The organism is Aquimarina sp. ERC-38, from assembly GCF_026222555.1.
Lineage (GTDB): Bacteria > Bacteroidota > Bacteroidia > Flavobacteriales > Flavobacteriaceae > Aquimarina.
The window spans coordinates 167,501-282,843 of record NZ_CP098511.1; the positions used below are offsets into that span (position 1 = coordinate 167,501).

Consider the following 115,343-nt stretch of genomic DNA (forward strand, 5'->3'; position numbering starts at 1 on the left):
TCATAACCCCCAAAGGGGGGGACTATCCATAGCTTCGGTAATATGTTTATGCCCGATTATTATCCATGCCGGACCGCTCGACTAGTGAGCTGTTACGCACTCTTTAAATGAATGGCTGCTTCCAAGCCAACATCCTAGCTGTCTGGGCAGTCCAACCGCGTTTTCTCAACTTAACATATATTTTGGGACCTTAGCTGATGGTCTGGGTTCTTTCCCTCTCGGACATGGACCTTAGCACCCATGCCCTCACTGCCAGTCATCATTATATAGCATTCGGAGTTTGTCAGGAATTGGTAGGCGGTGAAGCCCCCGCATCCAATCAGTAGCTCTACCTCTATATAACTAAACTAACGCTGCACCTAAATGCATTTCGGGGAGTACGAGCTATTTCCGAGTTTGATTGGCCTTTCACCCCTACCCTCAGGTCATCCCAAGACTTTTCAACGTCAACGGGTTCGGTCCTCCACTTTGGGTTAACAAAGCTTCAACCTGCCCAAGGGTAGATCACACGGTTTCGCGTCTACTACTACTGACTACATAGCGCCCTATTCAGACTCGCTTTCGCTACGGATCCAATCCTTAAAATCTTATCCTTGCCAGTAAAAGTAACTCGTAGGCTCATTATGCAAAAGGCACGCCGTTACCAATATAAATATCAGCTCCGACCGCTTGTAAGCGTATGGTTTCAGGATCTGTTTCACTCCCTTATTCAGGGTTCTTTTCACCTTTCCCTCACGGTACTGGTTCACTATCGGTCTCTCAGGAGTATTTAGCCTTAGCGGATGGTCCCGCCTAATTCATACAGGATTACTCGTGTCCCGCACTACTCAGGATACCACTAAATCAACATACCTTACCTATACAGGGCTATCACCTTCTTTGGCCACTCTTTCCAAAGTGTTCTAGTTCAATACATATCTTATAGCGTGGTCCTACAACCCCAACCATGCCGTAACATAATTGGTTTGGGCTTCTCCGCGTTCGCTCGCCACTACTAACGGAATCACTATTGTTTTCTTCTCCTCCGGGTACTTAGATGTTTCAGTTCTCCGGGTTCGCCCCTGATAAATCAGGTGACATGTCTTCAACATGCCGGGTTGCCCCATTGGGAAATCCGCGGATCATAGTGTATGTGCCACTACCCGCAGCTTATCGCAGCTTATCACGTCCTTCTTCGCCTCTGAGAGCCTAGGCATCCCCCATACGCCCTTATCTAGCTTATCTGGCCTTTTGCTCTTAAACTCGCTCTTCTTAGTTTTTTTATCTCTCTATTATTCTATTTCTCTTTCAGATCAGTTATCCTTTCCCTACTTCTATCTTACTAACCTCATCATACATACCTTATACCTGCCCGGTAATTTCTTAACCAAAACAAACATACTGTACCTATCGTAAAGCCAACCAAATAAAATAAGTCAAAACAACCAATCCTTCTCGTTTCTCTTAATCAATATGTCAATGAACTTTTGCCCCCTCCAACTCCCCCAATGGGGGAGAGTAACATTTGTTACCCCCCTAAGAGTTCCTCCCCAATGGGGAGGTTAGGAGGGGCCTTGTGGAGAATATCGGAGTCGAACCGATGACCTCTTGCGTGCAAGGCAAGCGCTCTAGCCAGCTGAGCTAATCCCCCTTCCCTCAAGTTATGAGTGATGGGTTATGAGTTATGAGCCTTCTAACCCATACCAACTCAACTTCTTGAATTTCCTTTCAATACGTGTCCTAAACCTAAGTCAAAACACCTCTACAATGAACGTATCTTTAGTTATTTTACGGTTTAGTTATTTAGTTATTCGTTACTTAGTTATTTGTTTTCTACTTCTAACAATAAAATCAAAACTTAATAACCCAATAACTTCTAACCTAATAACCAATAACCGCAAGCAAAGCTTGCAACTAAGTAGTCTCAGGCAGACTCCCTTCCTTTCGTCAGGGTAAACTCCTCGTCTTACCTTTCGACAGTAGTCTCAGGCAGACTCGAACTGCCGACCTCTACATTATCAGTGTAGCGCTCTAACCAGCTGAGCTATGAGACTGTCTTTTAAAATAGACCCAAGACCATACGAACCAAGACCCAAGACAAAAACGTCTTGTCTTCTTGTCTTCTTGTTTCCTGTATCTTTCTTTAAATTAATTAATCGACAGCTAAAAGAATTAAAACCAGGTACTCATCTACCACTACCCCTACTTAAACAATCAACTATAAAAGCTAATGGCCCAGTAGAAGATAAAAGTAAAGAGAAAAAGAAAGCCTCCGATCGTACCTCTCGTTTGTCTGCTTAGTGGTAAGTATAATAGGAACCTACTAGTTACCAATCATACCTACTCGCAGAGCTTCTCTAGAAAGGAGGTGTTCCAGCCGCACCTTCCGGTACGGCTACCTTGTTACGACTTAGCCCCAGTTACCAGTTTTACCCTAGGCCGCTCCTTAACGGTGACGGACTTCAGGTACCCCCAGCTTCCATGGCTTGACGGGCGGTGTGTACAAGGCCCGGGAACGTATTCACCGGATCATGGCTGATATCCGATTACTAGCGATTCCAGCTTCACGGAGTCGAGTTGCAGACTCCGATCCGAACTGTGATAGGTTTTATAGATTCGCTCCAACTCACGTTGTGGCTGCTCTCTGTACCTACCATTGTAGCACGTGTGTGGCCCAGGACGTAAGGGCCGTGATGATTTGACGTCATCCCCACCTTCCTCGCGGTTTGCACCGGCAGTCTTGCTAGAGTTCCCATCTTTACATGCTGGCAACTAACAACAGGGGTTGCGCTCGTTATAGGACTTAACCTGACACCTCACGGCACGAGCTGACGACAACCATGCAGCACCTTGTAATATGTCCGAAGAAAAGTCTATCTCTAAACCTGTCATACTACATTTAAGCCCTGGTAAGGTTCCTCGCGTATCATCGAATTAAACCACATGCTCCACCGCTTGTGCGGGCCCCCGTCAATTCCTTTGAGTTTCATTGTTGCCAACGTACTCCCCAGGTGGGTTACTTATCACTTTCGCTTAGTCACTCAGATTTGCATCCAAACAACTAGTAACCATCGTTTACGGCGTGGACTACCAGGGTATCTAATCCTGTTCGCTACCCACGCTTTCGTCCCTTAGCGTCAATTAATTGTTAGTGATCTGCCTTCGCAATCGGTATTCTGTGTAATATCTATGCATTTCACCGCTACACTACACATTCTAACCACTTCACAATAATTCAAGACCTACAGTATCAATGGCAATTTTACGGTTGAGCCGCAAACTTTCACCACTGACTTATAAGCCCGCCTACGGACCCTTTAAACCCAATGATTCCGGATAACGCTTGGATCCTCCGTATTACCGCGGCTGCTGGCACGGAGTTAGCCGATCCTTATTCGTAGAGTACCGTCATTCCACTACACGTAGTGGGCATTCTTCCTCTATAAAAGCAGTTTACAACCCATAGGGCCGTCTTCCTGCACGCGGCATGGCTGGATCAGAGTTGCCTCCATTGTCCAATATTCCTCACTGCTGCCTCCCGTAGGAGTCTGGTCCGTGTCTCAGTACCAGTGTGGGGGATCTCCCTCTCAGGACCCCTACCTATCGTAGCCTTGGTAGTCCATTACACTACCAACCAGCTAATAGGACGCATAGCCATCTCTAACCGATAAATCTTTAATAATAATGCCATGTAACATCATTATCACATAAGGTATTAATCCAAATTTCTCTGGGCTATCCCCTAGTTAAAGGTAGGTCCTATACGCGTTACGCACCCGTGCGCCGGTCGTCATCAGATGCAAGCACCTATGTTACCCCTCGACTTGCATGTGTTAAGCCTGCCGCTAGCGTTCATCCTGAGCCAGGATCAAACTCTTCATCGTATAATCTTTCCCTACTTGCGCAGGGATGATAATAATCATAGTGCCTCAATAGCACCCTTCAATTACCATGTTTCTCAAAAAATACAACCGGAATTCTAATACTTCCTCTTCTCTGTCCTCTTAAACTATAATCTTATCCTTACCATAATTACTTACCGTAAAGAATAAACTACAACTTAAAAAAACTAATGATGCTAGTCTTAATTCTTCTTTCTTATTTGTATCACTATTTGTCATGGATTCCTGCCTTTGCAGGAATGACAAACAATGTACGCGCTGTCAATCAATATGTCTATGAACTTTATCCTCAATCCAGTTGAGGATCTCTACCTCCAACTTAATTTGAGGTCTATAGATTTCCACCTTCGTGGAAACTTACCTGTGAGTACCCAGGGAATCGAACCCCTACCTATTACTTACCAAAGCAATACCCTTTCTTACACCTATATAAATGAACCTTATCGCTCCTCTCCTTAACCCATCCTCTCAGCCCCAAAGCGGGTGCAAATATACAACTACTTTTTACTTTTAAACAAAACTTTTTTAAGTTTTTTTGAAGAAAGTTTCTTAACCTCTTTAAAACCTTTATAACTAAACTATTACAAGGTTTTTACCAGGACTTTTCTTTCCCCCAAAACAAAAAAAATACTACCTAGTCAATGAACTTTGCTTTTTACTTAAGAATATATCACTATACCCTCCCGCTAAGCGGATGCAAATATACAACCCTTTTTTACTTCTTAAACTAATTCTAAACCCGTTTTTTTAAAGTTTTTTTTTGACCTACCACTTAACTTATTAATAACAAGTGTAATATCATAGTTATGATATCCTCTTTTAATTCTATAGACATACATATTATTTGATGCTACCCTTACTATTTAATAAGAAAAATCCTGTCAATGTAACTTACATGAACAGGATTTTTCCATAAAAACTTCGCGGCTATACAAACAAAACTAAAAAATAGCCAACCAACCAATGGTGGTTAAAGTTTTAGTATTTTAAGCTATTATACATTATTGAACAACAATTCTTGTGCTTAACCTACCGAAAGTTGATCTTGACCGAGCATTTACTATGTATATCCCTGGTTCTAAGTTATTGAATCTATAAATATTTCTTCCTCGGTTTAAACGCTGTCTTATTCTCGTTATACTTTGTCCCGTTTGAATATTTACTAGTCTAATAAACGCTATATCGTCAATGGTACTTCGTAAAACTACGGATAAACGATTAGATCCGTTAGGGCTAAAAGCATTTAATTGTACTTGTGCTCCAATTGAATTGTCAGGAGGTGTAATAGTCGTGTCCGGAAAATCAATAGGAGTTAACTCTCCATTGCTTTCTACCCGAAACAAATTATTAACAGTATCTGCAATAAAATCAGGATCAATAGCACCCAAATTACCTAAATCATCAATTGCTGGTCCAGACGTATCAAAATTAACCGTTACACTTGATCCGAAATCATTGTTTCCATTAATTAGTCGATCATCGTTTGAACCTACAAATCGGGTTATTCTCCTGGACACTGCCCAAGCAGCACCTTCGGCAAAACCATTATTGCCTGAATCTTTTATGGTAAGTATAAAATTGCCATTTCCTCGTCCGTCTGTAAATTGATGAGTAATAGTTTGACCGGCAAATGCATTGCTATAGGCTGGCGAACTTAAAACTAAAACGCCTGGATTTCCATCACTGTCCGGAAGTCGTAATTCCCAGCTCACTTCCTCCGGAGCATTATCAAATCTAATTGTTAATTGAGTGGCCTGATTGAATCTTGGACCTTGTGCATAACTTGTAAACCCTAATAAAGTAATGAAAATTAGGGTAATTAATGTTTGTGTTTTTTTCATAATAAAGTGGTTTGATTTGTATTGATTTGTTTGTGAAAATTAAAATTTTAGTAAAAAAACGGGATAATTTTACTACTTACAAAGTTCAAATTTTATAATTATTACTATGTCGACGCAACTTCCAATAATACCTTACATAATTTTTGTAAAATTTATAATTAAGTATAAAATATAGCCTTAGAAGTTGCATTGAACTGTGTGAAGGCAACTAAATTTATTTAATAAAAAAAACCAAGAAATACGCTTTACTACAGAAGTATTTAGAGAAGCAACGTCAGCTAAACCAAATAAATAATTTAAGGAAGAATTAAATTTTACAATATTGGTAATATGGCAGGATTTATAAAAGTCCGGAAGATTGATATGCGACAACTCTATAATATGGTAATAGCTATAGCTAAAGGAAGAAATTCCAAACGATACCAAACCGGATTACGGCATCACGGGGTGGATATCCCGGAGCCGAAAATTCGTTATTTTGATCAAAGGCTTCCCCAAAATTTTCAACCGTAAAGAAAATTCGTGTTTGCCTGATTTTTGCATTAAAAAATAAATCCACCTGTGGAAAACCGCCAAATTCCTGTTCGGTTCCTTCACCATCAAAATAAGCAATTTCATTAGGACTTTGCGTATAAAACTCACCTAATACCGGATCATACCCATCTGCATCATAACTTGAATAGTATTTAAAAGTTACTCCTGTTTGTAAAAAAAGTGCTTTTTTAAACCATTCATCCTGATAATAAAGGGTGTTTCGGGTAATTAATTCAGGAACTCTATAGACTTCATTTCCTTCAGATACCTTTTGATACATTACCGTATTATTTAAACCGAACCATTTGAATCGAATATCCTGATTAAACCGTACTTTTAATAGATTTACATTATTCGTAAATTGTCGAGGCACAGTTATGGAATCTTCATTTTTAGTAAAATAAGTAAAGTTGCTAATATCCGTTATACTTGCTTCGATATTTGCCCAATTTCTTGCTTTTAAAGTGGCTGAAATTTTATTAGTTTGAATATTCTCAAAATTTTGGCTTTCAGTGTTTATATTTTGCCAATTATAGGTAATATAGTCTTGTTGAAACAATAGAAAATTATAATTAGGGGCTACGGAATTTATATTTACTTCTCCACCCAATTCAAATCCCTGATAATTATAAAATCCTTGTACCTGAAATGCATTTCCGGTAAAATCTCCTGATATTATAGTTTTACCCGAAGCATTGATATTTAAACTGAACTTAGTAAAAGCATAATTTCCTCCTATTGCTACTATATCTCCTTTAATCCGATTTGTAATTGTCGTTATGTTTCCAATACTGTCTGATTGCCTTAGTATTCGATTATAACCATAATTATAATTGGTAGTAATTGCAGATACTGAAAGGACTCCTAAGGAGGAATGTTTACCTAGCAAAAAAACTTCATTCGTAAAATCTTCCAGAGCCACTTGAGATCCTAGTTGATTAGATACATAAGACAACCCAAATAAGTCGTTGGATGTGGCCTGCAAAAACCGAAACTTTTTATCATTCAAATGTAAACGATGTCCTACTTCTATTCCATCTGGGGTACTATCATTTTTTTGTATAATTCGGTAAGTATGATCTAGGTAAAATCGTTTACCATCTAATGTACTGGAAGCATCTTCAAAAGCTACTTCAATACCTCTTCGATCTTCTGAATCTTCTTCATCTTCAAACTCTTCAGTATTATTTAAGTATTGATTCAAACCGGAAGGGGAAAGTCCTCCGTTTTCTTCGGAAGTCAAATCCTGCGAAGTAAAATGTGTTTTTAAATGATAGCGGTGGTTTTTCGTATGAAAATTTGCAGAGGTCCTAAAATTACCGGTAGTAACACGATTATTTTGGTATTTACCTAAAGAAGTAACTCCTTTGTAAGCAATCATGAAGTTTAACTGCGGAGAAGTATTAATTGTAAAGAGTGCATCCAGTTGTTGTCCCTGTTCAAAAGTGGTTTTAAAATAAAGTTCGGTTAAGGGTGTAGGCACATTATAATACATAATATCTTCTACTTCCAGGTAATTAAAATGTTTTGCCCTAGCCCCAAATTCAGGCAGAATATTATTTATACTTTCTCTTTTAATCAAGCTTGTATACGTATGGCCTACATTGTTTAAGGGTTGTAACCCGAAGTTATCTCTGCGTAAATAGTTGAATTGATAATCTTTTTGAATACTTAAAGTAGTATCTACGTAGGTAGTGTCATTTTTAATATCAATGATTTTATAATCAGTAATCGGTGGTTTTTCTTTTTGTCCGGTACGATTGGTGAATTTACCCTCCTCTTCTTGTTGTAATTCATTTTCCTGATACAACCCATTCTCATTCTGAAAACCGTTCTCTTCTTCGGTTTGTGCCTGAAGGGTGAGTGTAGCATAGAGTAAACAAAATATAAAAAAGATAAACTTCTTCATCGTTATTAAAATTCAGGCAAAAATATACTTTTTACGATAACTAAATTCATAAGATTTCTAATATATCTATTTACGACAACTAGAATCGCAATAAAGAAACCAATTTGGTCATAGGTCAAAATAATGCATACATCATTTTGCTCCATTACCATTCCCTATGAAATTCTACAATTTAACTTTATCAAAATATTTAATAAGAACAGAATGATAAAAGGTTTTTTATAGATACTTCAAAATTTATATGATATTTCAAAATTTTAGGTAAGCGTACTGTAAAATTACTACAATTCAGTGTTAAACTATTAGTATACAAAAAGTTACCTTTATTAATTAAAAATATAGTTTTCTGTATAATTTTAAAAAAGGCAATTATCCCATAAAGCCACCCCCTTATCTTGTTCAAATTGTTTTGAAAGCTCATTTACTTTTGATTTCAGGCATTTCAAAAGTTTCGTTTATAAGTTTTTGAATATTTTTTTAAAACTGCTTTTTCAAACCTTTTTCAGCCGTTATATTCGTACTGTGTTGGATTTAAAAATACATCCTGATTTAGTCGAATGTGGTACTGATGAAGCCGGAAGGGGTTGCCTTGCTGGCCCGGTTACTGCCGCAGCCGTTATTTTACCAGATAATTTTAAAAACACCTTACTCAACGATTCTAAAAAATTACGGGAGTCTGATCGCGATTTGCTTCGCTTACTTATTGAAGAAAAAGCTATTTCCTTTGGAGTTACCCATATTTATATGGATCGTATAGATACTATTAATATTTTGAATGCATCCATTTTAGCCATGCAAGAGAGTATTGAAAAATTAAAAATCGTACCACAACATATTGCAGTTGATGGCAATCGCTTTTATAAAATGAAGGATATTTCACATTCCTGTATTATCAAAGGAGATGGAAAATTTTTACATATTGCAGCAGCTTCTATTCTTGCTAAAACCTACCGCGATGAGTTTATGAAGCTTATTCATGAAGAGTACCCAATGTACAACTGGAAAAAGAACAAAGGATACCCTACCAGGGAACATAGAGAAGCTATTAAAAAATACGGTATCACTAAGTATCACCGAAAAAGTTTTAAATTACTGCCTGAACAGTATAAGTTAGTATTATAAGCACATGTATTTAAAATTCCTCAGAATAAATTTTGTCGTTAGCTTTAATATAATAGTAAGTTTGTTTTTTATACTATCAAGTTGTCAAAAAGAAAGCAATACTACTTCAAAAAACAATTATTATATTCCACAAGATGCTCCGATTGTTATAAAGATTAATGATTTGGATCAGGTAAAAGAATTGATAAGAGATAATGATTTTTTAAATAAATTTTCAGGAACAAGCGTATCTAACTATATAAGTAATTTACAGGTACTACAAAACAGTTCAAATCAGGAAGCTATTTTATCGCTGGTTCCTGTAGGTAAAAACACCTATGAATATGTTTTTAGTTCAAAATACGATCCGGTATTATTAGAGAAAGATAGTATTCAAAAAAAGGAGAATAAAAGAATTCCTTACGCTCATAATACTATTTATTATGTAAAGAATAAAAAAGATTCTTTTTTTGCCATTGAAAAGGATAGCATGCTCATTGCTTCTTCTTCACAATTATTGATTGAAAATAGCATCCGAAACAAACAAACAAAAACTTTACCAGAATTAGAAAAAGCACTTTCTATTATCAATACAGATAACCCGATAGCCTTATTAGTGGATGGAACTCAAATAAAAGAGATTACCCAGCAGTTTTTTAAAGATGATGTTTTTTCTTTTCCTAAAAACTTTAGCAACTGGATATCTACAGATCTTTCTATGACACAACAATCTTTAGTGATAGATGGTATTGCTACAGAAAAAGATTCAATTATAAATACCTTAAACTTATTTAAAGGGACCATCCCTAATGAAAATAGTATCTCGCAAGTTGCACCTGTAGAAACTACTTTTTTAACTTCTTTTACATACGATGATTATCTGAAATTTAAAAGTAACTTATCTCTTTACCAGGACAGGGATATTCAGAATTTCTCAGAAGAATTTGATGAATTAATGAGTAGTATTTCTGAATTTGGGGAGATTACCGTAGACCAGAATACCGTAGTGGTACTAAAAAGTATGGATACTACGAATGCTTTATCCTTATTAAAAGGAACCAAGGTCAACACCTATCGCGATTATCCGATATATACCTATCAGGATGAACTAACCTTCTTATCTTCTTTACAACCCTTTTTAACACCGGAAAAATTGTCCTTTTTTACCGTTATTGAAGATTTTATACTTTTTTCGGACAATAAAAATGTATTACAACTGGTTATCGCTAATTTTATAAATAAAACTGTTTTTGATCGTCTTCCGGCATTTATTAAGACTAAAGAACAACTTACCGATGCTTCTTCTATTTTGCTAATTGGCAATTCTAACCCTCTAAAAAACAAAATAGCTGAACATATTGATGAAGTTTATAAAAAAGAGTGGATGGGTATTGACTTAGCTTCTTATCCCATCGGAGCCTTACAATTTATTAAAGAAGGTAATTTCACTCATATACATGGTATTATTCAAAAGGAAAATACTGAGAATACTATTAATAGTGTTACTCAAAGTTCTACCACCACGCTGGATGCACCTCTTTTAAATGCGCCACAACTGGTCTATAACCATCGCACAAAAGGAAAAGATATTGTGGTACAGGATATTGAAAACACGCTATATCTTATTTCTTCAAAAGGCACTATTTATTGGAAAAAAAAATTGGATCAACCTATTTTAGGAAAAATCGAACAAATTGACATTTATAAAAACGGAAGGTACCAGTTACTATTTGCTACCAAAGATGCAATACATTTACTGGACAGAAATGGCAAGACAGTAGCTCCTTATCCTAAAAAACTGAATACCCCAGCTACACAAGCTTTGTCTTTATTTGATTATGATAAAAATAAGAGATATCGAATTGTAATTACGCAAGGTTCAAAAGTGACAATGTATGATGCTAAAGGGGAGGTAGTTTCCGGATTTCAATTTAACGAAGCTTCTTCACCGCTTGTTAATAAACCCCAGCATATTCGTATTGGATCAAAAGATTATATTTTACTATCCCAACAAGATGGAAAATTAACTATTCTAGATCGAGTAGGAAGAACCCGGGTTAAAGTTAAAGATACCATTTCTTTTTCCGGTCAACCCTGGTACCAGTATCAGAACACCTTTACCAGCTTGACTAAAAATAATAAAATTGTACAAGTAAATACTAAAGGTTCCGTTTTTCTGGAAGATCATGATTTAGAGGACGATAGCAGTATCGTAGCAACTAATAAAACGCTGGTTAGCTTTTCTGGTAACGTTTTAAAAATTAAAGGTGCAAAAGTTGAATTGGATTACGGGGTTTATACTGAGCCTCAAATTTTTTATGTGAATAACAAGATATACGTAGCTATAACGGATCTACAAACGCATAGAGTATTCCTTTTTGATAGCAACGGAAAAATGATTCCTAATTTTCCGATATACGGAAATTCAGAAATTGATTTGGCGAATATAGATAAGGACAAAAACCTGGAACTTGTAGTTAAAGGGGAAGATAATAGTATTCTTATCTATCAAATGAATTAAAACTAATTGCTTTCTAAAATTTTAAAGACTACTTTCTTTACGTATGCTTTTAAGATATGCTTGGTATTGCTCGGGAGTATCCAGATCTGATAAGTTGGAAGTATTCGCTAGTGTTCTTATTTTTTGCTGTCCGTCATTTAAAAAATTTCTGGCACCTTTATCTCCCGTTAACTGTAATAAATCCTTAAAATATTGATTTGAAAAGAGTGCTGGTACCCCTATTTTATTTTGATATTGGGAAGCAATGATGTCTTCCGGATTACTTTGATACATCTCCATCAATCGATTAAAATAATCAGAATCAATCCCTGGTTGGTCAGCGAGCGCAATTAAGGCTGCATTACAAGAAGGTTCATGACCTTTAATATAATTTATGGCCGCGACAATACTTGAACTCATCCCATTTTCCCATTCAGAATTTATAAGAAAAGCTGTCCTTTCATCCTTAACTGAACGTTGTATTTCTTCAGCATTTGCCCCTAAAACGCAGATTACCTTAGATACTTTTGATTTTTGCATATTAGTAAGGCAGTATTCTAATAAAGTAGTGTTTTGTAAGGGTAGTAATTGCTTAGCTTGCCCCATACGAGAAGAACTTCCGGCAGCCAATACGATCCCTATAATAGTTTCAGACAATGTTCTTTAATTTTGCTACGGATAAAGCTTTCATATCTTCAAGGTTTTTATTAGAAAATGCCGCCTGAATTTCGCTTGCAATAGCAAGTGAAATTTCTTCGGTAGTCTCAGAACCAATATCCAATCCCGCAGGACTGTATACCGTATCTAAAAAATCCAGATCAACCGTACTATCTATTTCCAACAGTTCATTTTGCAAACGGTTCCATCGTTTAGTAGAACCTAAAATCCCGGTATATTTGGGTGGACATTTTGCCAGTTGTAGCAAATAGCGCAAATCTTTAGCAAAGTTATGGTTCATCAAGACCACCGCCGTCCTTTCATCTATCTTCCGGACATCCATCAAATCAGGATCAATAGCTTCTACCCGGGTTGCTCCGGGAAAATCCTGAAAACCTTTATTACTTTGTGCCGAACAAATTACCCAAACGTCCCATCCCATACTTGAAGCCATATTACTTAATGTAAGCGTATCATGACCGGAACCAATAAGTATTAATTGAATAGCAGTTTTTGTTTTTTGTCGAAAACATGACCAAGCTTCGGGTACATTTTCAAATACCAGATGTTGAGATAGTGCAATATTTTGATTTTTATAACTAAAAACAGACCCGAATTTCCCGTTAAATTCTGTTGCTTCCTTATAGTAAGAAGTAATACCTATCGTATCCCTTTTCTCAAGTGCTTTTTCCAGCAATGTTACTGCTGCCCCGGTAGGTTCAAACTTCTCAATTAAAACATAAAGAAAACCTTCACATCCTAATCGATACCTTCCGTCATAAGAAACAACTTTTGAAATTCCGGTAGCAAACACTTCTTCCGCTCGACGGAAAATTTCTTTTTCTACACATCCTCCGCTAATTGCACCCATCATTTTACCATTCTCGTCAAATAACATTCGTACACCAGGCTTTCGATATGAAGAACCCTTAAGCCCTACCAGAGATGCCATAACCGTTTTATATTTTTTAGCTTTAGCTTCTTTATAAAATCGTAAAATTCTCTTTAATTCAAATGATTGCATCGATGACCTACTTCAAACCAGGTAAATGGTGTTATTAAAATTATCATTATTCAATGGTAACTGCAATGTATTAACATAATTTAAATACACAGGACACAATTACATAAGGAATTATCGTAAAACCTTTCATCAATCGTTAAACTTCTATCAAAAAATTGTACTGTCAATAGTTCTTACCTAATTTTAGAAAGAAGCAATAATTTAGCTATGGATACGACAAATGATAAAAATGAAAAGCCTTCTCAAAACGGAAAAAAAGGTCTTTCGCGTAGGGGTTTTTTAAAAGGAACCGGACTGGCAACCGCTGGTACTTTTGCATTTACAAACTCACTGTTTGCCAATGAAGCTAGTACAGATACACTAGCTATCGCTGGCCCAGATGCCAATGCCATAGAACTGACTATCAACGACCGAAAAGTTACCACTCTGGCGCGACCGGATGAAACATTGGTAGATGTCTTAAGAGAACGATTAGAAATGACAGGAACCAAAATGGTTTGCGGGCGGGGTGCCTGCTCTGCTTGTACCGTTATGATTGATGACGAACCTGTATGTTCCTGCTTGACGCTTGCCGTTGAGGTTCAGGATAAAAAAATTACTACGATTGAAGGGATTGCTAAAGATGGAAAACTACACCCGGTGCAGGAAGCTTTTATTGAAGAAGATGCAGCTATGTGCGGATATTGTACCCCTGGAATGGTGATGAGCTGTGTTCATCTGGTCGATAATACTCCTAATCCAACAATAGAAGAGGTAAAACATGCGGTTCGGGGTAATCTTTGCCGTTGCGGAACTTATCCCCACGTATTTAAAGCCGCTATGACTGCCAGTAAAAATGTATAACTACTCCTATATAAATACCTTTAGTGTATGAAAACAAGAAAAGAACAGTTTCCTTTCGGAATACCGGGAGTAGATTTAAAAACGATAGAACGAGAAGTTCCGGTTACCGAGCCTCCTGCATGGCCTATTAATGACAAATTAACCCACGTAGGTAAAAGTGTTAAACGAATTGATGCTATTTTAAAAGTCACGGGAGAAGCTAAATATGCTTCGGATATTTCTTTGCCGGGATTACTGCAAGGCAGTATTTTACATAGTCCGCTACCTGCTGCGGTCATTAAAAAGATCGACACCAATAAAGCCGAAAATTATCCGGGTGTATACGGCGTGCATGTCATGCAGGATTTACACGGGGGCAGTGCCAGCGGAGGGGATGCCGGAGAAACCAGGTACCCGGAAATTAAGTTTGCCGGACAACCCATTGCAGCAGTAGCTGCTATAGATCAGCAAACCGCAGATAAAGCCGTTAAACTAATACGGGTAACGTATCAGGAAAAACCCTTTGTAGTCAATTTAGAAAGGGCTATGCAACCGGATGCACCTACTGTTTTTAAGAAACCTGTTGATCAAGAAGGTACGGATGCGAGTGAAGGACCTGCTAAAGGCTTAAAACTAGAAGGAAATGTAAGAGGTCCTTCTACCAAAAGTTTTTTAGGTGGTCCCAGAGGCGATATAGAAAAAGGTTTTGCAGAAGCTAATATTATTGTAGAAGGCGAATTCAGAACCCAGGTACAAACACATAGTACACTAGAAACCCATGGATGCGTTGTAGATTGGAAACCGGATTTATTGACCATTTACGCCTCTACGCAATCTACCAAAAGTGTCAAGAAAGAGTTTGCAACTATCTTTGATTTGCCTGAAAGTAAAGTAAGAGTGCTTTGTAAATTTATGGGAGGTGGTTTTGGAGCAAAATACGGTGCGGGTAACTTCGGGGCATTGGCCGCACACCTGTCAAAAAAAACCGGTAGACCGGTTAAATTATTTTTAGACCGGAAAGCAGAACACCTTTGCGTAGGAAACCGTCCGAATAGTATCCAAACCTTAAAAATTGGGGCTACAAAAGAAGGAAAACTAACCGCTATTAAACAAGAATCACACGGAACGGCCGGAGTGGGTTTAGGTGCCGGTGTAGGAAGGGTGGCACAGGCGTTGTACCCTTGCCCTAATTTTTTAACCGAACAGTATGATGTATTTACAAACGCAGGGCCGGGAGCTGCCTGGCGCGCACCGGGCAATGCACAAGGTGCTTTTGCCGTAGAACAGGTAATTGATGAAATAGCCGAAAAGCTAAATATGGATCCGTTAGCTTACCGGGATATTATTGACGATAGCAAGGTCAGAAAAGCAGAACGTACCCTGGCTTCGGAAAAATTTAAATGGAACGAACGAAAACCTAAGAACAGTTCAGAGGGGGTAGTAAAAAAAGGAGTGGGTGTTGCGCAAAGTACCTGGCCCAGAATTATTGATCTGGATTCAACTGCCGAAGTTCGTTTACTAAAGGACGGAACGGTTGAAATACGATCCGGGGTTCAGGATATTGGAACCGGAACCCGAACAATATTAGCACAGGTAGTGGCAGAAGAAATTGGAATTGCTCCTGAAAAAGTCGGGGTTCATATCGGAGATACCTATTTTCCAAACGGTCCGGCTTCGGGAGGAAGTAGGGTAAGTGGGTCTATTACCCCAGCAGCCCGTAATGCTGCTTTTAAAGCAAAAAAGGAGTTGATTAGTCAGGTTGCCGACCGTTGGAAGGTAGATGCGGATACCTTAGAAATGAAAAACGGAACTATTCAGGCAAAAGACGGTTCCGGTGAGAAAATAACTTTTGAAAAAGCTTTAAAGAAAATGCGGACGGCACAAATTTCGGTTACTGCTAGTCGGGCTGATGATTACGGAGGTTTTAAAGTAGGTAAATCTATTTCGCATTCTGATCTGGGTTCGGTACAAATGGCTGAAGTTTCAGTAAATACGGAGACCGGTGTTGTAAAAGTAGCTAGGGTTGTTGCCGTTCATAGTTGCGGTCGGCCTATTAATCCTTTACAGATTCAGAGTCAGGTTAACGGCGGAGTCATACAGGGGGTGTCCTACGCTCTATATGAAAATCGCGAGATGGATGAAGCTACGGGGAAAATGATAAATGCAAATCTGGATCAATACAAAATCGCATTTGCCATGGAAGTTCCGGAAATTGAAGTGTACAATATTGAAGAATACAGCGCACGCTCATCTACTGATGCTTATGGTATAGCAGAACCGGCAAATATTGCCACTGCAGCCGCTATTGCTAATGCTGTTTACAATGCAACCGGAGTACGAATACGAGAATTACCCATCACTCCTGACCGGGTTCTTAATGCTTTAAATAAAGTTTAAATATGGAAAAATTTCAATGGGCACAAGCCCGAACCCTAGAAGAAGTACAAGAACAGGTAACTGCTACCACTTCGCAACTTACTTCCGGACAAAAAACAACAGATACCAGTATTATCAAGGCTGGTGGAGTAGATTTGTTGGATTTAATGAAGGAGGGTCTCGCCACTCCTGAAAAAATGATTGATATAAAGGCGATACCCGGATTTAAAACCAGTACGTACGATGCAAAAAAGGGTTTAAAGATTGGTGCAGGAGTTACCTTATCTATGCTTCAAAAACAAAAAGAAGTAAAAGAACACTACGTAGCCTTATATGAAGCTATTTCGCACGCTGCTACTCCGCAAATCCGAAATATGGCGACAATTGGGGGTAATATGGCACAACGTACGCGATGTTGGTATTTTCGATCAGAAGATCATCAATGTAAGAAAAAAGGAGGCGCTGTTTGCTTTGCACAAACCGGACAAAACGATATACATGCAATTTACAATACCAGTATTTGCCCCTGTGTGCATAGTTCTTCTATTGCAACCGCTTTAATGGCTTTTCATGCTGAGGTAGAATATCTTGATCAAAAAGGAAAAGTGCAAACCGTGCTACTTACTGACTTTTTTACTCCGCCCGAAGTAGATGTAACTCGTGAAAATATATTAAAACCGAAAGAAATTATTACAGCAATCACCATTCCAGTACCTTCTTCTGACACTAAATCGTATTACATAAAGCAGGGTGCCCGGGAATCTTATGATTGGGCATTAGCTGATGTAGCAGTGGCTTTAGAAATAAAAGGGAATACTTGTAAAAAAGCAGCTATCGTACTGGGAGCAGCTGCTCCAATTCCATTTCGAGCTACTGAAGCTGAGGGGTTTCTATTAAATAAAACCATTGACGAAGATATGGCTATTAAAGCAGCAGAAATGGTATTGCAAAAGGCAACGCCCCTATCAGGAAATTCTTATAAAATCCCAATGTTTAAAGCAATTATTAAAAATTGCATCCTTAAAACTATTTCGTAATGGATAAGATAAAATTAGACGGTTGTAAGTTCTTAAGAGCAAAAAATGCATACGGTACTATGGAAGGTGGAGACGATCCGTTTTTACCGGTTGATGAAGGGACTACTACATATTGGTGTTTACGTACCTGTTCGCCCGTAGGACCTGATAATTATTTTGCCGTAACAAATACCTGTACGGCAAAAAGGATATGCTTTACTCCATTTGAAGATGCAATAGACGAAGAAACACCCGCTATTTTAAAGTCAGGTGATCATTTATTGACATAGCAATTTCGAATGAAATGATTAGTGTTTAATAAAGATTCAAGATCGCTATTGCTTCTATAATTAAAAATTAAGACTAATTACTATAATATTGAAAATCAATAATCATTTTAAAAATGTAAAAAGTAGCCTCCTAATACTTTAAAGCTTGAAATTACCTTATTCATTATGCTTTATATGATTTTACTTATTTAACCACATATTAATGAAATAATTATTTTTCGCTTTTCTTGAATATGTTATAGTTTTAAGGCTTGTAAACAGGCTATAAGACAACTTCTTTCTATCTTTTATTAAAAATTGAATCTATTTTATTATTTTGAATGAGATCTCATTCAATACTACCTATTTTACTACACATTGAATGAGATCTCATTCAATTTTTATAATATATATATTTATAGTATCTTTGAATGAGATCTCATTCAAAGAGGTGTAAATTGTGTTATAATGAATGATAAGTCATACAATAATTAAAATATTAAGTCAGATACTTCTTTATTAGAAACTATTGGAAATTTTATTCAGTTTCACCGATTGAATCAAAATAAGTCTCAGGAACAAATAGCTTCTATGGCCGGGATTAGCCGATCCACATTAAGTCTATTAGAACGAGGCGAAGTTGTAAGGATGGATAGTTTTATCCAGGTACTTCGAGTGCTAGATTTACTATACATTATGGATATCTTTACAATTCCGGATCAAATTAGTCCTATTGACTATGCTAAACTGAAGAAAAAAGAACGTAAAAAAGCTTCTTCTAAAAAAGACAAAACTGCTTCTAAAGAAGACCTGGGATGGTAGATGTCGCCGAAGTACATATTTGGGGCGAATTTGCAGGTGCTATTCGCTGGGATGAAGCACAGCGGTTGGAGGTTTGTAATGAATCTATTTTAATTTCGTCTATATAGTAGTATTACTCACAATCAAACTTTATTACCATGAAATTAAAAAATTCATCAATCTATATGCTATGTGCCAGACCGGGAATTTACTATTTTTTAAGCTTTTTAAGTATGGCAATTCTTTCTATGATAATCGTTGTATACAGACTTAAAGCTATCATCTAAATTTTTCAAATCTAAGATGTACCTGAACTTATCTCTAACAGATTACTAAGAATTATACTTTTAAAGTTAGTTCAGCTTCAAAAAGGGTACTGAGGTGTTTTATCAATTTTTCCTGAACTTCTTTTACTACCAATGGACGCCCACCAATTTCTTTTTGTAAAGAAGTAACCGCTTTATTCTTAATTCCGCAGGGAATAATTGCGTCAAAATAAGAAAGGTCAGTATTCACATTAAACGCAAAACCGTGCATAGTCACCCACCGACTTGCTCTTACCCCCATAGCACAAATTTTTCGGGCAGTTGGCGTTCCTACATCAATCCAAACCCCGGTTTCCCCTTTACTTCGCTCTCCTTTAATATTATATTCAGCTAAAGTTAAAATGATCATCTCTTCTAATAAGCGTAAGTATTTATGAATATCCGTAAAAAAATTTTCGAGATCCAGGATAGGATAGCCAACGATTTGTCCGGGACCGTGGTAAGTAATATCCCCTCCCCTGTTTATTTTGTAAAAAGTAGCTCCTTTCTTTTGCAGTTCATCCTCGTTAACCAATAGATTCTTAATATCACCACTTTTTCCTAAAGTATAGACATGCGGATGTTCTACTGAAATTAAGTAGTTAGGGGTTGGTGCTTCTATTTCTTCCCGACGGTTCTTTATTTTAATATCCAGAATTTCTTTAAATAAGGTTTCCTGATATTCCCAGGTTTCCTTGTAATCCTTTAGCTGGAATTCTATGAGTTGTACTTCTTTATTCATAAGTGATAAAAATACGTATAATTGCAGATTATCAAACAAGCCTATTTAAAAACTTGAACAAACCATAGTAATCCTTTATATTTAGAAGCTTTAAATGCTCACTACTAAATTTATAACATGAAATCTCTTTTTATTAGCATTTTTATACTCCTATCTACCACTTTGTTGGCTCAAGATACGTATTTATATTGCGGAAAAATTCTGGATGTTAAATCCGGAAAAATTTTAACCGAAAAAACAATTGTGGTCTCCGGAAATAAAATTACTAAAATTGAAAACGGATATTTACCAGTAAAATCAAAGGATAAAAGCATCGATCTTAAAGACAAAACGGTCTTGCCGGGATTGATCGATATGCACGTACATGTCGAGGAAGAAACTAATCCTAATAAATACATCGAACGTTTTACCAGTAACGAAGCGGATATAGCCTTTAATTCCGTGGGCTTTGCCGAAAAAACACTACTTGCCGGATTTACTACGGTTAGAGACCTGGGCGGAAGCGGCGTCAATATTGCACTAAAAAGAGCAATTCAAAAAGGTCGTATTAAAGGTCCGCGTATTTTTACCGCAGGAAAAGCCCTGGCAACAACTGGAGGACACGCAGACCCGACTAATGGAAATAAAAATAGCAATATAGGAGACCCAGGGCCAAAAGAAGGTGTGGTCAATAGTGTTGAAGATGCTAAAAAAGCAGTTCGACAACGTTACAAAAACGGAGCTGACCTTATTAAAATAACTGCAACCGGTGGTGTATTAAGTGTTGCTAAAAGTGGCTCCAACCCTCAGTTTACCGTTGAAGAAATTAAAGCCATTTGTGAAACTGCCAAAGATTATGATTTTCATGTAGCCGCTCACGCCCACGGAGATGAAGGTATGCAACGCGCTATCTTGGGAGGTGTAAAAACTATTGAACATGGAACGCTAATGAGTGAAAAAACTATGGAAATGATGAAAGAATACGAGGTATTCTTAGTTCCTACCATTACTGCCGGAAAAGAAGTAACCGAAAAAGCAAAAATAGAAGGTTACTATCCTGCAATCGTAGTTCCGAAAGCGTTAAATATAGGCCCTAAAATTCAAAATACCTTTGGCAAGGCGTATAAAATGGGAGTAGGTATTGCCTTTGGTACGGATGCGGGGGTTTTTGAACATGGTTATAACGGAAAAGAATTTGGGTTTATGGTAGAAGCTGGTATGCCTCCCTTGGAGGCTCTTCAAAGCGCTACGATTACCAACGCGCAAATCCTAAAAATGAACGATCAACTTGGTCAAATAGCACCTGGATTTTATGCCGACATCATTGCAGTAGATGAAAATCCTATCCAAAATATAAAAACCATGGAAAACGTAGTTTTTGTAATGAAAGATGGAAAAGTATTTAAAACAAAATAAACACCTGATACGTTTGTAATGTATCAGGTGTTTATGGTAAAATTTTTGTGCTGTTTAGCTATAAAGTAACAGCTTCGGCTTCTACTTCTTTATTTATTTTTTTAACTAGTCCGGTTAATACTTTTCCGGGACCTACTTCTTTAAAATGAGTGGCTCCGTCTTTAATCATTTGTTGTACGCTTTGTGTCCATTTCACAGGTGCCGTAAGTTGTGAGATCAAATTTTCTTTAATTTGATGCGCATCGGTTACTTTAGTAGTACTCACATTTTGATAAATCGGACAAATAGGTTTTGAAAACGGAGTGGCTTCAATAGCAGCTGCCAATTCTTCACGGGCCGGTTCCATTAACGGAGAATGAAAAGCACCTCCTACCGGTAAGAGCAACGCCCTACGAGCCCCCCTTTCTTTTAAAACTTCACAAGCTTTTTTAACCGCTTCTATTTCGCCTGAAATCACCAACTGACCCGGACAATTGTAGTTAGCAGCTACTACAATTCCATCAATAGAATAACATATTCCTTCAACTACTGCATCTTCTAACCCTAAAACCGCAGCCATGGTAGAAGGCTGATGTTCACAGGCTTTTTGCATTGCTAAAGCCCGTTTGGAAACTAAACTCAAACCATCCTGAAAAGATAAGCTTTGATTGGCAACCAATGCTGAGAATTCACCTAAGGAATGTCCAGCCACCATATCAGGTTGAAAGCGTTCTCCTAAAATAGTACTTAAGATAACCGAATGTAAAAAGATGGCAGGTTGGGTGACTTTAGTTTGGGTCAATTCTTCCTTAGACCCCTCAAACATAATTTTAGTAATTTCAAAACCTAAAATAGTATTTGCTTGTTCAAAAAGTTCTTTTGCCTGGGGATATTCATTATATAAATCTAGTCCCATTCCTGGAAACTGGGCTCCCTGACCCGGGAAAATGTATGCGTTCATTGTTATAAATTTGATTCAAAAATAATATTACTATATAATTTAGCATATGGAAGTGGTTGAAACTTTTCCTAATCAACCGTAAAACCTTCTTTTTAATTGTATTTCGAAATAATTTCTTTAGCTTGACCGTAATAAGAAGTTCCAAACAAATTTAAATGTACTAATATGTAATACAGTTGAAAGATATCGGTACGATCTCGCCATCCACTTTCCAAAGGATACAGGTTATCATATTCTTCAAAAACCATAGGGTCAAACCCTCCAAATAATAGCATTAACGCCAAATCCATTTCACGAGGGGCATAGGATACAGCAGGATCAATTAATACCGGTAATGCATTCTCATTCACCATAAAATTGCCTGACCATAAATCACCGTGAATTAAAGCCGGAGGTTCATCTGGCAATATAGCTTCTATGTTATTATATAATTTATCGGTATTACTAAAGATATAACCATTTTGTGCAGCTAATTCAAGTTGAGGTTGTAATCGTTGCCGGACATAAAATTCAGCACTATTTATATGTTTTTTATTGTACTGAAGTAAACTTCCTATATAATTATCTGCTTCTAATCCGAAGGTAGCAGACGTATGTTTGTGTAGTGTTACTAATTGCTTTCCGAAAAGTTTCCAGAAATTCTGATCTTTGGAGCCTAGGGTTATATATTCTAATAAAAGGTAGCTTTGTTCATTAAAAGTGCCGTAACCTATCACCTCCGGGATTTTAAAAGTATTTGTTTTTTGCAATAATGCCAGTCCCTGTGCTTCCTTTTCAAACATTTTCGGAAATTTGGAAGCATTGTTTACTTTAACAACCAACTTCCCGCTATCAGTAGTTATCAGATAAACCTGATTGATATCCCCACCTGACAAGGGTTGTACTAATTGTAATTGAAAATTAAATAAGGATTGCAGATGTGCTTTAAAGGCAGTTGTAATCACTTATTTTCTAATGTAAGTAAAATATGAGAACGGATAAGCATGTTTTGTATCTTTGGGATGTTCTTTTTTTTCAATTAATTTCCATTGATTTTCATCTATCTCCGGAAAAAAAGTATCTGCTTCAAAAGTATGATGAACCCGAGTAAGTTCAATTTTATCGGCAAATTCCATTCCTAATTTATAAATTTCTCCACCACCAATGATAAAAGGTTGGTCATCCTGTGCTGCTTTCTGCAAGGCTTCCTGTATGGTATGCACCACAACCGCACCTTCTTTTTGATAGGTTTTATCCCTGGTAAGTACAAGGTGTGTTCGATTAGGTAAAGGTTTCGGGAAAGTTTCAAAAGTTTTTCGACCCATAATGATACAATGTCCGGTGGTTAAACTTTTAAACCTTTTAAAATCATCCGGTAAATGCCATACCAGATCATTATCTTTTCCCAATTCGTTTTGCTCCCCTGCCGCAGCAATCATGGTAATCATACTTTAAAATTTATGGGAGGATTAGTATCATCAGATGGATTTTCGGGTAATCCGTTATTTACGGATGGTAAAGGATATTTTTCATCAACTTCGGATTGCAAGCTTGCAATTTTTTCTTTTTGTTTTACGATTAAACGGGCAATCTGCTGATCCGTCCATTCCTTTCCCATAAATTTAGAAAAAATCCAGACATTACTTGTATGAACCAGAAGGACAAAGAACCAAAACAAAATGGCAACTACATACCAGTCTAAACCTGCTATTTTTACAGAAGCACCAATGGAGAGTACCAGATTTAAGAAAATAAGGAAAACAGATCCTATAATAAAAATAAGGAAATGTCTGAATAATCTCTTTTTTTGAACCGCTCGTTTATGAGCATATTCATACATCTCTTTTTCTACCGGATCAATCTTAGGTTTGTCTTTCTTTTTTGAAAACATGTAATAGCGTATCTTTTCGTCAAAAATTAAAGATACTGGTTTACCAAAAATATGTTTAACGCTTATGAAGAATTTAAGAAAAGAATTTCCTGTTTTATCGCAGTACACCTATCTTAATACGGCCTCTTGCGGGCTTTTTTATGACACCTTATTAGAATTCCGGCAATCGCACGACCTGGATTACCTTATTAAAGGAAGTACGTTTAGAGATAGCCAGGTCGAATTTTTACAAGGGGTCAGAAGTATCATAGCTACTACGTTTCATGGCGATGCAGAACGGATTGCTTTGCTTCAAAATTTTTCGCTTGGGTTTCATATCGTATTAGAAGGTTTACCAAAAAAGTCGAAATTCCTATTAGTAACATCGGACTATCCCTCTGTTAATTTTGCTGTAATCAGTAAAGGTTTTAAACATTACTTTGCCGAAGCAAACGCTCATGTAGAGGAAAATATTTTAAATACGATAGCTAAAGAAAAACCGGATGTATTAGCGTTGAGTATGATTCAGTACCTGGACGGTATTGCCATCAAACCATCTATTTTTAAAGAACTAAAAAAAACATATCCGGATTTGCTAATTATTGTAGACGGATCTCAATTTTTAGGAACACGATCTTTTAGCTTTAAAGATTCGGGGATTGATATTTTGGGTACTACCGGATGTAAATGGCTGTTAGGAGGCTACGGAACAGGATTTTTTATGTTTACGGAGAAAGCTATTCAGAAAATTACTCCTACAACTTATTTGATAGCAGCTCAAAAATCACCATATGATGTTTCTTACACTAAAGCCTTAGCCAGGTTTGAGTGCGGAGCGATGGATACTTTAGCTTTTGGAAGTTTAGCTCATTCTTTACAATTTATTCAAAAAATAGGATGGGATGTTATCGAAGAAAATATTCAAGAGGTAAGTGAGTATGCAAAAGAGGCATTATCTTCTCAAAATCTACTTTCTGAAGGGGTTATAAAACGTACCTACCATAGTTCTATTTTTAGCATTAAAGGGGATCAGGCGTTGTACCAAAATTTAAAATCAAAAGATATCATTACTACTTTTAGAAATAATAGTATCCGCACCAGTTTTCATTTCTATAATACTAAAGATGATGTGGATCAACTACTTAAGGCTTTATTATAGTTATTTATCATTATTGGGTAGATAATACACAACAAATGGGTAACGTTCAATCTATTATAAAAATAATTTAATATAAGACATTGAATTATAGTTAGTTATATTTTATTAAATTTGGTATACTTTTTTATTTACATATCACAAACTAACACTATGAAAACTTATACATTACACCTATTATTTTTTCTTTTACCTATTCCCTTCTTATTCGCTCAAGAAGCGGTTGAAAGAACAGTAGGTACAGAAGATCAAATGCTTCATATTTCCGCAAATTTGGTAGTTGATACTGCTGATGACTTATTAGCATATATTGACCGGGCAAAAAACAAAGGGGCTAACACCGTACTTTTTTCTGATTCTAAATTAAACATTTATGGGCTTAACGGTACTGCAGGAACACGATGGGATCGTGAAATGCAAAAACTTGTAGACGGCATTAAAGAACGTGACCTAAAACTAAATTTACTGAGTATTGTGATGGGGTTTGGTAATTCCCTGTTAATCAATGATAAAAATCTTACAACTGGATATCCAATAAAAAAACAACCTTTACTGGCTGAAAATGGTATTTTAAAACCCGTAGCAACTGCTGAAATTGTAAACGGTGGTTTTGAAGAAATCAGTCCTGATAATGTGGATAGTCCTAACAGTTGGGGTTTTCAAGATGCGGTCGGAGAACGTACTTTTATCGATACTAATGTAAAACGATCCGGGAATGCGTCCTTTAGAGCAGATGCCAGAGATAATGAATCTTCTCGTATTTTTACTTCTTTTACCGTCCAACCTTTTCACCAGTATACGTTATCTTTCTGGATAAAGGCTAAAAATTTAAAGGCTAAGAATGTGCTTCCGGTTATTTTGAAAGATGATGATGATAAAATTATAAAAGACCGTCTTACTAATTTACGCATGTCGTTACCCAAAGAAAATGGGGGTAGAGCCTATTTTAACTCGGCTGACAATTTAACTATTGATGATTGGACTGAAATGCGTATCGCGTTTAACAGTCAGGAGGCAACACTGGTAAGAATAGCACTAGCTGTATTTAATGGTTCTGCCGGAAGCATTTGGTTTGACGATGTAAAGATCGAAGATACTCCTGCGCTTAACTGGCTAAATCGGGATGATTTACCTATCTCTGCAACCTTGCAATCATCAGGACAAGCCTTATCTTTTGATACCGATATAGAAAGACCCCTTGACGAGTCACTTGGACAGTTCAGCGCTGATTTATCTTATGACACCCAACATCTGGCTCCGGAGATTACTCTTAAAGAAAATTCTAAAATAAATGACGGGGATATTGTTGAAATTTCAGGTTGGCACGCTTTGCCTACGGCAAACGGACAAGTTTCCGGTTCATGGAACCATCCGCAGAGTTTTGCTAATATGCGTTTAATACATCAGCGATTGTATGAAGCTTATCAACCTGATGCTTTTTTACTTAATTATTCTGAGATTCGAACCGGAGGTTTTGAACCTTTAGATACACAGTATAAAAATTCCGGGGAGGCTTTAGGTAAGAGTATTGAGCAAGCTTTTAATGATCTTTTTGAGGTTGCTCCGGATGCAGATTATTATTTTTGGTCGGATATGATTGATCCAAATCACAATGCGGTCGAAAAATATTATCAAATTAATTCCTCGTTAGAAGGTATTTGGAACTATGTAGATGCAGAAAAGGTAACTTTAGCTACCTGGTGGGAAGGTGATAAAATTACGAAATTTGGTCTGGCATCATTGCAATTTTTTGCAGATTTGGGGTTTGATCAGATTCTAGGTGCTTTTTATGACGAGAATGTCATTGATAATTATAACCGTTGGCAAATAGCTGCAAACGGTATTGAAGATATAAAAGGCTCCATTTATGCTACTTGGATACGACCCCGTAATTTTAGCCAAATTGAAGCTTTTGGAGATGTTTGGTGGGAAAACGGAAAAGTACTCGACAATTCCGAAATAACTTTAGAAAATAAAAATATAGCGATGTACCCCGTTCCGGCAGAAAATACAATAAATATAAAGTTGCCGGAAGCTTTCCGAATAAAAAAGATCGAACTCTATGACTTAAATGCAAGACAAGTTCAACTACAAAATACTGAAATAGCTACGGAAAATGACAATGTTACCATTGACGTATCTTCTATCGCCCCCGGTACGTATTTTGTTCATTTAACAGGCGATGATCATAATATTATCAAGGAAAAAATAAGTTTAAAATAAAAAACTTACGGGTTGGAGTTTGTATTATTCTACAACTTCAACCCCTTTCCAAAATGCCACGTAACCTTTAATCTGTTTTGCCAATTCACTGGTTTCCGGATAATACCAGGCTGCATCTGGATTTGACTTTCCGTCTACTTCTAGTGTATAATAAAAAGCTTCTCCTTTCCAATGGCAATGCGTATGCGTTTCGCTAGCTGTAAAATATTGCTTATTAATAGCTTCAGGCGGAAAATAATGGTTATTCTCAATTATTTTAGTATTATCACTTTCAGCGATTACTTTATTGTTCCAAATTGCTTTCATAGCTTTTTAATTTTTTCTTTTTATAATATAATTCTTATAATACTCCTTTTTATCTGTAAATGAGGTTACTACTTCGAGTCCGGATTCTTTAGCTAACCAATTGACAATAGTATCATCATATTTTTGAGATATTTCGGTATGGATACTTTCCCAGGCTTCAAAAGAAATTTCTTGTGATAAACTTTCTATTACTACGCTTTGTTTTTTAGTACTGACCAGGTAGCTTTTAGCTGTTCCGCTTTCGGGATCATATACTTCCCAATGTTTAAAATGATCCGGATTAAAATTACCGCCCAACTCTTTATTGATCCGTACTAAGACGTTTTTATTAAAGGCTTCGGTAATTCCGGTAGTATCGTTATAGGCATTTAGAATAACCTGCGGATCTTTCTTTTGGTCAAATCCGATAAAAAGTAAATCTTCTTTATGCATCGTATTCTTCAGTTTTTTAAGGAATTGGATAGCCCGGGGATGTAATAAGTTTCCAATATTAGACCCTAACATAAGAATTACCTGCTTTTGATCACTTTTTTTGTGTAAGCGATCCAAAACTTCAAAATATTCACCTACTTGTCCCCTGACTTCTAACTGGGAAAATTCTTCTTTTAAATTAGTAACTAATCCGGATATTGCATTCTTACTAATATCAATCGGATTATACGTAATCGGATATTGATTATCTAATAAATAACGTAGTAATACCTTTGTTTTTTTACCGTCTCCTGCTCCCAATTCAACCAGGTTAAATCCGGTTTTATTCCTATCAAAATAAGTGCAAATTTGGGCTACTTGATTTTTTAAGATATCATATTCAGTTTCAGTAAGATAATATTCTGGCATTGCCATAATATCCTGAAAAAGTTTATCTCCTACTTCATCATAAAAATACTTGGATGAAAGATATTTTGGGAAAGCGTTCAGGCCTTCTGACACTTCTTTTTCAAAAGTGCTCACTTCTGTAAGCTGATTTTCATTGTTCATTATATGGTAAGCGTTTTAGCTAATCGGATTCCGTTAAATTGCCATCGCAATTGCGGATGAAAGAAATTTCGGTATGTAGGGCGGGTATGTGCCGTAGGGGTTGCAATAGAACCCCCGCGCAAGACTTTTTGATTTACCATAAATTTACCATTGTATTCTCCCAGTGCTCCAGGCTCCTTTGTATAACCGGGATAAGGTAAATAAGCACTTTCCGTCCATTCCCAACGGTCTCCCCATTCAAATTGAGATTGTGCGATTTCCCATTCAAACTCAGTAGGTAATCGCAACCCCTTCCATTCGGCAAAGGCAAATGCTTCATAGTAAGAAATATGGGTAACCGGAGCTTTTAAATCTAAAGGTTGTAAGCCTCGTAAAGTATATTGATGAAAGACATGATCTACTTGATGCCAATACATAGGTTGCGTGATTTTATGGGTCTGTACCCAATCCCAACCTTCGGCATGCCAAAGTAGGCTATTCTGGTAACCCCCGTCTTCTATAAACTCTAAGTATTCTCTATTAGTTACTAGCGTGTCTGCTATTGCGTACTTCTGTAGATATACTTTATGAACCCCTAATTCATTGTCATAACAAAAGTCAAAACCTTTATGTCCGATTTCATATACCCCTTCATCGATGGTAATTAGCTTATATTCTTTGTTAATTATAGGATTTTCAGTTATGGTATCGTTGTATTTGGGTAACAACGGATTATGGCCCAAAATGTATTTTATATCCGTTAAAAGTAATTCCTGGTGTTGTTTTTCATGGTGAATACCTATCTCAACCAGTTTACAGAGTTCTTCCTCATGTTGCTCTTCTAGCAGTCGTATTAGTTTAGTAGTCACATGGTCGCGATACTCGTATACTTCACTAACCGTAGGCCTGGATAAATTACCACGATCGGTCCTTACTACCCGCTTTCCTATACTTTCGTAATAACTATTGAATACGAAAGCAAAGTCATTACTGAATCGCTTATAGCCATCTATAAATTTTACCAAGATAAATTCTTCAAAAAACCAGGTCGTATGCCCAAGATGCCACTTGGGTGGAGAGACATCTACAATGGGTTGTACTACGTAATCTTCGGTTTGAAGGGAAGCACAAAGTTCTTCGGAGTGCGAACGGGTCTGAATAAAAGAATCTAATAAGTTATCAATAATGACCATAAAGAATAAGTAGGAAAATATTCCGATTCCTTTCAAATTTAACAATTTAAAGACTTATTTTTTGACCATATCTGTTAACCTCTTGTTAAGATAGCTAGAAAATATTAGGTAGAAAATCAAAATAAATCACTATTTTACAATTAATAAGTATTTGCTTTACAGTAATTTATACAAATTAGCACACTATGTTGTATTAGTGATAAATGCAACTTCTTATAATTCTTTGTATCTTCTTGAAAATAATTTTTTAATGAAAGTATTTATTGTTTTATTCCAAATGCTCTTAATCATTGGAGCCTGTTCTGAAAAAACGGAAGAGGAAGCACAAAATTTTGATTTAAAAGCAGAACAACAGGAATGGAGTTTATTCAAAATGACCGGGAACACCCCTAATTCCGAAACTACGGGAAACCAAATGTCATGGCAGGAAATCTATGAAATAAATAATAACGGAAGTTTTACTAAGATCCGAAATCGAGATGGGAACATTACCGAAGCTTCCGGTACCTATGAAATCAAAGAAGAAAACGAAGGAAGAGCCCTTTTACTTATGTATGACCAAAAAAATCCTATTATAGGTAATTGTACGGGAGATACTACGGAATATTTATCTATATATAAAGATATTTTACAAAGTTCATGGTTCGCTTGTGATGGTCCGGGATTGTTTTATAAGCGAACGAAATAAAATGGGTCTTCGACAGGCTCAGACCACGGTGTTTTCGACAGGCTCAGACCACGGTGTTTTCGACAGACTCAGACCACGGTGTTTTCGACAGGCTCGGACTACGTTTCTTAGACAAACTTAGATTACAATTTCTCGACAGGCTTAAACTCTAGGTTATTGGCGGGCTTAGAACTTATTTTTAATAATTTTAGGTGGATGTAGATACGGCATCAATAATTTTTACACGGCTACCACACCTTTTATATGAGGATGCGGATCGTAATCTTTTAAGGTAAAATCTTCAAAGGTAAATTTAAAAATATCCTTGATTTCCGGATTGATTTCTAAGGTTGGTAAGGATTTGGGAGTTCGAGATAATTGTAATTCCAATTGTTCACGGTGATTATTATAAATATGTGCGTCTCCAAAGGTATGGATAAAATCTCCCGGTTGATATCCGCAAACTTGTGCTATCATCATGGTAAACAAAGCATAAGATGCAATGTTAAAAGGTACTCCTAAAAATATATCCGCACTACGCTGGTACAATTGACAAGAAAGTTTATCATTTGCTACATAAAACTGAAAAAATGCATGACAGGGAGGCAAGGCTGCTTTTCCATTAGCTACATTCTCTGAAAAGGATTTAGAGGTATCCGGAAGTACGCTAGGGTTCCAGGCAGAAACCAACATCCGGCGACTGTTTGGGTTAGTTTTTAGAGTTTCGATTACTTCTTTGATCTGATCAATTTCATCTCCGTTCCAATTGCGCCATTGGTATCCGTAAACCGGACCTAAATCCCCATGTTCATCCGCCCACTCATTCCAGATTTTAACTCCGTTTTCCTGTAAATATTTAATATTAGTATCTCCCTGTAGAAACCAAAGCAGTTCGTAAATAATAGATTTTAAATGCAGTTTTTTAGTGGTGACCATGGGAAAACCCTGATTCAAGTCAAACCGCATTTGATATCCGAATACACTTTTAGTCCCGGTACCGGTTCTATCCCCTTTTTCATTTCCATGTTCCAGTACGTGACGTACCAGGTCTAAGTATTGTTTCATTATTAACGAGTATTCTCCTGAATGATAAAGTTAGAAAGAAGGCAGTTACCAAATGTCACTTCTTAAAATAAATATCAGCTATTTTTCAACAGTAGATTTACCAGATAGCAAACTATGCTAAGTCATAATTTTTAATCAAAACGGAAGCCGATATCTGAAGGTATTTTTCTAAGTTTCGGATCATATCAACGGTTAATCGTTTTTTACGACTTAGCACTTCTGATACCCTGCTTTTACCCCCGATAATTCCGATCAAATCTTTTTGACGCATATTTAATTCTTCCATTCGGATTTTAATCGCTTCGATTGGGTCAGGTGCTTCTATAGGAAACTCCTTATTTTCGTAGTTTTCTATAAGTAGGGATAAAATATCTGCTTCATCCCCTTCCTTAGAATCTACAGGAGCATCAAAAATTACTTCGAGGCGGTTAAGCGCCTGCTGGTAGTCTTCTTTGGTTTTTATAGATTTTACTTCCATAACATCATTTATATATAGTTAGCATCTATTTTATCATATTTTGAATGTGTTCCGATAAAACGTATAAACGCCCATTGTCTTTCGTAAATAAATTTTACAACCAGACGATATGAATTTCCTTTTATATTGAAAACAACCCGACTGTCACGAGGTATGCTTACATTTATAAATGTTTGCTTTACATCATTAGGTGATTTCCAATCCGAGCTTTTTGCCGTATTGTACCTGGTTCTGATATACTGTTTAGAGTCAGCATGTCTTTTCTAGAAAAGCCTTAATGTACTTTTAGCAATAATTCTTTTCATCAAACTATCTTCTATATAAAAATACAAAAGTTCTCAAATAAAGAACCTAAATGTATAAGAATTTTTATTTCTGTAATTAATAAGAATATCTACCCAATAATCATTCCAGCCAAGGTTGCAGATAGTAAGGAAGCAATTGTTCCCCCAATAAGGGCTTTTAAACCGAATTCGGAAAGGGTTTTTCGTTGTCCGGGAGCTAGCGAACCGATACCTCCAATTTGAATACCGATAGAAGCAAAATTAGCAAACCCGCAAAGCATATAAGTGGCCATGATGATGGATTTATTATACGTTAGGTGAAGCGTATTTGAAGCATCTTTAAGTGCTGCTAATTGTATGTAACCTACAAACTCACTTGCCGCTAATTTAATCCCCAACAATTGCCCCATTAACATCATATCCTCTTTAGCCACTCCAATTAACCACATTAACGGAGCAAATAAAGTTCCTAAAATGGCTTCTAAAGAAAAAGCAGCATAAGGCGTATGGTTTGCCACTACTGAATTTAGTCCGGTAAACCCTCCGATCCAACCTAACATTCCGTTTAACATGGCAATTAAAGCTACAAAGACTAACAACATTGCCCCTACGTTTGCTGCCAAGCGTAGGCCTTCGGTAGTTCCGTTAGAAATTGCATCCAGTACATTAGCTCCTATCTTATCTTGAGTGACTTCTACGGTACTTTCAATAGCTTCGGTTTGAGGGTACAACATTTTTGAAACCACAATAGCCCCCGGTGCTGCCATCACTGATGCGGCTAAAAGGTGCCTTGCAAATTCTAAGCGTAGAGCTTCATCATTCCCACCTAAAAATCCAATATAAGCTGCCAGAACCCCACCGGCTACGGTAGCCATTCCTCCTACCATTACTAACAGGATTTCGGATTTGTTCATTCGTTCGAGATAAGCTTTAATCATTAACGGAGCTTCGGTTTGCCCTAAAAATATATTACCGGCAACGCTTAAACTTTCAGCTCCGGAAATTCCCATTAATTTGGTTAGAACCCAAGCCAAACCTTTGACCACTACCTGTATAATTCCGAAGTAAAACAGCACAGAGGTAAGTGCGGAAAAGAAGATAATTGTAGGTAATACCTGAAACAAAAAAATAAAACCATAGCTCTCTACGTCCATCATCCCTCCCAGTAAAAACTCACTTCCAGCTTGGGTATAAAGTAATATTTCGTTAAAAATCTTTCCAATAAAATTAAATATTTTCTGAATGACAGGCACTCTTAGCACTCCAATGGCTAGTAATAACTGAGCGATTAAACCAATCCCTACCGTTTTCCACTGAATCGCTTTGCGATTACTACTTGCCAGATAGGTTATGAGTAAGAGCACTAACATTCCAATGGCACCCCGGTAAAAACTGGTAAAGGAGAAACCAGAACTTTGAATAAGTTTGGGTTGTTGAGAAGTTTTAGAAGTTGTACTTACTAGTGCTACATCTTTTTGAAATGTTAGGTGTTCGGAATTTTGTTGTAATATCAATAAAGAATCGGTAAGCTGTTGCACCTTATAACGTATGATGCTATCACCTGGTTCTTCAAATAAGACCAGGTTTTTATATTGAAAAATATAGCTGCCTTTTATAATCGTATCCGTAGCACTTTTTAAATACGTAAAATCCCCGTTCAAAAATTCAATGTATGAATTGCTATTTTCAGTCGTTGTTGATTTTTCTGTAACCCAACGCCCTTCTAATTCTTGTGTAAAGGCAGTTAGCGAACTAAAAGTTAATACCAGTAAAAGAAGCGTAATTCGTAGATTCATGAATAAACGGAGGTTACAGGTCAGCTATATAAAAGAAGGGATCTTAGTTTCTTTTTGAAATTTCGTCCCGAATCCGGGCGGCAAGTTCGTAATCTTCATTAGAAACGGCTTGTTCTAACATTCGATTCAGTTCGTCCAGCGATAAATCCTGGTAGCTGGTTTCTTTACCAATTACCTGTAAATCTTCAGAAACCAATTCATCTACTAGCATACTATCAGCATCTTCTTCCCCTTTTTTCGGATTTACTTTTAGATAAATTCCTGCTTGATCGAGGATATTTTTATAAGTAAAAATTGGCGCTTGAAAACGTAAAGCTAAGGCAATCGCATCACTGGTACGGGCATCAATAATTTCTTCGATTTTATCTCGTTCACAAATAATACTGGAATAAAATACTCCGTCTACTAATTTGTGAATGATTACCTGTTTTACCACAATCTCATAACGATCTGCAAAATTTTTAAACAGGTCATGAGTTAGAGGCCGGGGAGGTTTTATTTCTTTTTCCAGGGCAATAGCAATAGATTGAGCTTCAAAAGCACCAATAACAATTGGCAACTTACGATCTCCTTCCATCTCACTTAAAATCAATGCATATGCTCCGTTTTGCGTTTGACTATACGATATTCCTTTAATGTTCAAGCGAACTAAACTCATAATTTTATTATTCAAAAAGTGCTTTAATAATCTGTAAAGCGCTTCATAGTCAACTTACCTATAATTTTGGCAAAGATATGGGTAAAAGTAAGACTCCACAATAAGAATTTACTCCGACTTTTTAAAAATTGCTACAAAAATATTCTGCTTCAATTTAAAGATCACCGTACATTATTAATAAAATGTAGACCAATCTACCACAAAAAGTAATAACCTCTAAAGTATACTTCATAAAAAAACCGCCTGAACTTTAGAATATCTACCGTAGTTCAAGCGGCTTTTCCTAAAAGCACAATTTATAAAAATTATGCGTTATTTGCTTTAAATTCTTTTAGTTTTTCAATTAATTGAGGTACAACCTCAAATGCATCTCCTACAATTCCGTAGTCTGCTGCTTTAAAAAAAGGAGCTTCCGGGTCATTATTAATTACCACCTTGGTTTTACTGGCATTAATTCCTGCTAAATGTTGTATTGCGCCAGAGATTCCGACTGCTATATACAAATTAGAAGCTACCGGTTTTCCGGTTTGTCCTACATGTTCTCCATGCGGACGCCATCCCATATCACTCACCGGTTTACTACATGCAGTGGCAGCACCTAATACACTAGCTAAATCTTCAATCATTCCCCAATTTTCAGGACCTTTTAATCCCCTGCCCCCGGATACGACTACTTCAGCATCTGCGATAGATACCTGATCGGTTGCTTTATCGACAGAAGTAACACTAACTGCGAAATCCGCATCGGTCAATTCCGGTGTAAAACTTTCTACAGTCGCTGCATCTTCACTTTCTTTTAAGCCAAAAGCGTTGTTTGATAATCCAAGAATCTTACACTCTGTACTAATTTCAGTCAAGCTAAAAGCCTTATTAGTAAAAGCTGTTCTTTTTACTACAAAAGGTGTTGAACTTTCAGGCAAGGCGACTACATTAGAAACATATCCCGCATCCAGATGTACGGCTAACATAGGCGCCAAAAACTTACTATCAGCACTGGAACTTACCACTACTACACTAGCTCCTTCTTTTTTTGCTGCCTGCCCAATGGCATCAGCGTATGCTTTGGCAGTAAAAGTGGTTAATTTATCATCTTTAACTTCCAGCACTTTATCTACTCCATAGGTTCCTAATTCGGCACTATCCGTTGCATTAAAAGTAACGGCGGTCACCGAAGTACCCAACATATTAGCAATCTCTTTTGCATAAGATGCCACTTCAAAAGCTGCTTTTTTAAATTTTCCTTCTTCGTTTTCGGTATATACTAAAACTGACATAATTTTTATTTTTTAATAGAAACCGGACTTAACCACCAGTTTCCCACATATTAACTCACTTAACTATATAGCCTTGGCTTCATTATGAAGTAAATCCACTAATTTTCCCACATCATCTGCTGGAATTAGGGTAACTTCACCTTTAGGCACTGGTTTTTCAAACTTTTGAGCCTTAGTTTCTTCAGAAGCTTCAACAGGTTCTACCACATTGAGCGGTTTTTTACGTGCCATCATAATCCCCCTCATATTAGGAATACGTAAATCACTTTCTTCTACTAATCCCTTTTGCCCACCTATTACCAGGGGCAAGGACGTTTTTGAAGTCTCTTTACCTCCGTCAATCTCTCTAATAGCGGTTACTGTTTCTCCTTCAATTTCCAAGCCGATACAGGTATTTACAAAATTAGCATCAATTAGAGCAGCTAACATCCCTGGAACCATTCCTCCGTTATAGTCAATAGATTCACGTCCGGCAATAACTAAATCATAACCTCCGTCTTGTACTACTTTTGCTAGTTGCTTAGCAACATAAAATCCATCGGTAGGATTTGCATTGACCCTGATAGCATTATCAGCTCCTATGGCTAAAGATTTACGTAAGGTAGGCTCTGTTTCCGGACCACCTACATTCACTACATCTACTGAGGCTCCTTGTTTTTCTTTAAACCACATGGCACGGGTTAATCCAAATTCATCATTAGGATTTATAACAAATTGAACTCCGTTTGTATCAAATTTTGTATCTTCTTCTGTAAAGTTAATTTTAGAAGTAGTGTCAGGAACATGACTAATACATACTAATATTTTCATTTATCACCTATTTTTTTACGAATTTAATAATAGTAACGAAAGTACAAATAAAATACTGAATTTACTATGCATGCATAATAAATTTTTTAGTAAGATTCTCGTCAAGCAGTCTTTTATTCCTACTTTTGTGCCGTTCTTAAGGTTACGTCTTATATAAATAAAGCATAAACTTAAAGACATACGTTAATTAATAGTAGAAGTCATATCAAATGAAGACATTACAGTTTAGAGAAGCCATTTGCGAAGCGATGAGTGAAGAAATGCGTAACGATGAATCCATTTATTTAATGGGTGAAGAAGTTGCCGAGTACAATGGTGCTTATAAAGCTAGTAAAGGAATGCTGGACGAATTTGGTTCGGACCGTGTGATTGACACTCCGATTTCTGAACTTGGTTTTGCCGGAATTGGGGTAGGTAGTGCGATGAACGGTAACCGTCCTATCATTGAATTTATGACATTTAACTTCTCCCTGGTAGGTATTGACCAGATTATCAACAATGCAGCAAAGATGCGGCAAATGAGCGGTGGACAGTTTAATATCCCTATCGTCTTTAGGGGTCCAACTGCTTCTGCCGGACAATTAGGAGCTACGCACTCGCAGGCTTTTGAGAACTGGTTTGCCAATACCCCGGGTTTAAAAGTGGTAATCCCTTCGAACCCTAAGGATGCTAAAGGCCTTCTAAAATCGGCAATTCGTGATGATGATCCGGTTATTTTTATGGAGTCTGAGCAAATGTACGGAGATAAAGGTGAAGTACCTGAAGGAGAGTTTACCATACCTCTAGGTGTTGCTGAAATTAAAAGAGAAGGTAGTGATGTAACAATTGTTTCTTTTGGTAAGATTATCAAGGAAGCTTATAAAGCAGCAGATGAGCTTGCTAAAGAAGATATCTCTTGTGAAGTTATCGATCTAAGAACCGTTCGACCTCTAGACCTGGATGCTATTTTTACTTCAGTTAAAAAAACCAATCGATTGATTATCCTGGAAGAAGCCTGGCCATTAGCTAATATTGCTTCTGAAATCACCTATCAGGTACAGGCAAATATTTTTGATTACCTGGATGCTCCTATCTTAAAGATCAATACAGCAGATACGCCGACCCCTTATTCTCCGGTATTATTAGAAGAATGGTTGCCTAATAGTGAAGATGTTGTTAAAGCTGTCAAAAAAGTGCTCTATAAATAAAATGAAGCCCTTTTCTTTGCGTTTTCATTTCTAGAAATTTTGAGATTCTAAGGAGGTTAACCATGAAGAAAAGGTACTTTTATTATTCAGCTTATTCCCGTATATGTTGTTCAGGAAACTAGTTATTTTTCTGACCTTGATAACCGGTTTTCAAATTTTAGCACAAACTAAAGTAAGCGGCCGGGTGCTGGATAGCCAGAAAAATCCGGTACCTTTTGCGAACCTGGTTTTAGCAAATTCAACTATAGGTACGATCTCTGATGAAAATGGTACTTTCTACCTGGAATCCGATAAGAATCACGATGCGGTTACCGTTTCTTTTATTGGTTTTGAAACCAAAACCGTTCCGCTCACCCAAAAAGCTACTTACAAACTTGATATTATCCTGGAAGAGCAGGCTAATTCTCTAGACGAAGTGGTTATTTACAAAGGAAAGACTTCCAAAAAAAATAATCCCGCTATTGATATCCTTGAAAAAATCTGGAAGTATCGTAGGGAAAATGGGGTTAAAAAGTTTAAACAATATACTTACGATAAATATGAAAAGTTAGAATTTGATTTAAATACCATTGACAGTTCGTTAATTAATAGTCCGATCTTTAATGGTATGGAATTTATCTTTAAAGATATTGACACTTCCCGGATTACCGGAAAAACCTACCTTCCTATTTTTTTAAATGAGGCTATTTCTAAAGTGTATGGAGATAATGAACTAAATGAGGAAAAAGAAATTTTACAGGGTAACAAGAATGCCGGGTTTAGTAATAATCAGACCTTGATTGCTTTTATTAAAGATTTGTATTCGGATTATGATATTTATGAAAATTACCTTCAATTTTTTGATAAGAGTTTTACCAGTCCGCTTTCTAAAACTGGAGTAAGCATTTATAATTATGTACTCACGGACAGCGCTTATGTTGATAATAAATATTGTTATAACATTACCTACTACCCACGCCGAAAAAATGAGCTTACTTTTAAAGGAGATTTTTGGGTAAATGATACCACCTGGGCGATTAAAGAGATTAACCTGGAGGTTTCTAAAAGTGCTAATATCAATTGGGTTAAAGATTTATACATCGAACAGGAATTTGAGGTATTGAATGATTCGGTTTTTTTAATTACCAAGGATTATTTTCAGTCGGACTTTGCGCTTAATAAAAAGGAGAAGTCCCGTGGAATTTATGGGAAACGAACGACACTTTACGATCACTATCAGTTTGACCGTAAAAAAGACCCGAAATTTTACCGAAGCCAAATTGATCCGTATAATAAAGATGTATACAATCGTGAAGATAGCTTTTGGCAGGAAGCACGTATGGAAAATTTAAATAAGGATGAACAAAAAGTATACACTTTATTAGACACGTTAAAAACGGTAAAAGCTTTTAAACGTTTGTACAATGTAGGTACAGTTTTAGCTTCCGGTTACATTGAGTTCGACGGTTGGGATTACGGACCCTTATTTTCTACTTTTGGGTATAATGACATTGAGGGGATTCGCTTACGGGCGGGAGGACGCACTTATTTCACCCCAAATGATCAATGGCGGATTGAAGGGTATGGTGCTTATGGTTTTAGAGACGATCAATTTAAGTACGGAATTTCCGGTAAATGGTTGCTGGATAGAAAGAGTAGGTTAACCGTATCTGCCGGAAACCGACGAGATGTAGAACAGTTAGGTGCTAGTTTGACTAATACCAATGATGTACAGGGGAGAAGTTTAGCTTCTTCAGCAGTAATCACTATTGGGGACAATACAAGGTTGACATCAATTAATCTTTCTGCTTTTTCTATGCAAATTGAACCCAGGCGTAATTTTATTATTGGGGTTACCGGATCTTACCGTACTTTAAAACCGGCAGACCGTAATTTATTCAGCCTTGATTTTATCGATCCGGAAACCGGAGAACTGCGCCAGGAAATCAAACAAGCGGAAATTGCGACCCAACTTTCTTATTTTCCAGGCCGGAAAACCACCGGGTATGGGGTAGACCGCTTAATAGTGAATGACGGAGATTATGCCCAGTTATTTCTGAATTATGGAGTAGGTCTGGATCATATTTTAGGTAGCGATTTTGAATATGAGAAACTTCAGTTTTTATACCGGCAGCCCTGGAACATCGGTGGATTCGGTAGGTTGACCAGTTCTGTTGAAATTGGTAAAACTTTTGGAGAAGTTCCCTTAGGTTTATTGAGCGTAGTGCCGGGGAATCAAACTTTGTTTTCTATTTATAACACCTTCCCGTTACTTAATTTTTATGAGTTTGTTACAGATACGTATGTTTCCACACATCTGGAACATAACTTTAATGGACGTATTTTTTCACGTATTCCTTTTCTCAGAAAGCTAAACCTTCGGGAACTGGTAGGGTTACGAGGTGTCTGGGGAGAACTTTCTGAGGAAAGTTTACTACTTAGTGAGCCGTCAAATGAGGTATTGCTTGCCCCTGATGATCAGGTGTATTGGTCTTATAGCCTGGGAGTCGGTAATATTTTTAAAATCTTCCGAATTGATTTTCATTTTAGAGGAAATTACTTCGATAATCCGGATGCCCGGAAGTTTGGAGTTACCGGGGCTTTTGGGTTTTCTTTTTAGGTTTTAGTTGTTTGTACAGTTTGTATTGAGTACGAAGTATTAAGTCTGAAGTTAGAAGTCTGAGTTAAACATGATTGTATATGAAACGATTCTATTTTATATCCGCTTATAATTATAAATTATCTAATTTAATAGGTTTCATTCCCATTTCTGCCCTACGTTTGTTTACATTTTCTTTATTTAATATTTCAAATTTTCCAATTGCAGCCTTTTGTGTTCCGTAAATTTGGTCCTTATTATTATGAACCATTAATCGATCCTGCATAAAAGCTAAAATACTTTTACTCATTTTACGTTCCATAGTTGCACATTCAAACATTGGATAGTAATAAGATATTATTTCTTTATCTGAATGTTGTATGGTTAAAAATATAGCTAACATACCTTTAAAACTAGTTTTTTGGGGACTGGGAATACCACACTTTTCTAAAAAAGGAATGATCTTTATCTGGTTCAAGGAATCATGTTGTTTTATATCTAAACCGCTAGTTCTTGATTTTTGGTCTCTTTCAAATATATCTGGTAATATGGATAAAAATTCATTACAATCCACATTCTTTAGAAGCATACTATCCAGAAACGCAGGTTTGCTTGCATCAGTTTGAAATTGTAGCAAATCATCTTTATAGGTATTCGGAGTTAAAACTACTTTCTTAATAACCCCTTCCTTATCTTTATAATAGTTTACTCCAAACGAATCTTTTACAGCATAAAATGTGATTAAATCTGTTTCTTTATTTTTTATAAAGAAATTAGCCTTACTCAAATCCAGTGTATTGGAACGAATCATAAAAACTATATCATTATCCTCAACTTCAATTAAATTATTATCACAACCTACTAGAATTAGCGTGTAAAAAATTATCCAGTAAAGAGGCAATTTCTCTTTCAATTTTATTGTATAAGCTAGACAAATTTAAATATAGGAAGTATAAAATCAATTAACGAATCTATCTTAAAATCCGAACAGATGAAAAGTATTTTTGGGAAGACATATTTGCTATAATAATAAATGATGTGAATACTTTTAATACACTTTATGATGAAAATAACAAATGACCGATTCAACTTAAGAAAATACTAAGAACTTGTTATCTCAATGTAGGAACCTTAAAATAACTAATTTCAAACTCCCCATACTTTAAATTACTATTAAATTTTTCAAAAGAGTTCTAAATTAAATAGTCACAATTTTCTCCTGCGATTCTCAATACTTATATTTGCCGCCACTAAATTATTTGAATAATAACCACATTATGAGTGCAGCAACTAAAGATAGTTTTGATGTCTTGATTGAGATTCCGAAAGGAAGCCGTAATAAATATGAATACGATTTTGATATAAAAAAAATACGATACGACCGGATGATCTTTTCATCGATGATGTACCCGGCGGATTATGGGTTTATCCCGGAAACCCTGGCACTTGACGGAGACCCACTGGATGTTTTGGTATTAGTAACTGAACCTACTTTTCCGGGTTGTGTCATTGAGGTAAAACCCATTGGAGTATTTCATATGGCAGACGAGAAAGGGCCGGATGAAAAGATAATTTGCGTTCCGGTATCCGATCCTATTGCCATGCAGTTTCATGATTTAAAAGAATTAAACCCACATTTAATAAAAGAAATTGAGCATTTCTTTCAGGTTTATAAAGATTTGGAAAAAAAGAAAGTTGATGTTGGAGGTTGGGGCAATGCCGAAAAAGCACGCGAAATTATTCAATTATGTGTGAAACGTTTTGAAGAATTAGAAGACCGACCTAAAGGCTTATTTAGCATTTACTAGATTTTTAAAAATAATACTGTAAAAAGCGTATAAATTTATTAAAATTTATACGCTTTTCTTATTTGTTTGATTTTCATTACATTTAGTAATTGTTAAACTAAACACATATCATCTATGGAATCAAACTTAATTTATGTACCTATTGCTATGGCTATTTTGGGGCTTTTGTTCATGTTTGTAAAAATGTCCTGGGTCAAAAAACAAGCTCCCGGATCGGATAAAATGCAACAGATTTCTAAAAGTATTAAAGAAGGTGCTTTAGCTTTTCTTGCTGCGGAATATCGACTACTGGTGATCTTTGTCATTATAGCTTCCCTGGCATTATTTGGTATTTCTACCCTGGTAGCAACGACCAGTTGGATGATTGTTCCGGCGTTTATTATTGGGGCTATCTTTTCAGCACTAGCCGGTAATATCGGGATGCGAATTGCTACGGATGCAAATGCGCGAACTGCCGAAGCTGCCAAAACCAGTTTACCTAAAGCTTTAAAAGTTTCTTTTGGCGGGGGTACGGTGATGGGATTAGGTGTTGCCGGGCTGGCAGTATTGGGATTAAGTTTATTCTTTTTATTTTTTATTGGTCAATTTATGAATGGTACGGGGTCACCGTATGAAAATATGACGGTAGTGTTAGAATCCTTAGCCGGATTTTCTTTGGGAGCCGAATCTATTGCCTTATTTGCCCGTGTAGGTGGTGGTATTTATACAAAAGCAGCCGATGTAGGAGCTGACCTGGTAGGTAAAGTAGAAGCCGGAATTCCCGAGGATGACCCTCGTAATCCGGCAACCATCGCGGACAACGTAGGTGATAATGTAGGAGATGTTGCGGGAATGGGAGCGGATTTATTTGGCTCATATGTTGCAACGGTCTTAGCTGCCATGGTTCTGGGAAATTATGTAATCAGGGATATGTCAGTAAACACAGTGTTTACCGATGAATTTGGAAATATGGGACCGATTTTATTGCCTATTGTCATTGCAGGTGTAGGTATTTTAGCCTCCATTATTGGGACTTTCCTGGTAGGTATTAAAGATAATAATGCCAAAGAAGCCCAGGTTCAGAAAGCTCTGGACTTAGGGAATTGGGCAGCTATTCTTTTAACCCTGGTAGCCAGTTACTTTCTTATCGATTGGATGTTACCGGCTGAGATGCAAATGAGTTTCTTTGGCGAAGGTTTAAAGATTATCCCATCGATTCATGTGTTTTATGCTGCAATTATCGGTCTGGCAGTAGGGGCTTTAATTTCTATGGTTACCTCCTACTACACCAGTTTAGGTAAAAAACCGGTATTAAACATTGTACAAAATAGTGCCACCGGAGCCGGAACTAATATTATTGCCGGATTGGCGGTTGGGATGAAGTCCACTTTTGCATCAGTAATCTTATTTGCCGCTGCTATTTACGGGTCGTATGAACTTGCCGGGTTTTACGGGGTAGCACTGGCAGCTTCTGCGATGATGGCTACTACCGCTATGCAGTTGGCTATTGATGCCTTTGGTCCTATTGCCGATAATGCCGGGGGTGTTGCTGAAATGAGCGAATTGGACCCCGAAGTCCGGGAGCGAACAGATATCCTGGATTCGGTGGGAAATACTACGGCTGCGGTAGGAAAAGGTTTTGCAATTGCTTCAGCAGCCCTGACCGCCCTAGCCTTGTTTGCTGCTTATGTCACCTTTACAGGTATTGATGGAATTAATATTTTTAAAGCTGATGTATTGGCCATGTTATTTGTAGGCGGAATGATACCGGTTATTTTTTCGGCCTTAGCCATGCAATCCGTAGGAAAGGCAGCCATGGAAATGGTTCATGAGGTACGTAGACAATTTAGAGAAATACCGGGTATTATGGAGGGTACAGGTACACCGGAGTATGCCAAATGCGTGGATATCTCTACCAAAGCGGCATTAAAAGAAATGCTTTTACCGGGTGTTATTACTATTGTTACTCCTATTTTGATCGGTTTGCTCTTTGGTGCTGAACCTTTGGGAGGATATATGGCAGGTGTTTGTGTCTCCGGGGTAATGTGGGCTATTTTTCAAAATAATGCCGGAGGTGCCTGGGATAATGCTAAAAAATCCTTTGAAGCTGGTGTATCTATTAACGGCGAAATGACTTATAAAGGTTCTGATGCGCATAAAGCAGCGGTTACCGGGGATACGGTAGGAGACCCTTTTAAAGACACTTCGGGTCCTTCTATGAATATTTTAATTAAACTTACCTGCCTGGTAGGATTGGTTATTGCCCCTTTACTTGGAAATCACGGAGTCACTAAAGCTTCTGCTTCTACCCTAGATATGGAAAATGTACCGAACCTAAGTGTTAGTCATATGAAAGTAGATTTAAAAGTTATTGATAAAAAAACAACAGCTTATACAAATTACTTACTAGAAGATGCTAAAGAAGTTCAAAAAGATTGTACGGGTTCTCTTTTTTCAGTAAGATAAAATGTAAAACGTTCACTTTAAATGAGTATAAAGGCCTTGCTTCAAGCAAGGTTTTTTATTTTTGGGATTGATTGTATTCTATGTTTAGAAAAAAACCATATCGTATTAACACGTATTTGAGTTACGGAACACTTCAACACTTTAGGGCACAAGGTCGCGCCCTAGAATACCAGGGAGTTAATTTTGAAGGAAATACCAATGTATGGCAAACTTTAAAAAATATATATAAACAATTTGAAAGCGACGAGATACGAAATACAGCATTAGAGATAAAATTATCTAACGGTACTTCTTTTGAAACTACTACGGACAAAGAAGGCTACTTTAAAATAGATGAGGTACTACAAGAACCGTATTTACTAACGGATCAGGATGACTGGTTACCTTATACCGTATCTTTTAAAAACACTACGGACCATAAAATAATAGATCATAATATCTTTAAAGGAAAGATGTTGCTTCCGGAGCGAAATGCTTCTTACGGAATTATTAGTGATATCGACGATACTATTTTACATACGGGTGTTGCTTCTGTTTTTAAGTGGAGATTGGTTGCCAATACTTTTTTTAAAAATTTTGACCGCCGTATGCCTTTAGAAGGAACTTCCGAATTTTATAAAAAGTTACATTCCGGTAAAAAAGGTGATGTGCTAAATCCTATTTTTTATGTAAGTAACAGTCCCTGGAACCTCCATGATTATTTGGCTGCTTTTTTGTCTAAGAATCAATTTCCGGAAGGTCCAATCTTACTACGGGATTTTAGGAATCCATTTGAAGCCAAACCAAAAAAGCAATTACCTCATAAGGAAGCAGAAATTAGTACTATCCTGGAAAGTTATCCGGAATTAAAATTTATCCTTATTGGGGATAGTGGAGAAAAAGATGCTGACATTTATATAAAAACAGCAAAAAAATTTCCAGGAAGGATATTAGCGATCTATGTGAGAAATGTAAATCATTTAAAACGAGATAGCCGGATCACCGAATTATTAGACACTTTTAATGAAATTCCTACCCTGTTAGTAAAAACTTCCCAACAGGCAGAAGAACATGCTAAAAAACATGGTTTTATAAGCTGATTTTACCATAGTATTGCAAAATAAATGAACTCTAAACAATTAATTTTTATCATTATCTCATTATTTTACTAAAAATGAGTGTAAAAGCAGACAATCTTACATATTATTCTTTAAAACAACAGGTCAATTTTAACAAAAAATTGAGTTTTATTGATAAATAGCTTTCTTTAATTAAGAAATATATAAAAATAAAATTTCTGATATTTTTACAGCTTTTACGAAAAAAACAAAATTCAGAATATAAAATATTTATTTTATATTTTTTTAAGAATAAATATCTAATAAATTCAATAATCACTCTTTTTTGTTTAAATAAATCCGTGATTTTAGGTTATTGATTGATTATTTACTATTTGCCATTTCCTCTACGATCTTCTATTTTTGATAAATATAAGTATAAGCACTTAAGTACATATACTTAGTTCTATACACTCACTATTAATCACTAAAAATTCAGGTAAGATGGAAAAAGAAACCATAGATTTAGTTCAAAGTTCATTTAAAAAAGTAGTACCTATTGCAGGAACTGCAGCAGAAATATTTTACGCTAAACTTTTTGAACTGGACCCTTCCTTAAAAAAATTGTTTCCTGCAGAGAATGCTGAAGCCATGAAAGGTCAGGGAAATAAATTAATGACCATGTTGGGTTCTGCCGTAGCCGGACTTACCAATCTTGATAAATTAGTTCCTATCCTGCAAGACCTGGGGAAACGTCATGTAGACTATCATGTGGAAGCAGCACATTATGACCTGGTAGGTGCAGCGTTATTAGACACGTTAGCTACCGGCCTAGGTGATGATTTTACTGAAGATGTAAAGAAAGCCTGGACGGATACATATACGGTAATGGCTTCTGTAATGAAAGAAGCTGCTTATGGTACTAGTGCCGCATAAACATATCAAGGTTTTTAAATTATTAACTCGCTAGAAATAAAATTATTACCACTATGAATTATTTTAAAAAGATCTATAAAATTAAATACGTTGCTTTATTCTTAACTGCTAAAATTATGGTTTCCTGCGGTGGAGTTCCGGAAGAAGATACTGAAAAGAAGTCCTCGTCCAAAATATTTGCCGTTGCTGACGTATTAACCTTAGTAGCCGAAGAAAATGACGTAACCCGAACTTTATACACCAAAGCAATTGTAGGGGCAGGAAAAAAACAGGGATTAAAATTTGATGAAGACTGGCAAGATGATGAAGTAGAAGCCGGACCGTTACCTGCTTTATTTTTAAGAGGAATTTCTTCGGATATCAGAAAAAGTGATGTTCCTCTGGGGTTATATCTGGGGTCAGATTATCCAATTAATGCTTCTAATAAATTTCAAGGGAAACAGGCGGAATTATTTAAAAAAATCAAAGAAAACCAAATACCACAACACTTTTTTGAAGAAGATCAAAAAATGTATACTTCTATGTTTGCGGATCTGGCAGTGGCAGCACCTTGTGTAAATTGTCATAACGATCATGAAAGTACTACCAAAACAGATTGGAAGTTAGGCGATGTAATGGGGGCAACTACCTGGCAGTATCCGTCAGATTCCCTTTCTTATAAAGAGGCTTTTGACGTCATCCGGGCGTATCGCAATGGTACCAAGGCTATCTATAATGCATATCTTGAAGAAATAGCATCTTTTACGGATCAGGCGACTAAACCTGAAATAGGAAAAAAATGGCCTTCAAAAGGTTTTTATCTTCCTACGGCAGAAGTATTTATTGATAGTGTAAGGAAAATCACTTCTTATCATAGCTTAGAAAAATTATTAGCAGCAACAGAAGAAAAAAGCAATTCGGGCTTAGTATCGAATTAAGAAAAAAGGAAAAACTTACGTGAAAAAATCAAACCATGTTTTATTGGTAATTGTAGGGCTAAGCCTTTTTATTTTATATATTCTTCAGTTTGCTTTTGATATATCCTGGCCCTGGTTATTAGAAATGCAAGCGGATCAAAGTTATAAAAGATGGTCAGGTGTAGTAGTAGGTATTTTTATTCTTTTTCAATGGCTTTTAACCCTGGTAAGGGTTACTAAAAAGTTACGGAAATATAATTTAAATTTTACACGTTGGCACCAATGGATTGGGGCAATTTCACCTGTTCTGTTTTATTTTCATGCCCTCCAGATAGGTTACGGTTATTTAGGCTTATTGTCTTATGTGTTTTTTACAAATATGGTGTTAGGGTTGGTAAATCTAGATGTCATTAAAAGTCAAAAAAACTGGGTTTTTCAATCCTGGATGATTACTCATGTCTCGCTTTCTGTGGTGGTAACCTTTTTATTGTTTTTCCATATCGGAGTTGTCTTTTATTATAAATAAAACTGAATTTCAATGCAACTAAAAGTTACAGAAATTATAAATGAAACGGAAGATGCGGTAAGCGTTGTCCTTAAAAATAACGCTCTATTTAATAAAGTAAAGTATAAAGCCGGGCAATTTCTTACGGTTAAAATTCCTATAGAAAATAAGATAGAGAAAAGGGCTTATTCTTTTAGCAGTAGTCCGGTAACCGATAAATTCCTACAGATTACGGTCAAAAAAGTAAAAGAAGGATTGGTTTCTACTTATATCTGTGACCAATTGCGGGTAGGTCAAAAATTGGAAATTGAGAAGCCTGCCGGAAGTTTCTACGTGGACAGTGATAAGAAAGCAACCAATCGCTACGTGTTGTTTGCAGCAGGTAGCGGTATAACTCCCATATTCTCTATAACCAAAACAGTCCTGGAAAAAGAACCGCTCTCGAGTGTCCTTATATTTTATGCAAATCGTAATCCGGCATCCATTATTTTTAAAAAACACCTGGAAGTACTGGAAGAAAAATATCCTAAACGCTTTTCTATTGAGCATATTCTGGAAGAAACTTCAGAAGAAAAGCCAAACTACCATCAGGATTTATTAAATGAAGACCTGGTTACCGAATTATTCCTAAAACACAAACTAGCCTTCGAAGATGGTTTTTACATGATGTGTGGCCCTCATGGGTATATGGATGTTGCTAAAGAAATTTTGGCAAATAAAGGTATTCCCAGAAACAAAATTAAGCTGGAAGCTTTTGAAGTGAGCACGGTGATTACGGGTGATTCTAAAGATATGACCAGTGCCGTTACCATCCACCAGGAAGATGGCACACATACGATACAGGCAAAGGGGGATAAGACTATCCTGCAATCCGCAATGGCAGAAAGGATAACGCTCCCCTACTCCTGCCGATCCGGGATGTGCAGTAGTTGTAAGGCAAAATGTATATCCGGGGAAGTACGCATGATTGACGGACATTTTTTAACGGATGAAGAAGTAGCCGAAGGAAACATCCTTACCTGCATCAGTTTTCCTTTAACGGAAAAGGTTGGGATTAGCTTTGTAAAGGATTAAATTATGTTTAAAAATCCGCTTCGAAAAAGACAATACATAGGTTCGTTAATCGGGATAGGAATCGGAATTATTATATATGTAGTACTACCGTTAAAACAATCCGAAGACTATCTTAGTTTAGGCCCAATGAACACTGGGCATGAAGGCCTGTCCTGTGATGCTTGCCACACGGATGCTAAGGGTACTTTGCTCCAGCAACTTCAGTCTAACGTATCTTTCACGTTTGGAATGAGAAAAAAGGCGGCCGATTTCGGAACTGAAAATGTTGATAATAAAAAATGCCTGGCATGTCATGATCGACCTAACGACCGACATCCGACCCATCGATTTTTAGAAACTCGTTTTAAGGAAGCTATCACGCAAATTGATGCTACGCAATGCGAGACTTGTCATAGAGAGCATAATGATACCCGGATTGTATTAGCCGAAGCTACTTTTTGTGTCAATTGTCATTATGACCTTGAAGTCAAAAATGATCCTATAGACGTTCCGCATGAAAAATTAATTGCCGATGAACAGTGGAGTACCTGTTTGCAATGCCACGATTTTCACGGAAATCATATTTATCAGGTTGCTGAAAAATTAAAAGATACCATTCCGCTTCGAGAGATAAAAGCATATTTAAAAGGTGGTGAAGATCCTTTTTCTAAAAAGAAGAAACACCTCCCGCTATCAGAAGAAGAATGGCGTACTATAAATTCTAAATATTTATCTGCACGTTAATTGAATATAAAATTATGAAGGCTATTTATAAAATCATCTTTAGCAGTATTCTATTAATTTTGATATGTGGAAGCTGTGGGAAAGAACAGAAAGTTTGTTCGACTCCGGAATCAGTAACGTATACGAATGATGTAGCAAATCTTGTAGAAACAAATTGTTTTATGTGCCATGCCCCGGATGTATATAAAGAAAAAGCTTCCCGGAACAAGATTTATGACTATAAGAGCCTGAAAAAAATGGGGGAAAGCGGTCAATTAATTGGTTCGATCACTCATGCCAAGGGTTTTATTGCTATGCCATACCGAAAAAATAAAAAGATAGATAGTTGTGCAATTGAGGTGTTTAAGAAATGGGTAGAAACAGGAATGAAGGAGTGATGATTAAACCACAGGAAAAATGCATAGAGTTGTAAGTATCTTATTTTCAAACCGTACGAGCGGATTGCTTTTAATCGTTTTTGCAATTTCTATGGCAGTAGCTACTTTTATTGAAAACGATTTTGGAACGGAAACGGCCAAAGCTTTAATCTATAGTGCAAAATGGTTTGAAATTGTCATTGTTTTGTTAGCTATAAACTTTGCCGGAAATATTGCAAAATATAATCTTTTCAGTTGGAAGAAAGCACCCATTTTTATTTTTCATCTTGCTTTTATTGTAATTATCCTGGGAGCAGGTATTACCAAATATCGAAGTTTTGAGGGTTTAATGACTATAAAGGAGGGAGAAAGCAATGATCAGATCGTTTCTTTAGAAAATTACCTTCAGGTTCAGATAGGTAATGGTTCCGTAAATAAAAATTATGTTTCAGAACCTTTACGGATGAGTGAGTTGGGTTTCAATTCCTTTGAAGAGAATATTGCTTTTGAAGATAAGAATATTAATATCAGGCTTAAAAAGTTTATCCCAAGAGCGGTTTATCAGATAGATAGTTTAAACGAAGGATTACAACATCTACACGTAGTAGTAGCAAATGATGGGGATAGAAAAGACTTTTATATTCCTGAAGGTTCTCGTGAGTCCATTTATGGAATACCCATTGCTTTTAAAACGGATAAACAAAGTAAAAACGATATACAAATCACCGATGAATCAGAAGGTTGGCAAGCTATTTTTCCTGAAGATACCAACTACTTTTCTATGGTATTAAACAAGGCCGATTATTACCCAAAGGACAGCCTGGTGCCACTACAATTTAAAGCCCTTAGCGAAATAAAAGGTAATTCCATTGTCTTTAATACCGTGGTTGATAATAGCAAACGTAGCATCGTTTCCGTAGAAAAAAAGTCAGAACGTAAAAACCAGGAATCCGCAGTGCTATTAGAAGTTCAATCCGAAGATAAAACTGAAGAAATAACACTTTTCGGAGGGCCGGGTTATATGAATCCTCTTACCACGTTATACCTAGATGATTTACATATCAATTTAAGATATGGTTCAAAAGCTATGAATTTACCATTTGCTTTACATTTAAAAGATTTTATCTTGGAGCGTTATCCGGGATCAGAAAGTCCATCAGCCTTTTACAGTAATCTGGAGATTCAGGAGAAAAACAAATTGACCGATTATACCATCTTTATGAATAATGTATTGGATTATAAGGGGTACCGATTTTTCCAATCCGCTTATCTTCCTGACGAATCCGGAACTATTCTGGCGGTTAATAAAGACTACTGGGGAACCCTTGTTTCTTATTTGGGATATTTATTATTAGGAATAGGTATGTTACTCAGCCTTTTTTGGCGTTCGTCTCATTTTGGTTTTTTGTTTCAACTTTTAAACCTTAGAAAATGAAAAAGATAGTTATTCTTCTTGGAGTCTTTTTCTCTTTAATAGGTTCCCACCAGGTTATTTCGCAGCAGTTACATCATCTTGAACCCTATGAATTAATTGAACGCCAATATATTGATCTTGAACACACAAAAGCTTTTGCTTCTATCCAAATTCAGGATTTTCAGGGTAGGATCAAACCAGTACATACCCTTTCTTTAGAATTATTGAGAAAAATTTATGGCAAAAGTACTTTTACCTATTTAAATAAAGATCAAAACAAAAAAAAGCTTACCCCAACACAGGTATTTTTAGGTATGCAATTTAAGCCGGATTCCTGGCAACTGTTACCTTTTATTAAAATCAGCGATAAAATTGCATCCGAATTAGAAAATGAATTTGAAATTGAAGACAACAAATATATAGCTCCGGCTCAATTTTTTGATTTTAACGGAGCTTATAAAATAAAAAAGTTTGTTGATCTTGCTTACGCTAAAGAACCCGGTAAGCGAACTCTTTTCGATAAAGAAATTATAAAGGTTGATGAAAGACTAAATATTGTTTGGGGGATTTTTAACGGTCAGTTTTTACGAATTTTTCCGAATAAAAATGATCCTGAAAACAAATGGTTTGCCCCTAGCCCGGCCAATATGAACTTTCCGGCGGAAGACAGTTTATTTTTTAAGAAAATCATTCCCAACTATTTGCTACAATTAGAAGATGGTGTAACCTCCGGAGACTGGAACAAAGCCAATCAGACCGTAGCTCTACTGAAAGGTTTTCAACAGCAAAATGGCACTGAGGTTCTCCTATCTGATAGAAAGGTGGAATTAGAAATTTGGTATAACAACTTTTCTTTTTTTCTTATCTGTTTAATTGCTTATACCGTGTTTGGAGTCATACTATTATTCCTAAGTCTTTTTAAAATCTTTAAACCAGAGAAATCTAAAATGGATAGTGTACTGAAGGTTACCTGGTTATTTCTGGTAGTTACTTTTTGTTTACATGCTTTAGGTATTGGTTTACGATGGTATATTTCAGGACATGCGCCCTGGAGTAACGGGTATGAAGCTACTGTTTTTATAGCCTGGGTAGGAATGTTAGCAGGCTTGCTTTTTACTAAAAACAGTTATATAGTCCCTTCGGTTGCGGCAATTATGGCTTTTTGTTTATTAGGAATTGCACAAGGTAGCCTGATGAATCCTGAAATCACTAATCTGGTACCCGTATTAAAATCTTATTGGCTATTAATTCATGTTGCGGTTATTACCGGGAGTTACGGCTTTCTGGCATTAGGGTCTTTACTGGCATTTATCACCTTACTTTTACTATCCGCTACCTATTTTGTGCAAAAACCTGATACTATTAAAAATACTATTTATCAACTTACTAATATTAATCAATTAACCAGCACCTTAGGTTTGTACCTATTAACCATAGGAACTTTTCTCGGAGGTATTTGGGCAAATGAATCCTGGGGAAGGTACTGGGGATGGGACCCTAAAGAAACCTGGGCGCTCATTAGTATTATTATCTATTCTTTTGTATTACACATCCGGATCATTATTCCTAAAAACTATACGTATATCTATAATGTGTGTTCGCTATTTGCCATAGGAAGTATTTTAATGACCTTTTTTGGGGTTAATTACTACTTATCCGGACTACATTCATACGCTAAAGGGGATTCTTTTCCTATCCCGGATGCTGTTTATGTCGGTTTGTTTGTAACGCTTGGCGTTTCCATCTTACCAAAGATTCTTGCAATTTTGAACAAAAGAAAGGTTCAAAAATTTGATTTAGCGAAAGCTAGCCTCTAATTTAAGGTATAGTGATACCAATTTACTTTTTTAAGCTTCTTACCTCAGAAGCTAACAAGGCCATGGCATCCTGTAGTTGTTTTAAATCTGCTGATTCTCCTTTTGCATCAACATTAAAACTCAGTTTGCTATTTACTTCCCAAAGTTCCTGGATCTGGTTCGTATGAATAGTATAGGGAGCATATTCTTTATTAATAGATATCAGACTAATAGAAGCATCATCAGAAGTACCTATAGGAGTCAAAGTTTTTTTAATCTTTTTAACCATCACACTGTCCTGTAAAACCACTACATAAATAGCATTGGAATTAATTTCATTTAGATTACCAATCGCTTTTCCGATTACCCATTCTTTAGGTTCTAAAACCGGTAACATACTATCTCCCTCTACCTGGAAACCCCGGTAAGACGCGTTTCTGTATTCAGGAAGCGGAATGGCAAAAGCCGGCAATTGCTGATACCAACTTACATCCTGAATATTTTGAGGATACCCGGCAGCTGCCTTTGTATTGACTAATACCATGTTCTCCTGCTCTTCGGTATCAATAGTAACCACTTTAGGCGCTACATCACTGGAATTTACCTCTATGGTTTTCTGAGTACTCTCTCCAAATAACCACAGCGGATTAATTTTAAACTCAGCAAGTAATTTAGCCACTACCTGCCCGGAAATTTTTGTTTTACCTCGTTCAATATCTGCGGTAGAACCTTTAATTCCCAGAATTTTCGCAAATTCAGATTGGGTATAATGCTGTTCTTCTCTAATTTTTTTAAAACGTTGAATGGTAATCGAAGGTGCCGAATTCATAGTTGACTATATCATAAACCGGTAAATCAAATAATGCTACCTGGTTTCTCCTACAAATATATTAATTTTAGGAAATTTTCCAATATTAATATGATAAAATCCTAGGTTAAATGGAAAAATTCCATAAATTTGGAAAAAATACAAGTTATGACCTGGCCTACTTTATCACTATCAACTACTACTAACGCTGTTATTCGACATTCTTTACATAATGCTTTACCTTCTATGACACAATTGGAAGAATTACTAAATGATAAAGGTTTTACTTTTAGTAAAAATCACAGAATACATCACTACCATTTTGACTTTTATGATTCCAAACATAAAATCGCTTTAAAAATTGATGATTACCTGGAAGAATTTGATTCGGTAAATAATACGAATTCTATTAAAAAATTATATATCCCTTCTTTACAGGTTCATGTTTTAAAGTTTACGGATTATCATATTTTAACAGATCCGGAAGAAATTATTAGGGCAATTAAATTTTTAATTCAAAACAAACTTAATGTCATTTGATCGAATCCAGGAAAAGCTGGCTATACTAGCAGATGCGGCAAAATATGACGTGTCTTGTGCCAGTAGCGGGAGTACCCGTAAAAACAAAGATAAAGGATTAGGAAATAGTACCGGATCAGGCATCTGTCATAGTTATACGGAAGATGGCCGTTGTGTGTCACTTTTAAAAATTTTAATGACCAATCACTGTATTTTTGATTGTGCATATTGCGTAACCCGTAAAAGTAATGATATTAAAAGAGCTGCTTTTAAAATCCAGGAGGTAGTGGACTTAACTATTAACTTTTACCGCCGGAATTATATTGAGGGCTTGTTCTTAAGCTCGGGGATTTTTAAAAACGCGGATTTTACTATGGAACGCCTGGTACAAGTAGCAAAAAAATTACGCCTCGAAGAAAATTTTAACGGATACATCCATTTAAAATCTATCCCTGGAGCTAGTGATGAATTAATGAGAGAAGCCGGATTGTATGCGGATCGATTGAGTGTTAATATTGAAATCCCAACAGTTTCCGGTTTAAAGTTATTGGCGCCTGATAAGAACTTTAAAGATTTTATCAAACCTATGGAAAAGGTAAAAAACGAAATTATCCAATATCAACAGGAGAAAAAGCTTATTAAAAGCACCCCAAAGTATGCTCCGGCGGGCCAAAGCACACAAATGATTATCGGAGCAGCCGGAGAAAGTGATAAAGATATTATGTATTCCGCTACCTATTATTATAAAAAATACAATATGCGTAGAGTGTATTATTCAGGTTATATTCCTATTTCTTCAGATACTCGGTTGCCATCCTTAGATACGGAAGTGCCGGTACTTCGTGAAAACCGCTTGTACCAAACCGATTGGTTACTCCGTTTTTACGGATTTTCAGTGAACGAACTTTTAAATGATACGCATCAGAATCTGGATCTACAGATTGACCCTAAACTGGGTTGGGCTTTACGAAACCTACAGGAGTTTCCGGTAGATATTAATAAAGCAGACAAACGAATGCTGGCACGTATCCCCGGTATTGGAATGCAATCCGTACATAAAATAATAAATGCCAGAAGGTTCCGTAAGTTAAATTGGGAACATTTAAAAGCCATTGGAATTTCGATGAACCGTGCTACTTATTTTATCACCTGTGATTCCCGTGAATTTTATACAAAAGACTTAACGGCAGATCAATTAAAGTATAAAATTCTTCAAAATATTAAAAGTAAATATCAAAAACACTTTTCGCCTCAATTAAGTCTTTTTGCATCATAGCTTATGAAGGATGTAAAAACCATATTACAATACGACGAAAGTTTTGATGGCTTTTTATCTTGTATATTCTACATTTTTGAATATAAGTTATCTGTTTATGATATCACCCCTTTACGTTCCGAAACTACTGAGCTTTTTGCTTCGACTACACAAGTTTTTACAAATCCAGAAAAATCAAAAAGGGTTTGGGATAAATTTTGTGAGCTTACCGACAAAAAAGTTCAGGCTAAAGTATTAAAAGCCTTTTTAAGTGAAATCAAAGGTGTTGAAAATACGTTAGGTTATTTTATAAAAAAAGTATTAACCGAACAAAAAGATTTTTCTATTGATTACGGGGATGCTGAGGTTTTAAAAATTCAGCAAGTTGCTAAAATGGTACATCGCGAAAAACACCGTATGGAAGCTTTTATCCGTTTTCAAAAAACAAAGGATGATCTTTATGTAGCCACTATTGAACCGGATTTTAATGTACTTCCCCTTATTTTAAAACATTTTGAAAGCAGGTATGCTGATCAGAAATGGTTAATTTTTGATGTAAAGCGTAACTACGGTATATTTTATGATCTCCAAAAAGTGGAAACGATAACTGCCGACTTCTTTACAATATCTAATACCAAAATAGCTATGGAACATCTGGCGGAAGGCGAACTGGATTTTCAAAAATTATGGGCTACTTATTTTAGTTCGGTTAATATCAAGTCCAGAAAAAACAACAAGCTACATCTGCAACATATTCCCCGTCGATATTGGAAATACCTTACTGAAAAGACAATTCCTTTACAGTAAATTATTTACCATTACTCTCAACCAACCAAAATTTTCAACTACCCTAAACGATTTATTTATAGTAACTTAAATTTATTTTATGAGAGAGTTCATAGTATCGTTTTTTAGATTAATTAATTTCTATTTTCTTTAACATTCGCTGTTAATTTAGATTAAAAGAGACCCAGATAGGAATAAAGCTGTACTATCTTCGTGTTTAAAATTTGAATAACTAATTAATCATTATGAAAAAATTATTTTTAGGAGCTATTGCTCTAACGTTGACACTTTCTGTTTATTCTTGTAAGGATACTAAGAAAGCAGAAGATGCTTTAGGTAATGCAGGTGAGGCTATTGAAAATGCTACAGAGAACGCAGGAGAAGCTATTGAAAATGCAGCGGATAATGCTAGTGACGCTTTAGAATCAGCTGCGGATAACGCGGGTGAAGCTTTAGAAAATACAAAAGATGCTGCCGGAGAAGCTTTAGAGAATACAAAGGATGCAGCAGGAAATGCAATTGACGAAGCTGGTGAAGCAGTAAATGAAGCTGGTGAGGCTATTGAAAACGCTGGCGAAAATGCTTTGGACAAGGCAGATAAAGCCCTTGACAAAGCAGGTAATGCTGTTAAAAATGCTAAGGAAAAAGTAGAAGAAGCAATTGATGATAACGATCAATAAACGATAGTATTAAAAAATGGTAAAAGCTGTTTGATAAGTGAATATAACTCTTTCAAACAGCTTTTTTCTATTCCATCCAGACTAGTTTGTCATTCATATTTCCTCGCTCATTATTTAATTCGGTACTTGGGTCATAATATCCCATAAAAAAGAATCCAAGACATTTTTCGCCTTCGGCCAAATTAAAGAAATTGCCTGCCTCTGAAATCATTCCGGGACTGCTCCAATACCCACCAATTCCTAATGAATGACTAGTCAACCATAAATTTTGTACCGCCATAGCCGTAGCAGCTACTTCCTCCCATTCTGGTATGCGTTCTTTAGGATCTCTTTGCATACAAATAGCAACGATTGCTTGTGAATTTTGACAATTCTCCCTAATTTTTTTCTTTTTAAATTCTTTTACCTTATCAGGATCTGTAATTTTTTGATAGGCTTCTACCAGAAAATCACCAAATTTTTCCCGTTGTTGATTTCGGATAACTTTAAAACGCCAGGGTTCGGTTTTTTTATGTGTTGGTGCCCAATTGGCACTTTCTAAAATTTGTTGTATAACTTCTTTAGAAATCTTTTGATCTGTAAATTGTGGAGGAAATACTGACCTCCTACTCTTTATAATATCTTCAATATTCTGATGTTGCATGAACTATTTTAATTTTAAAATATATTGTTTTTCAGTTTGTTTTTTTACTTTATACAAATCAATTAATCGATCTGCACCTTTTACTTCTAAAGAATCCGAAAGTACTCGTAACCAATCCTTTCGGTCTACAATAGCATTATCTAATTTGACATTAGTCAGATTAGCATGCATTAAATTAGATTTCCATAGGATACTTTCTGATAGGTCAGCATTTGTTAAATCAGCTCCGGATAAATTAGCAAAGGTTAAATCTGCGCTCATTAATTCTGCATTGGTTAAGACCGCCCTACTAAAATCAGCTTTTTTTAAGTTGGCATCCGATAGGTTCACTTTATGTAACCTCGCTTCTTTCAACTCACTTCCTTCCAGGTTGGCAGCGGCCAATTGCGCTCCTGAAAATACGGCATGGTTTAATTTAGCATATTTTAAGTATGCCCCCCTACCAACGTAGACATCTTTAAAATAGGTATAATCAAAATCGGAGTTGTTTAAGATATCTGCCAGTGATTGTTTCCCTAAATTACTTTGAACCAGGCTGTATAATAATTGGCCTTTTTCATTGCTAATCAATCCCTGCTCTTCATTATTCTCATCTGCGTAAGGCTTCATAGCCCGGGACAACCCGGCAAACCTTGACTCCAGTACCGGGCTGATATTACGATCCGTAGGTTTATATTTTAACTCGTCGCTTAAATCTGATAATAGGTTATCCATTACAAATACTAAAGAGGATTTACGCTCTGCGGCAATTAGTTGATTCTGGTTACTAACCAATTCGTTTTGATTCATAACCAGCCAGGTCTGCGTGATCAAAATTAAGGAAGGTATAATGGCCAGAATAATCGAAAAAATTCCGATTCTGGTAATACGCCAGATCACATTTGAAGACACCTCAGATACCGTATCTACTGAAACACTTTTTTTAACCTTATATTCCTGTATGGCTTTTTGAATACTATCTTTTAACTTCACACCTAATAAGGGGGTGCTGGATTTTCGTAGCAACCAGGCCCAAAACCCTTTTCGTTTTTCTTTTTTTGCTTGAAGTTTATTTAATCGTTTTTGTAACTGTTCTTTTTCGGCTTCTAATTGTTGAATATATTCTTGCTCGCTCATGGTTTTTTATTTGGGGTTATTATAAGCTTATGAAGATATTACTTCTTACCAAAGAAAACAACATACTACATGGGAAAAAGTAAGTTTACCGTAGTTCCTTTAGGCTTATTTGCACTTATTTGTATGGAACCGCGATGTAAAGTCATGATCTGTTTACTTAAACTTAAACCTATGCCGCTTCCGGTTTTTTTGGTAGTAAAAAAAGGAATAAAAATACTTTCCAGGATTTCGTCAGAGATTCCTTTTCCGTTATCCGAAATGACTATACTCACCTTATCATCTGCCTGTCTTTTTGCAGTTAAATGAATCCTAAAATCCGGGGTATCTGTCCGGGCTTCTACCGCATTTAGAATAATATTAATTAGCACCTGTTCGATTAAATATCGATCGATCAAAGCGTCTAATTTAGGATGTGCAATTTCAGTTATCAGTTGAATTTCTTTTTTCTTTAAGGTAGGTTCCAACAAATTGATGAGAGAAGTAAAAAGATCTTGAATATAAATTTTAGTTAACGAAAGTTGTATGGATTTGTTAAGACTACGGTAAGTTTTAGCGAATTGCATCAATCCTTCACTCCGGGTTCTAATACTTTCCAATGCTATTTCTAAATCAGGTAAGATATCATGTGAGCTAATTTGTTCTCTTTTTTTACGGATCATATCTTGCATGGTTTCGGATAAAGAAGCTATGGGGGCAATAGAATTCATAATTTCATGGGTCATTACGCTTAATAATTTTCGCCAGGCTTCTGATTCTTTGGTATCTAATGCATGTTCAATATTTTGCAGTGCTATAATTTTAAAAGAAACTTCATTAATTTTAAAACTGGAACTTGAAACTAATAACTGAATACTTCTCGTTCCTGTATCAATGGTTACCGTATTTCGTTTGGTATGGTCTTTTTCAAAAATTTCTTTATAAATATACTTTTTTCGCTTTTGTACAAAACCTAAGTTTTTAATTTGGGGGATATCCAAAATTTTATTTAAAGAATGGTTCATCCATAAAATATCCAGCGTATTTTGGTTAAAGGCAACGATCCCGGTATCCACTAACTCCAATATTTCTTTTAGGTAAAGGTATTGTGCTTCTTTTTCTGAATTGATTTCTTTAATGGTTCGATTTACTTCGTTAAAACCTTTGTGTAATATTCGAATATCTTTTTGTCTATTGTTTTCATTAAACCACCTGGAAAAATCCCGGTACCGGACAGATTCAAAAAAATCTTCAATAATTTCGAATCGCTTGGTATGGTAGCGATATAGAAAATAATACAGAAAAATAGCAATCGGTATGGAGATAGCCAGATAATTATATTTTTGGAAGGCTATACAAAAGGCAACAACCAGTAAACTCCCCAGAAGTAAAGTAACCCGAATCCCTATGGCAACCTGATACCTTTTAAATCCCATGTTTAGCCATTCTTCTGTACAAAGCCGTTCGGGTAAGTCCCAGTTCTTTTGCTGATTGAGAAATATTACCCTGGTTTTTTTCGATTACCCTTAAGATCGTATTCTTTTCAATGAGTTCTAAATTGGTTTCCGTACTAGTATCCGGCTGACTTTGGCTTTCAATTGGTGAAAAAACCGCGTCTTCTTTTGTTAGAATTCCGTTATCAGACATAATGACTGCACGTTCCAGGGCATACTGCAATTCCCGAACATTTCCCGGAAAATTATAATGGGTAAGGGTTTCTAAAAATTCATCGGTAAGCCTTATTTCAGATTTCATATACTTTTCAGCGTATTGAGCGCTAAAATGTTTTGCTAACCCTACAATATCTTCTTTTCGATCCCGTAAAGGCGGTACTATAATTTCTACCGTATTGATACGGTAAATTAAATCTTTTCTAAAATTTTGCTCATCAGCTAGCGAATTTAATGAAACATTGGTAGCCGTAATCAGGCGAATATCAATAGGAATGGACTTATTAGAACCCAATGGTGTCACCCTTCTGTTTTGAAGCACCGTTAATAATCGGGCTTGTTGCGGAAGGTTGATATTACCTATTTCATCCAGAAATAAGGTACCACCGTGAGCAGCTTCAAACCGGCCTGCCCTATCCTCTTTTGCATCCGTAAAAGCGCCTTTTTTATACCCAAAGAGTTCACTTTCAAATAAAGTATCAGATAGCGCCCCTACATCTACTTTAACAAAAGGCATATCTTTCCGTAAGGAATTTTCGTGAATGGCTTTGGCTAATAGGTCTTTTCCAGTACCGTTTTCTCCTAGTAATAAAACATTTGCATCGGTAGGTGCTATTTTTTCTACTTTGGTAAAAACAGTTTGCATCACCGGAGACTTCCCTATAATTTGGGTTCCTTCTATTTTTGAAAGATGTTCTTTAGGCTTTTTTCTATTTTTAGAATTTAATACTTCTTCAATGGCAGTCAGTAATTTTTCGTTTTTCCAGGGTTTAACTAAAAAATCCGAAGCTCCTTTTTTTAACGAACGTATCGCCAATTCTATATCTGCATATGCCGTAATTAATAAGACTTCAATTTTCGGATTTTTTTGTTTGATTTTTGTTAACCAAAATAAGCCTTCATTCCCCGTATGGATCAACCCATTGTAGTTCATATCCAGGATAACTAGATCCAATTTATAAGTATCCAGGTGGTTTAGGATTTGATTGGGATTTTTCTCAATAATGACTTCTTTGACTTTTAACCTAAGGTAAAGTCTCATAGCGAGCAATATATCTTGATCATCATCAACTACTAATATTCGGGTGTTTTTTAGAAGCATGTACAATAATACAACTTATCGAAGGCTTTCAAAAAATTGATTCCAATTAAATCCTCCGATCTAAAAAGTTGTTATAAAACCGAACAAGCTTTGTATCAAAACCGAACACTGAATAGAAGTACTTAAAAGCTATTTATCTAAAAATAAATAATTTATAATTTTGGCATGACTATGCTAAGTAGGTTTTCAAATGAAATACAACTCATGGATATTCCTATTCAAAAGAAGAAAATAAATAAAACCCGCATTTTAATTGCCTTAGGGGTTTTAGGAATGGTGACAGCTATCATTCTAACAATGAGGGCAGCCCAAGGAAAAAATACGCTAAAAATTGACAGGGATCGTATTATTATTAGTGAAGTACAACATGGAAAATTTCAGGAAAATATTACCGCGAGTGGTAGTATTTTACCCCTTACTACTATTTATCTAGATGCATTGGAAGGCGGACGGGTCGAAGAAATTTTTGTGGAGGATGGAGCGATTCTAAAAAAGGGAACCCCTATTTTACAATTATCTAATACCGATCTTGAGTTAAGTTTGATCAACCAGGAAACTTCTGTTTACAACTTACTGACACAGATGCAAATATCTCAAAACGCTGCCCGCCAGAATACGATCAACCGTTTAAATCAAAAAACAGATGTGGACAATGCTTATAGAGAGGCAAAAAGGGAATATGAACTCAATAAAAAGCTGTTGAAAAAGGGAGTAATTGCCCGGCAGGACTTCCTGGCATCAGAAAATGCGTATACGTATCAAAAAGAAAGAATACGCCTGGTAAAGGAAGTCCTCATACAGGACTCTATAGCGACCATGCAGGAAACCAGGCAAGCTAAAAATTCATATACCCGTACCCGGAATGCATTAGAACTAATGCAAAGAAAAGTCAGTGATTTGACGGTGAGAGCTCCGGTAGACGGACAGCTTACTTCTCTAGACGCAGAGGTAGGTGAATCCAAATTAAAAGGAGATCGGTTGGGGCAAGTGGATGTTTTGAACGGTTTTAAAGTAAGAACTGCTATTGACGAATACTATATTAATAGAATATATACCGGTCAACAGGCAACGTACGAAAAGAACGGTAAAGAATACCCGCTGGTAATTAAAAAGGTATATACGCAAGTAGTGAACGGAAGGTTTGAGGTAGACATGACTTTTAGCAATACCATTCCGGAGGGAATACGAAGAGGGCAATCGATTCAATTAAAAATATCCTTAAACGATGAAAAGCAAAGTTTAATTGTGGATAAGGGTGGCTTCTTTCAAAAAACCGGAGGTAACTGGATATTTAAACTAAATGAGGAGCAAACCAAAGCATATAAAATAGATATGCAACTAGGGAGTCAAAATAGTAATTATTATGAAGTTTTAAAAGGATTATCCGAAGGGGATAAAGTAATTACTTCAAGCTACGACGCCTATACGAATATCGAAGAAATTATATTACAATAAAATTCAATCAAAATTGATACTTATGATACAAATTAAAAATTTAGAAAAGTTTTACAAAACCGAAGAAATTCAAACGGTAGCCTTAAATAAGATTTCGTTTGATATTAAAAAGGGAGAATTTGTAACCATCATGGGGCCTTCAGGTTGTGGTAAATCTACCTTATTAAATATTTTAGGGCTTCTGGACGACCCGGACGGAGGTAGTTTTATCTTTAAAGACCTGGATGTAACCCAATATAAAGAACGAAAGAGGGCAAACTTAAGAAAGGAACATGTAGGTTTTATTTTTCAGAGTTTTAACCTGATTGACGAATTAACGGTTTATGAAAACGTAGAACTCCCCCTACTCTATTTAGGCGTAAAATCTGCGGAACGTAAGACACGTGTAGAAGAGCTGTTGGAAAAAATGCAGTTAATGCACCGTAGAAACCATTACCCGCAACAACTATCCGGGGGGCAACAACAACGGGTAGCAGTAGCAAGGGCAGTAGTAAATAACCCATCCTTAATCCTGGCTGATGAACCTACCGGAAACCTAGATAGCACGAATGGGAGCGAAGTGATGCAATTACTAACAGAGCTTAATGATCAGGGTACTACCATCATTATGGTTACTCATAGCGAACAGGATGCAAAATACGGACACCGCATTATCCGAATGCTGGACGGACAAAAAATAACCGAAAATATTCTAGCTTAACCATACTTCTTTTAATCAGTAAAAACGAACCTTTATGTTTCTAAATTATATCAAAATTGCCTGGAGAACCTTATTAAAAAACAAAGCTTATTCTTTTATAAATATTTTCGGACTTGCCCTGGGTATGGCGGTAACTATTTTAATTTCCTTATGGATTTACAACCAGTTTTCATACAATAATTTCTTTAAAAATAAAGACCGTATTGCCCAGGTATATCAACGGCAAACTTTTAATGGTAATACAGACTCTGGAAATGCAATGCCTAGGCCTATTGAATTCGCGTTAAAGGATAAGTATCAAGATCAGTTTAAACATATTGTCATGTCGTCATGGACGGGACAATATTATTTAAGCTATAACGACACGCATATATCAGAGACTGGTAATGCCATGCAGGCAGAAGGACCGGAGATGTTTTCATTAGAAATTATCGAAGGTGATTTGACTGGTTTAAAAAAATTAAACTGGATCTTATTATCACAATCTACCGCAAAGGCACTCTTTGGTGAAAAATCCGCCCTAGGCAAAATAATTAAAATTGATAATACTCATGACATGGAAGTTACCGGGGTTTATAAAAATATACCTGGTAACAATTCTCTAGATGATATGAATTTTATTTTTTCATGGGAAAAATATGTTACAATGTACGAATGGGTAAATAAGGTAAAAGATCACTGGGGTGACAATTCGTTTCAATGTTTTGTGCAAATTAATGATCAAACAACCTTTGATGCCGTTACAGCTACTATCCTACATGTAAAAAAAGACCTTGCGGATAAAGAAAAGCAATACAACCCTGAAATGTTTTTATTCCCAATGGAGAATTGGTATCTACGATCTGAATTTAAAGATGGATATCCATCAGGAGGACGTATTGAATACGTATGGTTATTCGCAATCATTGGTTTTTTTGTTTTGCTCCTGGCCTGTATTAATTTTATGAACCTCAGTACAGCCCGGTCTGAAAAAAGAGCAAAAGAAGTGGGGGTTCGTAAGGCTATTGGTTCTACCCGAAATCAAGTAATACGACAGTTTTTAAGCGAATCTCTACTGATTGTTTGTATCTCTTTTATAACTTCCATTATACTAGTATTAGTCTCCTTGGAAGGGTTTAATAAAATTGCAGCCACCCAAATTGAGTTTCCATGGGGTAACCCGATTTTTTGGTTGATAGCTTTTACTTGTGTATTAATTACTGCGGTATTATCCGGAAGCTATCCCGCTCTCTATTTATCCTCTTTTCAACCAGTCAAGGTGTTAAAAGGTTCTTTTAAAGCGGGTAAAAAGGCTGCCCTCCCCAGAAAGATACTGGTTATTTCCCAGTTTGTGATTTCTGTTTCGCTTATTATCGGTACTGCAATCGTTTTACACCAGGTAATTCATACTAAAAACCGATCTACGGGATATGATAACGCCGGAGTGATTCAAATTCCAACCCTAGGATCAGATTTTGTAGGTAAATATAATTTAATCAGAAATGAATTTCTTAAGTCAGGTGCTATTATTAATATGGCTTCATCCACTAGTCCTATGACGGGTGTTTGGAATAACTGGGGTGGATTTACCTGGTCTACAAAACCGGACGGTTTTCAGGAAGATTTTGCAGTTTCAAGGGTATCTTTTGATTTTGTAAAAACACTAGGACTTAAAGTTATTCAAGGACGTGATTTTGACAAAAAATTCGCTACAGATACTGCTGCAGTACTCATTAATCAAACCGCCGTTACTTATATGAATTTAAAAGATCCTATAGGCGAAATCATCAAGGGCAGTAATCCAAAAAGTAAACGAAGGTATAAAATTATCGGTGTAGTAAATGACGTATTAATGCAGTCTCCTTATGAACCCATTAAACAAACGCTTTTTATATACAACAAAGAAGATGATCCTAATTTTTATAACTTAAAATTAAACCCTGATCATACTACCAAAGAAAATTTGGCAACAATTGAAAGTGTATATAAAAAACATTTTCCCAGTCTTCCTTTTCAATATGATTTTGTAGACCAGGAATATGCTGAAAAGTTTGAATCTGAAGAGAAAGTAGCCAAGTTAGCTGGATTAGCTACTATTTTAGCAATTATCATTAGTTGTTTAGGACTGTTTGGTTTAGCTTCTTTTATTGCAGAACAGCGTAGTAAAGAAATTGGTATCCGTAAAGTACTGGGAGCATCTGTATTTAGTCTTTGGAGAATGTTATCGAAGGAATTTGTTATACTGATTTTAATTTCTTGTTTAATTGCTATCCCGCTTTCTTACTTAACCATGCATAGTTGGTTGCAGAATTATACCTATCGTACGGAAATTCAACCCTGGATTTTTATTATTGCCATTATGGGAGCGGTCTTTATTACCTTAACTACGGTAAGCTTTCAGGCGATAAAAGCTGCCACTTCTAATCCGGTAAACAGTCTTCAAGATGAATGATTCGTTTTCTCAAATGATAGGTATACTACTTCATCTCTGTAAGGTTATTATTGATTTTATAACTGATATTACCATCATGTATTTTAGTAGCTATCTAGAGTATGCACTGGATTATACCTTCTTACTCTTAGATATATAAAATCTGTTATGGCTTTAGTTTACAGTAGCGTTGGCATGTTAAATTGACCCAACTATTTTATTTACAGCTAGCTATCCTATCCTAAATCCTTCCCAAAGGAAAGGACTTTCAACTACCTTCCCTTAAGGAAGGGCTAGGGATGGGATTAATTTATATGAATAGAATTATCTATGCTGTTTTAAATTAGAGCCTCTATCATATATTTTGATTCAAAATATGTACTTAATCTACCCGCTCTGCATAAGACGCGGGTTTGATTCCTATACCATAATGAGCGGCATATACCTGGGTAAAAGTTGCCCCAAAAAACAAGATGATACTGGAATACGATACCCACAACAATATTAATATAACAGATCCCGCTGCCCCAAAAGAAGACCCTGGATCCATCTGACCAAAATAGATTCCTAGTGCAGATTTACCTAAAACAAAAAGTACGGAAGTTACAAAAGCACCTACCCATACCGAATTCCACCGAATTTTAACGTCGGGTAAATATTTAAAAATTAAAGCAAACAGTATGGTGATTAAGCCTAATGAAATAAAGAAATTAATCAGTTGAATAACCTCCACCATAAAATCAGGAAGGTAATATTCTATCCAACCGACCAAAGCAGTAATAACCGCGGTTAGGACTAGAGATATTAAAAGTAGAAATCCAATTACCAGAATTAATCCCAAAGAAAAAATACGGTCTCTCAACATTTTTAAATATTCGTTTTTAGGTTTGGGTTTGACCCCCCAGATAGCATTTAAGGACTTTTGTAAAGCTACAAACATACCGGTAGCTCCATAAAGTAAAGTAGCAATCCCGACGGCAATAGCAATATAGGACTGATCCTGGCTGATTGCATTTTCTATAATATCCTTAATCGTACTGGCAGAATCCTCTCCTAGAATAGAAGTGATTTCTTTCATCACCCGATCCTGAACTTCAGCACGGGAATAAAATATACTTACGGTTTGAATAACGATAATGACTAATGCCGGAAAGGAAAAAAGTGCATAATAACTTACCGCCGCACTTAATTGAAACGGATCACTATCCATCCATTTGGTGTAGGTTTCCTTAACAATTGCCCACATTCTCTGTGTCTTATTTGGCTCTGATTTCATTGAGTTTATTTTAAATTTTCTGTAACAGGTAATACTTCCCCAGTTGCACCGTCTGGTAACGCAATTCCTAAAAGAGCAGCAAGCGTAGTTGCAACATCCGTAGCATACGAAGGCGTATCATAAATCTTCGGAGAGACTAGACTACCATAAAACAATAGAGGTATGTGCGAATCATAGGTATATCCACTACCGTGTGCTGAACCTGTTCTAGAATAAGCTACTGAATATGAGGGTAAAACATATACAATATCGCCGCTTCGCTTAGAATGATACCCCTGTTTTATTTTAGAATGCATTCCATTGTAAAACTTTCTATTCTCTATTTGTTCCTTAGTAAAAACTTGTTCTATCCCCGGTTTTTTACGTAACCAGAATGCTACTTCCTTCCGTATATCCTTTAATTCTAATTTCTTTTGAACAAACTCTTTAGTATTCAAATATATTTGTTGGTTGGTGATGGAAAGTACTGGTTTTTCTATTTGATACTTTTTTTTTAGATAAGCCGAAAGAGCATTACGGTACGTAGCTTGTTTAAAGTAAGAAGCAGGAATTTTTTGGGATCGTAAGTACCCGGAAACATGACCAGCACCATGATCGGAAGTCAGGAACAAAAGATAACGCCCCTTACCTACTTCTTTATCTAGATATTGTAGAAAATCTGCCAAATCTTTATCTAATCGATAATACGTATCTTCTAATTCTACGGAATCCACCCCAAAATTATGACCGATATAATCCGTTGCCGAACAACTAAGCATCAAAAAATCAACTACTGAATCCTTACCCAAAGCTTCCTCCTGAATTGCTTTTTTTACAAAATCAAAAGTCATGGTATTCCCATGAGGCGTCCCTCTTAATATGGAATAAAACTGGTTAGTTGCCGCTAAGGAATCAATAGCATAAGGAAAATCTTTAGTATTCTTTCCTATAAACCCCCTTTCAAAAGCGTTGTGAGAGGTAGTTGTATTTAGATAGGTGGCTAAAGGATATAGCGGTTCCCATGCTTTTAGATAACTGTTTATATTTTTTCTTTCGTTAAATTCCAGCACCCATTTCGGCAGTTTTTCCTGGTAATAAGAAGAAGTAATCCATTTTCCATAGGTTTTGGCTTGAAACCAATAGCTGGCATCCGCCTTAAATCCCCCGGATAAAATAGCAGCACGATCTTTTAAAGCAATACTAATTACTTTACTCTTATTTTGGGTAGCTAATTTCAATTGATCGGATATCGTAGACACTTGTAGGTGAAGTGGTGATTTTCTACCGGACGGACTGGTGGTTCCCACCGGGTTTACCTGATCATTATGTACGCAATATATTTTTTCACCAGTAGTTCGGTCATACCAGGCGTTACCGATAATTCCGTGTACCCCGGGGCCACATCCGGTATAAATAGAAGCATGACCTGCAGCAGTGACCGTTGGCACATAATTAATATGGTGATTTTTGAAAAAAGCTCCGGTAGTCATTAATCTTTTAAACCCACCTTCAGAGAAGTTAGGGTAAAATTTAGACAAGTAATCAAAACGCATCTGATCTACTACGATTCCTACTACCAATGCTGGCGATTCTGTTGTCTGACGACTTTCATACGACTGACAAAAAGCAGAAATAGCCACGAGAAATAGTACAAGAAAAAAGAATCGTTTCATAAAGTTATCTAAACAAAGTGAAGGTAGTATAATTTTATATTCCTATGTACTACATTCCTATGAGATATGAACCCATTTATTATTTTACCTGTATTTTCTATTGAAGGTTCTCTTAAAACTACTGTTTTATAAATGATTTCAGGTTAAAACGAATTAAGGGCTAAATTAAAAGTAAAGCTCATTTCTTTATACTCACTTACCTATCAGAAGTATAATGGTAAAATAGAATAATGCTTATCTTTGATATAAACATAAAAAAGAGGTGATGAATCTAAAAAGTGCTTTAAAAGATTACGTTGTCGTTTCTTCAGAAATTATGGGCGGAACACCTGTTTTTAAAAATACCAGGGTTCCTATAAAAATACTTTTTGACTATCTACAAGGTGGCGATAACATTCAGGAATTTCTGGATAACTATCCAACGGTAGAAAAGACTTCTGTTCAAAAGGTAATAGAACTTTTAGCCTATTAGGTATCAAATATAAGAACAAGCTATTTATATAATTTGGGTACGGTATGCTAATAAAGAACCGTTAGAGTACTAAATATATCTAAACGAATACAACTACCACCTAACCTCTAAAATTCGTACTTTTAAAAAATCAATCTAATTTTTAAAGAGGCTTCTTTTGAGAAAAATTATTTTACATCTATTATTTAGTTTGCTATTTGTGTTCATAACAAAAGTTACGGCACAAGTACTACAAATATCTAATGAAAAAATGGGTATTGATAAGTCAGTAAAGCTGATGGTCTGTCAAATTTCAACTTCTCAAAAAACTTCGAGTACCGATAAAATTCAGCTACAACTAGGCAATGGAGAAAATATTCTTATCGCTAATGATAGCATTTCTACGCAAAAGTCCTACCAAATCACCTATCAGCAGCAGCCGTATATTCTCTATTTTACAACGTATCCACTTGTACAAATCAACGGTAAAGACAGTATCATAGACGAACCAAAACGATTAATGGAAGTAAGCTTTGCTTCAAAAGATACGGTTATCCGGAAGAAAGCAGGTGTTGAACTAAGGGGTAATATTTCGCTTAAATTTCCAAAAAAGAGTTATGACCTGGAGTTTAGAAATAGTAATAATACAAAGGTATCAGAAGACGTTCGATTCTTAAAGATGCGTAAAGATGACGATTGGGTGTTGGACGGAATTTACAACGAAGTTTTACGTATCCGTTCTCATTTTGGCAACCAACTCTGGTCTAAAATATACCAACTTCCTTACCTGGACAAAGAACCAAAGGCTAAAAGTGGGATTACATCAGCCTATGTAGAAGTATTTGTAAATCAACAGTATAAAGGTATCTACTCTTTAACCGAACAGGTAGACAGAAAACTTTTACAATTAAAAGATATTGAAAACGGAACGATTCAAGGAGAACTCTTTAAAGCTTCTAGCTATGAAGGAGCTCCTACCTTTACAAAAGCTCCCGAATTTAAGAATATTTTTCCGCATTGGGCCGGATATACCATGGAGTTTCCGGTAGTTGATTATAAATCTTACTGGGATAATCTATATGATGTTACCAAATTTGTGATAGACGCTCCTGTAGAAACTTTTAATCGTAAAATAGCTCAAAAAATAGACCTTTCTAATGCCATGGACTATTTTATCTTAGTAAACGTATTGCGTGCTACCGATAACTTAGGGAAGAATTTCTACCTGGCCAGATACAAAAAGGACACTCCCTATTTTATCGTTCCCTGGGATCTGGACGGCGTGCTGGGTACCATCCAGGATGGTAAGCAAATCCCAACTACAGACGATATTTTATCAAATAACCTATTTGATCGGCTTTTAAAAGACAACCCTGACCAATACCGTACTAAAATTAAAGCCAGGTGGGATAGTTTACGAACTACACAACTGAAGACAACCGCCTTATTAAACACCATAGATCGTACGTACCAAAAATTTCTAAAAGAAAAAATTTATGAGCGTGAAGAACTCATTTGGAACACAGAAATTTCCCATTCTGAGGCTTATGCTTATATGAAACAATGGCTAAAAGACCGGTTGACCTATCTTGACACTTATTTTAAAGAGTTGTAGATTGCTTTTAGGTACCTTCTATAAACGAGACACTTAGGATTTGCGTCACAGTTTCTTGCATTTAAGACAGGAAAAATGTTAATTAACGCTTATTTTGCTACACATTTTATGTTAAAAATAAAGCCCCGTCTTATCTATTTTATTTTACTTGTAGGTTGGTCAACGTGTGTGGCTTCACAACAGTACAGAATGATTAAAAATAAAATAATACCAAACCTGATTAAAGAAGAAGCCATAACGGCTTTAAGTCATTACCCGGAATTAAAGGAAACTTATATTGAGTTTAAATTTAAAGAATCCCTGGGGAAGTCCATGATGAAAGCGCAACCTAAGTTTTTTACCTTATTTAGAAACCGGAAAAACAGAAAATACATCATTCTGATGAGCCGAAATTTTACTTTAGACGGAACTTCTTTAGATTTTAATACTATTCCAAAAAATGTTTTGATCGGTTGGTTAGGGCATGAATTAGGACATATTATGGATTACCGGGAAAGGAGCAGTCTGGATTTAACTTTATTTGGAATACGTTATTACTTTTCCGGAAAACATATTCGTGAGGCCGAACGTACTGCAGATACATTTGCAGTAACCCACAAAATGCGACCTTATATTCTGGAAACTAAGAAGTATATCCTGGAACACGTTGACCTTTCAGATAAATATAAAGATCGAATTAAAAAATTGTACCTGTCCCCAGACGAAATTTTATCTATTGCCGTAGAAAATACACCTTAAATATTATATAAACGTTTGCGCAGAAGTATAAACAAATTATTAGTATGAGTACGTTATTATCAAAGTCTGAAAATTACGTTTTTGAGCTATTCAAAGAAAGATTAGCCAGAACCTACCTTTACCACAATTTTCTACATACGCAACGTGTGGTAGAAAGTACACAGGAAATTATAGAACATACCGTATTAACCGATGATGAAAAGTGTATTTTAATGGTGGCCGCCTGGTTTCACGATACCGGGTATGTACAGGGCGCACAAGGACATGAAAAGGTTAGCGCCGATATAGCTGCAGAGTTTTTAAAAAAAGAAGGAAAAGACGAGAATTTTATTCAGGAAGTAGCCAAATGTATACGGGCTACTAAGTTTGATAGTGAACCCACTTCTAAATTGGAAGAAATTATCCGAGATGCAGATAGTTCACATTTTGCTAAGGAGTATTATAGTAAAGTAAGCGAACTTTTACGACAAGAATTAAAACTACAAGATATTACCACGTTTTCGCCTAAGGAATGGCGTCTTGAAAATATTAAAATGTTTACCGAATGCCATCAATATTATACCCGGTATGCTATAGAGAATTGGGAACCTAAAAAAAACGAACACTTGGTTTCTTTGTTAAAAAAGAAAAAGAAGAACAAGAAGAAGGATGACAAAGAAGAACTAAAAGCAAAATTAAAGGCCAAATATAAAGAAGAAAGCCCGGAAAGAGGTATTCAAACCTTATTTAGGGTCACCCTTCGTAATCATATTAAGTTAAGTGATATTGCAGATACCAAAGCAAATATCCTTTTATCAGTAAATGCCATTATTATTTCGCTAGCCCTGGCAAATTTAATTCCTAAACTGGACTCCCCTACTAATCGACATTTGATGATCCCTAGTTTAGTTCTGGTTTTATTCAGTGTAGCCTCTGTCATATTATCTATCATGTCTACACAACCTAAAGTAACAAGTGGGGAATTTACTAAAGAACAGGTAAAAAATAAAGAAGTGAACTTATTGTTTTTTGGCAATTTTCATAAGATGCCGTTTGAACAATACCAATGGGCAATTAACGAAATTTTATTAGACAAAAGCTATGTTTATGAGATGTTAACCAAGGATTTATACCTATTAGGCATTGTCCTTAACAAAAAATACAAATTATTAAAGATTACTTATGTGGTTTTCACGATCGGAATCATATTATCCGTTTTAGCGTTCATCATTGCTTTTAGTAATACCGAATTTAGACCCATCGAAGAGATCATTATATCAAAATAAAATAATGGGTGCTTTTCACTTAGAAAAACATACTATAATAACAGAAAAGTTATGGCAATTATAGGTTCATTAATAAAAGGGGCAATACATCTTAAAGATGCGTTGACACCTTCGGTTGATCCGGTTTCTGCACAGGTAGATGTATTAAAGAGATTATTAGAAACTGCGGCGCGAACTGAATTCGGTAAGCATTATGATTTTAATGAAATTCTAAATGCTCCGGATATGGAACAGGCCTTTCGGGAGCATGTACCTTATTTTGATTACCATAAAATTGCTGAAGAATGGTGGCACCATATTCTGGATGGAAAAGAAGATATTACCTGGCCGGGCATTCCGGACTATTTTGCGTTAAGTTCGGGTACCACCGGAAAGAAAAGTAAAAGAATTCCTGTAACTAACGATATGATCGAAGCCATCCGACAGGCAGGTATCAAACAGGTTGAAGCTTTATCTAATTTTGATCTGCCCGCATCCTTTTTTGAAAAAGAAATTATGATGCTAGGCAGTTCTACCGATTTAAAAGAAATTGACGACCATTACGAAGGGGAAATTAGTGGTATTAGTGCTAGTAATATTCCTTTTTGGTTCGAAGGTTACTACAAGCCTGGTAAAGATATTGCCAAAATTGATAACTGGGATGACCGGGTACAACGTATTGCCGAAAAAGCAAAGACCTGGGATATTGGTGCGCTAAGCGGTATTCCGTCCTGGATGGAATTAATGATGCAGAAAGTAATTGACTACCATAAAGTAGACAACATTCACGAGATTTGGCCTAACCTAACAGTCTATACTTCAGGAGGGGTAGCCTTTGCCCCTTATGAGAAGAGTTTTAATAAACTATTGGCACATCCGATAACCGTCATTGACACCTATCTGGCTTCAGAAGGTTTTATAGCTTGTCAGACCCATCCGGATTCAGATGCCATGCAATTGATTACGGATGGTGGCATTTATTTTGAATTTGTTCCCTTTCAACCAGAATATATCAATCCCGACGGTTCCTTAACTGATAATGCTCCGGCTATCCCCTTGTCTAAAGTTGAAGCAAATCAGGATTATGTATTAATTATAAGTACGGTTTCCGGTGCCTGGCGATATATGATCGGAGATACCATTGAATTTACGGACGTAGAAAAAGCGGAAATCAGAATTACCGGAAGAACTAAGTTCTTTTTAAATGTGGTAGGTTCTCAACTTTCGGTAAATAAAATGAATACTGCCCTACGAGAAATTGAAGAGAAATTTAAAATAGAAATCCCGGAATTCACCTTATCAGCCACCAGAATTAACGAAGAGTTTTATCATCACTGGTATTTAGGTACGGAAACTTCGGTTAGTAATGAAGAATTGGCAGAAGCTTTGGATCAATCCCTTAAAGACGCTAATAAAAACTATAAAGTTGCCCGATCAAAAGCACTTAAAGGTGTAAAGGTTACTAAAATTGACCCGGACGCCTTTTACGAATGGAGTGGTTCCCAAAAGAAAAAAGGCGGACAGGTAAAAATGGAACGTGTCATGTCTGAAGAAAAGTTTGAAGAATGGAAGGAGTTTACAGAATCGTACACCTCTTCGGCTTCCGTATAATTGATTAAACCCCTTTAAGTTTGAAAATTTTAGTCCCCATAATACTTTTTTTGTTTCTCTTAGGTTGTGCTTCTTACGAACCTAAATACCGGGAAGTATATACCCCGCAACCTGAAAATACTACTAAAGAAATAGAGAAAACCTTTTACCTAATTGGTGATGCAGGGTACGCGCAGGAAGGAGCAAGTACACCAGGTTTACTAGCTTTGGAAAAATACCTTAAGGAACATAAACAAGAAGGGAACTACACTATTTTTCTGGGAGATAACATTTACCCGGATGGTATGCCCAAAAAAGAGGCAAAAGACCGTAGCATAGCAGAGCATCGTTTAAATATGCAAGCAGAGGCGGTTAAAAACTTTAAAGGAGAAGTTATTTTTATACCGGGTAATCATGATTGGTACAACGAAGGCCTTAAAGGTTTAGCGAGAGAAGAAAAATACCTCAATAAACAGATTAAAGACAAGAACATTTTTAAACCAAAGAATGGTTGTGCATTACAAAGCATTGAAGTCTCTGATAATATTCAGTTAATCATTTTAGATTCTCAGTGGTACCTGGAAGACTGGGACAAACACCCTACCATCAATGATAACTGCCCAGAGATTAAAACCAGAGAAGCTTTATTTCTGGAAATTGAAAGTGAATTTAAAAAAAATCAAAACAAAACCATTCTTTTTACCCTTCATCATCCTTTGTATACTTATGGTGTACATGGAGGTAAATTTGCGATGTCTAAACACCTGTTTCCCTCTCAAAGAAAGATTCCGTTGCCTGGTTTGGCTTCGTTGGTTACATTAATTCGGACTACCGGGGGTATTTCTAGTCAGGATACTCAGAATAAACAGTACCAAAAATTAATTAATCGCCTGGAAACCTTAGCACAAGGAGGTGAAAAGATCATATTTGCTTCCGGGCACGAACATTCCTTACAATACAATGTAAAGGACGGGGTACGCCAGATTGTTTCCGGAGCAGGAGCCAAAAATTCGTATGCTGCTCTAGGTAAATACAGCCAGTTTGCTTACGGAGGTCAAGGTTTTGTTCGTCTGGACATTTATAAAGACGGATCCTCTTATGCCACTTATTTCAGTAGTAAAAATAACGAACCTGATCCGGTTTTTGAAGTAGAAGTATATCCTAAAAATAGAGAATTCAATACAGATACTATTGCCTTACCTCCTACTGCCACGGTAAAAGCTTCGGTGTATGAAAAAGAAGGTACGGAACGCTCTAAAGTGTATGAAGAAATATGGGGAGATCATTACCGAGAATTATATGGGACTGATGTCGAAGTTCCGGTAGCCCTTCTGGATACACTTTACGGAGGACTGGAAGTGGTAAGAAGAGGGGGCGGACATCAAACCCGAACTTTACGTTTACAGGATAAAGAAGGTAAAGAATACAACCTTAGAGCACTTAAAAAAAGCGGAGTACTCTTTTTACAAGCTGTTTTATTTAAAGAGAATTATGTAAAAGAATCCTTAGAGAACACAGTTTCTGAACGGATTTTAAAGGATTTTTATACGGCTGCACATCCCTATGCTTTTACCGTAGTCCCAGGTTTATCTGATGCCATTGGGTTATACCATACCAACCCCCGATTGATTTATTTACCAAAGCAAAAAAAACTGGGTAAGTTTAATGAAGATCACGGGGATGAATTGTATATGATTGAAGAACGTCCGGAAGAAGGTCATTTGGATTTGGAAAGCTTCGGAACACCTGATGATATTGAAAGTACGCAGGATGTTTTTGAACGTTTACGCAAGGACGAAAAATATAAAGTCGATGAAAATGAATATATCAAAGCACGGATATTTGATATGTTAATCGGAGACTGGGATCGTCATGAAGACCAATGGCGCTGGGCAGAATTTGAGTTAGAAAACGGAGATCATATATTTAAACCCATACCACGGGACCGGGATCAGGCATTTTCTAATTTTGACGGGGCTTTTCTGGGAGCTTTAAAAGGTAGTATGGGATTTGCGAAACAATTTCAGGTATATGATGAAGAAGTTGATGATGTCAAATGGTTAAACATTTCCGCACTTCGGCTTGACCGGAATTTATTACAAAGTACCACCGCGACAGACTGGAAAAAACAAGCTGAATTTATCCAAAAAAATTTGTCTGATAAAGCTATTGACAAAGCTTTTGAACGTCTACCTGAAGCTGCCAAAGGTGAAACAGCCGAACGGGTAAAAAAGAAATTAAAAGGCCGTAGAAATCATATTGTTTCTATTGCTATGGAGTATTATGACTATGTTTCTGAACTGGGAATTATTTGGGGTACGGATAAAGATGATTACTTTGAAATTATCCGAATGAAAAATGGAAAAACCGAAGTAATTGTACGAAGAATTAAAGATAATAAACCGGCAGATACGGTAAGTCAGCGTATTTATGATCGTGCTGTTACTAAAGAATTATGGATTTACGGATTAGATGACGATGATGTTTTTGAAGTAAAAGGAAAACCGGACAATCCTATTAAAATCCGAATTATCGGGGGTCAGAATAACGATGTGTATAACATTAAAAAAGGAAGACGAGTTAGAGTTTATGATTACAAAAGTAAGCCCAACACTGTTCAAAAAAAGGGAGGTGCCCGTTTTAAATTTACCGATAATTACAGCATTAACCATTTTAATAAAGATCAGCGCACTTCTAAAGTAAATATGATTTTACCTAATATTGGGTTTAATCCGGACGATGGTTTACTCTTTGGGGTTACCGATGTTTTTACGTATAAAGGTTTTTATAAAAATCCGTTTACCCAACAACATTCTTTAGGTATTGGCTACTACCTGGCAACTTCCAGTTTTGACATTCGTTATACCGGTAAATTTGCCGGAGTGCTTAATAATTACAACCTGGTTGTAAAAGGAGTTTATACGAACCCTAATTTTGCTGAAAACTTTTTTGGTTTCGGGAATGGTACGGAAAATAATCAGGATGAACTTGGGTTAGATTTTAACCGGGTTCAAATGAGTACATACGGCGGTACCGTTGGGTTTGAAAAAACTGGTAGGTTCGGGAGTTATTTTAGTTATATGGCATCCGTAGAAGGTATCGAAATACAACGTACGCCAGGACGTTTTTTATCTGAATCTAACATCTTTAGCGAAAATAGCCGAATTTTTAATCGGCAATGGTTCGGAGGGTTTAATATTACCTATCGATACGAAAGTTATGACCTGCTGGTTAATCCGTCTAAGGGGATGAAATTCGAACTTTCTGCCGGAAGTAAAACTAACCTGGAAGATACGGACAGAACCTTTGGGTACATTAAACCTTATTTAGGCTTTTACAATGCATTAAGCCGTAATAAAAGATGGGTTTTAAAGACAGCAGCCCTTTCTCAATTTAATATTACCAAGAATTATGAATTCTTTCAATCTGCGCAGTTAGGTCAGGAAAATTTACTAAGAGGTTATAGAAGACAGCGTTTTTCCGGACAAACTTCGCTGGCAGCCAATGCAGATGTTCGATACAGTTTTGGTCAGTTTAAGACCAGTTTGATTCCGTTGCAAATTGGGGTTTTTGTAGGTTCCGGAGTCGGAAGGGTCTGGCAGGATAATACTCCGGAAGATAATAGTTGGCATGCAGATGTAGGCGGTGGTTTCTGGTTAAACAGTACCAATGCAATTAGCGGAACTTTAAATATTTTTACCGGTCAGGACGATGTCCGTTTATCTGCCGGTTTTAAACTTCAATTTTAAATCAATTCAATAAATAAGATATGAAAAAGAATATTCCATCAGTATTTCGGTTAATTCTAGTCATTACCTTTCTATATTCAAGTTCATATGCACAGGAAGTGTCCTCTCCTTATGAAACTGATTTTTGGAAAGATGGTGCCTGGTTAACGGCAGGTTTTGGTTTAAGTGCCTACGGTTTGATTTTGATCCAAAATAAGGATGATCTTACTCAACAGGAATTTGAAAGTTTAAATGAAGACGATATTAATGGATTTGACCGCTGGGCTGCCGGTAATTATTCAGAAAGTGCCAGTACTATTAGTGATATTCCTTTTTATGCATCTTTTGCTACTCCTTTTATTTTATTATTTGACGATAAGATGAATAATCATACCGGTCAAATATCCGTGATGTTATTAGAAAATTTATCTACTACAGCTGCTATGTTTTCTATTACAGCCGGATTAGTAAATAGAAGCCGACCTAAGGTATATAGCGATGAATTAGAATTGAGTGAACGACTGGAAGGAGATAGCCAGCGCTCATTTTACAGTGGTCATGTAGCTGCTTCTGCAGCTTCTACCTTTTTTGCTGCACAAGTTTATAGCGATTTTTATCCTAATTCCAAAGCGAAACCTTATATCTGGGCAGCAGCAGCGGTTATTCCTGCGGCCGTAGGATATTTTAGGATAGAATCCGGGAATCATTTCTTAAGTGATGTACTTCTAGGTTATGCTATCGGTGCAGCAAGTGGTATTTTTGTCCCTAGATTACATAGAAAAACTAATAAAAATATTAGTTTGATTCCAAGTGTTGGCAGAAGGTACCAAGCAGTAACGATGGCCTACCGTTTTTAAATTATTATAATTTTTCTTTAACTTAACAAAATATTAGAAAATAACCCACCCTAGTTGTCATGCGCTTAATACCTGTTCTTTTTTTACTACTTCTTTATACAAGTTCTAGCCATGGACAATTGACAGATTTAGCTCGATTAGAATACACTTATTTTCCACAAAATATGAGTGAAAATTCTTTTCAGCGTATTCGAGGCTTACTTAATTTTCCTATTAAGCTAGATGATAAAGGGAGTTACCTGGTGGCAGGATTTGAATACCGTGGTGTAGATTTTGACTATGAGGATGAAACCAGTTTTTCTACGGATAATATCAACCGGTTTTCCTCTTTTAATGTTACCTTGGGATATACCTTTAAAATGAAAAGGGACTGGCGATTTGCAGTGCGAAGTGGTATTTTAATTGCTTCCAACTTTGAAGAAAGAAAAATAATCAAAGAAGATGTTTTATTCAGCGGATCTGTTTTTTTTCTAAAAGACCGGACTAAACAAGTTGGGGCAACCGCCTGGCGGTTAATTTTTGGGTTGCGATATGCCACTACGGCAGGAATACCTATCCCCCTGCCCTTTCTAAATTATTACAAAAAGTTTCATCCCCAATGGTCTTATGCGATAGGTATTCCTAAAACTAATCTTGTATATACCATTAATAAAAAGAATGTTTTACAGGCATTTGCCACGCTTGACGGGTTTTACGGCAATATTCAAGGCAACCAGCTTATACCGGAAACTCAGGAAGTTGCCAATAGTATTTCTATGACCATTGCCTGGGGAGGCGTAGGCTATCAATACAATTTTACAAAACACTTAATATTCTACACCTACGTAGGCCATACCTTTGTCAATGATATCCGGTTACGAGATGAAGATCAACAAGATGTCTTAACGGTAAATGAGGTAAATACTTTTAATTTTAGAACTGGGATTCGGTTTAAGATTTAGGATCATTAATACACGGTAAAGATTTAAGATGGCTATAAAAGCGGACTAAAGAACCGGGCAATTCCTTCGGATAACTTTTGTGTTAATTTTCGGTTTTGGTACTGATCATAATTAAGTTGTACTCCGTTTTTACAATCTTCTAGAAATTCTTTTTGCATTCGTTCGGTCACTGTTGTATCATAAATAACGGCATTGGTTTCAAAATTATGTTCAAAACTACGGTGATCGAAGTTTCCGGAACCTATGGAGGTAATATCATTGTCTACGATAATTAATTTACTGTGTAAGAAGGCAGTTTCCTGCAGATAAATTTCAATACCTAGGGATAACATTTCCTGAAAGAAAGAAAACATACTATTTTTGGCCAACCAGGAATCAGAATGTTTTGGTACCAAAATCTTAATTTTTACTCCACGTAATGCCGCAATTCGTAAAGATTCCAGCATAGCACTATTAGGTATAAAATAAGGATTGGAGATATAAATGGTTTCTTCGGACAGGTTAATCATGGTTAGGTATTGTTGCATAATGGACGGATGTATAGAATCCGGACCACTGGCAACAATTTGTACTTTTTTATCTCCGAATTTTTCTAACCGGGGCAGATATTCTTCTCTACATAGGTTCTCGTAGTTACTGGCAAAATAATAGTCTTTTATAAAAACTTTATGTAAACTCCCTACCACCGGACCTTCCAGGCGAACATGAGTATCATCCCATATCCCTAGATGCGAAAATTTACGGATATATTTATCTGAGATATTCACGCCTCCGGTAAATCCTACTTTGCCGTCAATAATAATAATTTTCCGGTGGTTCCGATAGTTTAAGGTAAATAAAAAGCTACCGTAATGCAGGGGCATGGTAGTGTAGATATTTGCTCCTAAATCACGAAATTTTTTAATCTTTTTCTTCCGAAGAAAAAAGCTACCGATGGCATCATATAAAATTCTGATTTCAACTCCTTCTGCTGCCTTTTTTTTACAAATATTATAAACCCGGTTAAGTAGATCCCCTTCTTCAAATATATAATATTGTATATGAATAAAGTGTGTAGCCTTTTCCATTTCCTGGAAGATAATATCAAAGGTTTTTTTTCCTTCCAACAATACATCTACTTTATTACCATCGTATACCGGAAAACTAGTACTATTTAAAATAAGCCGGGCCAACTTTTCATTTTTCGCATTTGGAAGGTGTATGTCTTCAGCTTCTACTTCGTCCAGGTTGCGGTACTTTTTATCGTAAGCTAATCGCTTTCGGGTTTCTTTTAACCTGAAAATACCGGAACGTCTTCGACTGATACCAAAAACAATATAAAACATCACCCCAAAGAAAGGTAGCAATATGACTAAAAGTAGCCAACTTAGGGATTTAACCGGTCGGGAACCATATAATACAATATGAAATAACGATAGCAGAATTAGTAATACATGTAGTGTTACTAAAATGATAAAACCCATTGATAAATCGTATTAGAAACGTTACTTCTTACTTGAAATCTTCATAGCTATTAAAACTGGTCTAATGTAGTAATTTTAAAATGCAAATTGGAAATCCTACCGTTTTAGTGTTAACAATCGAAGCCTTAGAACTCAAAATTAATTACGCTTTAATTTAATTTTACTTTAAAAAATAAATAATTATGGGTGTACTAGCTGTAGATGCAAATCAAATTACTTTAATTTATAACTCTAATACGTATCTAGGTAAAAATGCCCGAGGCTATGTAGATACGGCTTTACGAGATATCAGGCTAATTGATACGGCAGAAACTAAATTAACGGGGACTGAGTGGGTTGAAATAGCACATAATCTAAACATTAAATTAGAAGATATTATTAATAAAGAACACCCGGATTTTACTTCAAAATATGATAAAAACATCTCCCTGGATGCCAATGACTGGATTAAAGTTTTAGACCACTCTCCAGAAGTAGTGCATGGTGGTATCCTGATTGTAGGTCATGACTTTATTAAGTTAGAAAATGGTTCTGATGTTGCCAGGTATTTAAAATTTGATAGTGCTGGAATTGACCGTAATCCTGAGAAGCCACATCTGGAATAGTACGCTTTTGATCGATTTACCACTAGGCCGTAGATTATTTCACTAAATAAAAAAACTGTCTTATAAATTTTTAAGACAGTTTTTATTTTAATAGTTATATACTTTTGAGGATAGCTTTATAAAGCTAGCTGATAAGGAAGATAGCAGCTATTTGATACCCTATCTTTCTAATTGCAGTTGTGTTGAATCGTTAATTTGATCCTTAGGAATTTCTTTAAAAAATTCAGCCACTTCCAGGTCAGCAGTAGGACCATAAGCAACTAACACAGTTCCTTTATTTCCATCATTTGTTTCTAAAACATATAGAATAGACATATCTGATGGATTAGTCATTCCTTCAAAACGATGCTCCGCTACAATAGTGATTTCATTTGACTGATAGTCTTTATCAGCATCACCGCTTTTTAAAACATTATCCTGCACTCTAAAATTATGAGTATAGCCCTTTTTAACATATTCTTTGATATATTCCGTCTCGTGTCTTTCAGGTACAGTTTCCATATTTTTATTTTTAATTATATAGTATTGAAATTACAAATACACTCAACAGTGTAACCAACCCGTAAAATAAAACAATTGAGGTTTCAATTAATTCCCGGGTTCTAATTTTATCAAAAAATTGATTGTATTTATTTTTCATAAAACGATAAATAATGTAGAGATTGCTTAAAGTTCATGGTGGTAAATTCCACTACTTCATTCCGACATCTGCTTACGCTCTAACAATCTCTACATGTTCTTAATATTGTTTAATTATCCGTAGCATCTTCAATTTCATCTTCTGCGTCTTCTGCAGCATCTTCAATAGCGTCTCCGGTATCTTCTACTGCGTCTTCCACTTTTTCTCCGGCAGTTTTTTGATCTCTACAACTTACGCTTACCAGAGATACAAAAAATAAAGCCGTAAAAAACATTGATAGCTTTTTCATAATATAGAATTTATAGTTAGCAAGCCCTTAGTTTAGGCTCTTAATTTTTTACCGAATATCAAGGATAATACGAAAAGTACTAAGAAGATAAAGAATAAAACTTTTGCAATACTAGCAGCACCAGCAGCTATTCCTCCAAAACCGAACACAGCGGCAACAATCGCAAGAATTACAAATATAACAGTCCAACGTAACATAATAAATAAATTTAATTACTGGGTTTTAACTCTTAAAACCTACTCTACAAAATTGAGGAAATGAGATCATACTTTTTGACCGCATCCATAGGAAACTTAACTCCTTTACCGACTGATTATAAAACGTTTATACTATAATTTAAGAGTTTTATGTGCTCTTTTGATTGAAATTATATAAAATTGACATTATTGATGAATTTTATTTAATTAATTAAAAATCAAAAAATTAATAGCTAACAATTATCAATTTTTCATAAAATCTTCCCATTTATGGTAAGTATCTGCGCAAAATTGTTAGTAATGCTTCCAAATATGTTATCTGATTAACTCAAAACCTAATTACTTTGTACTCTATCAAATTCTTACTTTAAAAAATGCGTACAATAGAGATTCATAGTGTAGATGGAGCTGAAATTTTAGAACAGTTAAATCAACATCTGCATGGAAATCTAAAAGAACAATGGGGAGAGTATGTATTGGAGTTCAAAAATGACTGGGGATCCGGTACTATCCGTAGTATAGCTTTTGACTGGGGGATTTCGCTGGTGGATTATGATGTTAATTTTAAGGAAGAATTAAAATTAATATTTCAAATCGGAGAAATTAATCCTATTGAGTTCGTTTTTATATCTGAAGGAAATTTAAAATACTATTATAAGACAACCGATCAACCCTATGAGTTGGAACGTTATCAAAATATTATCATCTCACCGGAAAAACAGGAGAAGGAAGTTTATATTTTTCCAAAAAGTGTAGATGTAAAAGTTAATTTTATTTATATCATCCGGAATGAATACTTTAAAAAGAAAAATAACAACCTTTCGTTTTTAAGTGAAAGCCTTTACAGTACTTTTCAAGATGATTCTAGTGGTAAGCCCTATAAACACCAAGGTAATTTTAACTTAAAAATTGCAGATCAAATTCGGCAATTACAAGAAAATTATGATACGGGTATTGTCCGCACCCTAACTATTGAAGGACAACTTAATCTGATCCTGGCTATGCAAATGCTGGAACAAAGTAATTTTGAGAGCGGACAATCGTTACCGGATTCTTTGTCTAAAACGGATATTAGAAAAATTAATCAATTGGCAGGTTATATTATTGATAATATCTCAGAACCTTTAACGATCTCTACGCTAAGTATGGAATCCGGATTAAGTTCCAAAAAGTTACAGGCAGGATTTAGAACTTTATATTCAAAATCCGTTAATGAGTATATCCGGCAATTAAAACTGGAAGTTTCCCGGGATTTAATACGAAATACGGATGATTCTATTTCTGAAATCGTCTATAAAATAGGATTTAAGAGCAGAAGTTATTTTTCAAAGATTTTCTCAGAGCGATATGGTATTTTACCTACGGAATACAGAAAGAAAATTAAAGTTAAGTAAAGTTGTTAGTAGCGGATATGTTTTATGTTATATAGAATCTGGTGAAGAATTAAGATTGCTATCACTTCTAGAATCAAAATTCAAGACAAATTATTATAATATTAAGGACCAGTGTTATAAAATTATTCATGTCAAAAAACAAAATACTTTCAAAAAATAACCTTTATATACTTTAAAGTCTGGAATTACCTTATTAAACTATGCTTTATGTATAGCTAAATTAACATAGAAGAATTTTGAATCTCTGCAATTAACGCATTGGATCTCCTGGGATACCTTTATAATAAACCGGTTCTAGTATGGACTCAAAAGAGATATTATTTTTAATAAACTCTTTTGCGATGGGATGCGCTTTAAAGTTTTTTATATCCGAACCGGTATCCATAAGATCTAACAACTCCCGGGAAGCAGTGTTTTTATCCAGCCATTTTTTTTGTTGACTTTTATTTAAAATTATCGGCATCGTTTTATTAAGATTCTGGATTTTACTAACTACATGTGATGAGTCTTTCATGACAAGGGAACAGGTGATAAACCCATCTTCTAAGGTAGTATATACTCCAGCTACGCAAAAAGGTTTTTCTTCTTTATGATAAACTAAATACGGGTGAATAATCCCATCATGTAAATGAGAGATTAAAAATCCGGTAATTACTACAATACATCTACGATGATAGAAAGAATCTTTATACAATGCAGAACTCACTACTTCATCCCGATCGACGGTAAGGGAGTTAAAAACCGATTGAAAATTTGACCATTCTTCTTTATAATTAGCCGGTAATAAGCCCCAGATTGCATAATTAATAACTTTAGGTTCGTCTGAAGTTACCACCACCAATATAGACTCATCAGAACCTTCTATGATCACCTCGGGTTGATAGAGATTTGGGAATTTAAAAGCTATCTTCAACTCCCCCTCTATAACCTCTCGCTCAGCTGTATTTGATAACTTATTATACATAAGGCTTATTTGAATCTGCAATTTCGGATTATTACCTTTTAAAAGTTGCTTCAATGAAATGATTAAATAACTCTAACGGGTATTTGTGTGCTACAATCCTGTCCTTTCTTAACAATTCCCGATTACTGGCATATAATGGCTCATTTCTATTAAAGGGCGACTTATAAAGATGTTATATTTGTAAAAGATGTTGTTTGTATAAACCTGATAATTAACGGGTAAAATAAAACTATAAAATTATGGATACTACTATCACACATATCAACTCGGTTCCAAAAAGGTTAACCAATCTTAATAAAATTATTCCGGGTGAAATTAAACAGGTAGGCGAACACTATATTTTATACCTCGATCCGTCTATCGGCACCGGGGAAATTCGTTATATAAATTTACGTTCGGGATTAAAAACTTTTGATTTTAATTTTACATTAAAATCAAACATAGAAATACCGTTTAATTTTATAGAAGGGCAAACGCTTCAATTCATGTTTTGCATGGAGGGTTCTTTTACTCATAAATTTGAAGACCATGATCAGGCTGTTCGTATTGATCAGTATCAAACTGCGGTTTCTCATTGTGATAAAGGTTTACCTAGTCGGATTTTTGTACAAAAAGATCAAAATTTTGTACTCAACGTTATTTTTGTAGACAAAAGTGAATATTTCATCAAATTTGATGAAGATGTAAATCATTTTGACCAAAGAATACAGGAATTATTAAAAGGCATCGGAGAAAAGCATAAATATTTTCATGCGGGAACTTTTAGTTTAAAGATAGCGGAACAGTTTAAGTTATTAATTCAGGTAGAACATTCTAATGAAATTGCCGAAATTCTTTCTCAAAAAGGAAGGTATTATCTAATACTAGCACAACATATCGAAAAATTCTGTGCAGAGATTGATGAGAATGAAAATACCAGCGGTTTGTTAAAAACAGAACTTAAAAAGATTACGGAGGTTTGTGAAGACATCAAAGCACAACCTGAATTACAACATTCCATAAAATCACTTTGCCTAACCTCGGGCTTATCACCTGCCAAGCTACAGGAAGGATTTAAATTTATGTTTGATCGGACCGTATCTGATTTTGTTAGAAACATCCGCCTGGAAAAAGCAGAAGACCTTATCCGAAATACGGATTTAACCATATCTGAAGTAGTATATTCAGTGGGTCTTACCAGTCGTAGTTACTTTTGTAAAATATTTAAAAAGAAATACAACTACAGTCCTAAAGAATATAAATTAAAAGTACAAAGAGCAATGTTGCTACGATCTTTAGAAGAAAAAAAGGCTGCTGATTTATAAAATTTAAGTACTATTCTTGCTTTATTAACTTATAAATATATATTTCGTTCTAAATTAACCGGATGACTAGTCAGGAATATCTACTCATAAAAAAAAGGTTGTTTAAAATATATGCTTTTAAACAACCTGTTTCTATTATCAATATATGACTTCACTAATTTCTAGTGCACATCTTCTAATCTTTTAATTTTATTAAGTCCGCTTTCAATTTGACTTTTCTGATTCATTAGGATTGTTCTGGTACTCCCTGGCAGTGTAGTCTCATTCAATATATTTTGATATTCTTCAATAGCTGCTTTCTCCCCTCTGATGGATTCTTCCAGCATAGATTCTTCATTGTCTCCGCTAAATAAAGCTTTTACATCCATCCAGGCTCTATGTACACTTCCGGTTACACTTCCACCTTTGTCTACTTCCTGTCCCATATTTCTTATTTCGGACTTTAATTGATGTCCGAAATCATAGCGTTCTTTTGCTTTTCTTTCAAAATATCCCTTTAAGGATGAATTATCAATATTTTCTGCTGCATTTTTAAAACCTTTTTCAGCATCATAGGTCTTTTCTAAAAGTTCATTTAACTTTGATCCTACTTCTTCCGTATACGTTTCCATAATATTATTATTTATTATTGTTATTCAGAGTAAAAATAAGCATCCCCCTAAGGCTTGATGCGTTCTTATCCCTTATAACTTAACTCAAATCCACATTTAACGTTATCTTAGTTATTTTTAAGACAAGTAGTTAGCATATGAGATAGTATTTTTTGTGAATGGGAGTTATCCTTCTTTCTCTTTTACGCAACTTTAAACTTTAATTATAAAATATTACGATTATGATCAAGGAAGGAACAAAGGTAAAATGGAACTGGGGGAATGGTACAGCCGAAGGTAAAGTACAAAAAACATATACAAAGAAGGTCACAAAATCTATAGATGGCAATGATGTAACCCGAAACGGAGAAGAAGGAGATAAAGCTTTATATATTAAGCAAGAAGATGGAGACTATGTTTTAAAAAGTGAAAGTGAAGTAGAACGAGCAGATAATTAAAAACAAACTAAATTTTACAGAAATGGCAATTACTACAGTAGTATTAAATATTCTTTTACCACCCCTGGCGGTGTTTTTAAAACACGGGTTAAGCGGTACATTTTTAATCAGTTTAATTCTTACCGCAATAGGATGGCTTCCGGGCGTAATCCATGCGTTTATTGTGAACGATTGATAGATTGGTAAGTAAAGATATAACTCATTATAAATCCGGGTTTGCTCACAGCAGGTTCGGATTTATTGTTTTATAGCCGACAATATTGTTTTTGAACTGCTACAATTCTTCTGCGCCGTTTGCTGCTGGTTTGCCATATTCTGATTTGTAAATCTGTACTACAATCAAGAATAAACTGATTAGAAGCGGACCAAAAATTAATCCAATAAAACCAAATAAAGGTACTCCGACAATTACTCCGATAAGGGTGATAATAGGGTGTACATTATCTAGTTTACGTAATACGTACAGACGTACAATATTATCCGAAGATCCTACAATTACTAATCCGTAAATTAAAATTCCCCAGGCTCTAAAAATTTCACCAGATGAATGGGTTAAAATAAATACAGGTAAAATTCCGATAATTGTTCCCACAAAAGGAATCATACTACCTACGGTTACAATAACAAACCAGAAAAACGGATCTTTTATCCCAAAGATCAGAAAGCCAATTAAAGCGACAATCCCCTGTACAATAGCTACCGTAGGGATACCTAATGCATTGGAACGTACCATCTTTTGACTTTCTTTACCAATAATCTTTAAGTTATCAGTATTGATTGGTATATATTCAAATAGCGACTCCCTTAACTGACTGCGATTGGTAAACATGTAATACAGTAAAAAATACATGATTCCCACAGAAATAAATACATTGAATGTACCTCCCGCAAAGTTTTGCAAGTTACCGGAAAGCCAGTTGGCAATAGCACCCGGATCTATAGAACTACTTAAATCGTAATGTACTTTATCTTCAAAAGTAGAAAGGCGTTTTTGTACCGCACGTGCTACCTCTTCGAAATTCTGTACTACGTTACCCACCTTGTTTCCAAGCATTAGAATGATCGCTACTACCGGAACTAGTATTCCGATAAAAGAAACTAATAATAAGGTAATAGCGGCAAGGTCTGCATTCCAACCTTTCTGTACCAGCTTTACCATCCAACCCCTTAGCAATACATATATGGTAATTGCTCCCAGAATACCAGAGAGATAGGGTAAAATCTCACGAAAAATTAACCATCCGATTAAAAATATTAAGGATAGAATAAAGACTTGTCTGATCACACCCGGACTAATGCTTCTCATAATAATTCTGGTTGGATTTATTCAAATGTAAAGAATAAAAACGGCTTAAAAACTTTTGTAATGGAAACGGTTAATAAAATTTGGAAAGCAGTTATCATAAGCATTAAAAGCCTCTTATTTTTATAAAAAATTAAATTATGAAATCATCATCCGTATTTGGTTTAGCCTCATTTTTATTTAGTAAAAGAAAATATAAATTTGCCCTGGTCGGCATGCAATTTGCCTATTTGGGGTATAAAATGTTGAAGAAAAAAAGAGCTGCTAAGGCTGTAAGCCATCGATAGTTTACCAGTTTGTTTCTATATTGAATTCCCCATTAGTGTACGGTAAAAATTTAAGAATTGCCTACAGACAGACAGGTCGCTTTAAATTGATACTCCGTAGTTACTTTAAAAATTCCGGGGTATAGGAAGATAGCATTTCTAAGATAATGGTTTCGGTAACTGTAAAATTAGGTTCGGTTTGCGTAAGCTGATCGTGCTTGTCGAAATACGTTGCAATAGAGCCGTTCATATATGAATTTACAACGTGCGGATGTACGTAGTATTTTCGACATACATTTCGGGTATTTCCTAACTCTTTGGCTGCCGTGTCAAATCCTATTAAAGCATTTTTATGTGCTTCTTTTTCATTACCAGTGATTCCAAGTTCTAAGACAGCATTAAAGAAAACTACGGTAGCCGCCCAGGTCCTGAAATCTTTAGCGGTAAAGAGATCACCGCTAATATCATGAATATACTCATTGATCATTCCGCTTTCCACACTATGCTTTTCTCCTTCTTCATCATAATATTGAAATAATTCCCACCCGGGAATTTCTTCGCATTTATTGACAAGTTTTACCAGTTTCTTGTTTTTTAACGAAATAGAGTGCTTCTTTCCTTTTTTACCTACAAATTCGAACTTCATTTTGTTCTTCATTAAGGTAACATGACGGGTACGTAAGGTTGACAGGCCGTAGGTTTTATTTCTTTTGGCGTATTGTTCATTTCCAATCCGGATATGAGTTTCTTCCATTAACCTGATAATTAATGCTAGAATTTTATTTTTAGGAAAACCTGGTAATTGCAGATCCTGATCAACCTGTTCTCTAATATTGGGTAGCTTCTTACCAAAAGCGGTCATTTTAAAGAATTTGGTTTGATTTCTAATCTTACTCCACATGGGGTGGTACCGATATTGTTTTCGGTTTTTAAGATCCCGGCCTACCGCTTGTAAATGTCCGTTATTTAAAGCTGCAATTCGGACGTTAGTCCAGGCAGGCGGAATCACCAGACTTTTAATACGATCCAGGTCATTACTTTTAGACAGCTTCTTTCCGTTAAAGTAGTATTCAAAATCATCATCTTTCTTTTTCCGAAGAATCGAAAGCTTATCATCATTAACATAAATCAAATCCAATTGATCAATTACCTCTTCAGGATGGGTAATCAATTTTTTTATAAACTTTGGATTATTTATAACCGATGTATTCATCTAAGTAAGAAACGATTTATAAACTATAAAGAGGTGCTAATACCCAATAAAAAAGGCTTCTATTACATAGAAGCCTTCTCAACTAAAAAATCAATTTTAGTTTAATGATAATTTATTTTCGTCTTTTTTATAAATTGTCTTTCCATTTTTAAGATTACTCTTATAACTAGCAATATCCGAAACATACTTATACCTGGAATTAAAGACTCGGTCCGGACGCTCTCCATTAATAATATACTTTACATTTAAGTCTTCAGGAGCGTTTAATACTACCTGATCCGATACTCTTAATTTTTGATCTCCGATCTCCTGATCCAATTCTTCCAATTCTGAAAAAACATACAAATTTTTCTCTGTTGCTACGATTTCTTTGATATCAATTTTATGTTCTTTCCCGGTAACTTCGGCTTCTACTGCTAAGGTCATTTCTTCTTTATTACCATCTGCATCTGGCATATCTACATCCACATAAGGTACCTCAACTTCTTCTTCTTCCATGACCACTACTACTTTGGGTACTTTTACCGTAGTGGTTCGGGTTCCTACTTCAACATCTGCCCAGTCTACGTCAAAAGTAGGCAATTGCCCCGGATCCGCATCCACATCCACGTCTACATCTGGTAATTTAGCTTGTTGTTTCTGATCAATATCACAACCTGTTAATAATAGCCCGATCGCTAATGTTCCTAAAATCTTATTCATAACTTTCGTTTTAATTTTATATTTCTAATTTTTTAATACAAACCTATGTGAATTTAGAATAGAAGAAGTATTCATTTCCCGATAATATTAACTGTTATAATCTACACGATTGCGAATAGCGAGGTCATCTAAAAAAAGCTTTGAAGTTAGCTTTTAAAAGTATCGGAATAATAATTATAAGGAGTCAGACCTACCTTTAACCAATGATAAAACTCTATAAATATCTGGAGAAGTATACGAAACATGTTATAAAGAGTATTGCTTTCTTTCCAGTGTTAATCAGCCTTAGTTTCCTTATAATTAGCTTTTTACTTTTTTATCTTGAGGATATAACTTTTATTAAAGAAATTAAAGAAGAAGCTCCCTATTTATTTATACAAAATATAGATACGGCAAGAACTGCGTTATCTATTATCATCGGTGGAATATTATCCCTTACCGTCTTTAGTTTCTCTATGGTAATGGTAGTATTAGGCCAGGCATCTGCTAATTTTTCACCCAGATTACTTCCAGGACTTATTTCAGATAAAAAGCACCAGGTCATTTTAGGGTTCTACATAGGCACTTTACTATTTAGCATTACTACTTTACTGTTTATAGGAGCAGATACGGCAGAAAAATTTAACCATGGAATTTCTGTTACCCTGAGTACGGTGCTTTGCTTTATATGCGTTGGCCTTTTTGCTTATTTTATACATACCATTTCCCGAAATATTCAAATTGATAGTATTACAGAATCTATTTATAAAAAAAGCCTCTTTAACTTTAAAAAAAAGCTATCAGAAGAGCATAATTACCTGGCAACCTCTGCAAATGTAAATACAAAAAACTGGATACCTATTACCAGTGATAAAACTTCATATTTCAGGGGGTTCTCAACTGGATTTTTAAGTAAAGAAATTAAGGATAAAGCTACCTCTATTGAAGTACAACCTTATATCGGTCAACACGTATGGACCGGAAATGTCATTCTTAAAGTAAAAGACCCGCTTTCTGAAAAGGAAAGAGAGTTATTGAAAGCAGGACTCTTATATTCTGATGACCGCTTAGAAGGTGATAATGTATTGAGTGGTCTGATTAAATTGAGTGAGGTGGCGGTTAAAGCCTTATCCCCCGGAATTAACGACCCCGGTACCGCCATTGATGCCATTGCAAAAATAACCAGGATCCTCGAACATTCTCTGGCCATTGCTTTACAGAAAATTTATAAAGTTAAAAATGGAAATTTAATCGTAATTCAGAATCATATCGCTACCGATGAAATTATGCGCCTGGTCATTCAACCCATTCGCCATTACGGCAAAGAAGATGTATTGGTCACGCACACCCTGGTTGCTTCCCTTTTTAGTATTACCCGTAATGCCAATATCCGAAAAGAAGAAAAACAAAGTATCCGGATCGAATTACAAAATATTAAAGATTCCATAAAAAAACACGTAGAAAGCAAGTCAGATCAGGATCGAATCCTATCTTTATTTGAAGATTCAAAAAATTAAACTATGGATGTAGCAAAACCAACGCTTATATGTATTCCTGATATTAGCGGGTTTACCCAATTTATGAGCGATACGGATATTGAGCTAAGTGCCAGGGTAATCCCTTCTTTACTTAATAAAGTTATTTATGCGAATACCATTGGCTTAAAAGTTTCGGAGATTGAAGGAGATGCTATTCTATTTTATAAAACGGGAGAATTACCCACCTTTGAAACTTTAGTCAATCAATGTCGTAAATTTTACACGGATTTTTACCAGCAATTGGCAGTGCTTAAAAAGAATTACGAACATAAAACCGATGATATCTTTCCGGACCTATTAGGTTTAAAAATCATTTTACATTACGGGAATGAGGTAAGTGCCGTACCTATTGGAAAAAATATAAAATTGATGGGGGAAGATGTTATTATTGCACATCGTTTATTAAAAAATAAAATTAAGATTGACGAATACATCCTTTTATCCGAAGACCTTCTGGCTCAATATAAAGAGGAAGAAATACAGAGCAACTTTGAATGGGCTCGTTTATTGACGAAGGATACTGCTTATGAACATATCGGATCCGTTAGTTACCGGTATATCAACCTAGAACCTTTAATAGAAAATTAAATACTACTCCCTTCCTACATACTAAGCATGTCTAACCTGCCTTTAAATCTCAAATATGTTTGTGATTATAGCCAAACGTATTTAGAAATCGATATCTCCCGAATAATTAAATTAATATCCTAATGATATGGGTTAATAGCATTAGCTAAGGCTTGTTATTTTTACAATGAAGTGATTTAACCTTTTCTGATTGAAGTGAAAAAGAACATTTTGCAGCCAATTGAGAAAAGTTTAAACAACTTCAATAATCATTTAAATACTAAATAAAAACTTATGAATTATTTAAACCTAAACGAAGAACAAATATCAAGTGTTACCTTAGAACTAAATATCCTTCTTGCCGATTATAATTTATATTATCAAAAATTACGTGGTTATCATTGGAATATTTTGGGAAAAAGCTTTTTTGATCTTCATGAAAAGTTTGAAGAAATGTATGATGATGCCAAGTTAAAGGTTGATGAAATCGCAGAACGGGTACTTACTTTAGGACAACATCCGGTAAGTCAGTTCAGTGCCTACCTGGAAATGTCAAATTTAAAAGAAAAATCTCCTTTAGTTTCAGATAAAGAAATGGTTGAGGACTTAATTACCGATCATGGTAAAATACTGAACCAGATGCGTACAGTCATTGAAAAAGCAGATGCTGCCGGTGATGAAGGTACTATAGATTTGATTGGAGCTTATATTCGAGAATTAGAGAAGTTCAGCTGGATGCTTAATGCCTGGTATAAAAATACAAATGATACTTTAAAAACTTCTTCTATGGAGCAAGCTAAATCTTATTAAGACTAGGCTTCAATAAACACTATTTTTTATTATTTATTAAACAAAATACTTATGAAATATCTTAGCGTCGTATTTCTAGCGCTTTTTATTGTTTTTTCTACTTACGGACAAACATCTGAAAAGCCGGTGGATAAAGTAAGCACCTCAACCGTATATACCTTTAATTATAAAAAAGGTTCCTCTTCTATACCATATAAAATTACTACTTTTAAAAAGAAAGTGTCGCCCATTAAGTTAGAAAACGAAGATGAGAAGAAGGTAAATTATAATCAGGAAGATACTCCGGACTATGTGACTAAATTAGTACATGTAGACCACATGGTGGATGATACGCTAGACCAGTTCATCGTATTGAAATATATTGAAGAGAATGCAGATAGCTTTGAGGCTGAACCTACAGATAAAGGTTTTATTATGCTTGTGGATGGAAAGCAGGCAGAATATATTTTTGGAGAAGGTATTTTCTTTTCGGATAAAGAAAATAAGGATTTCTTTATAGTAAATGAATTTGCTTCTTTATAGTCTATAAAGAGTAACTATCAATAATTACTATTTTGTTTTATTTTAAATGGATAAGCCCGCTTGATTAAAGCGGGCTTATCGTTTATAGTTTGTCATCTGATAATTAGCAATTAGTAAGATCTCTTCTTTAAAATCTTACTAACTTTTTATTTAAAAATTCGTTTTATAATGTATAGAATACCGTATTTCTTTACAAATCCTAATACGGTATTTACCCATTGAGGGGGCATAACGCTTTCTTGCAAGTCATGCTTGGTATACTTTAATTCTTCGAGTGCTATCTGTCTTTGCAAATTAAGGGTTTTTAAGTCTTGATCGATATCCTTAAAGCTAGTGTAAATTCTTACCATAATTTTTATTAGTTATGCTCTTCTTCAAAGAAGTCCTTTGAAATAGTTTTAATAACTGCCCTGTCCATTGCACCTCGTAGTAAGTATCCAATAACACCTAATAAAAACAAGGTAAAAGCCGTGATTAAAAAAGCAAGTGGATAATTATCAAAGGTAACGGCTAGCCATAGCGTACCGGAAACTATCAGGAATATAAAACCTAATAAAAACAAACCCCCGATGACTACTGCCTTTAAACCTGTTGAAGCAGATTTGGCTAAAATTTTAAAAGTTTTAAGCTTATAATACGCTTTACTTACCTTTACGTAAGCATTACCATGGGCAATAGCATTCTCCGAAACTTCATGTAAAGAATCAAATACTCCCATTAGATTTCAGTAACTCCAGTGTTATTCTTCTGTAATTTTCGGTTTTTTGCCTTTAAATCACTAAGTTTTCTTTCTAGCGTAGTGATAAGTTCATCTGCCTTATAACTAGCATCTTGTACGATCGAATCAACCCTGGCATCTAAGGTTTGTTTTTTTGAAGCTACCGTGGTTGCCAATTGATCTCTTAAATGAGCAGCCTCATTTGCCAGTTGATCCTTACGTAATAAAGCTTCTTCATTTAAACGTCTTCTGGTATTAATTCCTTTATCCGGAGCATATAAAATTCCTAAAGCTGCGCCTATTGCCGTACCGGCTAGCAATCCTAAAAAGGTACTTCCGCTATCACTCATAATTTGATTACATTTTATTGATTAAACATATACAAATTACTAAAAAAAGGAAGCAGTTCATTAACTCAAACCATATTCATGTTGACGTAATTACCCCTTTAAAAGCATCAACATTATTTGTAAACGCGTTAATTAAGCAAGGTACGGATAGTTAATTTTAACCATTATGAGTACCACTATTACAACCTGCAATCCTTATGATGGAAAATCCCTGAACACCTATTCTTTATTTACGGATTTACAAATCGAGAAGGTGTTAGAAAATGCAAATAACACTTTTCATTTATGGAAAAAAGTATCTATTACAGAGAGAATACAATTCTTAGAAAAATTAGCTGTACAAGTAGAAGAAAAAAAACAAGAACTAGCCGAACTGATTACGCTTGAAATGGGAAAACCCATCACCGAATCTATTGCGGAAATCGAAAAGTGTGGGATATTAATTGCTTATTATAAAGATAATGCAGAGCAATTCCTTAGCGATGTATCCGTAGCATCAGATGCTAATGAAAGTTTTATCAGCTACGAACCTTTGGGTTGCATTCTGGCAGTGATGCCCTGGAATTATCCTTTCTGGCAGGTATTTCGTTTTGCTATTCCTACCATTACCGCTGGGAATACAGCTATTTTAAAACATGCAAATATTGTATCGGGTTGTGCTATTGCCATAGAAGATTTATTTAAAGAAGCAGGATATCCGGAGCATTGTTTTCAAACCGTTTTGGCTTCTCACGATCAGGTTGCTGATTTGATCAAAAGTCCGGTAGTAAGAGCCGTAAGTGTCACTGGTAGTGAAAAGGCAGGGAAGACAGTAGCTTCTCTAGCAGCCGAAAATTTGAAAAAGTCCGTCCTGGAACTGGGAGGAAATAATGCTTGTATCATCTGGGAAGACGCAGACCTGGACACTTATATGGATACCATAGTTAAGGCACGTATGCAAAATACCGGGCAAAGTTGTATTGCGGCCAAACGTTTTATTGTTGTGGAAGCTATCTACGATAAGTTTTTAAACTTATTTAAAGATAAAGTTAAACAATTTAATATCGGCAATCCTCAAGATGAAAACACAACGTTCGGAGTATTGGCAGATAAAAAATTTGCAGAAACTATAAAGGATCAGGTGCAAACTTCTATTGAAAAGGGAGCCGTAGTGATCATAGGTAACGAATATAAAGAGGCCTATTGTGCACCAACAATTATCACCGAAGTGCAACCAGGAATGCCCGTATTTGACGAAGAAGTATTTGGGCCTGTAGCAGCTATTTGTAAAGTGAAAAATCGAGAAGCTGCTTTACAATTAGCAACTACTTCCAGCTTCGGATTAGGTACCATGCTATTTACACAAGATATCGAAGCTGCTAAAAAAGTAATATCCGACATTCCGGATGGTTCGTTCTTTATCAACGAACTGGTAAAATCCGATCCTCGCTTACCCTTTGGCGGAACTAAAAATTCCGGTTTTGGGCGTGAGCTTTCAAAAGAAGGAATATTAGAATTTGTAAATCATAAAACCGTATACATTAATAAATAAAAATATCATGAAATTTGTAAAAGAAGAAGAAGAAAACAGAGAAGATTTTATCTTTCAGAAAAATAAGAAAACCATTTTTGGTACCAGCTTTACAATTGTGGTTCTGGTGTTATTAGTAATAGGAGTAGTGATCTCCGGGATGTTTTTTGAATGGTTTTAGGGATATAATCATTAGTGTCCGGTAAAGATTCAAGATTCGCCTGTAGACGGACAGGTTGCTATCACTTCTAGAACCAAGAATCAAAACTAATTATTATAGTATTGAAAATCAATATTATAAAATTATCGATATTGAAAAACAAATTACCTTTAAAAAGGTAAAATAGCATCCCCTAAATACTTTAAAGTTTGGAATTACCTTATTTTACTATGCTTTCTAAACTTTTATTTATTTTAACCGGACACTAATGAAATACAATTGCCTTTTAGACGACCTCATTCTCTTTTTAAATTTTTAAAACCGTAATTGATAAATAGTGCTCCTTAAACAGGGTTGATTTCTATTTGGGTTAAATGAAAATTAGAACAACTTAAAAATGATATTAGCACTTTTGATAGCTTCCTGCACTTCCTGATCTGTAAAATTTTCGTCTACAACACTATCTTTAAATTGTTGCCAGCGTTGTACATGTTGTTGCGGTTTACCCCCGTAAAATTTAGATTCTTTTTGTGACAGTTGATCACATTGTTTTAAGTGGCGGGCGATTAACATCCCTCCCATCATAGAACCCTCAATTACATAAAGTGCCCCAATGATAGAAGCTCTTGTAGCGGGAATCGTAAGGTCAATATCCGGAATTTCTGCTACGCTTTGTCCCAGTGATTCCAAATCATTTTTTAAGCGATCAGTTTTATTAAAAGAAAGAAGGTTTTGTACTTTTTCAGGTAGTTTTGATTTATGATTATCGGCAAACTTTTCAACGGCATAATATACTTGGTAGTTATGTGCTAATAACTTATGATATTGATTTTCAGTAATACTATGATCAATAATATGACGTGCCGGATTGTGTTCTTCTGCTTTTTCATGTGCAGCAGCGGTAGCCCTTTTTAAGTCATCCAGCATATTAGAAGAGAGATTAAATAAGAAATGTACTTTTTTACTTGTTGAAATTTAGCCAATAATTAATAATTTCAGGTAGTTTCTGCTTTAAATCTTTAAAATCTTTTGGCTTTTCAACGTAACTGTTTCCACCTAATTCATAGGTCTCACTAATTTCTTCAGGCCGATCCGATGAGCTTAACATAATTACAGGTATGTTTTTGACTTTCTTTTTATTCCTTAAATAATTTAATACTTCCAGCCCATTCATTTTAGGCAACTTGATATCCAGAAGAATACATTTAGGAGGATTTTCTACAAATTGGTTGGTTTCAAAAAACTTTACGGCAGATTCGCCATCTTCAATATATTTTACTTCGCAATTCGGAATTTCTTTATTAAAAACTCTATTCATCAAAACTATATCCGTACGACTGTCTTCAATAGAAAGTATGTAAGCGTTTTTCATTTATATTTTTCCTTTTAATTTAAACAAGAATAATCATGTTGATAAATCATGCTCATGTCAAGGACATCATTATTCTTACTATTGTTTAATTTATAAACTATGAAGTTGTTTAAACTTTCCTTAATTGGCTGCAAAATGTTCTTTTTCACTTACTTTTTATCATTTTTAAGTTCCATAGCTACGGCTATGCAACTGAAAAATGATTTCAATTAAGCAAAAAATACCTATTTTTCGCTTCAATCAGAAAAATTTAAACCACTTCTATAATAAAATTTGTCTAAAAGTATTGTTATCACTAATTATAAAAGTAATAGTCCACTGAATGATAGTAGCTTTCTTTTTAATAGCAGTTAAAAATATTTAAAATAATTGCAATAACCAACTATTGTAATTCTATTCATTTATTTTTTTCTTTTAGTTACCTGCCCATCATCTTTTACAGGAAAATACAGAAAAAATTGTGCGCCTTCTCCCTTAGTTGATTTTGCCAGGATAAAGCCTTCATGTGTATTCATGATCTTTTGACATATGGCTAGCCCTATTCCAGTACCGCTATATTCCGTTTTTTGATGCAATCGTTGAAACAGTAAGAAAATCTTTTCAGCGTATTCCTGTTTAAAACCAATTCCGTTGTCACTACAACTTATTTCCATATAGGACTTATACCTGCTTTTTATCGTTAAAGATTTTAATTTTGAAGCCGGAACCTTTTGAGATTTTATCAATATTTCAGGAGGTACTCCAGGTTTTGTATACTTCAATGCATTAGAAATAATATTAAAGAACAATTGCTTTACTAAAAACGGAATTCCAATAATTACCGGTAGATGTCCTACGACAATACTACTGTTTGTATTAGCTATTCGTTCGTCAAACTCATGTATAAGCTCCTTAATAACTACCCGTAAGTCCACTTTCTCAAAAACAACTTCGGTTTTACCGATCCTTGAATACGTAAGTAAATGCCGGATTAAGGATTGCATTCGGTCTGCAGAGTCTTCTATTTTTAATAAAAACGCCCTACTTTTTTCTGAAATATCACTTTGATCCATACTATTTACCCTGGAGATAAACATTCGGATTTTACGTAAGGGCTCCTGTAAATCATGACTCGCAATATGATTAAAGGAGTCCAGTTCTTCATTAGAACGTAACAATTGCTGATTCTTTTCTACCAGAATTTGTTCATCCAGTACAATTTGAGTAATATCTTTAAGTACCCCCAGCATCATTTGCCCGTCCAAAGTAGGCACAAAATTACCGGTAAGTGTGTAATGCTTTATATGAGAACCTTGGAATTTACTGATAAAGTTAAAAGAAGGAAGCTGATCGTCATACTTATGCGCTTGAATTAATTTTTTTAATTCATCCCGATCTGCCGTATTCATCAATCCGAAGATACCTTCTTCCAGAAGATGTTCGTTTTCCGGAGTTAAGTCAAATAAGTTTTTAATATTATTAGAAAAAATCCATTTTTTCTTAGTGATGTTCCATCTAAAACTTGCCGTTTTAGAGATCATCTCGGCATCTTTTAATATGGTATTTTGATAATCCAGCTGTCTGTTTAGTTCTCTTAGTTTCCTTTCGGACTCTTTTAAGGTAGTAATATCCCTTGCGGTAACCACAATCCCATTATCATACCGAATGGCGTTGCACTGTAACCAGATTTTTTTATCACAAAAACGCAGTTCCCTTTCAAAAGGAATTTCTAATCCTTCTTTCTCAAAACAAGAAACTAATATTTCAGAAATTCCATTTTCATAAATTACCGGAAAAACCTCAGATAAATTTTTACCCTGTATAGCCGCTAAGGGTTTTTTGATAATGGATTCTACGTTTTGGGTAATAAATTCCAATTTAAAATCTACCGGAAAAGTGGTATTTTTAGCCGGAATAAGAAAGAAGATAAAATTATCCGATTTACGAAGAATATCGTTTAAAAAACTTAAAGATTTCTGTTCCGAAGGAATGCTATTTGCAGGAAGTACTTTATTAAATTTTACCATAATCTATTCATAACCAATCATTTTATTCTTAAGATCATTTATTGTAAAACGCAAGAAAATTATCTGATATAGTTAAGTAATAACGATCGGAACCTCTTTTGAATCTTTAAAGATAAAAGACTAATTGTGTTCTGCAAAAAAAGACTTGATATTAGCACATTTTTACTGATATGTGGTAAAACTAAGTATCATTTGTGTAATAAGACACCTTTGTTTGTATACCTTTGTTTAAGTTTGATTATAATTAATATAAATCGCATTAGAGATAATTAAATAAGTAATAAAGTAATAATAAGCGAATGAAGTTATATCTTAAATACGATATACAGATAATATTTAAAAAGACACTTGAAGAACAATTGTCCAAACTCGATATCGATTATACGGTAAATGGTTTGGGAGAAATTGAATTTAAGCAGACGCTTAGCGCGGATGAGGTGAAGCAATTATCCACGCTTCTTTCTATTTACGGTATTGAAATTATCAATGATCATAAAAGCGAAATCATACAGCGTATTAAAGATGCTATTTCTGAAATGATCTTAGAATCAAATGCAGAAAAACAACTAAAAACATCTACTTATTTATCTGAAAAATTAGGATACTCGTATACGTATCTATCCAGTATTTTTTCTGAAGGAACGTATACTTCGATCGAGAATTTTGTAATTTTAAAAAGAATCGATCAGGCAAAACTCTTATTATTATCAGAAGATTTAACTCTAACTGAAGTTGCTTATCAGTTAAGTTATAGTAGCGTAGCACATTTGTCAACTCAATTTAAAAAAACTACCGGATTGACACCGACTGCTTTTCAACGTATTATAAAAGCGCGTAAAAGTGAAGTAAAATTTTAAACCGGAGTAGTTTAGGGGGAATTATATGAAATTAGATGTATTAAAAATAGTTTTAGTTGACGATGATGAAGATGATCGTTTACTTTTTCAAGATGCTATTGAAGAAGTAGATATTCAGACGCAGTTGTTGATGTTTAGTAATGGAGAAGAGTTTATGGATTATCTCTTACTAACCGGTCAACCTATGCCTCATCTGGTTTTTCTGGATTTAAATATGCCTATTAAGAATGGTATACAGTGCCTGGAAGAGATTAGAAACACCCCTAGATTAAAAGATCTGTCCGTAGCTATCTACTCAACCTCTTCTTCAGATACTGATGTAGAAAAGACTTTTATAAAAGGAGCGAATATCTATATTAATAAACCTAATGATTTTGCAAAACTTAAAAAAGCCATTGCAAAGGTTTTAAAATTAAACTGGCAGTACCACACTTCTAATCTCAACCGTGAGAATTTCCTTTTAAGTATATAATTTAGAAGTGCTTCATATAAAGATACGTAATAGCACTTATTTTCAAATTTCTTTTTCAAACTACATACGAATATTTGAAATATTCAATTCATAGTACACCACTACTTTATTAAAAAACAAAGGCTTTAGTTTACAATAGTACTGGTGTATTAAATTGACCCAACCATCTTATTTACAGTTATCTATCCTATTCTAAATCCTTTCTAAAGGAAAGGACTTTTAGCTACCTTTCCTTTGAGAAGAGCTGGGGATGGGATTAATTTATATGAATTAGAATCATCTACGCAATTTTAAACTAGAGCCAAGACAAACTCGAACACTTTACTTCTAAGGAAAAAAACATCAATCCGACTTTACTAGATGCATTATAAGATAGCTACTAATGTCCTCATGGTTTTACAAAAATGGCTTTACTAACCCATATACACTTTTAATAAGGTAGCTTTAGCTTTGCTTTGTACGGTAAAATTAGTGATGGTTGCAGGCATAAATAGTGTTTCTCCCTTTTTTAAAGTACTGATAGCATCACCCACCTTAAAAGTAACTTCAACATCACCTACATTCATATAGATAATAAAGGTATCCGTATTTGTAGCATCCTCAGCCATAGAACCATCTATTGCTAGAATATCTGTTTTAAAATAAGGCGTATGTACTAACTTTTCAGGAGTATTTAGAGTAGTATTATAAGAAACCGGTTGATTATCCGAACTATCAAAATCTATAGCATCCAGTGCCTGATCCAGGTGTAATTCTCTTTTTTGATTTGTTTTACTATCCACCCGATCATAATCGTAAATACGGTAGGTAATGTCAGAAGACTGCTGTATTTCAGCTAGAAGAATACCTGCTCCAATAGCATGTACCTTTCCGGCAGGAATGTAGTAGGTATCTCCCTTGTTAACTGGCGTATGGTTTAACAATGCTCCGATTTCTTCATTGGCTACCGCCTGTTGATAGGTTTCCTTAGTGACACTTTCTTTCAACCCCATGACTAAGTTGGCTTCAGCATCAGCGTTCATGATATACCACATTTCATTTTTACCAAAGGAATTATGGCGTTTTCGGGCCAGGTCATCATCAGGATGCACCTGTACGGATAGCGGTAGATTGGCATCTATAAATTTAATCAGTAACGGAAAATCACTTTTATAAGTTTCATATACACGTTTACCTACTAAGGCTTCTTTATAATCCTCAATTAATGTCCTTAGCGAAGCACCTTTAAGTTCCCCGTTTTTTACCGTAGAAACATCTCCTTCTACGTTTGATATTTCCCAACTCTCCCCTATTTGAGATTGATCCGTATTTTTATGTAAAATATCTTTCAATTGATCACCACCCCAAATGCGATATTTAAAAATGGGCTCAAACTGTAAAGGATACAACGTCTTCATTTATTTTTTTTCCAAAGTTCTTTTAATTATTTGTAAAGTATGATCTGTAATGAATTTTAATTAAATAAAGTTAAAAACACCTTTTATGCCCGATATAGTTCAAAAAATATCCAAAATAGCTAGTATTTCCCTATAAAGTCACCTATATTGATGCTTCGTCACAGATAACTCACTAATAATAAAAGAAATGCAGTCAGCACCCTGTCAAAACGGAAACTTTGCAATCTTGCCCAATAGCAATTATGCTATTAAGAAAAATGACATTTGCAGAGAAAAAACGATTTCTTCAATTGTACTCCAACGTATATTCGAAGCAGCCCGAAGAGCTCCCAGTGATCAAAATCAACAACCCTGGCATTATTTATATGCCCGTCAAAACCATACCTCGTATAACTTGCTTTTTTCTTGTATAAACGATGAAGACAAAGATTGGGCTATTCAGGCTCCGGTACTGATGTTATCATGTTATAAAACATACGATCGTTTTGGAAATACAAATATATTTGCAAAACAGGATTTACATAGAAGTATGGCATGTATGCAAGCTCAGGCAGAAGAATTAGGTTTGTCTCTATATCTTATTGATAGCCCAATGCTTCCCAATACCGAAAAGATTTTTAACCTTCCGGAATATATACGGGCAGGTGGTATTATGGCTTTAGGTTATAAAACAGAAGCACATCAGGCTACACGTACGGAGACAAATCGAATTAAATCTCCATCTAATAGAATCGTTAGGAGATTTACACACCAATTTGTACATCAAAATTTTTGGTAAGTCTTATATCGTTCAATATATAAAGCGATTTATTTTAAATAATAATTCTTGTCCACTAGGAAGTTCGGTTATCTAATCTTGATGATTATACATGTTGAATGACTGCAAAACTTTGTATAATCCACTTATATTTCATGTAGACAGTAGTTGTCCTAACTATTGGTGAAAATAAAAAGCACTTTACTTCCGCTTAAAAAACTACTACCCCGGATTGTATTTCTGAAAATAACTAATAATTCTTTTACTAACTAATCCGTGAAGAATAATACTTATAAAAATAGTCCAGATCGTGATATGCTGAATGGCACCACTAGACTCAAAAGATGTTTCTAAAAGTGCATAACTTAAATAGAAAATAGATCCAATCCCCCTAATACCAAAAAAAGAAATAGCCATTTTCTTCTTAAAGGTATAACCTGACTTTATAATAGAAAGAAACCCCGCAACCGGCCGAATCAGCAAAACAAAAGTCACTGCAATTAAAATATGAATCCAGGTACCTTCCGGAAAAACATGTAAAGCCATATAGGCACCAAATAACAATATCCATATGACTACCAGGAACTTTTCTGTTTCTTCTACAAAAAGCACCATGGCATTTTCCGGATGATCATCTTTACTTTTATCCACATGATACTGTGCAAACAGACCAGTAAAAAAAACCGCGATAAATCCGTATCCCTGACAAATTTCAGTAAATCCATAAGAAAAAAGGGTTAGAGATATTCCTACAAATCCATTTAGTATGGTATTCTTAACTGGTTTATCAAAAAAAGAAATCGTCCAACTATACGCATAACCAATCGCAGCACCTAAGAGTACACCCGCCACTATTTTATAAGCCAGATAAAAACTAAACCATTCCGTACTATCAAAGGATGTCCCGGATTGATCCGCTTTTGACATTAAAATTGCCATAAAAACAAAGGGGAACGCCAGTCCGTCATTGATACCTGCCTCTCCAGTTAATACATAACGCAATCCCGTATTTTTTTTATCCAAATTAGTTTGATCCTCTAATTGTAACTCAGAGGCTAATACCGGATCTGTAGGGGTAAGCACCGCCGCCAGTAATAATGCACTAGCCAGAGGCCAATACATAATATATACCCCTATACCAATAATAGCCAACATACAAACAGGCATAGCCACACCTACCAGGGCTAACGGATTACGCCATTCTTTCCAACTATATTTAAGACCAATTTTTAATCCGGCACTCATTAGGCTAATGATTACAATAATCTCAGAAAATTTTTCTACAAATTTTAAAGAGATATTTGAGACCGTGTCTTCTACCGTAGGTACGAGATATATAATGATCATACCTATTACTAAAAGAGGGATGGTGTAACTTATTTGCAGACGTTGACATAATATAGGTAAATAAGCCATTAATAAAGTCGAGAACCCCAATAAGGTAACCCAGAGATAAATTTCCATATATAATCATTATATGTATAAGGATAAAATTAGAAGTAATCAGAAGCTTCTACTATCGTGATACCATAAAAATTAGGTTGTTTTAAGATTGGAATAAAAAAATAGAGGTTTCCAAAAGAAATATAGTAGTTACAGGAATAAAGCAATCAGCAGTAAAACAACTTTTATTCTCAAAAATGACACTATAATGATTTTACAAGCTGTAAATTTTTGTTAAAGATATATACTCATTTAATTAAACAAAACAATAGTTAAAAAGTTAAAAAATTGATTATCAACTATTTAACTTTAACTCATATGAGCATAATTATAATTATATAACACTTTTGAGAAATTATGTAATACCAAATGAGGTATGGAGATGCATCTTTGTAAAACAAATTAGTAGTAGAAATGTTACCAAAACAAAATGCAAGAGTAGGAAAAAGTTTTAAAGCTCCTGCTTCCGGATTGAAAAGATTGTCATCACAGATAAATAAATTCAGTAGAAATCATATGACAATTTTACAATTACCATTTGTAACCGTAATGAATAAAAACAGCTATCAGAAATAAAAATAAAACAAACACTTACTTTATGGAAACGATATTGGACATTAAGACAGACGCAACGATTATTTTTGAAGAACTTCAATCTCAATTAAACGGTTCTTTAACAAATACACATGGTGAGTACAATCTAGGCATTCAGACTGACGGTGTTGAAGGGACTGTAAGAGGTATGCGTGTAAATACGAATAAAGTATTTTTAGAATTTGATATCAAGGCGGATAAAGATGTTACTATTAGTTTAGCTTCGCTTTCTTTAAATCCGTTGCATTTCTTATACTGTCATCATAATCAATTGATACAGACGTATGAAAATAGCCATGAAAAACATTTAATTGAAGAATTTCAAACAGCTATTGTTTTTGACAAAAATAAAAGAACACAATTATTTTTTAAAGAAGGCACACATACTAAAGTAACGATTATCTCCGTATGTATGCATGAAGGAGAAAAAGAGATATCAAACCTAACCAGGAATATACATCATCTTTTTGAAAAGAAATTGATTAACAATTCATTCAACTACGTAGGTTCTTATAACTTAAAAATTATTGATCAAATCTCAAGAATAAATGATATTAAAGAACAAGGAATTGTACGTAAACTATTAATTGAAGGTACCGTACAATTGATTTTGGCTATGGAAATCCAACATCACCAGAATGATATTGATACCATGCACGATCAGGTAGGCTCCTTAACTAAGAGAGATTTAAAAATTATACAGGGACTAGGTCAGCAAATTAAGGATAAGCCTGAGGTATTATATACTATTAAAGATTTAACCCTACAATCCGGTATTTCTGCCGCTAAATTACAGGAAGGTTTTAAACATTTATTTGGTCGAACAGTTACTGACTTTATTAAAAATGTAAGAATTGATGTAGCGGTAGACCTAATTAAGACAACAGATTTAACCATCTCTGAGATCGTATATACCATAGGATTTACTAGTAGAAGTTATTTCTCTAAAATATTTAAAGAAAGATACAATTGCAGTCCGAGAGCTTACCAGGTAAGCCAACGATTTAAAGCAATTAGCGCATAAAAGTTTTTTTTGAGTAGAGTTTGTAAGTTTGTGTGAGGAAGCTGCAGAGAATGAATTTCATTTTCTGCAGTTTTTTTTGTATAGCTAAATAAATATTAAATGACATGGAAGATTCATATTATTTCATGTTAATTTAGCTATATATCCCATTCATAAAAAATATGATGTAACTGATAAAAATCTTTATCCCATTTTGTCCAAACACGCAGGTTCGAGAATTTTTCCACACCATTTATATTCAGTAACCAATCCGTAAAATTACTAACTCAAATTACACATAATTCAATAATTAACGTTTTATATTAAATAATTTTATAATATTAATTATATTATAGTTAAAAAATTGAATATAATACATCAATCAATTATCTTTACCTTATAATTATTAAAATAAAAATTATCATGGAAAATAGAGATTATAACCAAGATCAAAGTCAAAATTTACAAGGTTCGGAAAATCAACAATACGCTGCCGATAATCCGCAGTACCGTTCTGAATATCAAAATGTATCTGCACAGGAACAATTAGGAGGCAATAGCAATACCGGAACCCAGGAATACGGTCAGGAAATCTCTTCGGAGAATAGACAGGGAGTTTCTACCTCAAGCTATAACAATGAAAATAACGTACCGCAAGAAGATAGTTTTTCTTCTTATGATAACGAAATTGAAGAAGAAGAGTAGTACACTACTGGATTTTCAATAGAATAGAAAAGGCTTTTTGTAAAGTAAGTCGAGATATATTTTAAACAACTGACAAAGTTAGTTTGTTCAAAATAATATCAGGCACAAATACTTTGTAAAGAGCCTCTTTTTTTATTGCATTTTTAGGTTCATACTATAATTATATTGTAATATTACTCTTTAAATTATTGTAGAAAAAGAAAGGGTTTCGACCACTTCTATATATATCTTTTATGAAAGTAAAGAGACATAACCTAAAGTTTATTCCGGATTCCAGCAGGGTTGTTGCCCGCTTCTTTAACAATGGAGATCAAAGAGTATTAAAACTTCTTCAGAACCTTAATACCTTATCTGATCAAAAGGTTTTAAACGAACTGAATCATATATTTATGGAGTTTGCCGGGCGCCATCGTAATATTTCCCGAATTTTTATGACACATGCCAGCAGTCTGGCACCTATATTCGAACACCATAAAGTAGATTTTCAAGGTTTATCAGAAGAAAGAAAGCTACTGCTAGGTGCCTATGCCACGATGGAGTATTCTATCGAATCTGCAGCACTGTTTAACCCTTCTATCATAGAAGATTTTGACCAGTCCTTTTTACAAAACGGCGAGAAAAGAGTGATCATATCGCTAAGAGCTACCGGAGAAGGGCATTTGTCTTCCATTGTATTTAGAAGGGGCGTTCTAGACCAACATAATAACCTTAAATTATCAAAAACTCGTAACCATATTGATCTACCTAAAATTGTACAAAAGCAATCGTATAATAAAGAACGTTTTGTACAGAAGTTGGTAGAAATGGAAGTGCCGGAAAAGTTTGTATATGATATTACTAATCGACTTTCAGATCGTTTTGAGTACCATGACTTGAAAAAAGTAATTAAGGAAATCGTAACCAAAGAACCCGTAAGTTATAATAAGAAGATTGCCCTCGAAGAAATTACCTGGTTAGTAGATTCTTACTACGATATTAATTTTAGTATGGATTCTGATATTTCAGAACGTGTTATTTTTCCTGTTTCCCCTTCGGAAAGTCAGGGAATTGAAGATGCGCGGTTTGTTAAGTTTCAGGAAGATGATGGCAGTACTACCATTTATGGGTTATACACCGCCTATGATGGTCATACAATTTTACCTAAACTAATTTCTACCAATGATTTTCAAACCTTTAGGGTAATGCCTTTACATGGTACGGGAGCACAAAATAAAAACTTTGCCATATTCCCTAGAAAAATTAACGGTAAATACGCTATGCTAGCTCGAATAGACGGAGTTAATAATTACCTGATGTATTCGGATCGTATCACACTATGGAACGACCCAATTAAAATACAGGAACCACAATATCCCTGGGAATTTACACAAGTAGGTAATTGCGGATCTCCGATTTATACCGAAGAAGGCTGGTTAATTATCACTCATGGAGTAGGTCCGATGAGACGCTACTGTATCGGAGCAGCCCTTTTTGACCTGAACGATCCTACTAAAGAAATCGGAAGGTTAAAAAGCCCTTTACTTGCTCCCCTGGAAAATGAAAGAGAAGGGTATGTACCTAATGTAGTATACTCCTGTGGAGCGATTATTCATAACGAAGAACTGGTTTTACCCTACGCTGTATCGGATTACAGTTCTTCTTATGCAACCGTAAATATCCGGGCGGTCCTTAATCAGATTAAATCAGACGGAATCAACCAGGATTTTACGGTTCCAGTTTAAGAAAATAAGCAGTCGGGTTTGCTATACGGCAACCCCAGACTGCTTTGTCTTTAAATTTATTAAATTTTGTGCGATGGGAGTGGTAGCTTTACTCTTTTTGTCCATACTTCTTACCGCATTACTTGCCAGGTGATAACATACCGTAGATTCTGCTCCTTGGTTTAAGTTTACATATTTGGTTTCCAAACCATCGTAACAACCGCCGGTATTTTGATCGTAAACTGCCTGATTCAATCGGTTTTTACCTAGAAACCATTCAAAACTTTTTCGACAGCTCTTGTCATACCCTTTATCCGGACAAATGTCATTAAACTTTGCCAATGCCATTGTGGTGTAAGATGCATCAATAGGTTGCTCCCCTCCTTCTTCTCTGTGCTCGATATTTCCTTTATCAAACCACGATCTGTTGCTAATTAATTCCATATATCCATTTTTACTTGTGTGTTTTACTAAAAAGCGGATTGCTTTTTCCGCCACTTCAATCATTGCATTATTATTTAGATAATCTCCGGCTAATAAAAGTGCTTCCGGTAGGATTGCATTCCCATAAGTAATAGAAGGCTCAAACCAGTCCCAGTCTTTCTCTGAGTTTGCCCGGTATTGTCCGATTAGAATATCCGCATAATAGGTAACTTTATTTTTAATAAGTAGTTGTAATTCTTTGTTATTGATCGCGATACTATGTAAAAGCCCCTTAATAGTAAAAGCAATACTCCGGGGTGAAACTGCCTCACTATGACTAATAAAAGACTGAATGATTAATAATACCTTTGATACATAAGGTTGAAAGATATCTGGTAAGGATTCGTGGTGTTTTATAAACGATCCTAAAGCCCAAATAGCCCGTCCGTTACTATCTTCCAGGCTGTCTTCGTTATTTTGATCTGTAAATTGCTCCGTATAATCTACGTAATTCAGGAAGCTTTTTGTTTCCGGCTGGTAGCAAAATAACATGACTTCCAGATATAACTTTAAAGCGTGTAAAATCTGAATATCCCGGGTTTCTTCATAATACTCCAGTGCAAAAATAAGTGCTCTGGCATTATCATCTAAGGTATATCCGGAATCTATATCAGGCGAACTAAATTTTGAAAATTGTAACATCCCAAAATCCGTAGTCAGTTTTAAAATATGATTGATATTAGTCTCCGGAATGCTAAAGGATAGTTCCTTATCTTTCAAAAAATGGTTAAACAACAACACATGATTGATTGCTGAATTCTCCCAGGTATTAAAAGAAGATATATGCAGTGCATTTAAGGACATCGTATGCAAATGTGTAGGGTTATCAAAGTATTCCAACACTAGTTCGGAAAGACCTTTACTATCTCCAAAATCAAATAATTGACCTACATCATCCCTTAACACTTCCGTGGCATGAGGTATAGGGGTCGAAATGATCGGACATCCGCAACTTACCGCATAAGAAAAAGTCCCACTCACAGCCTGATTCGGATCTTTTGAAGTAAATAAATAGATATCCGTTAACTGTAGATAATCCAGTAATTCGTTAATCTCTAAAAATTTATTGACAAACCGGACATGTTCGGTTATTTGAAGTTCTTCTACTATACCTTCCAGGTAGTCCCGGTATTTCTCACCTTCTTCGGCTACGAGGCTAGGATGTGTTTTTCCTAATACTAAAAACAATACGTCTTTGTGCTTTTCAATGATGGAAGGCAACGCATGTAGTGTAGTTTCTATACTCTTCCCAGGTCCTAACAACCCAAAGGTAGAAACTACTTTACGACCTTCTGCATTGTATTTTTTCTTAAGGGCATCCGTATTTTTTGGTACTACTTTATGAGTCCCGTGTGGGATCACACTGATTTTTTCTTTTTCTAACTGATAGTCCTGGATTAGAATTTCTTCGGATTTCTCCGTCATTACAATGATTTGTTCCACATACTGATTGATAGAACGTACTTTTTGATACATCATATCGTCCGGACGTGGTAGTACCGTATGAAAAACAGTTAGTACCGGAACCGAAACCTGTTCTAAAAACTGAAAAAAACCAGGTTCATTCTTATAAAAAAGACCGAATTCATGCTGAATGATGCATAGATCTATATCCCCCGTATTCACGTAGCAGATACAATCCTGATAACTTTGATCAGAACCAGGATCTAGTACCTGTTTTACCATAGCAATCTCCGCGTAGCGTTCTTTATTGCTATCTATGGCAATCATATGATAATTTACATCCGCTTGATGCTTAGCCTGCAAAGCAGTAATCAGATCATCCGTATAGGTAGCAATTCCACATTCTCTGGGTGGATAAGAGGATAATACCGCAATATTGATGGTTTTTTTAGAAGTAGAAGTTAGTAATTGATCTAACGTCTGTGTAGTGGAAAGTGTGTTATCTGATCTGGTGATTCGCATAAATAACTGGACTAAAATTAGAATCATAAAGTTCATCAACATTAGCCATTTATCTGTGCTTTATAAGATTACCATTGTGCTATATTACAGTGGAAGCATGATAAAAAAACCTAAAAACATACCACAATACCTCTTTACCTTCACTATTGTTAGAATTTATCGTAATAACGTTATTCTATTCACTTTTCCTTAAGAGAATTAGAGAAGTAACAAATTCCCGGGGTTATACTTAAAAATTATGCTTTGTATCATAAGTATCCAGGTAAAATAGGTAATAGCTTATAAAGCACAGTAAAACAGAGTGATTCCAAACTTTAGCGTGTTTAGAAAATGCTTTTATAAAAGTAATTTTTTTTGACATTAATAATTATTATAATATTAATTTTCAATATTATAATAATTAGTCTTGAGTCTTGAGTCTAGAAGCGATAGCGATCTTGAATCCTTACCGGACACTAATGAATTAGCATTTTCCTTAGTTAAGGAATCGACCATCAGCGGTCATTTCTACATCTTTGTTTTTCCCTTTTTGTTTAAATTCAATATTGTAAAAAACACCTTTCTGATAGTGGTCTACTTTTTCGATTTCAGTAATCTCCTCGTCACTATATAATTCTTCGATCTTTTTCTGGACTACCTTTGGCAATTCTTTCTTTTTTATACTTTGTTCGGTTTCGATCCAGGTTCCGTCCGGTTTGAAATCAGCCCGTAGTTTAATTCCGTTTATTTTAAAATGAGATTCGTAATTACCATGAGCATCTACTTCCCAATCTGGATCGTTCTCTCCCGGGTATTTCCCTTCAAAAGCTACCTGCACCGCTTCCGGCACCTTTTCCTGAGCTAGAGAACAGGATATGATAAGAAAAACACTTAATCCGAATAGTAATTTTTTAATGATTTTCATATGATTTTTTCTTTATTTACATCAATTGTTAATGAAACCTAGTTAATTAATAACCTCTAGCACATTCTGGAAAAAAGCGTCAATTCGAGTGTTTTTTCGTAATGAAATGAAGAAAAAATGTATCGAGAATAGCTTTTTTGACTAAAATCCTAATCATCTTGAGCCTGTTCGAAAGACTTCATAGTTCTGCTGAACTGGTTGAAGTACACTTCTTCCTTTGGTCGAAATACTACCATTGACAGATTTTATAATTATTATTCAAATGCATCACAGGTCAATTTATAATATTTCAAATTGAAATTAAGTAGGCAAAGGAATATATTCATCCTCTCCGGGAACCATCGTAAAATCTTTAGCCTTCCATTTTTCTTTTGCCTGTTCAATACGTTCTTTAGAACTTGAAACAAAATTCCAAAAAATAAAGCGTTCTTCTTCAAAAGGTTCACCCCCGAATAACAAAAGTTTTGTACTTGCACCAACGGTCATTACGCAAGCATCATTATATTTGGAAACTAATATATTTCCTTTTTCAATACGTTCTCCACAGGCTTCAATATAACCTTCTACAATACAAACCCCCACCTCTCCTGATACTTGTTTATTAATATCAAGTAAAGCCTGATTTTTTGATATGATTTCAATCATAAAAAGATAAGAGAAAACCGGAACAGAAGAGGTACAACCAAATCCTTTACCTGCCACTAATTTATAGGAAAGCTCACCTTCGGTCCAGGTAGGTAAATCGGCTCCCGGGGTAAAAGAAAACTGCGCTGCCATTTCTTCTTTATCCCTGGGTAGTGCCACCCATATCTGAAAACCATGTAAATGATGTGTACTCCCATCTCTCAAATCAGATGGGGTTCTCTCTGTATGTACCACTCCGTTCCCTGCGGTCATCCAACCTACATCTCCGGCATTAATACGCTGTACTGCTCCCGTACTATCCCGGTGCATAATAGCTCCTTCTAACAAATATGTCAAGGTAGACAATCCGATATGAGGGTGTTCACCTACATCCAGGTAGTTGCCGGGTTTAATGGTAGCCGGGCCCATATGGTCAATAAATATAAACGGACCTACCATTCGTTTTTTTCTAAAAGGCAATAATCGACCTACCAGAAAATCTCCGATATCCCTACTTCGTTCTTCTATAATCAATCCGATATTAGACATATACAAATCTTTACAAACGAATATATTGTATAAGAGAAGAACTCCATTTTTAAATTTTGTAAATTTTTGTGAAAATCTATAAAACCTAAACTATCATTAGGAGTCAATAATATATGAGTGCACGACAAATTTCCGATTTTGCTGATAACTTAATTTTTTCAGGAACAAAAACTTAATAAAATCAAGCAATTTTAGAAATTGAAAAATTAT

At 35.4% G+C, this 115,343-nt stretch carries 106 protein-coding genes, 2 tRNA genes and 2 rRNA genes (1 of these 110 cut by a window edge); 59 read left to right on the forward strand and 51 right to left on the reverse strand.

The window, feature by feature from the left end; all coding sequences use genetic code 11:
- The 3 genes from NBT05_RS00780 to NBT05_RS00790 all read right to left on the reverse strand — a co-directional run.
- Nucleotides 1-1,224 (reverse strand): 23S ribosomal RNA (locus NBT05_RS00780) (it extends 1,641 nt beyond the left edge of the window).
- A 332-nt stretch (nucleotides 1,225-1,556) separates the two neighbouring features.
- Nucleotides 1,557-1,630, reverse strand: a tRNA-Ala gene (locus NBT05_RS00785).
- 329 nt (nucleotides 1,631-1,959) lie between these two features.
- A tRNA-Ile gene (locus NBT05_RS00790) sits at nucleotides 1,960-2,033 on the reverse strand.
- Between NBT05_RS00790 and NBT05_RS00795 the strand changes: the two genes are divergently transcribed.
- Nucleotides 2,026-2,280, forward strand: a complete 255-nt coding sequence (locus tag NBT05_RS00795) for a hypothetical protein (protein ID WP_265771513.1) — start codon at nucleotides 2,026-2,028, stop codon at nucleotides 2,278-2,280. The genes NBT05_RS00790 and NBT05_RS00795 overlap by 8 nt on opposite strands.
- Nucleotides 2,281-2,340: 60 nt before the next feature.
- Here NBT05_RS00795 and NBT05_RS00800 read toward each other — a convergent pair.
- The 3 genes from NBT05_RS00800 to NBT05_RS00810 form a co-directional block, all read right to left on the reverse strand.
- Nucleotides 2,341-3,863 (reverse strand): 16S ribosomal RNA (locus NBT05_RS00800).
- Together the 16S and 23S rRNA genes with 2 tRNA genes alongside form the textbook arrangement of a ribosomal RNA operon.
- A gap of 1,019 nt (nucleotides 3,864-4,882) precedes the next feature.
- Nucleotides 4,883-5,722 (reverse strand): hypothetical protein, encoded by an 840-nt coding sequence (locus NBT05_RS00805; RefSeq protein WP_265771514.1) that lies wholly within the window; start codon nucleotides 5,720-5,722, stop codon nucleotides 4,883-4,885.
- Nucleotides 5,723-6,119: 397 nt separating this feature from the next.
- A complete protein-coding gene (locus NBT05_RS00810) occupies nucleotides 6,120-8,165 on the reverse strand; it encodes a putative porin (protein WP_265771515.1) in 2,046 nt (681 codons plus the stop codon).
- A 522-nt stretch (nucleotides 8,166-8,687) separates the two neighbouring features.
- On the opposite strand from NBT05_RS00810, the gene NBT05_RS00815 reads away from it, so the two are divergent.
- Both NBT05_RS00815 and NBT05_RS00820 read left to right on the forward strand, forming a co-directional pair.
- On the forward strand, nucleotides 8,688-9,287 hold the full coding sequence (locus NBT05_RS00815; RefSeq protein WP_265771516.1) for a ribonuclease HII: 600 nt from the start codon (nucleotides 8,688-8,690) through the stop codon (nucleotides 9,285-9,287).
- 61 nt (nucleotides 9,288-9,348) lie between these two features.
- Nucleotides 9,349-11,787, forward strand: a complete 2,439-nt coding sequence (locus NBT05_RS00820) for a hypothetical protein (RefSeq protein ID WP_265771518.1) — start codon at nucleotides 9,349-9,351, stop codon at nucleotides 11,785-11,787.
- Between the two features lie 21 nt (nucleotides 11,788-11,808).
- Here NBT05_RS00820 and NBT05_RS00825 read toward each other — a convergent pair whose 3' ends face one another.
- Both NBT05_RS00825 and NBT05_RS00830 read right to left on the reverse strand, forming a co-directional pair.
- Nucleotides 11,809-12,423, reverse strand: coding sequence for a nucleotidyltransferase family protein (locus tag NBT05_RS00825; RefSeq protein ID WP_265771520.1), 615 nt, complete (start codon nucleotides 12,421-12,423; stop codon nucleotides 11,809-11,811).
- On the reverse strand, nucleotides 12,416-13,447 hold the full coding sequence (locus tag NBT05_RS00830; protein ID WP_265771521.1) for an XdhC family protein: 1,032 nt from the start codon (nucleotides 13,445-13,447) through the stop codon (nucleotides 12,416-12,418). The genes NBT05_RS00825 and NBT05_RS00830 overlap by 8 nt, the downstream gene beginning before the upstream one ends.
- A 207-nt stretch (nucleotides 13,448-13,654) precedes the next feature.
- On the opposite strand from NBT05_RS00830, the gene NBT05_RS00835 reads away from it, so the two are divergent.
- The 5 genes from NBT05_RS00835 (at nucleotide 13,655) to NBT05_RS00855 (ending at nucleotide 18,752) form a co-directional block, all read left to right on the forward strand.
- Nucleotides 13,655-14,290: a (2Fe-2S)-binding protein gene (locus NBT05_RS00835; protein WP_265771522.1), complete on the forward strand. Its 636-nt coding sequence runs from the start codon at nucleotides 13,655-13,657 to the stop codon at nucleotides 14,288-14,290.
- 27 nt (nucleotides 14,291-14,317) lie between these two features.
- Nucleotides 14,318-16,666, forward strand: coding sequence for a xanthine dehydrogenase family protein molybdopterin-binding subunit (locus tag NBT05_RS00840; RefSeq protein WP_265771523.1), 2,349 nt, complete (start codon nucleotides 14,318-14,320; stop codon nucleotides 16,664-16,666).
- Nucleotides 16,667-16,668: 2 nt separating this feature from the next.
- Complete coding sequence (locus tag NBT05_RS00845; protein ID WP_265771524.1) at nucleotides 16,669-17,682, forward strand: FAD binding domain-containing protein; 1,014 nt, start codon at nucleotides 16,669-16,671, stop codon at nucleotides 17,680-17,682.
- Nucleotides 17,682-17,951 (forward strand): hypothetical protein, encoded by a 270-nt coding sequence (locus NBT05_RS00850; protein WP_265771525.1) that lies wholly within the window; start codon nucleotides 17,682-17,684, stop codon nucleotides 17,949-17,951. The genes NBT05_RS00845 and NBT05_RS00850 overlap by 1 nt, the downstream gene beginning before the upstream one ends.
- Nucleotides 17,952-18,485: 534 nt before the next feature.
- Entirely contained in the window at nucleotides 18,486-18,752 is a 267-nt protein-coding gene (locus NBT05_RS00855) for a helix-turn-helix domain-containing protein (protein ID WP_265771526.1), read from the forward strand.
- A 318-nt stretch (nucleotides 18,753-19,070) separates the two neighbouring features.
- Here the strand turns inward: NBT05_RS00855 and lipB are convergent, their stop codons facing one another.
- Nucleotides 19,071-19,778 carry a lipoyl(octanoyl) transferase LipB gene (gene lipB, locus NBT05_RS00860; protein ID WP_265771527.1) on the reverse strand — a complete coding sequence of 236 codons (708 nt, stop codon included), beginning with the start codon at nucleotides 19,776-19,778 and terminating at the stop codon, nucleotides 19,071-19,073.
- 117 nt (nucleotides 19,779-19,895) lie between these two features.
- Between lipB and NBT05_RS00865 the strand changes: the two genes are divergently transcribed.
- Entirely contained in the window at nucleotides 19,896-21,173 is a 1,278-nt protein-coding gene (locus NBT05_RS00865; RefSeq protein ID WP_265771528.1) for a metal-dependent hydrolase family protein, read from the forward strand.
- Between the two features lie 58 nt (nucleotides 21,174-21,231).
- On the opposite strand, the gene fabD is transcribed toward NBT05_RS00865, so the two are convergent.
- The 4 genes from fabD to NBT05_RS00885 form a co-directional block, all read right to left on the reverse strand.
- Nucleotides 21,232-22,113 (reverse strand): ACP S-malonyltransferase, encoded by an 882-nt coding sequence (gene fabD, locus NBT05_RS00870; protein WP_265771529.1) that lies wholly within the window; start codon nucleotides 22,111-22,113, stop codon nucleotides 21,232-21,234.
- Between the two features lie 92 nt (nucleotides 22,114-22,205).
- The gene (locus NBT05_RS00875) at nucleotides 22,206-23,057 is read right to left on the reverse strand and encodes a fructosamine kinase family protein (protein ID WP_265771530.1); all 852 of its coding nucleotides are present in this window, start codon (nucleotides 23,055-23,057) and stop codon (nucleotides 22,206-22,208) included.
- Complete coding sequence (locus NBT05_RS00880; RefSeq protein WP_265771531.1) at nucleotides 23,058-23,540, reverse strand: dihydrofolate reductase; 483 nt, start codon at nucleotides 23,538-23,540, stop codon at nucleotides 23,058-23,060.
- Nucleotides 23,537-23,983: a 2TM domain-containing protein gene (locus NBT05_RS00885; protein WP_265771532.1), complete on the reverse strand. Its 447-nt coding sequence runs from the start codon at nucleotides 23,981-23,983 to the stop codon at nucleotides 23,537-23,539. Before NBT05_RS00885 ends, NBT05_RS00880 begins: the two co-directional genes overlap by 4 nt.
- A 64-nt stretch (nucleotides 23,984-24,047) precedes the next feature.
- Between NBT05_RS00885 and NBT05_RS00890 the strand changes: the two genes are divergently transcribed.
- Together NBT05_RS00890 and NBT05_RS00895 are read left to right on the forward strand one after the other, a co-directional pair.
- A complete protein-coding gene (locus NBT05_RS00890; protein ID WP_265771533.1) occupies nucleotides 24,048-25,121 on the forward strand; it encodes an aminotransferase class V-fold PLP-dependent enzyme in 1,074 nt (357 codons plus the stop codon).
- A 150-nt stretch (nucleotides 25,122-25,271) separates the two neighbouring features.
- On the forward strand, nucleotides 25,272-27,341 hold the full coding sequence (locus tag NBT05_RS00895) for a T9SS type A sorting domain-containing protein (RefSeq protein WP_265771534.1): 2,070 nt from the start codon (nucleotides 25,272-25,274) through the stop codon (nucleotides 27,339-27,341).
- Nucleotides 27,342-27,365: 24 nt separating this feature from the next.
- On the opposite strand, the gene NBT05_RS00900 is transcribed toward NBT05_RS00895, so the two are convergent.
- From NBT05_RS00900 to egtB, 3 genes are read right to left on the reverse strand one after another with little or no spacing between them, the layout of a single operon-like run.
- Entirely contained in the window at nucleotides 27,366-27,647 is a 282-nt protein-coding gene (locus NBT05_RS00900; protein WP_265771536.1) for a DUF427 domain-containing protein, read from the reverse strand.
- A 6-nt stretch (nucleotides 27,648-27,653) separates the two neighbouring features.
- Nucleotides 27,654-28,628 carry an L-histidine N(alpha)-methyltransferase gene (locus NBT05_RS00905; RefSeq protein ID WP_265771537.1) on the reverse strand — a complete coding sequence of 325 codons (975 nt, stop codon included), beginning with the start codon at nucleotides 28,626-28,628 and terminating at the stop codon, nucleotides 27,654-27,656.
- Nucleotides 28,628-29,800, reverse strand: a complete 1,173-nt coding sequence (gene egtB, locus NBT05_RS00910; RefSeq protein WP_265773189.1) for an ergothioneine biosynthesis protein EgtB — start codon at nucleotides 29,798-29,800, stop codon at nucleotides 28,628-28,630. The genes NBT05_RS00905 and egtB overlap by 1 nt, the downstream gene beginning before the upstream one ends.
- 250 nt (nucleotides 29,801-30,050) lie before the next feature.
- Here egtB and NBT05_RS00915 point away from each other — a divergent pair, with 250 nt between their 5' ends.
- Nucleotides 30,051-30,488 (forward strand): hypothetical protein, encoded by a 438-nt coding sequence (locus NBT05_RS00915; protein ID WP_265771538.1) that lies wholly within the window; start codon nucleotides 30,051-30,053, stop codon nucleotides 30,486-30,488.
- A gap of 219 nt (nucleotides 30,489-30,707) precedes the next feature.
- On the opposite strand, the gene NBT05_RS00920 is transcribed toward NBT05_RS00915, so the two are convergent.
- The 7 genes from NBT05_RS00920 to NBT05_RS00950 all read right to left on the reverse strand — a co-directional run bounded on the left by NBT05_RS00920 (nucleotide 30,708) and on the right by NBT05_RS00950 (nucleotide 36,832).
- Nucleotides 30,708-31,532 (reverse strand): thymidylate synthase, encoded by an 825-nt coding sequence (locus NBT05_RS00920; protein ID WP_265771539.1) that lies wholly within the window; start codon nucleotides 31,530-31,532, stop codon nucleotides 30,708-30,710.
- Nucleotides 31,533-31,644: 112 nt separating this feature from the next.
- The gene (locus tag NBT05_RS00925) at nucleotides 31,645-32,010 is read right to left on the reverse strand and encodes a helix-turn-helix domain-containing protein (protein WP_265771540.1); all 366 of its coding nucleotides are present in this window, start codon (nucleotides 32,008-32,010) and stop codon (nucleotides 31,645-31,647) included.
- A gap of 8 nt (nucleotides 32,011-32,018) precedes the next feature.
- Nucleotides 32,019-32,246: a type II toxin-antitoxin system HigB family toxin gene (locus NBT05_RS00930; protein ID WP_265773190.1), complete on the reverse strand. Its 228-nt coding sequence runs from the start codon at nucleotides 32,244-32,246 to the stop codon at nucleotides 32,019-32,021.
- Between the two features lie 158 nt (nucleotides 32,247-32,404).
- Complete coding sequence (locus tag NBT05_RS00935) at nucleotides 32,405-34,090, reverse strand: NupC/NupG family nucleoside CNT transporter (RefSeq protein WP_265771541.1); 1,686 nt, start codon at nucleotides 34,088-34,090, stop codon at nucleotides 32,405-32,407.
- A 43-nt stretch (nucleotides 34,091-34,133) separates the two neighbouring features.
- Nucleotides 34,134-34,748, reverse strand: a complete 615-nt coding sequence (locus NBT05_RS00940) for a bifunctional nuclease family protein (RefSeq protein ID WP_265771542.1) — start codon at nucleotides 34,746-34,748, stop codon at nucleotides 34,134-34,136.
- Nucleotides 34,749-35,053: 305 nt separating this feature from the next.
- Nucleotides 35,054-36,022 carry an electron transfer flavoprotein subunit alpha/FixB family protein gene (locus NBT05_RS00945; protein WP_265771543.1) on the reverse strand — a complete coding sequence of 323 codons (969 nt, stop codon included), beginning with the start codon at nucleotides 36,020-36,022 and terminating at the stop codon, nucleotides 35,054-35,056.
- Nucleotides 36,023-36,085: 63 nt separating this feature from the next.
- Nucleotides 36,086-36,832 carry an electron transfer flavoprotein subunit beta/FixA family protein gene (locus NBT05_RS00950; protein WP_265771544.1) on the reverse strand — a complete coding sequence of 249 codons (747 nt, stop codon included), beginning with the start codon at nucleotides 36,830-36,832 and terminating at the stop codon, nucleotides 36,086-36,088.
- Between the two features lie 209 nt (nucleotides 36,833-37,041).
- Here NBT05_RS00950 and NBT05_RS00955 point away from each other — a divergent pair, with 209 nt between their 5' ends.
- The gene (locus NBT05_RS00955) at nucleotides 37,042-38,019 is read left to right on the forward strand and encodes a pyruvate dehydrogenase complex E1 component subunit beta (RefSeq protein ID WP_265771545.1); all 978 of its coding nucleotides are present in this window, start codon (nucleotides 37,042-37,044) and stop codon (nucleotides 38,017-38,019) included.
- A 103-nt stretch (nucleotides 38,020-38,122) separates the two neighbouring features.
- Nucleotides 38,123-40,618 carry a DUF5686 and carboxypeptidase-like regulatory domain-containing protein gene (locus tag NBT05_RS00960; protein ID WP_265771546.1) on the forward strand — a complete coding sequence of 832 codons (2,496 nt, stop codon included), beginning with the start codon at nucleotides 38,123-38,125 and terminating at the stop codon, nucleotides 40,616-40,618.
- Nucleotides 40,619-40,730: 112 nt separating this feature from the next.
- Here NBT05_RS00960 and NBT05_RS00965 read toward each other — a convergent pair whose 3' ends face one another.
- The gene (locus NBT05_RS00965; protein WP_265771547.1) at nucleotides 40,731-41,510 is read right to left on the reverse strand and encodes a DUF6624 domain-containing protein; all 780 of its coding nucleotides are present in this window, start codon (nucleotides 41,508-41,510) and stop codon (nucleotides 40,731-40,733) included.
- Nucleotides 41,511-41,874: 364 nt separating this feature from the next.
- On the opposite strand from NBT05_RS00965, the gene NBT05_RS00970 reads away from it, so the two are divergent.
- From NBT05_RS00970 to NBT05_RS01020, 11 genes are all read left to right on the forward strand, one after another.
- The gene (locus tag NBT05_RS00970) at nucleotides 41,875-42,405 is read left to right on the forward strand and encodes an inorganic diphosphatase (RefSeq protein WP_265771548.1); all 531 of its coding nucleotides are present in this window, start codon (nucleotides 41,875-41,877) and stop codon (nucleotides 42,403-42,405) included.
- 114 nt (nucleotides 42,406-42,519) lie between these two features.
- The gene (locus NBT05_RS00975; RefSeq protein ID WP_265771549.1) at nucleotides 42,520-44,850 is read left to right on the forward strand and encodes a sodium-translocating pyrophosphatase; all 2,331 of its coding nucleotides are present in this window, start codon (nucleotides 42,520-42,522) and stop codon (nucleotides 44,848-44,850) included.
- Nucleotides 44,851-44,930: 80 nt separating this feature from the next.
- Nucleotides 44,931-45,929: an App1 family protein gene (locus tag NBT05_RS00980; RefSeq protein ID WP_265771550.1), complete on the forward strand. Its 999-nt coding sequence runs from the start codon at nucleotides 44,931-44,933 to the stop codon at nucleotides 45,927-45,929.
- 462 nt (nucleotides 45,930-46,391) lie between these two features.
- Nucleotides 46,392-46,823, forward strand: a complete 432-nt coding sequence (locus NBT05_RS00985; protein ID WP_265771551.1) for a globin family protein — start codon at nucleotides 46,392-46,394, stop codon at nucleotides 46,821-46,823.
- 53 nt (nucleotides 46,824-46,876) lie between these two features.
- On the forward strand, nucleotides 46,877-47,740 hold the full coding sequence (locus tag NBT05_RS00990; RefSeq protein ID WP_265771552.1) for a c-type heme family protein: 864 nt from the start codon (nucleotides 46,877-46,879) through the stop codon (nucleotides 47,738-47,740).
- 19 nt (nucleotides 47,741-47,759) lie between these two features.
- Nucleotides 47,760-48,245, forward strand: coding sequence for a hypothetical protein (locus tag NBT05_RS00995; RefSeq protein WP_265771553.1), 486 nt, complete (start codon nucleotides 47,760-47,762; stop codon nucleotides 48,243-48,245).
- A gap of 12 nt (nucleotides 48,246-48,257) precedes the next feature.
- On the forward strand, nucleotides 48,258-49,298 hold the full coding sequence (locus tag NBT05_RS01000) for a ferredoxin--NADP reductase (protein ID WP_265771554.1): 1,041 nt from the start codon (nucleotides 48,258-48,260) through the stop codon (nucleotides 49,296-49,298).
- Between the two features lie 3 nt (nucleotides 49,299-49,301).
- Nucleotides 49,302-50,021: a cytochrome c3 family protein gene (locus NBT05_RS01005; RefSeq protein ID WP_265771555.1), complete on the forward strand. Its 720-nt coding sequence runs from the start codon at nucleotides 49,302-49,304 to the stop codon at nucleotides 50,019-50,021.
- Nucleotides 50,022-50,035: 14 nt separating this feature from the next.
- Nucleotides 50,036-50,398 (forward strand): hypothetical protein, encoded by a 363-nt coding sequence (locus NBT05_RS01010; RefSeq protein ID WP_265771557.1) that lies wholly within the window; start codon nucleotides 50,036-50,038, stop codon nucleotides 50,396-50,398.
- Between the two features lie 19 nt (nucleotides 50,399-50,417).
- The gene (locus NBT05_RS01015) at nucleotides 50,418-51,812 is read left to right on the forward strand and encodes a cytochrome c biogenesis protein ResB (protein ID WP_265771558.1); all 1,395 of its coding nucleotides are present in this window, start codon (nucleotides 50,418-50,420) and stop codon (nucleotides 51,810-51,812) included.
- Nucleotides 51,809-53,608, forward strand: a complete 1,800-nt coding sequence (locus NBT05_RS01020) for a cytochrome c biogenesis protein (RefSeq protein WP_265771559.1) — start codon at nucleotides 51,809-51,811, stop codon at nucleotides 53,606-53,608. The genes NBT05_RS01015 and NBT05_RS01020 overlap by 4 nt, the downstream gene beginning before the upstream one ends.
- Before the next feature lie 22 nt (nucleotides 53,609-53,630).
- On the opposite strand, the gene NBT05_RS01025 is transcribed toward NBT05_RS01020, so the two are convergent.
- Nucleotides 53,631-54,416, reverse strand: coding sequence for an XRE family transcriptional regulator (locus tag NBT05_RS01025; protein ID WP_265771560.1), 786 nt, complete (start codon nucleotides 54,414-54,416; stop codon nucleotides 53,631-53,633).
- Nucleotides 54,417-54,545: 129 nt separating this feature from the next.
- On the opposite strand from NBT05_RS01025, the gene NBT05_RS01030 reads away from it, so the two are divergent.
- The 4 genes from NBT05_RS01030 to NBT05_RS01045 all read left to right on the forward strand — a co-directional run bounded on the left by NBT05_RS01030 (nucleotide 54,546) and on the right by NBT05_RS01045 (nucleotide 57,635).
- On the forward strand, nucleotides 54,546-54,935 hold the full coding sequence (locus tag NBT05_RS01030; protein ID WP_265771561.1) for a DUF559 domain-containing protein: 390 nt from the start codon (nucleotides 54,546-54,548) through the stop codon (nucleotides 54,933-54,935).
- Complete coding sequence (locus tag NBT05_RS01035) at nucleotides 54,925-56,190, forward strand: putative DNA modification/repair radical SAM protein (protein ID WP_265771562.1); 1,266 nt, start codon at nucleotides 54,925-54,927, stop codon at nucleotides 56,188-56,190. Before NBT05_RS01030 ends, NBT05_RS01035 begins: the two co-directional genes overlap by 11 nt.
- Before the next feature lie 3 nt (nucleotides 56,191-56,193).
- Nucleotides 56,194-56,976 carry a TIGR03915 family putative DNA repair protein gene (locus NBT05_RS01040; RefSeq protein WP_265771563.1) on the forward strand — a complete coding sequence of 261 codons (783 nt, stop codon included), beginning with the start codon at nucleotides 56,194-56,196 and terminating at the stop codon, nucleotides 56,974-56,976.
- Between the two features lie 224 nt (nucleotides 56,977-57,200).
- The gene (locus NBT05_RS01045) at nucleotides 57,201-57,635 is read left to right on the forward strand and encodes a hypothetical protein (protein WP_265771564.1); all 435 of its coding nucleotides are present in this window, start codon (nucleotides 57,201-57,203) and stop codon (nucleotides 57,633-57,635) included.
- Nucleotides 57,636-57,702: 67 nt separating this feature from the next.
- Here NBT05_RS01045 and NBT05_RS01050 read toward each other — a convergent pair whose 3' ends face one another.
- The 4 genes from NBT05_RS01050 to NBT05_RS01065 all read right to left on the reverse strand — a co-directional run bounded on the left by NBT05_RS01050 (nucleotide 57,703) and on the right by NBT05_RS01065 (nucleotide 62,142).
- On the reverse strand, nucleotides 57,703-58,278 hold the full coding sequence (locus tag NBT05_RS01050; protein ID WP_265771565.1) for a nitroreductase: 576 nt from the start codon (nucleotides 58,276-58,278) through the stop codon (nucleotides 57,703-57,705).
- Nucleotides 58,279-58,281: 3 nt separating this feature from the next.
- The gene (locus NBT05_RS01055) at nucleotides 58,282-59,394 is read right to left on the reverse strand and encodes a pentapeptide repeat-containing protein (RefSeq protein WP_265771566.1); all 1,113 of its coding nucleotides are present in this window, start codon (nucleotides 59,392-59,394) and stop codon (nucleotides 58,282-58,284) included.
- Nucleotides 59,395-59,459: 65 nt separating this feature from the next.
- Complete coding sequence (locus NBT05_RS01060) at nucleotides 59,460-60,806, reverse strand: sensor histidine kinase (protein WP_265771567.1); 1,347 nt, start codon at nucleotides 60,804-60,806, stop codon at nucleotides 59,460-59,462.
- Entirely contained in the window at nucleotides 60,796-62,142 is a 1,347-nt protein-coding gene (locus NBT05_RS01065) for a sigma-54-dependent transcriptional regulator (RefSeq protein ID WP_265771568.1), read from the reverse strand. The genes NBT05_RS01060 and NBT05_RS01065 overlap by 11 nt, the downstream gene beginning before the upstream one ends.
- Nucleotides 62,143-62,346: 204 nt before the next feature.
- Between NBT05_RS01065 and NBT05_RS01070 the strand changes: the two genes are divergently transcribed.
- The 3 genes from NBT05_RS01070 to NBT05_RS01080 are packed head-to-tail and all read left to right on the forward strand — an operon-like array spanning nucleotide 62,347 to nucleotide 66,728.
- Nucleotides 62,347-63,597, forward strand: a complete 1,251-nt coding sequence (locus NBT05_RS01070; protein WP_265771569.1) for an efflux RND transporter periplasmic adaptor subunit — start codon at nucleotides 62,347-62,349, stop codon at nucleotides 63,595-63,597.
- 22 nt (nucleotides 63,598-63,619) lie between these two features.
- A complete protein-coding gene (locus NBT05_RS01075; RefSeq protein WP_265771570.1) occupies nucleotides 63,620-64,297 on the forward strand; it encodes an ABC transporter ATP-binding protein in 678 nt (225 codons plus the stop codon).
- A 34-nt stretch (nucleotides 64,298-64,331) separates the two neighbouring features.
- Entirely contained in the window at nucleotides 64,332-66,728 is a 2,397-nt protein-coding gene (locus NBT05_RS01080) for an ABC transporter permease (protein WP_265771571.1), read from the forward strand.
- 361 nt (nucleotides 66,729-67,089) lie between these two features.
- Here NBT05_RS01080 and NBT05_RS01085 read toward each other — a convergent pair whose 3' ends face one another.
- Both NBT05_RS01085 and pafA read right to left on the reverse strand, forming a co-directional pair.
- A complete protein-coding gene (locus NBT05_RS01085; protein ID WP_265771572.1) occupies nucleotides 67,090-67,983 on the reverse strand; it encodes a YihY/virulence factor BrkB family protein in 894 nt (297 codons plus the stop codon).
- Nucleotides 67,984-67,988: 5 nt separating this feature from the next.
- Nucleotides 67,989-69,635 carry an alkaline phosphatase PafA gene (gene pafA / locus NBT05_RS01090; protein ID WP_265771573.1) on the reverse strand — a complete coding sequence of 549 codons (1,647 nt, stop codon included), beginning with the start codon at nucleotides 69,633-69,635 and terminating at the stop codon, nucleotides 67,989-67,991.
- 265 nt (nucleotides 69,636-69,900) lie between these two features.
- On the opposite strand from pafA, the gene NBT05_RS01095 reads away from it, so the two are divergent.
- The 8 genes from NBT05_RS01095 to NBT05_RS01130 all read left to right on the forward strand — a co-directional run bounded on the left by NBT05_RS01095 (nucleotide 69,901) and on the right by NBT05_RS01130 (nucleotide 80,799).
- Nucleotides 69,901-70,107: a DUF433 domain-containing protein gene (locus tag NBT05_RS01095; protein ID WP_265771574.1), complete on the forward strand. Its 207-nt coding sequence runs from the start codon at nucleotides 69,901-69,903 to the stop codon at nucleotides 70,105-70,107.
- Nucleotides 70,108-70,306: 199 nt separating this feature from the next.
- Entirely contained in the window at nucleotides 70,307-71,701 is a 1,395-nt protein-coding gene (locus NBT05_RS01100) for a CotH kinase family protein (RefSeq protein ID WP_265771575.1), read from the forward strand.
- Between the two features lie 189 nt (nucleotides 71,702-71,890).
- Complete coding sequence (locus NBT05_RS01105) at nucleotides 71,891-72,439, forward strand: hypothetical protein (protein ID WP_265771576.1); 549 nt, start codon at nucleotides 71,891-71,893, stop codon at nucleotides 72,437-72,439.
- A 44-nt stretch (nucleotides 72,440-72,483) separates the two neighbouring features.
- Nucleotides 72,484-73,704, forward strand: a complete 1,221-nt coding sequence (locus NBT05_RS01110) for a Pycsar system effector family protein (protein ID WP_265771577.1) — start codon at nucleotides 72,484-72,486, stop codon at nucleotides 73,702-73,704.
- A gap of 51 nt (nucleotides 73,705-73,755) precedes the next feature.
- Entirely contained in the window at nucleotides 73,756-75,294 is a 1,539-nt protein-coding gene (locus NBT05_RS01115; RefSeq protein ID WP_265771578.1) for a GH3 family domain-containing protein, read from the forward strand.
- 20 nt (nucleotides 75,295-75,314) lie between these two features.
- Nucleotides 75,315-79,022 (forward strand): metallophosphoesterase, encoded by a 3,708-nt coding sequence (locus NBT05_RS01120; RefSeq protein WP_265771579.1) that lies wholly within the window; start codon nucleotides 75,315-75,317, stop codon nucleotides 79,020-79,022.
- Nucleotides 79,023-79,042: 20 nt separating this feature from the next.
- Complete coding sequence (locus tag NBT05_RS01125) at nucleotides 79,043-79,858, forward strand: phosphatase PAP2 family protein (RefSeq protein WP_265771580.1); 816 nt, start codon at nucleotides 79,043-79,045, stop codon at nucleotides 79,856-79,858.
- A gap of 164 nt (nucleotides 79,859-80,022) precedes the next feature.
- A complete protein-coding gene (locus NBT05_RS01130) occupies nucleotides 80,023-80,799 on the forward strand; it encodes a DUF6268 family outer membrane beta-barrel protein (RefSeq protein WP_265771581.1) in 777 nt (258 codons plus the stop codon).
- A gap of 32 nt (nucleotides 80,800-80,831) precedes the next feature.
- Here the strand turns inward: NBT05_RS01130 and cls are convergent, their stop codons facing one another.
- Nucleotides 80,832-82,262, reverse strand: coding sequence for a cardiolipin synthase (gene cls, locus NBT05_RS01135; protein ID WP_265771582.1), 1,431 nt, complete (start codon nucleotides 82,260-82,262; stop codon nucleotides 80,832-80,834).
- A gap of 182 nt (nucleotides 82,263-82,444) precedes the next feature.
- Here cls and NBT05_RS01140 point away from each other — a divergent pair, with 182 nt between their 5' ends.
- Nucleotides 82,445-82,867 carry an arsenate reductase family protein gene (locus tag NBT05_RS01140; RefSeq protein ID WP_265771583.1) on the forward strand — a complete coding sequence of 141 codons (423 nt, stop codon included), beginning with the start codon at nucleotides 82,445-82,447 and terminating at the stop codon, nucleotides 82,865-82,867.
- Nucleotides 82,868-83,026: 159 nt separating this feature from the next.
- On the opposite strand, the gene NBT05_RS01145 is transcribed toward NBT05_RS01140, so the two are convergent.
- The 3 genes from NBT05_RS01145 to NBT05_RS01155 all read right to left on the reverse strand — a co-directional run bounded on the left by NBT05_RS01145 (nucleotide 83,027) and on the right by NBT05_RS01155 (nucleotide 83,993).
- Nucleotides 83,027-83,368, reverse strand: coding sequence for a hypothetical protein (locus tag NBT05_RS01145; protein ID WP_265771585.1), 342 nt, complete (start codon nucleotides 83,366-83,368; stop codon nucleotides 83,027-83,029).
- A 248-nt stretch (nucleotides 83,369-83,616) separates the two neighbouring features.
- A complete protein-coding gene (locus NBT05_RS01150) occupies nucleotides 83,617-83,796 on the reverse strand; it encodes a hypothetical protein (RefSeq protein WP_265771586.1) in 180 nt (59 codons plus the stop codon).
- Nucleotides 83,797-83,828: 32 nt separating this feature from the next.
- Nucleotides 83,829-83,993, reverse strand: a complete 165-nt coding sequence (locus tag NBT05_RS01155; RefSeq protein ID WP_265771587.1) for a DUF1328 domain-containing protein — start codon at nucleotides 83,991-83,993, stop codon at nucleotides 83,829-83,831.
- A 374-nt stretch (nucleotides 83,994-84,367) separates the two neighbouring features.
- Between NBT05_RS01155 and NBT05_RS01160 the strand changes: the two genes are divergently transcribed.
- The gene (locus NBT05_RS01160) at nucleotides 84,368-85,387 is read left to right on the forward strand and encodes an AraC family transcriptional regulator (protein WP_265771588.1); all 1,020 of its coding nucleotides are present in this window, start codon (nucleotides 84,368-84,370) and stop codon (nucleotides 85,385-85,387) included.
- Nucleotides 85,388-85,637: 250 nt separating this feature from the next.
- On the opposite strand, the gene NBT05_RS01165 is transcribed toward NBT05_RS01160, so the two are convergent.
- Nucleotides 85,638-86,351 (reverse strand): SOS response-associated peptidase, encoded by a 714-nt coding sequence (locus tag NBT05_RS01165; protein WP_265771589.1) that lies wholly within the window; start codon nucleotides 86,349-86,351, stop codon nucleotides 85,638-85,640.
- A 239-nt stretch (nucleotides 86,352-86,590) separates the two neighbouring features.
- Between NBT05_RS01165 and NBT05_RS01170 the strand changes: the two genes are divergently transcribed.
- The gene (locus NBT05_RS01170; RefSeq protein WP_265771590.1) at nucleotides 86,591-87,655 is read left to right on the forward strand and encodes a helix-turn-helix transcriptional regulator; all 1,065 of its coding nucleotides are present in this window, start codon (nucleotides 86,591-86,593) and stop codon (nucleotides 87,653-87,655) included.
- Between the two features lie 161 nt (nucleotides 87,656-87,816).
- On the opposite strand, the gene NBT05_RS01175 is transcribed toward NBT05_RS01170, so the two are convergent.
- Entirely contained in the window at nucleotides 87,817-88,266 is a 450-nt protein-coding gene (locus NBT05_RS01175; RefSeq protein WP_265771591.1) for a ferritin-like domain-containing protein, read from the reverse strand.
- A gap of 221 nt (nucleotides 88,267-88,487) precedes the next feature.
- Here NBT05_RS01175 and NBT05_RS01180 point away from each other — a divergent pair, with 221 nt between their 5' ends.
- Nucleotides 88,488-88,703: a DUF2945 domain-containing protein gene (locus tag NBT05_RS01180; protein ID WP_265771592.1), complete on the forward strand. Its 216-nt coding sequence runs from the start codon at nucleotides 88,488-88,490 to the stop codon at nucleotides 88,701-88,703.
- A 22-nt stretch (nucleotides 88,704-88,725) separates the two neighbouring features.
- Nucleotides 88,726-88,878, forward strand: a complete 153-nt coding sequence (locus tag NBT05_RS01185; RefSeq protein ID WP_265771593.1) for a YqaE/Pmp3 family membrane protein — start codon at nucleotides 88,726-88,728, stop codon at nucleotides 88,876-88,878.
- Between the two features lie 99 nt (nucleotides 88,879-88,977).
- On the opposite strand, the gene NBT05_RS01190 is transcribed toward NBT05_RS01185, so the two are convergent.
- Nucleotides 88,978-90,009 carry an AI-2E family transporter gene (locus NBT05_RS01190; protein ID WP_265771594.1) on the reverse strand — a complete coding sequence of 344 codons (1,032 nt, stop codon included), beginning with the start codon at nucleotides 90,007-90,009 and terminating at the stop codon, nucleotides 88,978-88,980.
- A gap of 137 nt (nucleotides 90,010-90,146) precedes the next feature.
- Between NBT05_RS01190 and NBT05_RS01195 the strand changes: the two genes are divergently transcribed.
- Nucleotides 90,147-90,293 (forward strand): hypothetical protein, encoded by a 147-nt coding sequence (locus NBT05_RS01195; RefSeq protein WP_265771595.1) that lies wholly within the window; start codon nucleotides 90,147-90,149, stop codon nucleotides 90,291-90,293.
- A 100-nt stretch (nucleotides 90,294-90,393) separates the two neighbouring features.
- On the opposite strand, the gene NBT05_RS01200 is transcribed toward NBT05_RS01195, so the two are convergent.
- Both NBT05_RS01200 and NBT05_RS01205 read right to left on the reverse strand, forming a co-directional pair.
- Nucleotides 90,394-91,485, reverse strand: coding sequence for a DNA topoisomerase IB (locus tag NBT05_RS01200; RefSeq protein WP_265771596.1), 1,092 nt, complete (start codon nucleotides 91,483-91,485; stop codon nucleotides 90,394-90,396).
- A 96-nt stretch (nucleotides 91,486-91,581) separates the two neighbouring features.
- Nucleotides 91,582-92,187, reverse strand: a complete 606-nt coding sequence (locus NBT05_RS01205; protein ID WP_265771597.1) for a hypothetical protein — start codon at nucleotides 92,185-92,187, stop codon at nucleotides 91,582-91,584.
- A 203-nt stretch (nucleotides 92,188-92,390) separates the two neighbouring features.
- Here NBT05_RS01205 and NBT05_RS01210 point away from each other — a divergent pair, with 203 nt between their 5' ends.
- The 4 genes from NBT05_RS01210 to NBT05_RS01225 all read left to right on the forward strand — a co-directional run bounded on the left by NBT05_RS01210 (nucleotide 92,391) and on the right by NBT05_RS01225 (nucleotide 95,603).
- Nucleotides 92,391-93,683 (forward strand): DUF2254 domain-containing protein, encoded by a 1,293-nt coding sequence (locus NBT05_RS01210; protein ID WP_265771598.1) that lies wholly within the window; start codon nucleotides 92,391-92,393, stop codon nucleotides 93,681-93,683.
- Nucleotides 93,684-93,686: 3 nt separating this feature from the next.
- Complete coding sequence (locus NBT05_RS01215; protein WP_265771599.1) at nucleotides 93,687-94,292, forward strand: DUF2652 domain-containing protein; 606 nt, start codon at nucleotides 93,687-93,689, stop codon at nucleotides 94,290-94,292.
- A gap of 273 nt (nucleotides 94,293-94,565) precedes the next feature.
- Nucleotides 94,566-95,081, forward strand: a complete 516-nt coding sequence (locus NBT05_RS01220) for a Dps family protein (RefSeq protein ID WP_265771600.1) — start codon at nucleotides 94,566-94,568, stop codon at nucleotides 95,079-95,081.
- 51 nt (nucleotides 95,082-95,132) lie between these two features.
- Nucleotides 95,133-95,603, forward strand: coding sequence for a hypothetical protein (locus tag NBT05_RS01225; protein ID WP_265771601.1), 471 nt, complete (start codon nucleotides 95,133-95,135; stop codon nucleotides 95,601-95,603).
- Nucleotides 95,604-95,749: 146 nt separating this feature from the next.
- On the opposite strand, the gene NBT05_RS01230 is transcribed toward NBT05_RS01225, so the two are convergent.
- From NBT05_RS01230 to NBT05_RS01240, 3 genes are read right to left on the reverse strand one after another with little or no spacing between them, the layout of a single operon-like run.
- Complete coding sequence (locus NBT05_RS01230) at nucleotides 95,750-95,953, reverse strand: DUF6327 family protein (RefSeq protein WP_265771602.1); 204 nt, start codon at nucleotides 95,951-95,953, stop codon at nucleotides 95,750-95,752.
- 8 nt (nucleotides 95,954-95,961) lie between these two features.
- Nucleotides 95,962-96,321 (reverse strand): hypothetical protein, encoded by a 360-nt coding sequence (locus NBT05_RS01235; protein WP_265771603.1) that lies wholly within the window; start codon nucleotides 96,319-96,321, stop codon nucleotides 95,962-95,964.
- Nucleotides 96,321-96,671, reverse strand: a complete 351-nt coding sequence (locus tag NBT05_RS01240) for a YtxH domain-containing protein (protein WP_265771604.1) — start codon at nucleotides 96,669-96,671, stop codon at nucleotides 96,321-96,323. Before NBT05_RS01240 ends, NBT05_RS01235 begins: the two co-directional genes overlap by 1 nt.
- Before the next feature lie 166 nt (nucleotides 96,672-96,837).
- Between NBT05_RS01240 and NBT05_RS01245 the strand changes: the two genes are divergently transcribed.
- Both NBT05_RS01245 and NBT05_RS01250 read left to right on the forward strand, forming a co-directional pair.
- Nucleotides 96,838-98,202, forward strand: a complete 1,365-nt coding sequence (locus tag NBT05_RS01245; protein WP_265771605.1) for an NAD-dependent succinate-semialdehyde dehydrogenase — start codon at nucleotides 96,838-96,840, stop codon at nucleotides 98,200-98,202.
- A 7-nt stretch (nucleotides 98,203-98,209) separates the two neighbouring features.
- On the forward strand, nucleotides 98,210-98,362 hold the full coding sequence (locus NBT05_RS01250) for a hypothetical protein (protein ID WP_265771606.1): 153 nt from the start codon (nucleotides 98,210-98,212) through the stop codon (nucleotides 98,360-98,362).
- A gap of 360 nt (nucleotides 98,363-98,722) precedes the next feature.
- Here the strand turns inward: NBT05_RS01250 and NBT05_RS01255 are convergent, their stop codons facing one another.
- The 3 genes from NBT05_RS01255 to NBT05_RS01265 all read right to left on the reverse strand — a co-directional run bounded on the left by NBT05_RS01255 (nucleotide 98,723) and on the right by NBT05_RS01265 (nucleotide 101,719).
- The gene (locus tag NBT05_RS01255) at nucleotides 98,723-99,268 is read right to left on the reverse strand and encodes a biliverdin-producing heme oxygenase (RefSeq protein ID WP_265771607.1); all 546 of its coding nucleotides are present in this window, start codon (nucleotides 99,266-99,268) and stop codon (nucleotides 98,723-98,725) included.
- Nucleotides 99,269-99,302: 34 nt separating this feature from the next.
- Nucleotides 99,303-99,713 (reverse strand): response regulator, encoded by a 411-nt coding sequence (locus NBT05_RS01260; RefSeq protein ID WP_265771608.1) that lies wholly within the window; start codon nucleotides 99,711-99,713, stop codon nucleotides 99,303-99,305.
- Between the two features lie 401 nt (nucleotides 99,714-100,114).
- A complete protein-coding gene (locus tag NBT05_RS01265) occupies nucleotides 100,115-101,719 on the reverse strand; it encodes a sensor histidine kinase (RefSeq protein ID WP_265771609.1) in 1,605 nt (534 codons plus the stop codon).
- A 299-nt stretch (nucleotides 101,720-102,018) separates the two neighbouring features.
- Between NBT05_RS01265 and NBT05_RS01270 the strand changes: the two genes are divergently transcribed.
- Nucleotides 102,019-102,576, forward strand: a complete 558-nt coding sequence (locus NBT05_RS01270; RefSeq protein WP_265771610.1) for a helix-turn-helix domain-containing protein — start codon at nucleotides 102,019-102,021, stop codon at nucleotides 102,574-102,576.
- A 25-nt stretch (nucleotides 102,577-102,601) separates the two neighbouring features.
- Nucleotides 102,602-103,048 (forward strand): response regulator, encoded by a 447-nt coding sequence (locus tag NBT05_RS01275; RefSeq protein ID WP_265771611.1) that lies wholly within the window; start codon nucleotides 102,602-102,604, stop codon nucleotides 103,046-103,048.
- Nucleotides 103,049-103,461: 413 nt separating this feature from the next.
- Here the strand turns inward: NBT05_RS01275 and NBT05_RS01280 are convergent, their stop codons facing one another.
- A complete protein-coding gene (locus tag NBT05_RS01280) occupies nucleotides 103,462-104,445 on the reverse strand; it encodes a type I phosphomannose isomerase catalytic subunit (protein WP_265771612.1) in 984 nt (327 codons plus the stop codon).
- Nucleotides 104,446-104,632: 187 nt separating this feature from the next.
- Between NBT05_RS01280 and NBT05_RS01285 the strand changes: the two genes are divergently transcribed.
- Complete coding sequence (locus tag NBT05_RS01285; protein ID WP_265771613.1) at nucleotides 104,633-105,223, forward strand: nitroreductase family protein; 591 nt, start codon at nucleotides 104,633-104,635, stop codon at nucleotides 105,221-105,223.
- Nucleotides 105,224-105,424: 201 nt separating this feature from the next.
- Here NBT05_RS01285 and NBT05_RS01290 read toward each other — a convergent pair whose 3' ends face one another.
- Entirely contained in the window at nucleotides 105,425-106,666 is a 1,242-nt protein-coding gene (locus tag NBT05_RS01290; protein ID WP_265771614.1) for a cation:proton antiporter, read from the reverse strand.
- Nucleotides 106,667-107,059: 393 nt separating this feature from the next.
- Here NBT05_RS01290 and NBT05_RS01295 point away from each other — a divergent pair, with 393 nt between their 5' ends.
- The 4 genes from NBT05_RS01295 to NBT05_RS01310 all read left to right on the forward strand — a co-directional run bounded on the left by NBT05_RS01295 (nucleotide 107,060) and on the right by NBT05_RS01310 (nucleotide 110,668).
- A complete protein-coding gene (locus tag NBT05_RS01295; protein ID WP_265771615.1) occupies nucleotides 107,060-107,221 on the forward strand; it encodes a hypothetical protein in 162 nt (53 codons plus the stop codon).
- A 22-nt stretch (nucleotides 107,222-107,243) separates the two neighbouring features.
- Nucleotides 107,244-108,263, forward strand: coding sequence for a helix-turn-helix transcriptional regulator (locus NBT05_RS01300; RefSeq protein ID WP_265771616.1), 1,020 nt, complete (start codon nucleotides 107,244-107,246; stop codon nucleotides 108,261-108,263).
- A gap of 402 nt (nucleotides 108,264-108,665) precedes the next feature.
- Nucleotides 108,666-108,947, forward strand: coding sequence for a hypothetical protein (locus NBT05_RS01305; protein ID WP_265771617.1), 282 nt, complete (start codon nucleotides 108,666-108,668; stop codon nucleotides 108,945-108,947).
- Between the two features lie 233 nt (nucleotides 108,948-109,180).
- Entirely contained in the window at nucleotides 109,181-110,668 is a 1,488-nt protein-coding gene (locus NBT05_RS01310; protein ID WP_265771618.1) for a glycoside hydrolase family 130 protein, read from the forward strand.
- Between the two features lie 21 nt (nucleotides 110,669-110,689).
- Here NBT05_RS01310 and NBT05_RS01315 read toward each other — a convergent pair whose 3' ends face one another.
- The 3 genes from NBT05_RS01315 to NBT05_RS01325 all read right to left on the reverse strand — a co-directional run bounded on the left by NBT05_RS01315 (nucleotide 110,690) and on the right by NBT05_RS01325 (nucleotide 115,133).
- Nucleotides 110,690-113,083, reverse strand: coding sequence for a glycosyltransferase (locus tag NBT05_RS01315; RefSeq protein WP_265771619.1), 2,394 nt, complete (start codon nucleotides 113,081-113,083; stop codon nucleotides 110,690-110,692).
- A 448-nt stretch (nucleotides 113,084-113,531) separates the two neighbouring features.
- Entirely contained in the window at nucleotides 113,532-113,960 is a 429-nt protein-coding gene (locus NBT05_RS01320) for a PepSY-like domain-containing protein (RefSeq protein WP_265771620.1), read from the reverse strand.
- A gap of 300 nt (nucleotides 113,961-114,260) precedes the next feature.
- A complete protein-coding gene (locus NBT05_RS01325) occupies nucleotides 114,261-115,133 on the reverse strand; it encodes a pirin family protein (protein WP_265771621.1) in 873 nt (290 codons plus the stop codon).
- Between the last annotated feature and the right edge of the window lie 210 nt (nucleotides 115,134-115,343).

What these genes read in the sequence shown, in the direction of transcription:
- NBT05_RS01000 (WP_265771554.1), top strand. Translation starts at nt 48,258, where the DNA reads ATGCAACTAAAAGTTACAGAAATTATAAATGAAACGGAAGATGCGGTA.
- NBT05_RS01110 (WP_265771577.1), top strand. Translation starts at nt 72,484, where the DNA reads ATGAGTACGTTATTATCAAAGTCTGAAAATTACGTTTTTGAGCTATTC.
- NBT05_RS01210 (WP_265771598.1), top strand. Translation starts at nt 92,391, where the DNA reads ATGATAAAACTCTATAAATATCTGGAGAAGTATACGAAACATGTTATA.
- NBT05_RS01010 (WP_265771557.1), top strand. Translation starts at nt 50,036, where the DNA reads ATGAAGGCTATTTATAAAATCATCTTTAGCAGTATTCTATTAATTTTG.
- NBT05_RS01255 (WP_265771607.1), bottom strand. Translation starts at nt 99,268, where the DNA reads ATGCTGGATGACTTAAAAAGGGCTACCGCTGCTGCACATGAAAAAGCA.
- pafA (WP_265771573.1), bottom strand. Translation starts at nt 69,635, where the DNA reads ATGAAACGATTCTTTTTTCTTGTACTATTTCTCGTGGCTATTTCTGCT.
- NBT05_RS01170 (WP_265771590.1), top strand. Translation starts at nt 86,591, where the DNA reads ATGGATACTACTATCACACATATCAACTCGGTTCCAAAAAGGTTAACC.
- NBT05_RS00900 (WP_265771536.1), bottom strand. Translation starts at nt 27,647, where the DNA reads ATGAAAGCAATTTGGAACAATAAAGTAATCGCTGAAAGTGATAATACT.
- NBT05_RS01215 (WP_265771599.1), top strand. Translation starts at nt 93,687, where the DNA reads ATGGATGTAGCAAAACCAACGCTTATATGTATTCCTGATATTAGCGGG.
- NBT05_RS00880 (WP_265771531.1), bottom strand. Translation starts at nt 23,540, where the DNA reads ATGATTACCATGATTGCTGCGGCAGGGGAGCAAAACGAATTGGGAAAA.
- NBT05_RS01265 (WP_265771609.1), bottom strand. Translation starts at nt 101,719, where the DNA reads ATGGTAAAATTTAATAAAGTACTTCCTGCAAATAGCATTCCTTCGGAA.
- NBT05_RS00975 (WP_265771549.1), top strand. Translation starts at nt 42,520, where the DNA reads ATGGAATCAAACTTAATTTATGTACCTATTGCTATGGCTATTTTGGGG.
- NBT05_RS00865 (WP_265771528.1), top strand. Translation starts at nt 19,896, where the DNA reads ATGAAATCTCTTTTTATTAGCATTTTTATACTCCTATCTACCACTTTG.
- NBT05_RS01300 (WP_265771616.1), top strand. Translation starts at nt 107,244, where the DNA reads ATGGAAACGATATTGGACATTAAGACAGACGCAACGATTATTTTTGAA.
- NBT05_RS00945 (WP_265771543.1), bottom strand. Translation starts at nt 36,022, where the DNA reads ATGTCAGTTTTAGTATATACCGAAAACGAAGAAGGAAAATTTAAAAAA.
- NBT05_RS01095 (WP_265771574.1), top strand. Translation starts at nt 69,901, where the DNA reads ATGAATCTAAAAAGTGCTTTAAAAGATTACGTTGTCGTTTCTTCAGAA.
- NBT05_RS00805 (WP_265771514.1), bottom strand. Translation starts at nt 5,722, where the DNA reads ATGAAAAAAACACAAACATTAATTACCCTAATTTTCATTACTTTATTA.
- fabD (WP_265771529.1), bottom strand. Translation starts at nt 22,113, where the DNA reads ATGAACGCATACATTTTCCCGGGTCAGGGAGCCCAGTTTCCAGGAATG.
- NBT05_RS01060 (WP_265771567.1), bottom strand. Translation starts at nt 60,806, where the DNA reads ATGGGATTTAAAAGGTATCAGGTTGCCATAGGGATTCGGGTTACTTTA.
- NBT05_RS01080 (WP_265771571.1), top strand. Translation starts at nt 64,332, where the DNA reads ATGTTTCTAAATTATATCAAAATTGCCTGGAGAACCTTATTAAAAAAC.
- NBT05_RS01295 (WP_265771615.1), top strand. Translation starts at nt 107,060, where the DNA reads ATGTTACCAAAACAAAATGCAAGAGTAGGAAAAAGTTTTAAAGCTCCT.
- NBT05_RS01180 (WP_265771592.1), top strand. Translation starts at nt 88,488, where the DNA reads ATGATCAAGGAAGGAACAAAGGTAAAATGGAACTGGGGGAATGGTACA.
- NBT05_RS01240 (WP_265771604.1), bottom strand. Translation starts at nt 96,671, where the DNA reads ATGAGTGATAGCGGAAGTACCTTTTTAGGATTGCTAGCCGGTACGGCA.
- NBT05_RS01005 (WP_265771555.1), top strand. Translation starts at nt 49,302, where the DNA reads ATGTTTAAAAATCCGCTTCGAAAAAGACAATACATAGGTTCGTTAATC.
- NBT05_RS01155 (WP_265771587.1), bottom strand. Translation starts at nt 83,993, where the DNA reads ATGTTACGTTGGACTGTTATATTTGTAATTCTTGCGATTGTTGCCGCT.
- NBT05_RS01280 (WP_265771612.1), bottom strand. Translation starts at nt 104,445, where the DNA reads ATGAAGACGTTGTATCCTTTACAGTTTGAGCCCATTTTTAAATATCGC.
- cls (WP_265771582.1), bottom strand. Translation starts at nt 82,262, where the DNA reads ATGGGTTTTATCATTTTAGTAACACTACATGTATTACTAATTCTGCTA.
- NBT05_RS00835 (WP_265771522.1), top strand. Translation starts at nt 13,655, where the DNA reads ATGGATACGACAAATGATAAAAATGAAAAGCCTTCTCAAAACGGAAAA.
- NBT05_RS01055 (WP_265771566.1), bottom strand. Translation starts at nt 59,394, where the DNA reads ATGAGCGAGCAAGAATATATTCAACAATTAGAAGCCGAAAAAGAACAG.
- NBT05_RS00985 (WP_265771551.1), top strand. Translation starts at nt 46,392, where the DNA reads ATGGAAAAAGAAACCATAGATTTAGTTCAAAGTTCATTTAAAAAAGTA.
- NBT05_RS01325 (WP_265771621.1), bottom strand. Translation starts at nt 115,133, where the DNA reads ATGTCTAATATCGGATTGATTATAGAAGAACGAAGTAGGGATATCGGA.
- NBT05_RS01025 (WP_265771560.1), bottom strand. Translation starts at nt 54,416, where the DNA reads ATGAATTCGGCACCTTCGATTACCATTCAACGTTTTAAAAAAATTAGA.
- NBT05_RS01075 (WP_265771570.1), top strand. Translation starts at nt 63,620, where the DNA reads ATGATACAAATTAAAAATTTAGAAAAGTTTTACAAAACCGAAGAAATT.
- NBT05_RS00950 (WP_265771544.1), bottom strand. Translation starts at nt 36,832, where the DNA reads ATGAAAATATTAGTATGTATTAGTCATGTTCCTGACACTACTTCTAAA.
- NBT05_RS01145 (WP_265771585.1), bottom strand. Translation starts at nt 83,368, where the DNA reads ATGGAAACTGTACCTGAAAGACACGAGACGGAATATATCAAAGAATAT.
- NBT05_RS01250 (WP_265771606.1), top strand. Translation starts at nt 98,210, where the DNA reads ATGAAATTTGTAAAAGAAGAAGAAGAAAACAGAGAAGATTTTATCTTT.
- NBT05_RS00935 (WP_265771541.1), bottom strand. Translation starts at nt 34,090, where the DNA reads ATGAATCTACGAATTACGCTTCTTTTACTGGTATTAACTTTTAGTTCG.
- NBT05_RS01105 (WP_265771576.1), top strand. Translation starts at nt 71,891, where the DNA reads ATGATTAAAAATAAAATAATACCAAACCTGATTAAAGAAGAAGCCATA.
- NBT05_RS01050 (WP_265771565.1), bottom strand. Translation starts at nt 58,278, where the DNA reads ATGCAACATCAGAATATTGAAGATATTATAAAGAGTAGGAGGTCAGTA.
- NBT05_RS00840 (WP_265771523.1), top strand. Translation starts at nt 14,318, where the DNA reads ATGAAAACAAGAAAAGAACAGTTTCCTTTCGGAATACCGGGAGTAGAT.
- NBT05_RS01045 (WP_265771564.1), top strand. Translation starts at nt 57,201, where the DNA reads ATGAAAAAATTATTTTTAGGAGCTATTGCTCTAACGTTGACACTTTCT.
- NBT05_RS01245 (WP_265771605.1), top strand. Translation starts at nt 96,838, where the DNA reads ATGAGTACCACTATTACAACCTGCAATCCTTATGATGGAAAATCCCTG.
- NBT05_RS00940 (WP_265771542.1), bottom strand. Translation starts at nt 34,748, where the DNA reads ATGAGTTTAGTTCGCTTGAACATTAAAGGAATATCGTATAGTCAAACG.
- NBT05_RS00895 (WP_265771534.1), top strand. Translation starts at nt 25,272, where the DNA reads ATGAAAACTTATACATTACACCTATTATTTTTTCTTTTACCTATTCCC.
- NBT05_RS00850 (WP_265771525.1), top strand. Translation starts at nt 17,682, where the DNA reads ATGGATAAGATAAAATTAGACGGTTGTAAGTTCTTAAGAGCAAAAAAT.
- NBT05_RS00810 (WP_265771515.1), bottom strand. Translation starts at nt 8,165, where the DNA reads ATGAAGAAGTTTATCTTTTTTATATTTTGTTTACTCTATGCTACACTC.
- NBT05_RS01065 (WP_265771568.1), bottom strand. Translation starts at nt 62,142, where the DNA reads ATGCTTCTAAAAAACACCCGAATATTAGTAGTTGATGATGATCAAGAT.
- NBT05_RS00980 (WP_265771550.1), top strand. Translation starts at nt 44,931, where the DNA reads ATGTTTAGAAAAAAACCATATCGTATTAACACGTATTTGAGTTACGGA.
- NBT05_RS01175 (WP_265771591.1), bottom strand. Translation starts at nt 88,266, where the DNA reads ATGGAAACGTATACGGAAGAAGTAGGATCAAAGTTAAATGAACTTTTA.
- NBT05_RS01230 (WP_265771602.1), bottom strand. Translation starts at nt 95,953, where the DNA reads ATGGTAAGAATTTACACTAGCTTTAAGGATATCGATCAAGACTTAAAA.
- NBT05_RS00960 (WP_265771546.1), top strand. Translation starts at nt 38,123, where the DNA reads ATGTTGTTCAGGAAACTAGTTATTTTTCTGACCTTGATAACCGGTTTT.
- NBT05_RS00970 (WP_265771548.1), top strand. Translation starts at nt 41,875, where the DNA reads ATGAGTGCAGCAACTAAAGATAGTTTTGATGTCTTGATTGAGATTCCG.
- NBT05_RS00830 (WP_265771521.1), bottom strand. Translation starts at nt 13,447, where the DNA reads ATGCAATCATTTGAATTAAAGAGAATTTTACGATTTTATAAAGAAGCT.
- NBT05_RS01165 (WP_265771589.1), bottom strand. Translation starts at nt 86,351, where the DNA reads ATGTATAATAAGTTATCAAATACAGCTGAGCGAGAGGTTATAGAGGGG.
- NBT05_RS01040 (WP_265771563.1), top strand. Translation starts at nt 56,194, where the DNA reads ATGAAGGATGTAAAAACCATATTACAATACGACGAAAGTTTTGATGGC.
- NBT05_RS01275 (WP_265771611.1), top strand. Translation starts at nt 102,602, where the DNA reads ATGAAATTAGATGTATTAAAAATAGTTTTAGTTGACGATGATGAAGAT.
- NBT05_RS00920 (WP_265771539.1), bottom strand. Translation starts at nt 31,532, where the DNA reads ATGAAACAATACTTAGACCTGGTACGTCACGTACTGGAACATGGAAAT.
- NBT05_RS00795 (WP_265771513.1), top strand. Translation starts at nt 2,026, where the DNA reads ATGAGACTGTCTTTTAAAATAGACCCAAGACCATACGAACCAAGACCC.
- NBT05_RS01200 (WP_265771596.1), bottom strand. Translation starts at nt 91,485, where the DNA reads ATGAATACATCGGTTATAAATAATCCAAAGTTTATAAAAAAATTGATT.
- NBT05_RS00905 (WP_265771537.1), bottom strand. Translation starts at nt 28,628, where the DNA reads ATGAACAATGAAAATCAGCTTACAGAAGTGAGCACTTTTGAAAAAGAA.
- NBT05_RS01160 (WP_265771588.1), top strand. Translation starts at nt 84,368, where the DNA reads ATGCGTACAATAGAGATTCATAGTGTAGATGGAGCTGAAATTTTAGAA.
- NBT05_RS01320 (WP_265771620.1), bottom strand. Translation starts at nt 113,960, where the DNA reads ATGAAAATCATTAAAAAATTACTATTCGGATTAAGTGTTTTTCTTATC.
- NBT05_RS01305 (WP_265771617.1), top strand. Translation starts at nt 108,666, where the DNA reads ATGGAAAATAGAGATTATAACCAAGATCAAAGTCAAAATTTACAAGGT.
- NBT05_RS00990 (WP_265771552.1), top strand. Translation starts at nt 46,877, where the DNA reads ATGAATTATTTTAAAAAGATCTATAAAATTAAATACGTTGCTTTATTC.
- NBT05_RS00925 (WP_265771540.1), bottom strand. Translation starts at nt 32,010, where the DNA reads ATGGAAGTAAAATCTATAAAAACCAAAGAAGACTACCAGCAGGCGCTT.
- NBT05_RS01190 (WP_265771594.1), bottom strand. Translation starts at nt 90,009, where the DNA reads ATGAGAAGCATTAGTCCGGGTGTGATCAGACAAGTCTTTATTCTATCC.
- NBT05_RS00915 (WP_265771538.1), top strand. Translation starts at nt 30,051, where the DNA reads ATGAAAGTATTTATTGTTTTATTCCAAATGCTCTTAATCATTGGAGCC.
- NBT05_RS00890 (WP_265771533.1), top strand. Translation starts at nt 24,048, where the DNA reads ATGAAGAATTTAAGAAAAGAATTTCCTGTTTTATCGCAGTACACCTAT.
- NBT05_RS01310 (WP_265771618.1), top strand. Translation starts at nt 109,181, where the DNA reads ATGAAAGTAAAGAGACATAACCTAAAGTTTATTCCGGATTCCAGCAGG.
- NBT05_RS01015 (WP_265771558.1), top strand. Translation starts at nt 50,418, where the DNA reads ATGCATAGAGTTGTAAGTATCTTATTTTCAAACCGTACGAGCGGATTG.
- NBT05_RS01140 (WP_265771583.1), top strand. Translation starts at nt 82,445, where the DNA reads ATGGGTGTACTAGCTGTAGATGCAAATCAAATTACTTTAATTTATAAC.
- NBT05_RS00845 (WP_265771524.1), top strand. Translation starts at nt 16,669, where the DNA reads ATGGAAAAATTTCAATGGGCACAAGCCCGAACCCTAGAAGAAGTACAA.
- NBT05_RS01115 (WP_265771578.1), top strand. Translation starts at nt 73,756, where the DNA reads ATGGCAATTATAGGTTCATTAATAAAAGGGGCAATACATCTTAAAGAT.
- egtB (WP_265773189.1), bottom strand. Translation starts at nt 29,800, where the DNA reads ATGGTCATTATTGATAACTTATTAGATTCTTTTATTCAGACCCGTTCG.
- NBT05_RS01220 (WP_265771600.1), top strand. Translation starts at nt 94,566, where the DNA reads ATGAATTATTTAAACCTAAACGAAGAACAAATATCAAGTGTTACCTTA.
- NBT05_RS01225 (WP_265771601.1), top strand. Translation starts at nt 95,133, where the DNA reads ATGAAATATCTTAGCGTCGTATTTCTAGCGCTTTTTATTGTTTTTTCT.
- NBT05_RS00955 (WP_265771545.1), top strand. Translation starts at nt 37,042, where the DNA reads ATGAAGACATTACAGTTTAGAGAAGCCATTTGCGAAGCGATGAGTGAA.
- NBT05_RS01315 (WP_265771619.1), bottom strand. Translation starts at nt 113,083, where the DNA reads ATGATTCTAATTTTAGTCCAGTTATTTATGCGAATCACCAGATCAGAT.
- NBT05_RS01285 (WP_265771613.1), top strand. Translation starts at nt 104,633, where the DNA reads ATGCAGTCAGCACCCTGTCAAAACGGAAACTTTGCAATCTTGCCCAAT.
- NBT05_RS01235 (WP_265771603.1), bottom strand. Translation starts at nt 96,321, where the DNA reads ATGGGAGTATTTGATTCTTTACATGAAGTTTCGGAGAATGCTATTGCC.
- lipB (WP_265771527.1), bottom strand. Translation starts at nt 19,778, where the DNA reads ATGAATAAAGAAGTACAACTCATAGAATTCCAGCTAAAGGATTACAAG.
- NBT05_RS01290 (WP_265771614.1), bottom strand. Translation starts at nt 106,666, where the DNA reads ATGGAAATTTATCTCTGGGTTACCTTATTGGGGTTCTCGACTTTATTA.
- NBT05_RS01270 (WP_265771610.1), top strand. Translation starts at nt 102,019, where the DNA reads ATGAAGTTATATCTTAAATACGATATACAGATAATATTTAAAAAGACA.
- NBT05_RS01195 (WP_265771595.1), top strand. Translation starts at nt 90,147, where the DNA reads ATGAAATCATCATCCGTATTTGGTTTAGCCTCATTTTTATTTAGTAAA.
- NBT05_RS01035 (WP_265771562.1), top strand. Translation starts at nt 54,925, where the DNA reads ATGTCATTTGATCGAATCCAGGAAAAGCTGGCTATACTAGCAGATGCG.
- NBT05_RS01205 (WP_265771597.1), bottom strand. Translation starts at nt 92,187, where the DNA reads ATGAATAAGATTTTAGGAACATTAGCGATCGGGCTATTATTAACAGGT.
- NBT05_RS01150 (WP_265771586.1), bottom strand. Translation starts at nt 83,796, where the DNA reads ATGAAAAAGCTATCAATGTTTTTTACGGCTTTATTTTTTGTATCTCTG.
- NBT05_RS01185 (WP_265771593.1), top strand. Translation starts at nt 88,726, where the DNA reads ATGGCAATTACTACAGTAGTATTAAATATTCTTTTACCACCCCTGGCG.
- NBT05_RS01085 (WP_265771572.1), bottom strand. Translation starts at nt 67,983, where the DNA reads ATGAAATCAGAGCCAAATAAGACACAGAGAATGTGGGCAATTGTTAAG.
- NBT05_RS01020 (WP_265771559.1), top strand. Translation starts at nt 51,809, where the DNA reads ATGAAAAAGATAGTTATTCTTCTTGGAGTCTTTTTCTCTTTAATAGGT.
- NBT05_RS01130 (WP_265771581.1), top strand. Translation starts at nt 80,023, where the DNA reads ATGAGTGAAAATTCTTTTCAGCGTATTCGAGGCTTACTTAATTTTCCT.
- NBT05_RS00885 (WP_265771532.1), bottom strand. Translation starts at nt 23,983, where the DNA reads ATGTTTTCAAAAAAGAAAGACAAACCTAAGATTGATCCGGTAGAAAAA.
- NBT05_RS01125 (WP_265771580.1), top strand. Translation starts at nt 79,043, where the DNA reads ATGAAAAAGAATATTCCATCAGTATTTCGGTTAATTCTAGTCATTACC.
- NBT05_RS01070 (WP_265771569.1), top strand. Translation starts at nt 62,347, where the DNA reads ATGGATATTCCTATTCAAAAGAAGAAAATAAATAAAACCCGCATTTTA.
- NBT05_RS01260 (WP_265771608.1), bottom strand. Translation starts at nt 99,713, where the DNA reads ATGAAAAACGCTTACATACTTTCTATTGAAGACAGTCGTACGGATATA.